Here is a 107,088-nt window from a genome sequence, read left to right as displayed (position 1 = left end):
GGCCTGCGCTTCGCCATCCGTGAAGGCGGCCGTACCGTGGGTTCGGGCGTCGTGGCCAAGATCCTCGACATCTAAGCTGGAAGCAAAGGAATCACCATGGCTACCAAGCAAAAGATCCGCATCCGCCTGAAGGCATTCGACTACAAGCTGATCGACCAGTCGGCCGCTGAAATCGTGGACACCGCCAAGCGCACCGGCGCGATCGTCAAGGGCCCCGTGCCCCTGCCGACCCGCATGAAGCGTTTCGACATCCTGCGTTCGCCGCACGTCAACAAGACGTCGCGCGACCAGCTGGAAATCCGCACGCACCAGCGCCTGATGGACATCGTTGATCCCACCGACAAGACCGTGGACGCGCTGATGAAGCTCGACCTGCCGGCCGGCGTCGACGTCGAGATCAAGCTGCAGTAATTCGACCTCGCGTCGCATTCCGAGCACAGCCCGCCCGCAGAAATGCAGGCGGGCTTTTTTGTGCTTCACGTTTGATTCTCAACTGTGGCATCCTCGCGCACCGGCCTGCAGGACGCAGTGCGCCGGGGCTGAAATGAGGGCAGCACACGTGATGAGCCAGAAGTTCTCTTTTGCATTCGGTGCGGCGTGCATCGCCGCGGCATTGCTGGCGGGTTGCGGTGGGGGCGGCGGTGGGGGCGGCGGTGGTGGCGGAGGCGGCGGTGGGTTTCCCATCGGCCTGCCGATCGTGCTGAACCCGGTCGCCCTGAGCGGGAAAGCCACCTACGACTCGGTGCCGAACAACAACGGCCCCCTCGTGTACGCGGACACCACGGCCAAGCCCGTGCGCGGCGCCACGGTGGAAGTGATCGATGCCAACACATCGGCGCAACTCGCGCTGACCACCACGGATGACGGTGGCAACTACGCGGTCTCGGTGCCGGCCAACACGAACATCGCTGTGCGCGTGCGAGCCCAGTTGACCCGGACCGGCTCGGGTGCCACCTGGGACGTCACGGTGCGCGACAACACCCGCAGCGACGCCATGTATTCCATGCAGTCGCCGAGCTTCTCGTCGGGGAGCGCGGCGTTGACGCGCGACCTGCGGGCGGACAGCGGCTGGGACGGCTCGCGATACAGCGGGACGCGGGTCGCGGCGCCGTTCGCCGTGCTCGACACGGTCTACACCTCCATGCAGAAGGTGCTGTCGGTGGCGCCGGCTTCGGCGTTCCCTCCGCTGAAGGTCTTCTGGAGCATCAACAACACGCCCTCGGCCGGTAGCCTGGCGGCGGGCCAGATCGGCACGACCTTCTTCTTCAACAACGGAAGCAGCGGCCGGCAGATCTATGTGCTCGGCAAGGAAGACGTCGACACCGACGAGTTCGATGCGCCGGTGATCGCGCACGAGTGGGGGCACTACTACCAGTCGGCCTTCAGCCGCGACGATTCGATGGGCGGCGAGCATGACGGGACCGATCGTCTCGACCGCCGGCTCGCGTTGTCCGAGGGCTGGGGCAATGCGTGGTCGGGCATCGCCCTCAATCGAAGCAACTATGTGGATTCGACTGCCGGCGGGCAGCAGGGCGGGGGCAAGCCGCTCGATCTGTCGGCCGGTCCTTCGAGCAATCCGGGCTGGTTCCGCGAACTGTCGGTCCAGTCCATCCTGTGGAACCTCAACCGGCAGGCTGGCTTCAAGCCCATCCACGACACCTTGACCGGCTTCCAGTTCCGAAGCGGCGCGGCGGTCACGTCGATCCACGCCTTCGCCGCGGCGTTCAATGCGACGTCGCCTGGCAACGCCTCGGCGCTGAACAGCCTGTTGAGCGCGCAGAACATCATCTCCAACGATGCCTTCGGCGCGGGCGAAACGAACGATGGCGGGTTGCCCACCGTGACCGGCGTGCTGCCGATGTACCGGGCCTTGACTGTTGGTGCGATGCTCAACAACGTCTGTGTTTCCAACGTGGCGGGCTCGGGCAACAAGCTCGGCAACATCGCCTACCTTCGCTTCACCGCGCTGGCGAACCGGGACTACCAGATCACGGTCGGGGGCGCCGCGCAGCCGGACTTCGACGTCTTCCGGGGCGGAGAGATCGCTCGATCGGGCAGCCGGGTCAGCCTGAGCGCGGGCGAGTACGTTCTGGCGGTGCGGGATGCCGCAATGACGAGCTCCTCTGCTTCGCCGGTGTGCCTCAGCGTGCTCGTTCAATAAGGAAGGGAAGGCTCGCGATGATCCTGAACACTCGCCTCTCTCTGGCTGCCGCACTGGCGGCGGGACTTGCACTGTCCGCGCTCTCGGCCTGCGCCCTGGCCGACGGGGTGCCGCCGACGCGCACCACCGCGAAGTTGTCACCTGCAGGCCCGAAGGGCTCCGCCACGCCCTGGGTGACCGCATCGAGAAAACCCAACGATTCCGGCGTCAAGCTGCAGTACCGGCTGGGCGGCGCGCCGCAGGCCGGCAAGCCGACCGTGGTCGTCCTCCAGTTCGACGGCGTCACCGATCCCGCGGGCGCCAGCGTGGCGTTGACGGTCGATGCGGGGCTGACGCTGTCCGGCAGCGCGTCGCTGAGCCTGCCGCCGGGGCAGCGCTCCGACGCTTCCGTCACGGTGGTCAGCCAGGGCGAGGGGCTGGCCTACCTGAACGTGTTCATCACGCAAGGCGGCCGGACCAGCGCCATTTCCATCCCGATCCAGACCGGCGCGGCGGCACCCGCCATGAAGGCCGGCGGCGAGATCAAGTCGCTGCCAGGCGGCGACAACATCATCTCGCTGCCCGCGAAATAGGCCCGAAAGCCAGCCGAAACGGGGTCGGAAGCCCCTGAATCCGGCCCGAACAGGGCTACTTGCGCCCCGGTTCGACTGCGGGCTATAATCTCTGGCTCTGCCCTTGTTGCGTCCGTTCGGGCGCCGTTTTGGCAGAGATTTATCAACCTTCTCTCGCAGGCCGGGAAACCAGCCAAACGCTGTCGCCAATTGAAGTGGCAGCGGCGAAGGAAGTCTTCCATTTTTGGAGAAAACAAATGAGTCTGAGCAACTCCCTCGGGTTGCTGGGCCGCAAGGTGGGGATGATGCGTCTCTTCACCGATGACGGGGACGCAGTTCCTGTCACGGTGGTGGATGTGTCCAACAACCGTGTGACCCAGATCAAGTCCCAAGAGACCGATGGCTACGTCGCCCTGCAGGTGACGTTCGGTTCGCGCAAAGCATCGCGCGTGACCAAGCCCCAAGCCGGCCACCTCGCCAAGGCGGGTGTCGAAGCTGGTGAAATCAGCCAGGAATTCCGCGTCACCGCCGATACCGCAGGTCAGCACAAGGCTGGCGGCGTGATCGCGGCAAGCAGCGTGTTCTCCGTGGGCCAGAAGGTGGACGTGCAAGGCACGACCATCGGCAAGGGCTACGCCGGCACGATCAAGCGTCACAACATGAGCTCGCAGCGCGCGTCGCACGGTAACAGCCGTTCGCACAACGTGCCCGGCTCGATCGGCATGGCACAAGACCCCGGTCGCGTGTTCCCCGGCAAGCGCATGACGGGCCACCTCGGCGACGTCACCCGCACGACGCAAAACCTCGACGTGTTCCGCATCGACGAAGCACGTCAGCTGCTGCTCATCAAGGGCGCGATCCCGGGTTCGAAGGGTGGCTTCGTCACCGTGCGTCCCGCCATCAAGGCCAAGCCGCAAGCGGCTGAAGGAGCGAAGTAATGCAACTCGAACTCCTGAACGAACAAGGCCAGGCCGCGTCGAAGTACGACGCCCCCGAGACCGTGTTCGGCCGTGACTACAACGAAGACCTGGTTCACCAGATCGTCGTTGCATTCCAGGCCAACGCCCGTCAAGGCACGCGCGCCCAGAAGGACCGCGAACAGGTCAAGCACTCGACCAAGAAGCCTTTCAAGCAAAAGGGAACGGGCCGCGCCCGTGCCGGTATGACGTCCTCGCCCCTGTGGCGCGGAGGCGGTCGTATTTTCCCGAACATGCCTGACGAAAACTTCTCGCAGAAGATCAACAAGAAGATGTACCGCGCCGGCATGGCCGCCATCTTCTCGCAGCTCGCTCGCGAAGGCCGTCTGGCCGTGGTCGATTCGCTGACCGTGGATTCGCCCAAGACGAAGCCGCTGGCAGCCCGTTTCAAGGCAATGAATCTCGAGTCCGTGCTCGTGATCGCCGAAGAAGTCGACGAAAACCTGTACCTTGCCTCGCGCAATCTGGTCAACATCCTCGTGGTCGAACCCCGTTACGCCGATCCGGTGTCGCTGGTTCACTACAAGAAGGTGCTGGTCACCAAGGGTGCCGTCGACAAGCTCAAGGAGATGTTCGCATGAGCCGCGTGAACCCCACCCCTGCACAACGTAAGTTCGACGAAGGCCGTCTCATGAACGTGCTGGTCGCACCGATCGTGTCCGAAAAGGCCACGATGGTCGGCGAGAAGTCGAACGCTGTCACTTTCAAGGTGCTGCAAGACGCCACCAAGCCCGAGATCAAGGCCGCTGTTGAACTGATGTTCAAGGTCGAAGTCCAGGGCGTGTCGGTGCTCAACACCAAGGGCAAGACCAAGCGCTTTGGCAAGTCCATCGGCCGCCGCGACAACGTGCGCAAGGCTTATGTGACGCTGAAGGCCGGTCAAGAGCTCAACCTCGTCGGGGAAGGCGCTTAATCATGGCCGTCATCAAGATGAAACCCACTTCGCCGGGCCAACGCGGCGCGGTGAAGATTTCGCGTGACCACCTGCACAAGGGTGCGCCTCACGCAGCCCTGCTGGAACCCCAGTTCCAGAAGGCCGGCCGTAACAACAACGGTCACATCACGATCCGCCATCGTGGCGGTGGTGCCAAGCACCACTACCGCATTGTCGACTTCGTGCGCAACAAGGACGGCATCCCGGCCAAGGTCGAACGCATCGAGTACGACCCGAACCGCACCGCCCACATCGCTCTGGTCTGCTACGCCGACGGCGAGCGCCGCTACATCATCGCCCCGCGCGGTCTGGAAGCTGGTGCAACCCTGATGTCGGGCGCAGAAGCCCCGATCCGCGCCGGCAACACCCTGCCGATCCGCAACATCCCCGTGGGTTCGACGATCCACTGCATCGAGCTGCAACCCGGCAAGGGTGCGCAGATCGCTCGTTCGGCCGGTACCTCGGCCACGCTGCTGGCCCGTGAAGGCGTCTACGCCCAGGTCCGCATGCGTTCGGGCGAAGTCCGCCGCATTCACATCGAATGCCGCGCGACCATCGGTGAAGTGGCGAACGAAGAACACAGCCTGCGCCAGCTCGGCAAGGCCGGTGTGAAGCGTCACATGGGTATCCGCCCGACCGTTCGCGGCGTGGTGATGAACCCGGTCGACCACCCGCACGGTGGTGGCGAAGGCAAGACTGGCGAAGGCCGCCATCCTGTCGACCCGTGGGGCAACCTGACCAAGGGCTATCGCACCCGTAACAACAAGCGCACGCAGGTCTTCATCGTGTCGCGTCGCAAGAAGTAAGGGGTAGCCAATGACTCGCTCTCTCAAAAAGGGTCCTTTCGTCGACCACCACCTGGTGGCCAAGGCCGACAAGGCCGTGACGAACAAGGACAAGAAGCCGATCAAGACCTGGTCGCGCCGCTCGATGGTTCTGCCCGAGTTCATCGGTCTGACCATCGCTGTGCACAACGGCAAGCAACACGTGCCCGTGTACATCACCGACCAGATGGTCGGCCACAAGCTCGGCGAATTTGCGCTCACGCGCACGTTCAAGGGGCACCCCGCGGACAAAAAAGTCCAGAAGAAGTAAGGAACGACCATGTCTGAAACACGTGCAGTCCTCCGCGGTGTCCGCCTGTCGGTCGACAAGGGCCGTCTGGTCGCGGACCTGATCCGCGGCAAGAAGGTCGATCAAGCGCTCAACGTTCTGCAATTCACGCAGAAGAAGGCCGCTGTGATCATCAAGAAGGTGCTCGAGTCGGCAATTGCCAACGCCGAGCACAACGACGGTGCCGACATCGACGAGCTGAAGGTCAAGACCATCTACGTCGAGCAAGGTGCAACGCTCAAGCGCTTCACGGCGCGCGCCAAGGGTCGCGGCAATCGCATCAGCAAGCCCACGTGCCATGTGTACGTGACGGTTGGCAACTAAGAAGGCCTGGAAGAAATATGGGACAGAAAATCCACCCAACCGGGTTCCGCCTTGCGGTCACCCGTAACTGGTCCAGCCGTTGGTACGCAAGCGACCGCGATTTCGCGGGCATGCTGGCCGAAGACATCAAGGTTCGCGAATACCTGAAGAAGAAGCTGAAGAACGCTTCGGTGTCGCGCGTCATGATCGAGCGTCCCGCCAAGAACGCACGCATCACGATCTACTCGGCTCGTCCGGGCGTCGTGATCGGCAAGAAGGGCGAAGACATCGAGAACCTCAAGCGCGAACTGGGCAAGCAGCTCGGCGTGCCGGTTGCAGTCAACATCGAAGAAGTGCGCAAGCCTGAAATCGATGCGCAGCTGATCGCCGACAGCATCACGCAGCAGCTCGAAAAGCGGATCATGTTCCGCCGTGCCATGAAGCGCGCCATGCAAAACGCCATGCGTCTGGGTGCCCTGGGCATCAAGATCATGTCGTCGGGCCGCCTGAACGGCATCGAAATCGCTCGTTGCGAGTGGTACCGCGAAGGTCGCGTGCCCCTCCACACGCTGCGCGCCGACATCGACTACGGCACCTCGGAAGCCAAGACCACGTACGGCGTCATCGGCGTCAAGGTCTGGGTCTACAAGGGCGACACGCTGGGTCGTAACGACCTGCCGGCCGTCGAAACGCCGCGTCCGGACGAAGAGCGCCGCCCGCGTGGTCCCCGCCGTGATGGTCGCCCTGGCGACCGTCCGGGTGGCGACCGTCGTGGTCCCGGCCCCCGTGCCGGTGCCCGTGGTCCGATCGGTGGCAACACCGCTCCGGCCGATGGCAGCGACAAGCCCGCAGAAGCAACCGGCGGTGCCGGTGCAGACTCGAAACCCGCCGTTAAGCGCGTCCGCAAAGCCGCGCCCGCTGCAGCAGCGGACGGTGCCAAGACCGAGTAATCGGTCGCTCCCGGGCACGCAAGTGCCTGGGGCCCTCACGGAGTAACAAAACATGCTGCAACCTGCACGCAGAAAGTTCCGCAAGGAACAAAAGGGCCGCAACACCGGCATCGCAACCACGGGTAACTCGGTTGCGTTCGGTGACTTCGGTCTCAAATGCACCGACCGCGGTCGCCTCACGGCGCGCCAGATCGAAGCCGCTCGTCGCGCGATTTCGCGTCACGTGAAGCGCGGTGGCCGTATCTGGATCCGCGTGTTCCCGGACAAGCCGATCTCTACCAAGCCCGCTGAAGTGCGGATGGGTAACGGTAAGGGCAACCCCGAGTACTACGTCGCTGAAATTCAGCCTGGCAAGATCGTGTTCGAGATCGTCGGCGTGCCCGAAGAACTCGCCCGCGAAGCGTTCCGCCTGGCCGCCGCCAAGCTTCCGCTGCGTACGACGTTCGTCGCTCGCCAGCTCGGCGCCTGAGAGGAGAACACCCATGGCAACACGTAAGAAGAAAGAAACCGCGGCTTCGGCCAAGGTGACGAAGGCCGCAACCCTGCGCACGAAGGACGTCGCAGGCCTGCAAGCCGAAATCAAGGATCTGCAGAAGGCCCACTTCGGCCTGCGCATGCAGAAAGCCACGCAACAGCTGTCGAACACCACGACGCTGCGCGTGACGCGTCGCGACATCGCTCGCGCCAAGACCATTCTTGCTCAGAAAGAGCAAGAGACCCAAGCCGCCAAGTAAGGAGTGAACATGACGGAAGCTAAAAAATCCCTCAAGCGCACCTTGATCGGCAAGGTGGTCAGCGACAAGCGTGCCAAGACCGTGACCGTGCTGGTCGAGCGCCGTGTGAAGCACGAGCTCTACGGCAAGATCGTGGCCAAGACGAGCAAGTACCACGCCCATGACGAAAAGGGCGAGTACAAGCTGGGCGACACCATCGAGATCACGGAAAGCCGTCCGATCTCGAAGACCAAGAACTGGGTTGTGACCCGTCTGGTCGAGAAGGCCGCCCTGGTCTGATCAAGCACCCGGTCGCCCTCGAGGCAACCCATCCGAAAACGGCCCACAATGTGGGCCGTTTTTCTTTTTCAGGAGCAAATTACATGATCAAAGTCGGCGACACCCTTCCTTCGGCCACCCTGCAGGAATATTCCGAAGTCGAGGGCGAGGGCTGCAGCATCGGCCCGAACGCGGTCGACGTGACCAAGGCCACGGCGGGCAAGACCATCGCGCTGTTCGCACTGCCGGGCGCCTTCACGCCCACCTGCTCGGCCAAGCACGTGCCAGGCTACGTGCAGCACTTCGACGACTTCAAGGCCGCCGGCGTGGACGAGATCTGGTGCGTGAGCGTGAACGACGCTTTCGTGATGGGCGCCTGGGCGCGCGACCAGAAGACCGGCGCCAAGGTGCGCATGCTGGCCGACGGCAGTGCCGACTTCGCCAAAGCCACCGGCCTCACGCTCGACCTGACCGGCCGCGGCATGGGCCTGCGCAGCAACCGTTACTCGATGCTCGTGAAAGACGGCAAGGTCACGACGCTGAACGTCGAAGGCCCGGGCAAGTTCGAAGTGAGCGACGCCGACACGCTGCTCGCACAAGCCCGCGGCTGAAACAGGCCTAGAGATCTACCTTGAGGTAGTGAGCCCCGGCGACGGGGTTGTGATAGTAGGGCGGCACCTCTGCGAAGCCCAGGTCTTCGTAGAGGGCGCGCGCCGACTCCATGTCGTCGAGGGTGTCGAGCAGCACGCAGGCATAGCCTGCGCTGCGTGCCGCATCGAGGATGGCTTCGGCCAGCTGCCGGCCCAGCCCAAGCCCCCGGAACCCGGGGCGCACATACAGCCGCTTCATTTCCGCTGCGTTCGCGTAGTCCGTGGTGTCGATCGGGCGCAGCGCGCAGCAGCCCGCCACGTGGGCGAGCGTGCCGTCGGCGCGCTTCAGCGTGGGCGCGGCGCGGCCGGCGTCTTCGTTCACATGGGCGGGATCGACCAGCGCCAGCAGCAAGGTGCCGCGCGGCTCGGCGTACTCGCCGGGCAGGTCGGCCAGCTCGCCATCGAAATCCTGGAACGCGAGGTCGATGGTCAGCGAGCCCGCGTAGTCGCGGAAGATGGCGCGCACGGCGTCGACTTCATGCGGTTCGTCGGGCACGAGGAGCACCACCGCCGGCGTGTCCGACAGCGGCAGCGGGCGGGAGACGGAAAAGCCGCTCATACGCGCAACGACGCCACCCAGAACGCCACGCCCGCGCACAGCGCGAACAGCACCAGCGCCAGCGTGCGCGACACTGCATCGTCGCGGCTCGGGGCCACGCCGTTGCCATTGCCGTTCCCGTTCCCGTTGGCGGCCGCACCCGCGACCACCAGCTTGTCGCCCGACAGCATCGGCCCGACCAGCCGGTGCCGCTTGACCAGCACATAGAACAGCACCGCCAGCACATGCAGGCTCACGAGGGCGATCACGATCCACTTGCCCTGCGCCTTGTGCCAGCCCGTCGCCAGGCTCACCATCGCGCCCGACACGAAGCGGGTCAGCGGCCCGGAGGCCGAAATCTCGTCGTCGGCCATCAACCCGGTGGCGACCTGCAGGATCAACAGCGCCAGCACCGCGAACACCGACAGCGCGCCCAGCGGCGTGTGGCCGATCAGGTGGTCGGGGTGCGACTTGCCGCGCAGGTAGGCGATGACCGAGCCCGGCGCATAGATGAAGGCCGCGAAACGCGACCAGCGCCCGCCCACGACCCCCCAGACCAGCCGGAACAGCAGCAGCGCCAGCACGGTGTAGCCGAGGCGGAAATGCCATTCCATGATGCCGTTCAGGCCCGTCACGATCAGGCCGATCACGGCGAAGGCGAGCGCCCAGTGAAAGAGGCGTGTCGGCAGGTCCCAGACGCGTGTGCGGGCCACCGAGAGGGTGTCGGTCATCGAAAAAGGCGCCGGGGCGCGAGGCTGCGGAAGGCGCAGATTAGCAAAGTCCGGCCCGGTCCTTCCACCGGGTTGTTGCTATGCGCCCGACACGGGCAGCCCCTACACTGCCTGCAGCACCGCGTTCGACGGTGCCGAAACCCCACACAAGGACCCACGATGACCCGTTTTGCTTCGTTCGCCCTTGCAGCCGCCTGCGCTGCGATGTCCCTGCCCGCCGCGGCACAGTTCGCCAAGCCCGAAGATGCCATCAAGTACCGCCAGAGCGCGCTGTTCGTGATGGCCCAGCACTTCGGCCGCCTCGGCGCCATGGCCAACGGCCGGGCGCCCTACGACGCTGCCGCCGCTGCCGCCAACGCCGAGATCGTCGCCGACATGGCCAAGCTGCCCTGGGCCGGCTTCGGTGCCGGCACCGAGGGCGGCAAGGCCAAGCCCGAAGTCTGGAAGGAAGCCGCGAAGTTCAAGGAGCACCAGGACAAGGTGATCGCCGAGACCGGCAAGCTCGTCATCGCCGCCAAGGCCGGCAACATCGACGCGCTCAAGGCCCAGTTCGGCCCGACCGGCGCGAGCTGCAAGGCCTGCCACGACAGCTTCCGCAACCAGTAAGCCGCGGGCTTCCGCAACGAAAAAGGCGCTCCTCGGAGCGCCTTTTGCTTTGGAGGGCCGGGAGATCAGGCCTCGGCAAGCAGTTTCTCGATCAGCTTGTGCAGCTCGGCAAAGTCGGGCTCGCCCACGTAGCGCTTCACGATCTCGCCTTTCTTGTTGACGATGAAGGTCGTTGGGGTGAGCTTCACGTCGCCCCAGGCCTGCGCCACGCTGCCGGTGTTGTCGATCGCCACCTTGAACGGCAGCTTGCGGGTTTCGGCGAAGTTGACGACGTAGCTCGGCGGGTCGTAGCTCATGGCCACCGCCAGCGTGTCGTAGCCCTGGGCCTTGTACTTGTCGTAGGTCGAGATCACCTTGGGCATCTCGGCCACGCAGGTCACGCAGCTGGTGGCCCAGAAGTTGACCAGCGTGACCTTGCCCTTCAGGTCGGCCGTGCTCTTGGTGGTGCCGTCGAGCAGCACGAAGGTCGAGGCCGGGGCGGTGGTGCTGCCCGAACCGAGGTACACGCCCACGCCGGCGGCCAGGGCGATCACGACGGCGGCGGCAGCGATGTATTTTTTCATGGGCACCTGAAAGAGAAAGGCGGAGCGATTTTAGTTCCGCGTGCAGGATCGCGTGGGCGCAGGCCCTTCATCCTCCCGAAGGCCGCTCGATAATCGTCCACCGATGCCTTCGCTTCCTTCCCCCTCCTGGCCCGTGCTGGCCCTGGCCGCCGCGCTGGGCGCCTGCAGCCCCACCTTCAACTGGCGCGAAGTGCCGATCGCCGACGCCGGCCTGGTCGCGCTGCTGCCCTGCAAGGCCGACCGCGCCCAGCGCGCGCTGCCGCTGGGCGCCGAGTCGGTGCAGGTCGACATGACCGGCTGCGAAGCCGGCGGTGCGACCTTCGCCGTGGCCCATGCCGCCGCCACCAGCCCGGCGCAGGCCGAGGCCTGGCTCACGGCCTGGCGCACGGCCACGCGGGGCCAGCTCGGCGTGGCGCAGGTGATCGAGGCACCGGCCACCTTGCCGCGTGCCACCGCCGTGCCCGCGCCGGTGCGGCTCGACGGGCAGTCGGCGCAGCAGGGCGTGGCGCCGGTCCAGGTGCTCTGGTTCGCCCAGTCGCAGAAAGACGGCACTGTGTCGCTCTACCAGGCCACCGTGCTCGGTCGTCCGTCGTCGCCCGAGGCGGCCAGGACTTTCTTCGAGGGCCTGCGCCTGCCCTGAGCCCGGGCCGTGAGGCGCAGCTATCGTTTTTGTAGCTGTTGCCGTGGCGCCAATGGCCGCCTTCCCCGGCTGGCGCGTTGTGTCCTCCATCCATGTCTCTACTTCCTCTGGGCGCCCCCGCATAATCGACGCGTCGTCCTCCGAGCCGCATGAACAGCATCCTCATCATTGCCCACTCTCCGTTCGCACAGGCGCTGCGGCAGTGCGCGCTGCATGTGTTCCCCGACTGCGAACAGGCGGTCGTGGCGCTCGACGTGCTGCCCAACGTGTCGCCCGAAGAAACGCTGGCCGCCGCGCGCATCACGCTTGCGCAGCAGCTGCATGCGCCGCGCTCGCAGGTGCTGGTGCTGGCCGACGTGTTCGGCGCCACGCCCTGCAATGTCGCGCAGAAGCTGGTGGACGGCGTGCGCTCGCGGCTCGTGGCCGGTGTCAACCTGCCGATGCTGCTGCGCGCCGTCACCTACCGCCACGAACCGCTCGACACGCTGGTACAGCGCGCCCTCGCGGGCGGCACCGCCGGCGTGATGCAGGTGGCGGTGGCGGCTCCCCAGAACCAGGCGAAAAGAAAGCACAGTGATCAAGAAATCCGTGACCATCAGCAATAAGCTGGGCCTGCACGCACGTGCGTCGGCCAAGCTGACCAAGCTCGCGGGCAGCTTCCCCTGCGAGGTGTGGCTGTCGCGCGGCGACCGCCGCATCAACGCCAAGAGCATCATGGGCGTCATGATGCTGGCCGCCGGCCTCGGCGTGACCGTCGAGCTCGAGACCAACGGCCCGCAGGAAGATGAAGCCATGAACGCCATCGTCCAGCTCATGGACGACAAGTTCGGCGAAGGCGAATGAAATGGCTCACCCCCAGGCTTTTTCACTGCGTGTAAACGCCAACCCCCTTGCAGGGGGCGATGCCAGTCGCCCGGCAAAGCCGGTTCGACGGCATCCCCCGCATTCGCGCGCGCTTCGCGCCCGCAGCGGACCCGAGGCCTGAAGGTATGACTTTCGCAGTCCACGGCCTCCCAGTCGCCCGTGGCATTGCCATCGGCCGCGCGGTGCTGGTGGTGTCCAGCCGCATCGACGTGGCGCACTACTTCATCAAGCCCGACGAGATCGAGAGCGAGATCGACCGCGTGCGCACTGCGCGCAACGCCGTGGCCGACGAGCTCACCAAGCTGCAGGCCAGCGTGGCGCAGATGGGCCCCAACGACGCGCCGCACGAACTCGCGGCGCTGCTCGAGGTGCACCAGATGCTGCTGCAGGACGACGTGCTCAGCGGCGGCGTGAAGCACTGGATCAGCGAGCGGCTGTACAACGCCGAATGGGCGCTGACCACGCAGCTCGAAATCATCGCGCGCCAGTTCGACGAGATGGAGGACCCGTACCTGCGCGAGCGCAAGGCCGACCTCGAACAGGTGGTCGAGCGCATGCTGCATCGCATGAAGGGCACGGCCGCCGTGCTCGCGCCGAGCCCGCCGCGGCGCAAGCGCGCCGCCGCGCATCACGACCACGACGACGAAGACGACGATCCCACCGCGGGCGACGGCTTCGACGTGCCGCTGGTGCTCATTGCGCACGACCTCTCGCCGGCCGACATGCTGCAGTTCAAGAAGAGCGTGTTCGCGGGTTTCGTGACCGACGTGGGCGGGCGCACCTCGCACACCGCCATCGTGGCGCGCAGCATGGACATCCCGGCCATCGTCGGCGCGCGCTCCGCGAGCCAGCTGGTGCGCCAGGACGACTGGGTCATCATCGACGGCGAGGCCGGCGTGATGATCGTCGACCCGTCGCCGATCATCCTGGCCGAGTACGGCTTCAAGCAGCGCCAGGGCGACCTCGAACGCGGCCGGCTCGCGCGGCTGCGCCACAAGCCCGCCGTCACGCTCGACGGCCAGCGCGTCGAGCTGCTGGCCAACATCGAGATGCCCGAAGACACCCAGGGCGCCGTCAAGGCCGGCGCCGTGGGCGTGGGCCTGTTCCGCAGCGAATTCCTCTTCATGGGCCGCGAGAACTCGGCGCGCCAGACGCGCCTGCCCGACGAAGAAGAGCAGTACCAGGCCTACAAGCGCGCGGTCGAGGGCATGCAGGGCATGCCCGTGACCATCCGCACCATCGACGTCGGCGCCGACAAGCCGCTGGACGGCAAGTCGGCCAGCAAGCAGGAGCACCTGAACCCCGCGCTCGGCCTGCGCGCCATCCGCTGGAGCCTGGCCGATCCGGCAATGTTCCTCACGCAGCTGCGCGCCATCCTGCGTGCGGCGGCGCACGGCGAGATCCACCTGCTCATTCCGATGCTCGCGCACGCCAGCGAGATCCGCCAGACGCTGTCGCTGATCGACTTCGCGCGCGCCGAACTCGACAACCGCGGCGCGGTGTACGGCCCGGTCAAGCTCGGCGCCATGATCGAGATCCCGGCCGCCGCGCTCACGCTCAAGACCTTCCTGAAGCACTTCGACTTCCTGTCGATCGGCACCAACGACCTGATCCAGTACACACTGGCCATCGACCGCGCCGACGAAGCCGTCGCCCACCTGTACGACCCCGCGCACCCCGCGGTGCTCAAGCTCGTGGCCGACACCATCACCGAGTGCCGTCGCCAGGGCAAGGGTGTGTCGGTGTGCGGCGAGATGGCGGGCGACGTCGCCTTCACGCGCCTGCTGCTGGGCCTGGGCCTGCGCAGCTTCTCGATGCACCCGTCGCGCATCCTCGCCGTGAAGCAGGAAGTGCTGCGTGCCGACACGGGCAAGCTCGAGCCCTGGGCGCGGGGCGTGCTCGACGCGGACGATCCCGCCGCCGCACTCGCGGGCTGAGCCCGCGCTTTCGCATACCTTTGTCTTCGTGGTGCACCGTGAAAACGGTGGGTTGCGGGGCGGACGAAACAAACCGAAATACGGCGATACGGCGGTGAAAGGACTCGCCGGGCATCGACGCGCACCATCAGGTCTCCTCTTCCAACCCCTGAAAGAAAGGCCTGCATCATGATCGTCAAGTCGTCCTTCTCCCTCGCCCAGCTCGTCGCTGTCGGTTCCTTCGCCATGCTCGCCGCCGCCGGCGCCAAGGCTGAAAGCTACGAGGGCGTCCACGCGCCCGTGTCGGCCATGAGCCGCGCCGATGTCAACGCCGAAGCCGTGCGTGCCGCCGCCGCCCCCGACCAGAACGTCGTGCGCGGTTCGCGCGGTCCCGAAACCGTGGCCGTGTCGACCGACCGCGCCCGCGTCATCGCCGAAGCCGTGCGCACCGCTGCCGCACCCGACCAGAACGTGACCTCCGGCTCGCGCGTGAACAGCAAGGTCATCTCGACCATGCAGAACCCCGTCGACGCGCGTGCCGCCGCCGCGCGCGACAGCGGCAACCGTCTCTGAGAAGGTGTGAACGAACCCGCCATGTCCGCTCATCCCGCCCAGACACGCCCCCTCGGCGTTGCAAATGCTCGCCATAGCCCGAGCTATGGCTGCGCTTTGCGCCTTGAGGGGACGCGCCTGGACAGGCTGCTCGGCCACGCCGGATTCATTCGCACCTTCTGAGCCACTGCGGCGCATGCGTCGCCGCCGTCGCCACGTTCATCACTGAAGCAGCCCCGCGCAGGGGCGCATGAAGGAGCACCCCCATGAAGCACTGGATCAAACGAACCCTGTTCGGATTCGCCGGCCTGGCCGTCGTGGCCGGCAGCATCGCCGGCTGTGCCGGCAACCGCCACGGCTGGGGCGGCGACAGCGCCGAGTTCCGCGCCAAGATGGTCGAGCGCGTCGGCAGCAAGCTCGAACTCGACGCCGCACAGAAGCAGAAGCTCACCGTGCTCGCCGAGAAGCTGCAGGCGCAGCGCCAGGCGATGCGCGGCGCAGGCGGCTCGGGCGATCCGCGCTCGCAGTTCAAGGCGCTGTTCGCGGGCAACACGCTCGACCAGGCCGGCGCCGCGCGCCTGATCGAAGAGAAGACCGCCGTGGTGCGCACCGGCAGCCCCGAGGTCATCGCCGCCGCGGCCGACTTCTTCGACCACCTGAATCCCGCCCAGCAACAGAAGGTGCGTGACTTCATGGAGCGCGGCGGCCGCCGCTGGTCGCGCCATGGCTGAAATCGGCTCGCCCCCGGGCTGGGCGCGCTTCGTGTCGCTGCATCGACCCGCGCTGCGGGCGTCGCAGCACCACGTTGCCTCCGTGGTGTCCCGCGAACCCGAAGCACCGGCCGTAGACGGCGTGCGCACCGTGCTGCGCTTCGAAGGCGCGGTGGTGCTCGCGGTGGCGCTGGTCGGCTATGCCCAGTTCGGCATGGGCTGGGGCGTGTTCGCGCTCTGGCTGTTCGCGCCCGACCTCTCGCTGCTCGGCTACCTCGCGGGGCCGCGCGTCGGCGCGGCGCTGTACAACGCGGCGCATGCGCTGATCGGGCCGGTGCTGCTGCTGGCGCTGGGCGTGTTCGCGGCGCAGCCGTGGGCGGTGGCCGGCGGCCTGATCTGGCTGGCTCGCGTCGGGCTCGACCATGCGCTGGGCTTCGGCCTGAAGTACGCGACCGGTTTTGCGTCCACCCACCTCGGTCGCATCGGCCGCGCCGATCCGTGGTGAGTGCCGTGGCCCGTTCGCGTCCCCTGATGCGCCCCGCGCTCGCGCGCACCGTGATGCTGGGCGAGGCGCTCACGCTCGCCGTCGCGTCGGCGGTGCACGGCGGCTGGCTCGTGGCCGGCCACGCGCATCCGCAGGCCCGCACCGCCGAGGCCGTGATCGCCACCGTGCTGGTGCTCGCGGCGCTCGAAACCTGGCGCCGCCCCGCGCATGCCCGCACGGCGGCGATCGCCGGACAGGGCTTTGCCCTGCTGGGCACGCTGGTCGGCCTTGGCACCATCGTCGCGGGCATCGGCCCGCGCACGGTGCCCGACGTGGTCTACCACGTGCTTTTGCTCGCCGGCCTCACCGCCGGCCTGGTCTGGACGGTGCGATGCCGGCCGGATTGATTGCAAGCCTTGCCATTCGCGCTCTCTTTGCCAGGAGGCACAATCCCGCCATGCCGCGCATCCTGCTGATCGACGACGACGAACACCTCGCCGCGCCGCTGACCACCTACTTCGCACGCTTCGGCTGCACGCTCGACAGCGCCAAGCGCCCGAGCGAAGGCATCGCCAAGCTGCGCGCGGGGCACTACGACGCGGCCATCCTCGACGTCATGCTGCCCGAGATGGACGGCTTCGAGCTGTGCCGCGAGATCCGCAAGGAAAGCGACATCCCCATCGTGATGCTCACCGCCCGCGGCGAGGTGATGGACCGCGTGGTCGGCCTCGAACTCGGCGCCGACGACTACGTGCCCAAGCCCTTCGAGCCGCGCGAACTGGTGGCGCGCGTGCAGACCATCCTGCGCCGCCAGCGCAGCGCGCCGGCGGCGGCCGCCGCCAATGCCCAGCTGCGCGTGTTCGACGGGCTCTCGATCGACCTCGACCGGCGCCAGGTCACGCGCCACGGCGAGCGCGTGGAACTCACCGGCACCGAGTTCGACCTGCTCGCGCTGCTGGCCGGCGAGCCTGGCAAGGTGTTCAGCCGCGACGACATCCTCAACCGGCTGCGCGGCCACGAGGCCGAGCTCTTCACGCGCGCGGTCGACATCGTGGTGAGCCGGCTGCGCAAGAAGCTCGAGCCGCTCGACTGCATCAAGACGCTGCGCAACGCCGGCTATGCGCTGGCCGTGGCGCCGGGCGAGCCGTCTTCATGAGATTTCCCCGCAGGCGCGCAGGCGCCGTGCCCGCCGACAACGAAGGCCTGTGCCCCGGCAAGGAGCGCCGCCGGCACTGGCATGCGCGCATGCACGCGCACATGCAGCAGCGCTGGCGCAGCTCGGTGCGCGTGCGGATCGTGATGATGTTCGTGGTGCTCGCGCTCGTGATGGCGGCGGTGTTCGTGGGCGGCATGAAGCGTTCGTTCTCCAGCACCTGGGCCGAGGCCGCGCAGCCGATGCTGATGGACTACGCCGACCGCCTCGTTGCCGAACTCGGCACGCCGCCCGACACGGTGCGCGCGCAGGCGCTGGTCGACCGGCTGCCGATCACCATCCGCATCACCGGGCCCAGCGTGAACTGGGAATCGAACCCCGGCAACGACATGCACGCGCGCGGCGGCTGGTTTTACGACCGCGACCGCGAGGAGTCGATGTTCTCCACCGAGCGCTGGTTCGTGCGCCCCACGGCCGACGGGCACAAGGTCATCTTCGGCTGGGCGCCCAGGCTGTGGCAGCTCGCGCCGCGCGCGGCGGGCTGGACCACGCTGTGCGTGTTGCTGCTGCTCGTGGTGGTGGCCTACGCACTGGTGAGCCGGCTGCTGCGCCCGCTCATCGACATCCGCGAGGGCGCGCAGCGCTTCGGCCGCGGCGAGTTCGCGCAGCCCATTCCGATCCGCCGCAACGACGACCTGGGCGACCTCGCGCAGCGCGTCAACACCATGGCCAGCGACATCCAGGCCATGCTCGACGCCAAGCGCGGCCTGCTGCTGGCGCTGAGCCACGAGCTGCGCTCGCCGCTCACGCGGGCCCGGCTCAACGCCGAGCTGCTGCCCGCCACGCCCGAAGGCCAGGCCGAGCGCGAGGCGCTGCTGCGCGACCTCAACGAGATGCGCGACCTGATCAGCGACCTGCTCGAAAGCGAACGCCTCGCGAGCCCGCATGCCGCGTTGCAGCGCGAGCCGGTCGACCTGGCCGCGCTGGTGCGCGAGATCGTGGCTGAGATGCCCGGCGCGCAGGCGGTGCAGCTCGACCTCGCGGACGGCCTGGCGCCGCAGCCCGTCGACCGCATGCGCGTGCGCCTGATGGTGCGCAACCTGCTGGACAACGCGCTGCGCTACAGCGCCGGCGCGCCGCAGCCGCCGACCGTGAGCTTGCGCGCGCCGGCCGACGGCGGTGCCGAGCTGGAGGTGCGCGACTTCGGTCCCGGCGTGGACGACGCGCAGCTCGAACGCCTGACCGAGCCCTTCTATCGCACCGACGGCGCGCGGGCGCGCGCCACCGGCGGCGTCGGCCTGGGCATGTACCTGTGCCGGCTCATCGCCGAAGCCCACGGCGGCCGGCTCACGGTGCGCAACGCGCACCCGGGCCTGCAGATCAGCGTGCGGTTCGGCTGAGGCGCGTGGTGGCTGCCGATTCGGCGGACCATCCGCCGCCGAGCGCGTGGTACAGCGCCATGCTGGCTTGCAAGCGCGCCTGCAGCAACTGGGCACGCGCGTCCTGCGCGGCGAACAGCGTGCGTTGCGCGTCGAGCAGCGTGAGCAGCGTCTCGGCACCCGCGCGGTAGCGCGACTCGGCAAGCGTGCGCGCGCGTTCGGCCTGCGCCAGTTCTTCGTCCTGTGCCACGCGCTGCGTGTCGAGTGCGGCCACGGCGTCGAGCGCGGTCAGCGCATCGGTGAAGGCGGCCACGGTGGCGGCGCGGTAGTTCGCGAGCAGTTCCTCGCGCCGCGCGGCCGACAGGTCACGCGCCGCGGCGCGCCGACCGCCGTCGAAGATCGGCGCCGCGAGCGCCGCCGCGAGGCTGTACACCGGGTGGTCGAACAGCGTGCCGAAGCGCGGCCCCGCGGCCGTGAGGCCGGCGCTCAGCGTGAGTGTCGGGAACATCGCCGCGCGCGCCGCCGCCACGTCGGCATCGGCCGCGGCCAGTGCGGCCTCGGCGCGTGCGATGTCGGGCCGGCGCGCGAGCAGGTCGGCCGGCAGGCTGGCTTCGACCGAGGGCAGCGCGAGCTGCTGCAGGCTGGCGACGGCGATCGGCACTTCGCTGCCGGCCTGGCCGAGCCAGCGCGCCAGGCGGACGTCCGCCGCGCGCGACTGCTGGTGCAGCGTGGCGGCCGTGCGTCGCTGCGACGCGACGATGCCGCGCTGCTGCGCAAGCTCGAGCGGCGAGGCCGTGCCCGCGCGCGCACGGGCCTCGACCAGCTGCAGCAGCCGCTCGGCATCGTCCAGGCTGCGCTGCGCGATGGCCGTGCGCTCGCGCCCGCCCAGCGCTTCGAGCCAAGCCGCGCCCGCGCCTGCGCGCAGTGCGAGCCGCACCGCGTCGCGGTCGAAGGCGCTGGCCTGCCGCGAGGCGCCGGCGCTGTCGCGCTGCGCGCGCAGGCGGCCCCACAGGTCGACCTCGTAGCGCGCGTCGAGCCCGAGCGCGCGCCGGTTGCCGCTCACGTTCGCATCGCCGCCGAGCCGGCCCCGGCGCTGCACATCGGCGGTCGCCGACAGCGCGGGCCAGGCCGAGGCGCCGGTGATGCGTTCCTGCGCCTCGGCCTGGCGCAGGCGCGCTTCGGCGGCATCGCCATCGGGGTTGCCGGCATCGACCGCGGCGACGAAGGCCGGCAGCTCGGTGGTGCCGAAGCCCGTCCACCACGGATCGGCGACGGTCGGTGTGCGCGCAGGCGCATCGGTGGCCGGCGTCGCGCATCCCGCGAGCAGCAGCGCCGCCAGGGCCAGCGCGGCGGGAGAGAAGAAAAGGCGCGTCATGGCAGTCGTCATTCGGAAGACAGGGCCGCGACCGGATCGAGCGCGGCGGCCTTGCGGGCCGGCATGAAGCCGAACACCAGGCCGGTGAGCGCGGCGCAGCCGAAGGCGCCCGCGATGGCCGTGAGGGAAAAGATCACCGGCACGCTCCACACGATGAGCGCGGCGCCCACGAGCAGCCCGCCCGCCACGCCCGCGACGCCGCCGGTCACCGTGACCAGCACCGCCTCGACGAGGAACTGCCGCAGGATGTCGCGCTGGCGCGCGCCGGTGGCCATGCGGATGCCGATCTCGCGCGTGCGCTCGCGCACGGTCATGAGCATCACGTTCATCACGCCGATGCCGCCGACCACCAGCGACACCGCCGCGATCAGCCCGAGCATCACGGTCATGGTGCGCTGGGTCTGCGCGCGCGCCTTGATCGACTCGGTCTGGTTGAACACCTGCACGTCGCGCACGTGGCGCTGCGCGGCCAGCACCTCGACGATCTCGGCCGCCGTCTCGGAGGCCTTGTCGACGTCGTGCACGGCCACCGCCACCCAGGTCGGATGGTTGCTGCCGTACAGCCGCGCGGCGGCGGTGGAGAAGGGCACGATCACGCGCTCGTCCTCGCTGGCCTGGCCGCCGCCCGCGCCCTTGGCGGCGAGCACGCCCAGCACGTCGAAGGGCACGTTGTCCAGCAGGATGCGCTGGCCCACCGGGTCGGTGCCGTCGGCGAACAGCGCGGCCTGCACGCGCTCGCCGATCACCGCGACCTTGGCCAGGCTCTGCTCGTCGCTCTCGTCGAAGAAGATGCCGCGCGCGGTCGGCCATTTCAGCGCCTGCTCGAAGTCGGTGGTGGCGCCGCCGCCCTCGGTGCGGTGGTCCACGTTGCCGCGCCGCGCCACCACGAAGCCCTCGATGTAGGGCATGGCCACGCGCACGTTGGGCAGGCGGCGGATGGTGTCGACGTCGGCCAGCGTGAGCTTGCCGCCGCGCCCGCGCGCGCTGTCGGGAATGGCGGCCACGTACATCTTGTCGGCGCCGAACAGCGAGATCTGCTTCATCACCGCCTCCTGCGAGCCGGTGCCGACCGCGAGCATCACGATGACCGAGGCCACGCCGATCACGATGCCCAGCAATGTCAGGCCAGTGCGAAAGCGGTGGATCCACATCACGCGCCAGGCCGCGCGCAGCGCCTCGTGCAGCTCGGAGAGCAGGGCGCGCGGCGTGTCGGCGGCGTCGGCCGTGTGCGTGGCCGAGAGCAGCGGAAGTGGCTCTGGCAGCGCTTCGACGGGCGCGCGCCCGCTGTCCGACACGATGCAGCCGTCGCGGATCTCGATCACGCGGCGCGCGCGCTGCGCCACCTCGCGGTCGTGCGTGATGAGGATCACGGTGTGGCCGGCGGCGGCCATCTCGTCGAGCAGCGCCATCACCTCTTCGCCGCTGCGCGAGTCGAGCGCGCCGGTGGGCTCGTCGGCCAGCACGATGCGCCCGCCGTTCATGAGCGCGCGCGCGATCGACACGCGCTGCTGCTGGCCGCCCGAGAGCTGGTGCGGCCGGTGGCCCAGCCGATCGCCCAGGCCCAGCCGCGTGAGCAGCCCGCGCGCGCGCGAGGCGCGCTCGGCGGGCGCCGCGCCGGCGTAGATGGCGGGCATCTCGACGTTCTCCTGCGCCGACTCGGTGGAGATCAGGTGGTAGCCCTGGAACACGAAGCCGAAGGCCTCGCGCCGCAGCCGCGCGAGCGCGTCGGCGTCCATGCCGGCCACGTCCTGGCCGGCGAACAGGTAGCGCCCGCCGGTCGGGCGGTCGAGGCAGCCGAGCAGGTGCATCAGCGTCGACTTGCCCGAGCCCGAACTGCCGACGATGGCGACGAACTCGCCCGCATGCAGCTCCAGCGTGATGCCGCGCAGCACCTCGACGGCCGGCGCGCCGTCGTGGCCGCCGTAGGACTTGCGCAGGTCGTGCAGCGCGATCAGCGGGGTCGTCTTCGTCTCGGTCGCACTCACAGCTGGAACTTCCGCGTGCCGCCGCCGGCCGCGCGCTCGCCGGTGATCAGGCGCTCGCCCTCGGCCAGGCCTTCGAGCACCTCGCCCGAGAGCCGGTCGCGCACGCCGATGCGCACCTCGCGCGGCGCGGGCTGGCCGTCGGGCCCGAGCACGCGCGCGGTGAAGCGCCCGGCCTGGCCCTTCACGGCCGTGAGCGCGGGCAGCGGCGCCACCACCACGTTGCGCGCCGAGGCGGCGACGAAGCTCACCTGCGCGGTCATCTGCGGCATGAGCTCGCCGTCGGCGTTGTCGACGTCGAACAGCACCGTGTAGAGCACGACCTTGCTGGCGGCCGGGGCCTGCGGCGCGTCGCCGCCGCTCTTGCCTGCGGCCACGGGCGGCGAGGGCAGCACCTGGCGCACGGTGCCTTCCCAGCGGCGGCGGTCGGCACCGAGCGTGGTGAAGTACACGGCCATGTCGCGCTTCACGCGGCGCACGTCGGCTTCCGAGACCTCGGTCCACACCGTCATGCGCGACAGGTCGGCCACGCGCAGGATGTCGGGCGTCTGGTAGGTGGCGTTGAGCGTCTGGCCCTCGCGCGCCTGCACCGAGACCACGCTGCCGGCCATCGGCGCGTAGATGCGCGTGTAGCCCAGGCGCGCTTCGTCGGCCTTCAGCGTGGCCTGGGTCTGGGCGATCTGGGCTTCGAGGTGCGCGATCTTCGCGGCGGCCGAGGCCAGCGTGGCTTCGGCGGTCTGCACGTCTTCGGCGCGCGTGGCGCCCTCGGCGGCCATCTGCTGCTGGCGTGCGAACTGCTGGCGCGCCAGGCGGTGCTGCGCGTGCTGGTCGGCCAGCTGCGCGCGCAGGCCCGCGAGCGAGGCGCGGCCGGCGTCCACCGTGGCCTGCTGCACGCTGGGGTCGATCTCCACCATCAGCTGGCCCTTCTTCACCGCGTCGCCGGGCTGCACGTGCAGCCGCAGGATCTGGCCCGACACCTGCGCGCCGACGTCCACATAACGGCGCGGCTGCAGTGTGCCGATGGCGGTCACGCTGCTTTCGATGTCGCCGCGGCGCAGCACGGCGGTGTCCCAGCCGGGGTCGCGCGGACTCGCCCCCACATAGGCCACGGCAGCGGCGGCCAGGGCCAGGGCCGCGAAGGCGGCGATGCGCAAGCGCCGGCCGGCGCGCGAACGTGAAGCGGGCGCCGTCACCGGGCGCCCTTGCGGAAGAAAGCGAGGGTCATGCTGCTAAGACGTGCGAGGCGCCGAAACGGGTAGAGCGCGCCACGCGCCCTGTGTGGAATGAGGCGTTTCGGGGGACAGGAAATCTTTACAAATCTATATAATTGAGAATAACTCTCAATTGCATCGTCTCCCGCGATGCCCCTTCACACCATGTCCCATCCGGAAGTCCGGCAGCTGTACGTCGACCACCAGGGCTGGCTGCGCAGTTGGTTGCTGGGCCGCCTGCGCTGCGGCTTCACCGCGGCCGATCTCACGCACGACACCTTTCTCAACCTCATCGAGCTGCCCCAGCAGCCGGTGCTGCGCCAGCCGCGCGCTTTCCTGCAGGTGGTGGCGAGCCGGTTGATGATCAACCGCTTTCGCCGCATGCAGGTCGAGGCCGAGGTGCTGCGCACCGTCGCGCTGATGGCCGAGGACGCCTGCGCGCCGAGCGCCGAGGACAAGGCCTGCGCGCGTGAGCTGCTGGGCCAGGTGCTCGCGCTGCTGGCGACCGAGCTCGACGTGAAGAGCCGCACCGCCTTCCTGATGGCGCGCGTCGAAGGCCGCTCGTACCGCGAGATCGCGGCCGAACTGGGCGTGTCCGAGACGCGCGTGAAGCAGTACCTCGCCAAGGTGCTGGCGCATTGCCACGGCCGCATGGCCGCGGCCGTGCCCGAGACGGAAAGCGCCGACGCCCCGGCCCATGCCTGACGCGGCCACCGAGCGCCTGCGCGAGGAGGCGGCGCTGTGGGCCGTGACCCTCGCCGACGACAGCGTGGACGACGCCACGCGCGCCGCCTGCGCGGCGTGGTGCGCGCTCGACGAGCGCCATGCGCGGCTGCTGGCCGAGATGCGCCGCATGTGGGAGTCGGTCACGCCCGACACCCCCGCGCCGCAGCCTGCGCGCCGTGGCCTGTCGCGCCAGGCGCTGGGCGCGCTCGTGCTGCTGCCCTGCCTGCTCGTGGCGGGCGCCGCGATGCCGTGGCAGGCCTGGCTGGCGGATGAACGCACCGGCGCCGGCGAGATCCGCCACCTCACGCTCGAGGACGGCAGCCGCGTCGCGCTGAACAGCGACTCGGCCATCGACATCGATTTCTCCGGCAGCGTGCGCCGCGTGCAGCTGCTGCGCGGCGAGGTCTTCGTCGAGGTCGCGCACGGCGACAAGCCTTTTGCCGTGGTCGACCGCGACGGCAGCGCGCAGGCGCTGGGCACGCGCTACGCCGTGCGGCGCGAGGCGAGCGACACGCTCGTCACCGTCACCGAATCGCGCGTGCGCGTGCAGCCGCTGGAGGGCGGCGACGACCGCTGGGTCGACGTGCAGGCGGGGCAGCAGGTGCGCTTCGACCGCCGCGGCGTCACCACCGACACCGTGCCCGCCGCGCCCGGCGGCCTGGCCTGGCCGCAGGGCCGGCTGGTGTTCGACGACGCGCCGGTGGCCGAGGTGCTGCGCCAGCTCGGGCGGCACCGGCCCGGCCTGCTGCTGGCCGACGACGAGGCCTTGGGCGCGTTGCGCTTCACCGGCGTGCTGCCGATCCAGCAGAGCGACGCCGCGCTCGCGCTGCTCGCCAGCGCGCTGCCGAGCTTGCGGGTCTCGACGCTGTCGCCGTGGCTGGTGCGGGTGAGCACCACGGCGCCGCCGTGACCGGGCGGTCGAACTTTTTCGCGCACACCGCTACCCGTTTCCCGTGCCCGCTTGTCATAGGTGGTGAAAAGAGATTCACCACACCATGACAGGACCCGCAGACCCGACCGAGACCGCGCAGCGCTGGCATCGCCTGCGCCGCGCCTTCGCGCTCGCGAGCCTGGTGCTGCTCGCCGTGCCGGCCGCCGCGCAAACACCGCCTGCCGATGCGGCCTTCGAGTGGCACCAGCCCGCGCAGCCGCTGAGCGGTGCGCTGACGGCGCTCGCCGTGCGCACGGGGTTGCTGCTCGGTGTCGATGCGGAGGTCGTGCGCGGCAAGCGCGCGCCTGCGCTGCAGGGCCGCTACACGGCGCGTGAGGCGCTGCTGCAGCTGCTCGAAGGCAGCGGCCTCGAAGCGGTGCGCGGCGCGTCGGGTGGCTACGCGCTGCGGGTCGCGGCGCAGCGCCCATCGGGCGCCAAGCCGCATTCCGAAGCACCCATGGCAGGCGGTGCGCTCACCGAGGTCACGGTCACCGGCGGTCGCGACACCGGCACCGTCACCGAGGGCACAGGCGCCTACACCACCGACGGCGCGATCGGCACCGCGACGCGGCTCGAACTCAGCCTGCGCGAGACACCGCAGTCGGTCAGCGTGCTCACGCGCGACCGCCTCGACGACCAGGGCCTGGGCCAGATCAGCGATGTGCTGCGCCAGGCGCCCGGCCTGAGCTTCGTGCAGAGCGGCAACGCCGGCACCGACGCCAACGCCGTCTATGCGCGCGGCTTCGAGGTCGAGAACTACCAGGTCGACGGCATCCCGCAGGTCGGCACCTGGCTGATGCAGACAGGCGACCTGGCCTTCTACGACCGCGTCGAGGTGGTGCGCGGCGCCACGGGTCTGCTCAACGGCGTGGGCACGCCGGCGGCCACCGTCAACCTCGTGCGCAAGCGTCCGGGCAACGCGCTGCAGGCCAGCGCCTCGTTCAGTGCAGGCACCTGGAATCGGCAGCGCGCCGAGCTCGACATCGGCGGGCCCGTCACCGCCGACGGCCGCGTGCGCGCGCGCGTGGTCGCGGCGGTGCAGGACGGTGACTCGTGGATCGAGCGCCATCACGAAAAGAAGCGCCTGTTCTACGGCATCGTCGAAGCCGACCTCGCGCGCAGCACGCGCCTGAGCGCCGGCTTCGAACTGCAGCGCCACGACAACGACGGCGTGGCGCGCGCCGGCCTGCCGCTGTTTTTCAGCGACGGCAGTGAGGCCACCTACGGCCGCTCGCGCAGTGCCGCAGCGCGCTGGGCGCATTCGTACCAGGACCAGCGCCAGTACTTCGCCGCGCTCGACCACCGCTTCGACAACGGCTGGGCCGTGCACGCCGCCTTCAACCGCTCGCGCCGCGCCTACGACGACGTCATCGGCTACGCCCTGCGCGGCTACATGAACCGCGCCACGGGTGCCGGGCTCGGCCTGTGGACGAACCGCTGGAACGCGGTGCCGGTGCAGAACGCATTCGACCTGTACGCGAGCGGCCCCTTCGAACTCTTCGGCCGGCGTCACGAGCTGGTGCTGGGCTACAACGCCTCGCGCACGCACAGCGACGCGCCGCTGTACGCGGGCTGGAACGTGGCGGGCTTCGATCCGTGGATCGCGAACTTCAACAGCTGGACCGGCGACCTGCCGGCCCAGCCGCAGCAGCCCGTGACCGGCCGCCAGGAAACGGCCACGCGCCAGTCGGGCGCCTATGCCACGGTGCGGCTGCGGCCCACCGATGCGCTCTCGGTCATCGTCGGCGCACGCGCGAGCGACTGGAAGGACGTGACGCGCACCGTCCCCCTGCAGCGCGCCGCCACCCTCACCACGCGCAGCGAGAAGGGCGTCGTCACGCCGTACGCGGGCGTGGTGTTCGACCTCGACAAGCACTGGTCGGCCTACGCCAGCTACACCAGCATCTTCAAGCCGCAGGCCGGCAAGGACCGCAGCGGCACCTACCTCGACCCGCTCGAGGGCCATGCCTACGAGGCGGGCGTGAAGGGCGCGTTCCACAACGACCGCCTCAACCTCAGCGCCGCCGTGTTCCAGGTGAAGCAGGACAACCTCGCCGTGCGCCTGGACAACGAGTTCGCACCCGACGGCTCGGCCGCCTACCGCGCCGCCAAGGGCACGACCACGCGCGGTTACGAATTCGAAGTGGCCGGCGAGCTGCTGCCCGGCTGGCAGGTCGGCGGCGGCTTTGCGCACAGCGTGGCACGCGACGCGGCCGGCCGGCGCCTGAACACGCAGGTGCCGAAGAACCTGCTGAAGCTCTTCACCAGCTACCGCATCGCCGGCATCGGCAACGGCCTCACGGTGGGCGGCGGCCTGAACTGGCAGAGCGACACCTACAGCACGGGCCTCGGTCCCTCGGGCCATGCGCGCTTCACGCAGCAGGCCTACACCACGCTCGACCTCATGGCGCGCTACCCGATCAACAAGCACCTCGCCGTGTCGGTGGCGCTGAACAACGTCTTCGACACGCGCTACCGCACCAGCACCAGCAGCAGCTTCTACGGCGCCCCGCGCCACCTGCTCGTGACCTTGCGCGGCACCTACTGACGCACCGCGTTTTTTCTCCGCAGCCAGGTCGCTGCCGGCCCCTTCGCGGCCGGGTGCGTCGCTAGCCATCTCCTGCCAACGGGCGTTGCCGACCTCTCGGGTCGGGCCGCCCCCTTTCTTCATGCCATGAACCAGCATTCGTTTTCACGCGCCCGCTTCCGGCGGTCTCCCGTGGCCCTTGTCGCCCTGCTTTGCTGCGGCGTCGTCAGCGCGCAGCAGCAACAACAGCCCGCCGCCAGCGGCGCGGCGCTGTCCGAGGTCACCGTCTCGGGCGACCGCAGCGGCCGCACCGAGGGCAGCCGCTCCTACACCGCCGAGCAGGCCTCCACCGCGACGCGCATGGACCTGTCGATCCGCGAGACGCCCCAGTCGGTGACCGTGATCACGCGCGAGCGCATGGACGACCTGGGCAGCGCCCGCATCGACGACGTGCTGGGCCAGACCACCGGCATCATGGTCGGGCAGGCCGACAGCGAGCGCGTGAACTACTCGGCGCGCGGCTTCTCGATCAACAACTTCCAGATCGACGGCATGCCGCGCGGCCCGAATTCGCCGCTGTCCGACACCGTGCTGTACGACCGCATCGAGGTCATCCGCGGCGCCACCGGCCTCATGGGCGGCACGGGCGACCCGTCGGCCACCATCAACTCGGTGCGCAAGCGCCCCACGCGCGAGTTCCAGGGCAGCGCCTCGCTCAGCTACGGGCGCTGGAACCACAAGCGCGCCGAGGTCGACCTGTCGGTGCCGCTCACCGCCGACGGCCGCATCCGCGCGCGCACCGCGCTGGCCTGGCAGGACCGCGATTCGTACATGGACCTGTACCACGAGCGCAAGACCGTGGGCATGGTGATCGTCGAGGCCGACCTCACGCGCTCCACGCTGCTCACCGCCGGCATCGACTTCCAGGACAACAAGCCCACGGGCGCGACCTGGGGCGCCGTTCCGTACTGGAACCACGACGGCACGCTCGCCAACCTGCCGCGCAACACCAGCCTGAGCGCGCCGTGGAGCACCTGGGCCAACAAGCAGCACACGGCCTTCGTCTCGCTGCAGCACCGCTTCGACAACGACTGGAAGGTGCACCTGGGCTATGCGCGCACCACCAGCACCAACAACACCACCGTGGCCAACGGCGGCGCGGGCTATCCCAACCGCTTCACCGGCCAGGGCATGAAGCTGTGGAGCGGCGTGTGGGGCGAGGGGGAGTACGTCAACGACAACTTCGACCTGTACGCCACCGGCCCCTTCAGCCTGTTCGGGCGGCGCCACACCTTCATCGCCGGATGGAACGGCGGCAACCAGACCTACACCTCGCAGGGCGGCACGCCGGTGATCCCGTACCCCGAGGCCATTCCCGACTACCGCACGTGGACCGGCAACATCCCGCGCCCCATCTTCCTGGCCGATGGCTCGAAGACCGTGGGCTTCACGCAGCTCAACGGCGGCTACGTGGCGGGTCGCTTCAGCCTCACCGACCCGCTGAGCGTGATCGTCGGCGCGCGCGTGAGCAACTACCGCAGCTACACGCACGCCTACAACACGGCGCTGCAGTACACGCGCACCACGGGCAAGTCGGAGTCGAAGGACGAGGTCACGCCGTATGTCGGCGCGGTCTACGACCTGGACAAGCGCCATTCGCTGTATGCCAGCTACACCACGCTGTTCCGTCCGCAGACCTCGAAGGACCGCAACGACCAGTACCTCACGCCCGAGACCGGCACCAGCGCCGAGCTGGGTGTGAAGGGCGAGTACTTCGGCGGTGCGCTCAATGCATCGGCCGCCGTGTTCCAGGTCAAGAAGAAGAACCTGGCCGAGCTCGACCGCAGCGTGCCCGCGGGCTTTCGCCTGCCCGACGGCGGCCAGGCCTACGTGGCCAGCGGCGACGGCGTGACCGCGCGCGGCCTCGAGTTCGACGTGTCGGGCCAGATCACGCCCGATTGGAACGTGGCCGCCGGCTACACGTATCTCGATGCCAAGACCGCCAAGGGCGCGCGTGCCGTGCCCAACCAGCCCAGGCACCTGCTGCGCCTGTCGACCGCCTACCGCTTCGGTGGCGCCTGGCGCGGCCTGAAGGTCGGCGGCGACATGACGGCGCAAAGCGGCATCTACGGCGAGTCGTGGTATGGGCAGCCGCCGCTGTTCAGCATGAAGGACCCGCTGCCGCGCATCTCGCAGAAGGCGTACGCGGTGTTCAGCCTCATGGCCAGCTACGAGATCAACAAGAACGTCACGGCGCAACTGAACATCCGCAACGTCTTCGACAAGAAGTACTACCGCAACGTGGGCTTCTACGACAGCGTGTTCTGGGGCGAGCCGCGCAACGTGAGCCTGACCCTGCGCGCCAAGTTCTGAACAAGCGACCTTCCCATCCGTCTCAATCCTCAACCAACCCTGGAGCTTCGACCATGAAGAAAAACCCCCTGTTCTCCCTTGCCACCCTCGCGGCGGCCGCGTTCGTTTTCTCGGGCGCCGCGCACGCCCATTTCGTCTGGCTCGAACCCGCCGCGGGCGGCGAGGCCAAGGCCTACTTCGGCGAATGGGCCGACGACCTGCGCGAGACCGAGTCCGGCCACCTGAAGCTGGTCAGCGCGCCGCGAGGCATCGCCGCCGACGGCAAGCAGACGCCCGCCACGCGCCATGCCGACCACTTCGTGGTCAAGGCCGACGCCAGCGGCGACGCGCGCCTCGTGGGCGCCTACGTCAGCGACAAGGGCGTGGCGAGCCTCTACCAGGCGCGCACCGGCCGCACCGAAACCGTCGCGCGCCACACGCTCGAGCTCGTGCCGCAGGCCGCCAACAGCAACAGCTTCACGCTGCTGCTGGCGGGCAAGCCGCTGCCCAAGGCCGAGGTGGTCGTGTTCGGCCCGCCCAAGTGGGAGAAGAAGTTCACCACCGACGACGCCGGCCAGGTCACGCTGCAGACGCCCTGGCCCGGCCAGTACGTGGTCGAGGTGAACCACACCGACAAGGACGGCAAGGGCAGCTGGGACGGCAAGCCCTACACGCAGACGCGCCACGTCGCCACGCTGAGCTTCGTCGTCCGGTGAGGGCGGGGCTTCCGGCGCGGGGGGGCTGCTCATGAGCACCTTCGCGCTGGTGTGCGCCCTGTTCGCGTCGGCGCTCGGCGGCTTCGTCACGCTGAGCCTGGCGATGGACCGGCATTACGAAGACGCCCACGGGCGCGGCCGCACGCCGGGCCCGTCGCGGCCCTGGCAGCAGCTGGGCGGCGCGGCGCTGCTTCTCCTCTCGCTGGTCGCAGCACTCCGGCTGCGCGGGCTGGCCATGGGCTGGGTGCTGTGGCTGGGCGCCCTCACGGCCGCCGCGCTCGTGGTGGTCGGCCTCGTGAGCTACCGGCCCGGCTGGGCGCGGCGCGTCGGCGCCGTGGCCTCGGTGCTGGGCGTCGCCACGGCGGCGGCGTACGGGCTGCTCCTGCTTCCATAGCAGGGTGCCCGGAGGGCGCGCGCGGGCTGTCGCCTGCGCTACGCGCGGGGTCTTGGCCCGCGACTACGATGCGGCTGCGTCGCCGATGCCCGGCACATTCACCCATCAAGGAGACACCATGAGCAGCGCCCTCACCAACCACCAGGTCCGTCTTGCCAAGCGCCCCGAGGGCACGGCCACGCGCGAGCACTGGCGCTTCAGCACCGAGCCCGTGGCCCAGCCCGACGAGGGCGGCGTGCTGGTCAAGACGCTGTCGCTGTCGCTCGACCCCGCCATGCGCGGCTGGCTCAACGACGCCAAGAGCTACATCCCGCCCGTGGCCATCGATGAGGTGATGCGCGCCGGCGGCATCGGCCGCGTGGTGGCCTCGAAGAACCCGCAGTTCGCCGTAGGCGACACCGTGTACGGCACGCTCGGCGTGCAGGAATACATGCTGATCCCGCAGGACCAGATCAAGCGCAACGGCCTCGTGAAGGTCGACCTGCGCGTGGGCACCATCACCCAGTGGCTCAACGTGCTGGGCATGCCCGGCATGACCGGCTACTTCGGCCTGATGGACGTGGGCATGCCCCAGGCAGGCGAAACGGTGGTCGTCTCGGGCGCGGCCGGCGCCGTGGGCCAGACCGTGGGCCAGCTGGCCAAGATCAAGGGCTGCCGCGTGGTCGGCATCGCCGGCGGTGCCGCCAAGTGCGACTGGGTGGTCAAGGAGCTGGGCTTCGACGCCTGCATCGACTACAAGGCCGGTGCGGGCGCGGTGCGCGAAGGCCTCAAGACCCACTGCCCCAAGGGCGTGGACATCTACTTCGACAACGTCGGCGGCGAGATCCTGGACGCCGTGCTGGCACGCCTGGCACGCAAGGCCCGCGTGATCATCTGCGGCGCCATCAGCCAGTACAACAACGCCAACAGCATGCCGGCCGCCGGCCCGAAGAACTACCTGAGCCTGCTCGTGAACCGCGCGCGCATGGAAGGCATCGTGGTGTTCGACTACGCCGACCGCTACCCGATCGCGATCGCCGAGATGGCCGGTTACCTGAAGGACGGCCGCATGAAGAGCAAGGAAGACGTCGTGAAGGGCCTCGACACCTTCCCCGAGTCGCTGAACAAGCTGTTCGCGGGGGAGAACTTCGGCAAGCTGGTGCTTCAAGTCGCCGAGGAGTAACAAGAGAAGGGGCGCCTCGGCGCCCCGGACCTCAATCGTCCAGGTTGGGCCGCATCGGAATGTCGCCCATCGCATCGTCCTCGCGCAGGCCGCGCGCGGCCTTCAGCAGTTCGATCGAGAGGCCGTCGCCGTGGCCCGCGAAGCCCTGGGCGATGCCCTCGAGCACGGTCGACAGGCCGGTGTCGCCGTCGGTGCGGGCGTCCATGCTGATGTTCAGGACCCGCGCCGCCATCTGCCGGTAGGTGACGGCGCCCGCGCCCTCCAGCGCGGCCACCAGGTCGAGGTACAGCGCCAGGTTCATGTCGAACACCAGCTTGGGCGTGATCTCGAAATCCTCGGTCTTGTTGTTCTTCTGATCCATGGGGGTGACTCCTTTTTCCTGAGCCTCCACTCTAGCCATAAAAAACGACAAGCTCTGTCGGGCATCGCCCTGATTTGTCTCATTTCGCACGCGTGCCCATCACGGCGGCCGAGATGATCAGCGCCGCGGCCAGCGCGATGCTGGTCGTGAGCGCCCGGCCGGTCACGGCCAGCAGCAGCGCGGTGGAGGCCAGCGGTGTGAGGTAGCTCAGGATGCCGATCTGCCGCGCGTCGCCGCGCTTGAGCGCCATGTCCCATACGAAGAAGGCCGCGCCCAAGGGGCCCAGGCCGCACAGCGCGACCAGCAGGCCGTCCTTGGCAGACAGCGCCACCGAGGGCTCCAGCAGCGCATGGCAGGCCAGCGAGAGCGCGCCCGACACCAGCCCGAACAGGCCGATGGCCGAGGTCGGGAAGGGCGTGACGCGCTGCGTCCACAGCGAGTAGCTGGCCCAGATGAAGGCCGAGCCGGCCGCGGGCAGGAAGCCCCAGTACGTGGCGGGCGCGCCGGGAAGTGCTGCGCTGCCGCCGCGCGCGCCGAGGATCGCGATGGCCGCGCCCGCGAAGCCCAGCAGCGCCGCCACCACATGCAGCGGGCGCAGCGACACGCCCGGCAGCAGCACCGGCGCCAGCACCACCATCAGCAGCGGCCAGAGGTAGTTCACGAGGTTGGCCTCGACCGGCGGCGCATGCCGCAGCGCGATGAACAGCAGAAAGTGGAAGCCGAAGAGCCCGTACACCCCGAGCGCCAGCGTGCGCGGCGGCACGCGCCAGGCGCGGCGGTCGCGCAGCACCAGCGGCCAGCTCGGCACGCTGCCGACGATCAACGCCAGCCCGGTCAGCAGGAAGGGCGGCAGGTGCGACAGCGCGGTGCCGAAGGTGGCGAGGGTGGCCCACAGCGCGATGGCGAGCAGGGCGTAGACGGTGGCGGGCATGGACGTCGAGGCTACGTGAGGCGGTCGTCGCGCGATGACTGCACATCGTCGCGCAACGACGGTCTGGTGTTGCTCCTTCCCCCGCTGGGGGAAGGCGGGGATGGGGGCAGGCCTTCGACGAGGCGCTGCGTTCTTGCGGAGGCCGTCGTGCCCCCACCCCGGCCCTCCCCCAGCGGGGGAGGGAGAAATGCGAGGTCAGCGGCGCAGTGCGGCCGTGAGCGCCGACGGCGAGCGGTAGCCCGTGCGGCGCGCCGTCTCGGCCACGCTCAGGCCCTCGAGCCGCAGTTCGCGCGCATGGGCCAGCCGCAGCGTGCGCAGCCAGAGCATCGCGCTCTGGCCTTGTTCCTCGCGGCAGCGCTGCGCGAACTGGCTGGGGCTCAGGCAGGCGACCTCGGCCAGGTCGGCCACGCCCAGCGGCCGGTGCCAGTTCGCCTGCGCCCAGGCCGCGAGGGCCGGCCAGTCGATGCGGCGGCGGCGCGTGTCCGCGACCGAAGGGGCGGCGCCCCAGGCCTCGAGCAGCAGCGCCGGGCCGTGCTGCAAGGCGAGGGCCGCGTGCTGCGGCTGCTGCAGGCAGTGCGCGAGGTAGCGGGCCAGCGCATGCAGCCGGGGTGCGTCGGCCGGCGGCTGTTCGACGCAGCGCCCCCACGGGGCATGCGGGGTGTCGAGCACGAGGCAGACGCTGCCGCCGCGCCGGGCCTCGAAGTCGTGACGGTCGCCGGGCGCGACGACCTGGGCCTGGCCCGTGCCGATGCCCGAACCGCGGCCTTCGACTTCGATCTCGAGCACGCCGTCGAGCCCGAGCAGCACCTGGAAGTGGTCGTGCGCGTGGCTGCCGCGAGACTGGGTGTAGTCGCGCAATGAGAGGACAGGGGCGGGCGTGTGCATGGCGGGAGCGATTGTCCGCGCCGCCCCGCCGCCTGTCATCACCCCAGCCGCAGCAGCAGCGCCGAGGCCGCGCACACCAGCAAGAACGGAATGCTGATGCGGTGGAACTCGCGCAGCCCGTGCGGCAGCTTGGCCAGCCGCAGCGCGATCAGGTTGGCCAGCGAGCCCAGCACGCAGCCGAATCCGCCCACGCTCACGCCGGCCGCCAGCGCGGGCAGGTCGTGCACGTAGCGGTCGAGCAGGATCGCCGCCGGCACGTTGCTGATGACCTGCGAGGCCGCAATGGCCGCGAGGTAGGCGCGCCAGCCCTCGCCGATGGGCCAGTGGCCCAGCAGCGCCGCGATGGCGGGCAGCTCGGCGGCCTGGCGCAGGTCGACGAACATCAGCGCGATGATCGCCAGCAAGGCCCAGTCGATGCCGCGCAGCACGCGCGGGTAGGTGAGCAGCAGCACGCCGAACACCACGCCCAGGCCGGGCAGCAGCCAGTGGCGGTCGAGCGCGACCACGAAGCCGACGAACAGCACGCCGGCCAGCGCCAGCAGGCGCGGCTGCACGGGCGCGGCCTCGGTCTCCTCGCGCAGCGCGATCGGCGTGCGCGGCACCAGCCACCACACGGCCACGAAGAGCCAGAACAGCATGACCGCCACGGTCGGGCCCATCATGGCCATGAAGCCGAAGAAGCTCTCGCCCGAGCGGTGCCACAGGTACAGGTTTTGCGGATTGCCGATGGGCGTGAGCGCCGAGCCCGCGTTCACGGCCAACGCCTGCAGCACCACCAGCCGCGCCAGCGGCAGGTGCGCCTGCACGGCCAGCACGCGCGTGAGCGGCACCAGCAGGAACAGGCTCACGTCGTTGGTCACCAGCGCCGACAGCAGCGCGGCCGTGGCCGTGAGCGCCATCGCCAGGCCGCGCTGGCTGTGCGTGTGGGCCAGCAGGCGCCGCGCGGCGGCCTGCAGCATGCCGCTCTTCTCCACGCCCTGCGTGATGGCGAGCAGGCCCGCGAGCGCGCCCACCGTTTGCCAGTCGACCAGCCGCAGCCAGTCCATCGGCGCGCGCGGGCGCACGAAGGCGAACACGACCGCCACGGCCACGAGCACCCACAGCAGGCCGTTGCCGCCGCCGTGTTCGGGCGGGGCGGTGTCGGTGCTTGCGGCGCTCACCCGATCAGGCACTCAGGTCGCGCAGCTCGCGCTTGAGCACCTTGCCGATCGCGCTGCGCGGCAGCTCGTCGATGAAGCGCAGGCGCGCCAGCCGCTGGGTCTTGCCGACCTGCGCGTTGGCCCACTGCAGCAGCGCCTCTTCGGTGGTGGTGTCGCCCTCGCGGCGCACCACGAAGGCCGCGGGCGTCTCGCCCCACTGCTCGGACGGAATGCCGACCACCGCCACGTCGGCCACCGCCGCATGGCCGCGCAGCACGCCTTCGAGGTCGCTCGGGTAGATGTTGAAGCCGCCGCTGATGATCATGTCCTTCTTGCGGTCGAACAGCGTGAGGAAGCCGTCGGCGTCGAAACGGCCCACGTCGCCGGTGCGGATGAAGCGCTTGCCGGTGGCGTCGAACCATTCGGCCTCGCGCGTCTTCGCGGGCTGGCGGTGGTAGCCGGTCATCATGCCGGCCGAATGGCCCACCACCTCGCCGGCCACCTCGGTGTCGCCGCGCGGCAGTTCGTTGCCCTCTTCGTCGATCAGGCGGATGTCGCTGCCCGGCGCGGGCTGGCCCACGGTGTGCAGCTTGGTCGGGTTCAGGTGCGCTTCGAGGATGCAGGTGCCGCCGCCTTCGGTCATGCCGTAGAACTCGACCAGCCCGCCCGGCCAGCGCTTGAGCACGTCGGCCTTGAGCGCCGCGTTGAAGGGCGCGCTGGTGCTGAACTTGTGGCGGAAGGTCGACAGGTCGTGCGCGTCGAAGCGCGGGTGCGCCATCAGGCGCTGGTACTGCACCGGCACGAGCATGGTGTGCGTCACGCGGTGCTGCACGGCCAGCTGCAGGTAGCCCAGCGCGTCGAACTTGGGCATCAGCACCACGCAGCCGCCGAAGGCGAGGGTGGGGAAGAACACCACCAGCGTGGTGTTGGAGTACAGCGGCGTCGACAGCAGCGTGACCGTCTCGGGCCCGTACTCGTACTTGGCGCCGCGCTGGATGTGCGACCAGCGCATGCCGTGGCCCTGCACGATGCCCTTGGGCTCGCCGGTGGTGCCCGACGAATAGATGATGTTGAAGGCCCAGCCGGGTTGCACCTCGACGGGTTCCGGCTTCGCGCCGGGCGCCGCGAGCCAGTCGTCGAGCGCGCGGCCGACGTCGGAGCCGTCGAGCGCGATGTGCGGCAGGCCCGTGGCCTGCGCGGCGCCCACCACCTCGGCGGCCGAGGCGTCGGTGAACAGCAGGCGCGCGTCGGCGTCGGTGATCATGCGCGCCAGGCTGGCGGGCGCCGAGCCGGGGGCCAGCGGGGCCACCGCCACGCCGGCGCGCAGCGCGCCCAGGAACACGGCGGCGTAGGGCACCGACGAAGCGGCGCAGACGGCGATGGCGTCGCCGGCGCGCAGGCCGTCGCGCTGCAGGGCGGCGGCGATGCGGTCCATGAGCGCGTCGAGCGCGCGGTAGTCCAGCGTCTGCTGGGCATCGGCCAGCGCGGGGCGCTCGGGGGTGTGCTGGGCGTGGAGGCGGACCAGGTCGGCAAGGGTGCCGAAGTCGCGCGCGGCGGCGTCCTGGAGGGCGGGGTGCAAGTTCAAGGTCGATCCTTCGTCTGAGGCCAGACGGCAGGATAGCGAAGAAGCCCGCCGCGGGGTGTGCCGCCCGCGACGAAACCCGATCAGTCGGCCGTGTCGTCGCCCTGCTGCGCCACCTCGAACAGCGCGCGGATCAGCGGCCGGTCCTTGCGCACCGCCAGGCAGCACAGCGAGTAGCTGATCGAGAGCTCGTCGTCGTCGATCTCCACCATCTTCAGGCCGGGCAGCGGAATGCACTCGATCTGCGTCACGAAGCCCACGCCCATGCCGCTGGCCACGGCGTGCAGGATGGCCTCGCGGCTGTTGATCTCCATCACGCAGTGCATCTGCACCCCCTGCTGTGCGCAGGCGCGCTCGACGCGGTGGCGCGTCTTGGAGCCGGGCTCGCGCAGGATCACCGGCTCGCCCGCGATGTCGCGCGTGGCGATGGTGCGCTTGCGGGCCCACGGGTGCTTCGCGGGCACCACGGCCACGATGCGCTCCACGCGGTAGGGCACCTGGTGCAGGCCTTCGATCTCGGGCGGCTCGACGAGGATGCCCACGTCGATGTCGAAGTCCTGCAGCCCGCTGAGCGTGGAGGCCTCGGAGCCGATCGACACCGTCAGGTCGAGCCCGGCGTGGCTGCGCTTGAAGCTGCGCGCCAGCTCCAGCGCAATGGGCGGCGACACCGCGCCCACGCGCACCAGCCCCGTGCGCAGCGTGTGGGCGCGCTGCAGGAACTGCATCGCCTCTTCCTCCTGCCCGAACAGGCCCTGCGTGATCGCGTACAGCTGCTCACCCGCGGCCGTGAGCCGCACGGCGCGCCCGCTGCGCAAAAAAAGCTCGACGTTGAAGCGCTCTTCCAGCGCCTTGACCTGGTCGGTCACGGTGGGCTGGCCGATGTGCAGGTAGCGTGCGGCCGTGGTGAAGCCGCCGGTCTTGGCGACGGCGTGGAAGCAGCGGATCCACTTGTAGTACTGGTGAAACATGAAGGCGGTCGTGAGGGGCGTGCGCCGAGCCTCCCTCAGATGCGGCGCTGGCGCCTATGCAGGCTTTCCCGAAGGCATCCATCGGTTTTGGACGGGTTGCACGCGCGAAATGCGATTGGACGCCTTTGCGCGCCGCTTCGACACTGCGGCCCAGACAGAAACCGGAGACAAAAAAACATGCCCCACGCCTACCGCAACCCCGTGTCCATTCATTCCGGGCGAGGCAGCCTCGCTCGGCTGCCCTCGCTCCTGACGGGCCGCCGCGTCGCGCTCGTCACCTTCCCCGAGGCCCGCGGCCTGGGCCTGGTCGATCGCCTGCAGGCGCTGCTGGGCGACGCGCTCGTCACCGTCATCGACGACGTGCGCCCCAACCCCGACGTCGCCCATCTGCGCGACCTGTACAACACCTTCTGGCAATCGGACGCGCCCTGCGACGCCATCGTGGCGGTCGGCGGCGGCAGCGCCATCGACACGGCCAAGGCCCTGATGGTGGGCACGGCCAACGGCCAGTTCGACGAGCTCGTCGCGCTGCTGGCCACCGGCAAGCCTTTCGTTCCCGCCAGCGTCAAGCCGCTGATCGCCGTGCCGACCACCGCCGGCACCGGCAGCGAGGTGACGCCGTGGGCCACCATCTGGGACGCCGGCAACCAGAAGAAATACTCGCTGCACCTGGACGCCACCTGGCCCGAGGCCGCCATCGTCGACCCCGAGCTCATGCTCTCGGTGCCGGCGGGCACCACGGTGTCGACGGGGCTCGATGCGCTGTCGCACGCGCTCGAAGCCATCTGGAACGTCAACGCCAACCCGGTCTCCGACACCTTCGCCGTCTCGGCCGTGCGCGACATCTTCGACTGCCTGCCGGCGCTGCTGAAAGACCTGGGCAACCTCGACCTGCGCGAGCGCATGGCGCTGGCCGCGCTGAAGGCCGGCATGGCGTTCTCCAACACCAAGACGGCGCTGGCGCATTCCATCTCCTACGAGATGACGCTGCGCCACGGCCTGGCCCACGGCATCGCCTGCTCGTTCACGCTGCCCCTCGTGCTGGAGAAAGCCTGGGCCCGCTCGCCCGACCGCGACCAGACGCTGCAGCTGCTGTTCGGCGCCGACCTGGCGACCGCCACGCAGCGACTGCGGGCATTCCTGCAGGGGCTTGGCGTGAAGACCGAGTTTGCCGACTATGGCGTGGCGGACAGCGAAGCGGCGGCCATGATCGCGCGGGCCATGGACGGGGCGCGCGGCAAGAACTTCATCGGCGCGGCGGCGTTGGCCTGACAGGCAGGGACTGCGCAGCGAGAAAAGACAGAGACAGCCAGACAAGACAGACAGCATGCCGGCCATCGAGCCGGGCCCACGGGCCCCACGCCCGTCAAGACAAGGAGACATAACCATGCAAGCGGCCAATCCCATCCTGCAGGCGGGCACCTACGCACGCCCCCTCGACAACTCGTTCCGCAAGGCGCAGTGGCGGATGCTGCTGGCGGCCATGTTCTGCTACTTCTTCTTCTACACGGGGCGCCAGACCTTCGGCTTCGCCATCCCCGGCATCCAGAAGGAGTTCGGCCTCTCGAAGGAAGTGCTCGGCTGGGCCTCGACCTCGCTGCTGTGGTGCTATGCCGTCGGGCAGGCCATCAACGGCAACCTGGGCGACAAGTTCGGCGGACGCCGCGTGATGACCGCCGGCGCCATCCTCTCGTGCGCCGCCAACTGGGTCGTGAGCTTCGCCGTCGGCTTCAAGAGCCTGGCGATTCCGTGGGGCATCAACGGCTACTTCCAGGCCCTGGGCTGGGCGCCGGGCAGCCGGCTGCTGTCGAACTGGTGGGGCGCGGGCGAGCGCGGCAAGGTCTACGGCTTCTACGTGTTCGCCGCCGGCTGCGCCTCGGTGCTGTCGTTCGTCACGTCGATCATCGTCGTCAACGTGCTGCACCTCGATTGGCGCTGGATCTTCCGGCTCCCCGTGCTGCTGATGCTGGTGGGCGGCATCGCCTTCTACCTGATCGCCCGTGAACGGCCGGAAGACATGGGCTTCAAGTCGCCCGACACCGGCGTGGCCAACAACAACCCGCAAGAGGCGCAGGCCGGCGTGGCCGACGGCGAACCGCAAGAGAGCTCGTGGTCGCGCTACAAGGCCGTGCTCAGCAACCCCAAGCTGATGATCGCCGCGCTGGCCATCGGCTTCCAGAACGCGGCGCGCTACGGCCTCATCGTCTGGGTGCCGGTGCACTTCCTGGGCAAGGACTGGGCCAAGGCCGCCGACGGCATGATCGACCCGGCCTGGATCTCGGTGGCGCTGCCCGTGGGCATGGCCTTCGGCGCGCTCACCAACGGCTGGATCTCCGACAAGGTGTTCGGCTCCAAGCGCTACAAGGCCATCGTGCTGTACATGCTGCTGGGCTGCGTCGCCTCGATGGGCATGTACCTGCTGCCCACCAGCATCCTCGGCCTGGGGCTGCTGTTCCTGGCGGGCTTCTTCGTCTACGGCCCGGCCTCGTCGTTCTGGGCCCTGTGCCCCGACCTGGTGGGCGCCAAGCGCGCCGGCACCGCCACCGGTGTCATGAACTTCTTCTCGTACCTGCTGGCCGGCCTCGGTGAACCGCTGATCGGCCGGATGCTGGACCACTCGGGCAACACCTCGATGGTGTTCCCCATCGTCGCGGCCAGCTGCCTCATCAGCGCCTGCATCGCGGTGTTCATCCGCCGCTGAGGCCCGCGCACCGACACACCCAACTTGCCAAGGAGCATCTCTTCATGAAATCCGATCGACTCGAAGTGAACGGCCGCAGCTACCGCTGGATGGTCCGCCCGGTGGTCGTCGTCTGCGTCGACGGCTGCGAGCCCGCGTACCTCGACGCGGCCATTGCCGCCGGCGTGGCCCCGTACCTCGAGGCCATGCGCAAGGGCGGCGCCGACCTGCTCGCCGACTGCGTCGTGCCCTCGTTCACCAACCCCAACAACCTGTCGATCGTGACCGGCGCGCCGCCGGCCGTGCACGGCATCTGCGGCAACTACTTCTTCGACCGCGAGCTGGGCCAGGAAGTGATGATGAACGACCCCAAGTACCTGCGTGCCGGCACCGTGCTGGCCGCCTTTGCCGACGCGGGCGCCAAGCTCGCGGTGGTCACGGCCAAGGACAAGCTGCGCAAGCTGCTGGGTCACAAGATGAAGGGCATCTGCTTCTCGTCCGAGAAGTCGGACCAGGTGACGATGGAAGAGAACGGCATCGACAACGTGCTCGACATGGTCGGCATGCCGGTGCCTTCGGTGTACAGCGCGGAGCTGTCGGAGTTCGTGTTCGCCGCCGGCGTGAAGCTGATGGAGTCGCAGCGCCCCGACCTCATGTACCTGTCGACCACCGACTACGTGCAGCACAAGGCCGCGCCGGGCAGCCCCGCCGCCAACGCGTTCTATCAAATGATGGACGGCTACCTCGCGCAGCTCGATGCGCTGGGCGCCACCATCGTGCTCACGGCCGACCACGGCATGAACGACAAGCATGGCGCCGACGGCTCGCCCAACGTGATCTACCTGCAGGACGTGCTCGACGGCTGGTACGGCCCGGACCGCGCGCGCGTGATCCTGCCGATCACCGATCCGTACGTGGTGCACCACGGCGCGCTCGGCTCGTTTGCCACCGTGTATGTGCCGAGCGAGGACGAGGTGCCCGGCTGGATCGATCGCATCCAGCGCATCCCCGGCATGCAGCTCGTGCTCTCGCGCAAGGAAGCCGCGCAGCGCTTCGAGCTGCCGCCCGACCGCATCGGCGACATCGTGGTGGTGAGCGAGCAAAGCACCGTCATCGGTACCTCGGCCACGCGCCACGACCTCACGGCGCTCGAAGTGCCGCTGCGCTCGCACGGCGGCGTGTCGGAGCAGAAGGTGCCCTTGATCTGCAACCGCCCCGTCGCGGGCGTGGCGAGCACGCGCCGGCTGCGCAACTTCGACGCGCTCGACCTCGCACTGAACCACGCCCAAGGCCCCGTGGCCGCCTGACCCCCATTTGACGGAGCATTCCATGAGCCCATCCGACCACGCCGGCCTGAAGCCCGGCACCGTGTACCGCGAAGCCCTGCGCATCGCCGGCGAGAAAGTCCACCGCGACCGCACCATCGAGGTCTCCTACCCGTACACCGGCGAGGTGATCGCCACCGTGCCCAAGGCCACGCTGGACGACGTGCGCAACGCCCTGCGCATCGCCCGCGACTACAAGCCCACGCTCACGCGCTACGAGCGCTACAAGATCCTCATGCGCGCCGGCGAGATCATCGCCTCGCGCCTGGATGAGATGTCGCGCACCATCACGCTCGAGTCGGGCCTGTCGCGCAAGGACTCGCTGTACGAAGTGGGCCGTGCCTCCGACGTGCTGCTGTTCGCCGCCAACCAGGCGCTGGTTGACGACGGCCAGGTGTTCTCCTGCGACCTCACGCACCACGGCAAGAGCCGCAAGGTCTACACGATGCGCGAGCCGCTGCTGGGCGCCATCACCGCCATCACGCCGTTCAACCACCCGCTGAACCAGGTGATCCACAAGGTGGCGCCGGCCATTGCGACCAACAACCGCATCGTCTTGAAGCCCAGCGAGAAGACGCCGCTCACGGCCTTCCTGCTGGCCGACATCCTGTACGAAGCGGGCCTGCCGCCGCAGATGCTGTCGGTGCTCACGGGCGACCCCAAGGAGATCGCCGACGAGTTGCTGACCAATGCCGACGTCGACCTCGTCACCTTCACGGGCGGCGTGCCCATCGGCAAGTACATCGCGGGCAAGGCCACCTACAAGCGCCAGATCCTGGAGCTGGGCGGCAACGACCCGATCATCGTGATGGAAGACGCGGACATCGAGGAGGCTGCGACGCTGGCTGCCAACGGGTCTTACAAGAACTCGGGGCAGCGCTGCACCGCAGTCAAACGCATGCTGGTGCACGAGTCGGTCGCTGATCGTTTCGTCGAGCTGCTGGTCGAGAAGACCCGCGCGCTGAAGTACGGCGACCCGATGGACCCCGACACCGACATGGGCACCGTGATCGACGAGGCGGCTGCCAAGCAGTTCGAAGCCGTGGTCAACGAAGCCATCGCCGCCGGCGCGAAGCTGCTGTACGGCAACGAACGCCGCGGTGCGCTGTATTCGCCCACCGTGCTCGACCATGTCGACCCCGAGATGACCGTCGCCAAGCACGAGACCTTCGGCCCCGTGTCGCCGGTGATCCGCTTCAAGAACATCGACGAGGCGATCCGCATCTCCAACGGCACCGCCTACGGTTTGTCGTCCTCGATCTGCACGAACCGCCTGGACTACATCACGCGTTTCATCCGCGAGCTGAACGTGGGCAGCGTCAATGTGCGCGAGGTGCCGGGCTACCGGCTGGAGCTCACGCCTTTCGGTGGCATCAAGGACTCGGGCCTGGGCTACAAGGAAGGCGTGCTCGAAGCGATGAAGAGCTTCACCAACACCAAGACCTACTCGCTGCCATGGTGAGCGGCGCGGCGCACGAGGCGCATGGCGCGTCGCGCGCCGTGCGTGAGACGCCACCGCCGATGGCGCTGGCCGTGGCGGCCAAGTGGCTGTCGCGCTACAGCCGCGCGCCCATGCCTTCGTCCAAGGTGACCGACTCGGACAGCGGGACTGCCGGCGATGGGGACCGCAACGCTGCACGCTGGATCGCCTGACCCGCCCGCACGCGCGCCTGCGCGTCGGCCGCGAGGATGTCGTCCAGGTCCTCGTGCGCGGACGCAGGCGCGTGCTGCAGGCAGTCTTCCACCACGTGCGCGATGTCGGTGTAGCGCAGGCGCCCGTTCAGGAACGCATCGACCGCCACTTCGTTCGCCGCATTGAGCGTCACGCTGGCCGCGCACCCCTCGCGCAGCACCTCCAGCGCCAGGCGCAGGCAGGGAAAGCGCTTCAGCTCGGGCGCGGCGAAGCTCAGGTGGGCGAGCTGCAGGAAGTCCAGCGGCGCCACGCCCGAGTCGATGCGCTCGGGCCAGGCCAGCGCGTGCGCGATCGGCGTGCGCATGTCGGGGCGGCCCAGCTGCGCCAGCACCGACTGGTCGGCATAGGCCACCATCGAATGGATCACGCTCTGCGGGTGGATCACCACCTCGATGCGCTCGGGCGGCATCGCGAACAGCCAGCGGGCCTCGATGGTCTCGAGGCCCTTGTTCATCATCGTCGCGGAGTCGACCGAGATCTTGCGGCCCATGCGCCAGGTCGGGTGCGCGCAGGCCTCGTCGGGCGTGACGCGGTCCAGCGCCTCCAGCGGGCGATGCAAGAACGGCCCGCCCGACGCGGTGAGCACCAGCCGCTGCACGCCCGCGCCGCCGGGCGGCGCGCCCGCCAGGCACTGGAAGATCGCGTTGTGCTCGCTGTCCAGCGGCAGCAGCGTGGCGCCGTGCGCGGCCACCGCGCGCATGAACAGCGCGCCGGACATCACGAGCGCCTCCTTGTTCGCCAGCAGGATCTTCTTGCCCGCGCGCGCCGCCGCCAGCGACGACAGCAACCCCGCCGCGCCGACGATGGCCGCAACCACCGTGTCGCAGCCCGCCGACTGCGCGACCTCGCACAGCGCCTGCGAGCCGTGCATGACCTCGGTGCGCAGGCCGGCCGCGCGCAGCCGCGCCTGCAGCTGCGCAGCGCCTGGCGCATCGCCGACCACCGCGACCTCGGGGCGGAAGGCGACGCAGTGCGTGAACAGCTTGTCGAGGTTGCGGTGCGCCGTCAGCGCATGCACCGTGAAGCGGTCGGGGTGGCGCGCCACGAGGTCGAGCGTGCTGTCGCCGATCGACCCGGTGGCACCGAGCAGGGTGAGGCGTTGCGTGGCCATGGCGGTGCCTTCAGACGGCAGCGATCGGTACGACGCGCTCGCGCGACGACGGCTTCATCCACGCACCGAGCCGCTCGCTCGCCTCGGCATCGGCGCCGTAGCGCGCGGCCACGTAGGTCTCGACCAGCCGCGTGAAGTCGTCGGCGATGTGCTCGCCCTTGAGCGTCAGCGCGCGTTCGCCGTCGATGTACACCGGCGCCACCGGCTGCTCGCCCGAGCCCGGCAGCGAGATGCCCAGGTGCGCGAGCCGGCTCTCGCCGGGGCCGTTGACCACGCAGCCCATCACGGCCACGTGCATGTCTTCCACGCCCGGAAAGCGCACGCGCCAGGCCGGCGCCTGCGCGTGCAGCCAGCCTTCGATCTGGCTGGCCAGCGACTGGAAGAAGGTGCTCGTGGTGCGCCCGCAGCCGGGGCAGGCCGTCACGCTGGGCGTGAAGGCGCGCAGGCCCATCGACTGCAGGATCTGCTGCGCCACCAGCACCTCGCGTGTGCGGTCGCCGTTCGGCTCGGGCGTGAGCGAAACGCGGATGGTGTCGCCGATGCCCTGCTGCAGCAGCACGCCCATCGCGGTGGCCGAGGCCACGATGCCCTTGGAGCCCATGCCCGCCTCGGTCAGGCCCAGGTGCAGCGGGTAGTCGCAGCGCGCGGCGAGTTCGCGGTACACGGCGATCAGGTCCTGCCCCTGGCTCACCTTGGCCGACAGCACGATGCGATCGGGCGGCAGGCCGACGTCTTCGGCACGCGCGGCGTTCTCCAGCGCCGAGACGATGAGCGCCTGGCGCATCACCTCGTCGGCCGGCTGCGGCTGCGCCGCCTGCGCATTGGCGTCCATCAGGCGCGCCAGCAGCGCGGGGTCGAGGCTGCCCCAGTTCACGCCGATGCGCACCGGCTTGCCGTGGCGGCAGGCGATCTCGATGAGCTGGCAGAACTGCGCGTCGCGCTTGTCGCCCCGGCCCACGTTGCCGGGGTTGATGCGGTACTTGGCCAGCGCCTGCGCGCAGTCGGGGTACTGCGCGAGCAGGCGGTGGCCGTTGAAGTGGAAGTCGCCCACCAGCGGCACGTGCACCTGCTGGCGCGCGAGCGCGTCGCGGATCGGCGCCACCTGCGCGGCGGCCTCTTCGTTGTTCACGGTGAGGCGCACCAGCTCGGCCCCCGCGCGCGCGAGCGCCGCCACCTGCGCCACGGTGGCGGCCGCGTCGGCGGTGTCGGTGTTGGTCATGGCCTGCACGGCCACGGGCGCGTCGCCGCCGATGCGCACGGTGCCCACGCGCACCTGCCGCGAGCCGCGGCGTGCGACGGGCGGTTTCATGGCGTGGCCTCTATGGCCGTGTCCGCCGCGAGTTCGGCCGGCAGCCGGAACACCACGTGCTCCTCGCGCCCGGGCAGCGTCAGCAGTTCCACCTCGGCCAGTCGGCGCAGCGCGGCGACCACGTCCTGCACCATGGTCTCGGGCGCCGAGGCGCCGGCGGTGACGCCCACCGCGCCGGCGTCGCGCACCCAGTCGGGCTTGAGCTCGCTGCCTTGCGCGATGAGGTAGCTGCGCACGCCGGCCTGCGCCGCGATCTCGCGCAGGCGCTGCGAGTTGGAGCTGTTCTGCGCGCCGACCACCAGCACCACGTCGACCTGCTGGCTCAGTTCGCGCACGGCCGTCTGCCGGTTCTGCGTGGCGTAGCAGATGTCGCGCGTGTCGGGTCCGACGATCTGCGGAAAGCGCCGCTGCAGCGCATCGATGATGCCGCGCGTGTCGTCCACTGACAGCGTGGTCTGCGTGATGTAGGCCAGCGGCGTGTCGGCATCGAGCACCAGCGCGTCCACGTCGGCCTCGGTCTGCACCAGCGTGACCGGCGCGGGAATCTGCCCCAGCGTGCCGGTCACCTCGGGGTGCCCGGCGTGGCCGATGAGGATCAGTGCATAGCCCTTGGCGGCATAGCGGCGCCCCTGCTCGTGCACCTTGGTGACCAGCGGGCAGGTGGCGTCGATCGCGCGCAGGCCGCGCGCGCGAGCCTCGACCTCCACCGCGTGGCTCACGCCGTGCGCGCTGAAGATCGCCACCGCGTCCGCGGGCACCTCGGCCAGCTCTTCGACGAACACGGCGCCCTGCGCCTTCAGGTCGTCGACGACGTGCTTGTTGTGCACGATCTCGTGGCGCACGTAGATGGGCGTGCCGTGGCGCCGCAGCGCGTGTTCGACCGTGTCGATGGCCCGCACGACGCCGGCGCAGAAGCCTCGGGGCTGGGCAAGGATGACGCGCATGGTGGGAACTCCTGGTGGGGGTGGCTCAGCGTCCCGCAGACATGCGCAGGACATGGTTGGCCTGCGCGTCGTCGCCGGAGGTGGGCGGATAGAACTGCGCCGACCAGCGCCGGAAGGCGGTGAAGGAGCGCTCCCCCGCCATGAGCTTGGGATGCGGCAGGCGGGTGCGGGCGTCCCAGATCGGGAAGTCGCCGCCCACCACCGAGATCAGCCAGCGGTGCGCCAGCGGATTGAGCACCTGGTAGGCGAGCTTGCGCAGCGGGGCCGGCCAACGGTCGAAGCGCGCGACGCTGGGGTTGTCGCTCCAGCGGAAGTTCCACTTCATGGGCGCGACGGGTGTCGCGAAGGCCAGGGTCACGACCTGCACGCCGAGGTCCGGCAACGCGTTTTCCCCGCGGGTGAAGCCGAGGCCGAAGTTGGTCAGGCGCGAGTGGAAACGCTGCCCCTTCCAGCGGGCGGTGATCGTGACGATGAGCTTGTGCCCATCCACCTCGTGCGACAGCGCGGTCTCGGTGAACCCGTGCACCCATCCGAAGTGGGTCAGGTCCATGCTGTTCTCGACCATCGAGTCGAAGTAGCCTTCGAGCGCGTGGCTGCCGTACCGGGGGTTGAGGCGGTCGCTGAGGTCCATTTCCGGAATGTCCCAGTCGGGCGGCCGGTCCTCGCTGTGTCGCCACACCATGATCGCGCCGTTCATCTCCTTCATGTAGCGCCCCGTCAGCGCCGCGTTCGGCGGGGTCTGGCCCGTGCAGGCGCGCACGCAGCCGCCATCGGGGCCGAAGCTCAGGCCGTGGAACGGGCAGACCAGGTTTTCGCCGTCGACCTTCCCGCCGTGGCCCAGGTGCGCCCCCAGGTGCGGGCAGTACGGATCGATGGCACGGGCCAGGCCCGACTGCGTGCGGTAGATCACCAGGTCCTGTCCCGCGAACGGCACGATGCGCACCGCGCCCGGCTTGACCTCGTGGCTGAAGCACACGGCGAACCAGCCGTTGGCATACGGGTGCGGGGGGCGTGTCTCTCCCGTGGTGCTGCGCATGGGCCGCGGCGGCGTGCGAACCTCCACGATGCGCGCGTGGCGTTCGTCGGCAGCGGGCGGGGCGCTGTTCACGCCCAGCGGTTCCCTCATGAAATGGGTCGTCGGTTCAGGCATGTCGGGGCTCCTGGGGCGGGGGCATTCGCAGGTGGGGCTCAGTGCGCGCGCTGGACCACGAGGTCGGCCAGCTGGCCGAGCCGCGCGGCGCGTTCACCGAAGGGCGCGAGCGCCGCATGGGCGCGTGCGTTCAGCGTGCGGGCCAGCGTGCGCGAGGCGTCGAGGCCGAGCATCGACACGCAGGTCGCCTTGTCGTCGTACGCGTCCTTGCCCGCGGTCTTGCCGAGCGTGGCCGTGTCAGCGGTCGCGTCGAGGATGTCGTCGACCACCTGGAAGGCCAGGCCGATGGCGCTGCTGTAGTCGTCGAGCGCGCGGTACAGCGCGGCGTTGGCCGGCACGTCGGCCGCACCGCACAGCGCCCCCATGCGCACGGCCGCGCGGATCAGCGCACCGGTCTTCATGCGATGCATCTGCTCGAGTGCGGGCTGGCTCAAGGACCGGCCTGCGCTTTGCAGGTCGATGGCCTGGCCGCCCACGAGCTGGCGCGAGCCGGCCGCCTGCGCCAGCTCGCGCACCAGCGCGATGCGGCGCTCGGCCGGCAGCGGCAGTTCGCTCAGCGTGAAGAAGGCCTGCGCCTGCAGCGCATCGCCGACGAGGATGGCGGTGGCCTCGTCATACGCCACGTGCACGGTCGGCTTGCCGCGGCGCAGGTCGTCGTCGTCCATCGCGGGCAGGTCGTCGTGCACCAATGAGTAGACGTGGACCATCTCGATCGCGGCGCCCGTGGCGTCGAGCGCGTCGGGTGGCGCTTCGGCAAGGGCGCCCGCCGCCTGGCACAGCAGCGGGCGGATGCGCTTGCCGCCGCCGAGCGCGGCGTAGCGCAGCGCTTCGTGCAGGTGCGTGGGCAGGGTCTCGGCCGGCGGCAGGCCGGCGGCGAGGGCGTGCTCGGTGCGGCGGACCGCGTCGTGCATCCAGGTGTCGAAGGGGGCGGCGGGTCCGCCCTGCGGCACCGGGGCCTCGCGGACGTCGCACGGCAGCAGGGCGTCAAGGGGCATGGTGGTCTCCCGCATGCAGTGCGCCGGGGTCGTCCACCAGGCCGCCCGGATAGAACCGGGACGCCCAGCGCCGGTGGACGATGAGGGTCTTGTCGCCCGCGGTCAGCCGAGGGTGCTTGATGAAACTCTTGGCATTCCATATCGGAAAGTCCGGCTCGATGAACCACCGCATCCATCGGCTGGCGATCGGCGTGAGCACGGCGTAGATCGCGTGCCTCAGCATGCGGGGCGCGCGGCCGAGCCGCACGATGCGCAGCCGGTCCGCGATCGCCAGCTTCCATTTCAGCGGTGCGATCTGCGTGAAGAAGACCTGCGTCTGCAGCCGCACGCCCAGGTCGGGCATCTCGAACGAGCCCATCACATAGCCGACGCCGTAGTTCATGAATTCGCCACGGATGTGCAGCCCCTTCCAGCGGGCCGATAGCGAAATCTCGAACCTGCAGTCCTCCGCCCGGTGGGACATGGTCATGTCCGAGAGCCCGTGGAGCCAGCCGAAATGAACCATGTCGGCGCCGTTCTCCACCGCATCGTGCGCGTAGCCGTCCAGCGTCTTGCGGATGTAGCAGGCGGAAGAAAAGTCGCCGAGGTCGTGATGCGACACGTCCCACTGGGGAGGGCGGCCCGCATGGTCGACCCACACCAGGACGGCACCGTCGATTTCCCGGACGTGGCGCGCGGTCAGCGCGGCGCGCGGCGGCCGCTCGCCATGCCCGGTGCGCACGCAGCCGCCGTCCGGCCCGTAGGCCAGCCCGTGCAGCGGACACACCAGGTTCTCGCCGTCGACCTTGCCGCCGTGGCCCAGGTGCGCGCCCAGGTGCGGGCAGTACGGCTCGACGACACGGGCGAGCCCGGCGTGCGTGCGGTACAGGACGAGTTCCTGCCCCATGAACGGAACCGTCAGCACCTGCCCGCGCGCGAGCTCGCTGGAGAAGCACCCGAGAAACCAGCCCTCGGCATAGGGCAGCGGGCGGCGCGTTTCGCCCACGGTGCTGCGAAATTGCTGCAGGCCGATGGTGTGCGCGGCCGGGCCGCAGCTTGCCGCGGCGGGCGGCGCAAGGTCGCCTGCTTCCTGGAAGGCCGCATCGATCACGCGCGGCATCGTGGGCGGATTCATGGGAGCGCTCCCGCACGGGCGCGTTCACCCTGGCCGGAGACGTGCTGGGCCGGCATGCCCCGGCGGGCTTCCTGCGCTGCAGGGTCGTGCGTCCACCACCAGGCGATGCACGGGATGGCGGAGGCGGTGGACGGCGGTGCCGCCTTCGACGGTGTGGCGCCCTCCGGCCCGGCTCCGTCGGGCACGCCGTCCTGCACGTAGCGCTCGGAGCCGTGGCACCAGTCGAACGTGGCCCTGACGATGCGGCCCAGGCTTTGCACATGGCGTTGCAGCGCGGGCGAGGTGCCGGCGGCGATGAGTTCGCCGCGCAGGCTCAGGAAGAGCTGCATGATCTCCATGTACATGGCGACGGCCCGTGCGCCTGCCGCCGCGGGCGAGCATTGGGACCCGTGCTGGATCACGCTGATCAGGTTGTGCCCGCCCTGCTCGCGCGCCACCTCCTTCTCGTACGACACGATGTCGGCGCTCCAGGTGGCCAGCGTGAGCGCCATTTCCGCGAGCGCCCTGACGCGGCGATCCTCCAGGAGGTCGGTGGGCACGGCATAGCCTTCGGCGATCGCGGCCAGCGTGGGAAAGGCCAGGCCGCCCCCGCTGTACAGGCGCAGCAGCCCGTACTGGTTCAGCGAGGGGACATGGCCCGAGGCCACGTTGCCCGCCTTCCAGACCTCGGCAAAGAACCATCCCCGCATGGCGGCCAGCCACTGGGCCATCTGGTCGGCGGTGGCGTGCGCGTCCAGGCGGCGGCGGATGTCGCACATGGCGGCGGCATAGCGGTCGTCGACCTGCGCGCTGTCTTCCGGCGTCTCGATCGCCCGGTGGATCATTGCCAGCACGCCGGCCAGCCGGCCGGGTTGCCGGCTCAGCGGACCTTCGTCGCAGTACTCGTCGTCGAACGAGACGTTCCAGATGAAGAAGTCCGACAGGATCTGCAGGGTCTGCGGCGTGGCATCGGGCACGATGCGGGCCGCGAGTTCGCCGCAGCCGGAGCGGGCCATGCGGTCGCGTTCGGTGTCGTTCAGGCACAGGGAGAAGCGCCGCATCCAGGCGACCGACTGCGCATCCGCGTGCGCCGCCCCGGGATGAATGGCGCTGGGAATGGGGCACTCGAAGTACGGCAGCTTCATGGCGCGGCCTCTACGACACGTAGACAGAGCCGACCGGTGCCTGTTGCGGGGCGCCCGCGCCCTCCATCTTGTCGGTGCCCGCCAGGCTCACGTCCACATGCCGCATGGGCAGCCCGTTCCAGATGTGCCCGTGCCCGCCGTAGCGCGGCGATTCGATGTGCCACTGCAGCGTGCCCACCACCATCAGGAGGTAGGTGTCCAGGTACAGGTGCAGGCGCGCGCCCAGCGGGTGATTGGCGTAGCGCTCGTGCAGCCGGGCGATCAGGCCGGCCAGCTCCGCGTACATCTCTTCCATCATTTCGCAGACGGCGCTGATGGCCTGCTGCGCATCGAGGCCGCGGGTGTTGCGCATGATGAGGACCGAGCTCAGCGTGTCCTCGGTGGAGTAGTACTCGACGGCATACGAGTACACGTCGTTCGTGAACGCGCAGTGCCAGCTGACGAGGTCCACCGCGCGCTTCATGTCGGGGTCTTCGATCAGGTCGGACACGTCGATGTCCAGCACGTATTCCATGGCGGCGATGTACGGCTGCATGCCGCTGGACATCAGGCGCACCTTGAGGAAGCTCTCCATGTCCTCGTTGGCCCAGTTGTCGCGAAATTCCTTCTCGACCTTGAGGTGGTGCATCCAGCGGGTCCACCGGCCGCGCAGGCGCTGGTACACCGCGTCGCTGGGCGCATGCTGGCGGATGGTCTGCCAGAGCCCTTCCATGACGCGCGCGTCGTGGGCGTCGGGGTCTTCGGCGATGATCTTCGCGCACTGCTCGGGGTCGCTGGTCGTCAGGTCGTCGCACTGGAAGATCAGCGTCAGGATGCTCGCGTGGTGCGCGACCCGCTCCGGAATGCCGTCCGGGAACACGCTGGCGTCGTAGAGCGAATCCATGCGCTCGATGGCGCCGTGCAGGCTGCCTGCTTCCGGCTTGCCGTAGTTCTCGTACAGCCATTGCGCATGCAGCCGCTTGATGTAGGGGTAGCTCGTGTTGATGCGCGGCCGGATGGCTTTCAACATCTCGGGGATCACGAATTTCGGGGGCGGCTCCAGCGCCGCGGGCGTGGTGCTTTCGAGAACGGCATTCATGCATCTGCTCCTGTGAAATGGATCGAAGTGCGTGGGGATGTCGGTGTGGCGCAGGGTCAGGCGGCGCGCGCGTCGGCCGCCACGATGTCGTCCAGCGTCGGAGCCGCCGCGATGGTCACTTCGCCGGAAACGAAGCGCTGGTCCGAGAGGTGGTAGCGCCGCGTGATGACGCACCACTCCGCGTTGCCCGAGCTGATGTATTCCAGCTCGCGCACATAGGCACGCACGTCGGGGCGCTGCCCAAGGGGGCCGGCGAGCACCGCGTCGCGCGACCGGATCAGCGCCTGCTCGTTGCGCGCGCACAGCGCGGCCAGGCGGTAGACCGCCTGCTGCAGGTCCAGGCCTTCCTCGCGCATCAGCACCCACATGGCGTTGAGCGAATCCCTCGCCGGCACCTCCTTGCGGAACGAGAAGAAGTCGTTCACCAGGATGACCGCGTCCATGGCCGCGGTGCGGACCGCGCGCAGCGATGCGTCTTCGGCCAGCGCATCGGTCATGTCCACGTCCAGGGCGTACTCGGTCAGCATGGTCAGGTACTCGCCGAACGCGTTGTCGCGGCGCAGGTCCATGTAGCCGTCCAGCGTCAGCGTGTCCATCTGGTAGGCCAGCGGATCGGCCATGCGCACCAGCTGGCTGCGGATGCCGGCCTTCATGCGTTCCCAGACGCGGGGCTTTGGCGCCAGCTGGGCCTGGATGGGCGGCAGCGTGTCGAACAGGAGCCGGGGCAGCGGCGCACTGGCAGGCGGCAGGATGCCTTCCAGGGCATCGAGGTAGTGGCGCAGGAGTTCGTCGCGCGGGCGCTGGTCGGCGCTCAGCTCCAGGGGCGTGAAGGCATCGTCCATCAGGGTCCCCGCATTCATCATGCGCATGACGGAATAGATGCGGTCCGCTTTCGCATGCGGGTAGCACAGGCCGCCGTACGCCGGCACGCGCTGCCCGAGGTAGGCGGCCGTGGCCTTCTCGCTGCGAAAGTGCGCCAGCACATAGGGCCGGTCGTCCACCGCCAGCCGCGCCTCGATGGCGTCGTTCTGCGGGTGCCAGATGGGCTTGAGCGTGAGGCCCGGGTCGGGGAGATGGACCTTGCTGCCCAGTTCGGGCATGCGGGCCAGGGTTTGGGCGAACGGGGTCGGTTCGGGCATGCTCAGGTCCGCCGCGCAATGAAGCTGAACGACGAGGCCTTGTCCTTGGCCAGCGCGTCCGAGAAGCTCACCGCGATGTCGCGCAGCTCGGTGAACGTGGCGGTCTTGCTGGTCGGGTGGTGCGCGTCCAGGTTGTCCTTGACCAGCCCGTACCAGCGGATCACCTCCGCGTTCGAGGGCAGCACGCGCTGGTCGAGCACCGCGAAGCCGTGGCGCTCGAGCACCTGCTTCACGCCGTCGGGCGTCTTGCGGTAGCCCGACGCGGCGCGGTCGACCTTGTCCGGGATGTGCGACTTGTAGGTCGCCAGGTCCACCTTGTAGAGGCTCTCCGAAATGATGACCGTGCCGCCCGTGCGCATGCGCGCCGACAGCGAGGCCATGGCCTGCTCCAGCACCTCGGGCGTGAAGTGGATCAGGCTGCCGCGCAGGATGGCCAGGTCGTAAGGCACCTGCGGCTCGGGCAGCTCGCCGATGTCCTTGGCGTTGCATTGGTACAGCCGCACGCGGTCGGCCAGGCCCTCGTGCGCGATGAGTTCGCGCGCGCATTCCAGCTGCGGGCGGCTCACGTTCACCCCGTCGATGCGCGCGCACTGCGGGTAGCGCTGCGCGATGAACTTCAGCACCGGGCCCCAGCCGCAGCCGATGTCGATCGCGCGGCGCACGGTGGCCGGCGAGAGGTCGGCGCCGGCCTGTTCGGCGAGTTCGAACTGGTGCTCCATGTGGCGCCGGCCGGAGGCGTCGAGCGGGAGGTCGTGCGGGTCCATCTTGTCGTCGAACACGCCGTACTGGTACCAGAGCTTGTTGCCGATCGCCTTGCGCCACTGGTCGGGCGTGTCGGCGTAGACCTGCTCGATCTTGTCCTGGTAGTGGTCGAGGCTGCGGCTGTGGATGACGTCGATGCCGACGGCTTGCGCGGATGCTTGCATGGTGTGGGCGCTCCTGGTGGGGGAAATTCAGACGCGTCGCGCGATGACGCTGTAGGTCGAGAACTTGTCCTTGATCAGCGCGACCGAGAGGCTGACCGCCATGACGCGCAGCTCTTCCAGCGGCGGCGGGATGGTGTCCGGCGTGAAGTTCTTCTCGATGTTTTCCTTCACGTCGGTGAACCAGCGCGCCACGTCGATGTTGCGCGGGAGCACGCGCATGTCTTCGACCACGAAGCCGCTCTCCTCGAGCACGCGGCGGAAGTAGGCCGGTGTCTTGCGGTGCTTGCAGGCGAGGCGGTCGACCTCGTCCTCGATGTCGGAGCGGTAGTTGTCCAGCGGGATGTTGTAGAGGTTGTCGGAGATGACGACCTTGGCCCCCGGGCGCATGCGCGCGGCCACCTGCTTCATCGAGCGCTCGTACAGGTCGTTGGGAAAGTGCGAGATGACGCCGCGGATCGTCACCAGGTCGTAGGGCGTGTCGGGGTTGGGCAGCAGGGCGACGTCCTGCGCATCGCACAGGTACAGGTTCACGCGGTCGCTCAGGTGCTGCTGGGCGTGGTAGCGGGCGCAGTGCGCGAGCTGCGTCTCGCTGATGTTGATGCCGTCGAGCTGGCGGCACTGCGGAAAGTGCTCCGCGAGGTAGCGCAGGCCGAAGCCCCAGCCGCAGCCCACGTCGAGGATGCGCCGGATGGGAAAGGGCGGGGGCTGGTCCAGGCCCGCGATTTCCATCTGCTGGTCGAAGTAGCGCAGGCCCGATTCGTTGAGCGAGATCGGCGGCACCGAGCGCGGGTCGTCGTAGACGCCGAACTGGAACATCAGGTCCTCGCCGATGGCCTTGCGCCAGTCCTCGGGGTCGTCCTGGTAGGTGTACTCGACCTTGGCGTGGTACGGGTTGGCCTCGGCACCCCGGATCACTTGAAGCGAAGGCGGGGCGGGCGCGTCGATGCGGCGTGCGGTGGCTGTGCTCATCGGGTTCTCCTGTGGCTGGCGGTCACGGTGGGTTTCAGGAAACGAGGCTCATGCGAGCCGTGCGGAACGCGGGGGCGTTGGCATCGAAGAACGCCTGGATCGACTGCACCAGCCCGTCGGCATCCAGGCCGTGGGCGGCGAGCAATCGGGCGCAGTCGCCGTGCTCGACGAACTGGTCGGGCAGGCCCAGGTGCAGCGACGGAATCAGCACGCCCTGCGCGGCGAGTGATTCGAGGCAGGCGGCGCCGGCGCCGCCCATCACGCAGCCTTCTTCGACGGTCACGAGCACGTCGTGCGTTTCGGCGAGCGAGAGCACCAGCTCGGCGTCGAGCGGCTTGACGAAGCGCATGTTGGCCACCGTGGCGTCGAGCCGCTCGGCGGCGGCCAGGCTGGGCGCGACCATGGTGCCGAAGGCCAGGATGGCGATGCGCGCGCCCATCGGCTGCGTCGACTCGCGTCGCACCTGGCCGCGGCCGATGCGCAGCGGCTGCAGCGCGCGCACGGGCAGCGCGCCGGGCCCGCCGCCGCGCGGGTAGCGCACGGCGGCCGGGCCGTCGTGGCGCAGGGCGGTGTGCAGCATCTGGCGGCACTCGTCCTCGTCGGACGCGGCCATCACGACCATGTTCGGAATGCAGCGCAGGTAGGCGACGTCGAAGGCGCCCATGTGCGTCGCGCCGTCGGCGCCGACGATGCCGGCGCGGTCGACCGCGAACACGACCGGCAGGTTCTGCAGCGCCACGTCGTGGATCAGCTGGTCGTAGGCGCGCTGCAGGAAGGTCGAGTAGATGGCGACCACGGGCCGCATCCCCGCCGCCGCGAGGCCCGCGGCGAAGGTCACGGCGTGCTGCTCGGCGATGCCGACGTCGAAGTAGCGCTCGGGAAAGCGGCGCTCGAAGTCCATCAGGGCCGAGCCCTCGCGCATGGCCGGCGTGATGGCGACCACGCGCGCATCGGCCTCGGCCTCGTCGCAGAGCCAGTCGCTGAAGACCTGGGCGTAGGTCGGCTTGGCGGGGGCGGCTGCCGGGGCGGTCTTGATGCCGGCGGCAGGGTCGAACTTGCCGGGGCCGTGGTACAGGACCGGGTCCTGCTCGGCCGGGCGGTAGCCGTGGCCCTTCTGCGTGACGATGTGCAGCAGCTGCGGGCCCGGCTGCGCCTGCAGCTTCTGCAGGGCCGGGATCAGCGCGCCCAGGTCGTGCCCGTCGATGGGGCCGGTGTAGTGGAAGCCGAACTGCTCGAACAGGGTGGCGGGCGACAGGCCGAGCTCCGAGGGCTCGCAAGGGGCCAGCGCCGGGCGCATGGCGCGCCATCTTTGCCGGCTGGCTTCATTGGCGCTGGCATAGGCGCGTTCTGAAATCAATCCGCCCAGATAAAGGCGCAGCATGCCGACGGGTGGCGAAATCGACATGTCGTTGTCGTTCAATATCACCAACAAGCGGCCGCAGGCCTGCGTATTGTTCATGGCCTCGAAGGCCATGCCGGCGCTCAAAGCGCCGTCGCCGATCACTGCAATGGCGTGGTCGGTCGAATTGGAAATTCGGGCGGCCTGTGCAAATCCCAGGGCGGCGGAAATGGAGGTGCTGGAATGCGCGGTGCCGAAATGATCGTGTTCGGATTCGGTGCGCCGGGGAAATCCGGAAATACCGCCGAATTGGCGCAAGGTGGGCATGGCCTGGCGCCGGCCGGTCAGGATCTTGTGGGCGTAGCTCTGGTGGCCCACATCCCAGACGATGCGGTCGCGCGGGGTGTCGAACACGTAGTGCAGGGCGACCGTCAGCTCGACCGTGCCCAGGTTGGAGGCGAAGTGGCCGCCCGTGCGGGACACGCTGTCGACGATGAAGGCGCGCAATTCATCCGCAAGGCCCGGCAATTGCGCAACGCCGAGCTGGCGCAGCGAATGGGGCGAATCGATGGCTTCGAGCAGGGCATGCATTCCGGTTTCTCCGTGAGATGGAAACGCGCGGGCCGTGGCGACTGAATTCCTTGTGCGATGCGGTTTTGATTGATTTTGGGCAAAACAATGCCTTGGAAATTGATAATTCAATTTCCTTGTCAAAGCCTCCTAGGGATCTTGAAATCGCGTCGGCTCTGGTTTTTAAATTCCAGGCCGGGCGAAATCAGGAGGTCAGCGTAGGGGATGAATTTGGCAGGCGCAAGCGAATGCCGCCGCAAATTTTTTGATACCCCGGGTTATTTCCCCCGAAGGTCTTAATCAGTTTTTTGGATGGCGCGGCAGGCGCGCGCGACCGTCGCCGCGGCCGTCGGGAAACGGCTGCGGGGCGAGGTCGAAGGGGTCGGGACAGAGGGGTGTGCGCCGACGCCCGCGTGCGGCGGGCGGTCGGGCAGGGGCGTCAGACGCCGGCGGCGTGCGCCTGCTGGTCGGCGTGGTAGCTGGAGCGCACCATCGCGCCCACGGCGGCGTGGCTGAAGCCCATCTTGTAGGCCTCTTCCTCGAACATCTTGAAGGTGTCGGGGTGCACGTAGCGGCGCACCGGCAGGTGCGAGCCCGACGGCGACAGGTACTGGCCGATGGTCAGCATGTCGATGTCGTGGGCGCGCATGTCGCGCATCACCTGCAGGATCTCTTCGTCGGTCTCGCCCAGGCCGACCATGATGCCGCTCTTGGTCGGCACGTTCGGGTGCAGCGCCTTGAACTTCTTCAGCAGGTTCAGGCTGAACTGGTAGTCGCTGCCCGGACGCGCTTCCTTGTACAGGCGCGGCGCGGTTTCCAGGTTGTGGTTCATCACGTCGGGCGGGGCGGCCTTGAGGATCTCGAGGGCGCGGTCGTCGCGGCCGCGGAAGTCGGGCACCAGGATCTCGATCTGCGTCATCGGCGAGAGCTCGCGGATGTTCGCGATGCAATCGACGAAGTGCTGGCTGCCGCCGTCGCGCAGGTCGTCGCGGTCGACGCTGGTGATCACCACGTACTTCAGGCGCAGCTTGGCGATGGTCTTGGCCAGGTTGAGCGGCTCGTCCTTGTCCAGCGGGTCGGGGCGGCCGTGGCCCACGTCGCAGAACGGGCAGCGGCGCGTGCACTTGTCGCCCATGATCATGAAGGTGGCCGTGCCGTTGCCGAAGCATTCGCCGATGTTCGGGCACGAGGCTTCTTCGCAGACCGTGTGCAGGTTGCTTTCGCGCAGGATCTGCTTGATCTCGTAGAAGCGCGTGGTCGGGCTGCCGGCCTTGACGCGGATCCACTCGGGCTTCTTGAGCACTTCGCCGGTCTGCACCACCTTGACGGGGATGCGCGACAGCTTGGCCGCGGCCTTCTGCTTGGCCAGGGGGTTGTAGTTTTCGGCGCTCTGGGCGTCGCGGACGACTTCGGTGGTGCTCATTGGATTGCTACGGTGCCAGGAAGGTGATGAGCTTCTGGCCCAGCACGCCGGCAGCTTCTTCCCATGTGGTTTGGACGCCGATTGTAGAAAGGTCGACCGTTTTCAGCCCCGCGTAGCCGCAAGGGTTGATGCGGGAGAAGGGTTCGAGGTCCATGGCGACATTGAGCGACACACCGTGGTAAGTGGCGTGGCGGCTCACCTTGATGCCCAGCGCGGCGATCTTGCCCAGGCCCCGGAACGGGTCGGCGCCGGGCATCGGGCCGGTGAGTGCGGCATGGGAAAACGGGTCGTCCAGGCGCACGTAGATGCCCGGGGCGCCGGCCACGCGGTGGCCGGTCACGCCGAAGTGGGCGAGCGTGCGCAGCACCGATTCCTCGATGCGGTAGACGTATTCCTTCACGTAGTAGCCGGCGCGCCGCAGGTCGATGAGCGGGTAGGCCACCACCTGGCCGGGGCCGTGGAAGGTGACTTGGCCGCCCCGGTCGGTCTGCACGACGGGGATCGGGCCGGGGGCCAGGATGTGGTCGGTCTTGCCCGCCAGCCCTTGGGTGAACACGGGGTCGTGCTCGCAAATCCATAGCGCATCGGGGCTCTCGGGCGTGCGCTCCTGGGTGAAGCGCTGCATCGCCGCATAGGTGGCGAGGTAGTCAGCCCGGCCGAGCGACTGCGCTTCGATGGTCAAAGAACGACCTTGACCGACGGGTGCGACGACAGCGCGCGGTACAGGTCGTCGAGCTGCTCGCGGCTGGTGGCGGTGACGGTGATGGTCACGCCCAGGTAGTTGCCGGCCTTGCTGTCGCGCAGCTCGACGGTGGTGGCGTCGAAGGCCGGGTCGAAGCGCTCGGCGATCTGCGTGATGGCGTGCACCAGGCCGTCGGTCTTGGCGCCCATCACCTTGATCGGGAACTGCGAGGGATACTCGATCAGCGACTCCTTGCGCGGGTCGGGGATCGGGGCCGTGGTGTCGTCGGTCGGGGGCGTGGTGTTGTCGGTCATGCAAGGGCTCCTGGCTTCTCAGCGTTGCGTTGCTTGGCCTGTTGGTAGGCGGCATACAAGCTCTGGTAGATGGGGCCGGGACGGCCATTGCCAATGGTCTGGCCATCGAGTGTGACGACGGGCAACACTTCCTTGGTGGCCGAGGACAGCAACAGCTCGTCGGCGCCGAACACCTCGTCACGCGACACGCGGCGCAGCGCAAAGGGAATGCCGCTGTCCCGGCACAGGCGCTCGAGCAGGCCGTAGCGGATGCCGGTCAGCACGAGGTTGTCCTTGGGCGGGCCGATGAGCGTGCCGTCCTTCACGATCCACACGTTGCTCGACGAGGCCTCGCTGAGCCAGTCGCCGCGGAACATCACGGTCTCGGTCGCACCGGCCTCGACGCTGATCTGCCGCGCGAGCACCGCGCCCAGCAGGCTGGTGCTCTTGATGTGGGCCTTCTGCCAGCGGAAGTCGTCGGCGGTGACGCAGGTCACGCCCTTGGCGCGCACCGCATCGGCCACCGGCGGCAGGGGGTTCACCATCGCGAACACGGTGGGGCGCAGGCCGCGCACCATGGCGTGGTCACGTGGTGCGACGCCGCGCGAAACCTGGAAGTACACGGCCTGCGGTGCTTGGCCCAGCGGCGCGGCAAGCTGCGTTGCAATGGCGCGCCATTCGTCGCGGGTGTAGGGGTTGTCGATCTGCAGCTCGGCCAGCGAACGCTCGAGGCGCGCGATGTGTTCGTCGAAGCAGAAGGGCACGCCGAAGTACACAGGGATGACTTCGTAGATGCCATCGCCGAAGATGAAGCCGCGGTCGAGGACGCTGATCTTCGCGTCGCGCAGGGGGGTGAATTCGCCGTTGAGAAAACACGGCGTGTCGGGCAGTGCCGAGGTGATGTCTTGCATCCGCAAATTATGGGCGGACGCCACACTCGGTGCAGAACTGTCGACGAAGTGTCACGTTATGTCGGGACCCCGCTAGGTTTTACTTATAATCAATGGCTTTGTAAAATTCTCCGGGGACAAACACGGGGTGCATTCGAATGACAACCAACGCCCCTGTCCCTGAGGTTGACGCCGAAGAATCAGATTTCAAGCCACTCACGGCCGAAGAGGCCCAGAAGTTGCGCGAGCAAAACCCCGAGCTGTCACCCTGGTGGGTGATCGCAGCCCAAGTGGCTGCAGGTGTGGTGGTAGCTTGCCTGGCGTGGATCTGGACGGCGCGATCCGAGGCTGCAATCTCGGCGTTTTACGGAGCCATGACAGTAGCGATCCCCGCGGCCTTGTTTGTCCGCGGTGTCCGGCGCAAACCGGGCATGCCGTCGCAGGCTGTCATGTTGAGGTTTTTTGTGTGGGAGATGATCAAGATCGCGCTGACCGTTGCCTTGCTGGCTGCGGCGCCGTGGCTGATCGGGGGGCTCGTCTGGCTGGCCATGGTGGCTGGCGTGGTGGTCGCCATGAAGATGTACTGGGTGGCACTGTTGGTGCGGCCCAAATTTTTGAACCGGATTTGACTGTTTTGGAAGAGAGACGCTGAAAGATGGCCGCCGAAGGACACGCCCCGACCGCGAGTGAATACATCGTTCACCACCTCCAGCACTGGCAAGTCGACTGGAGCCTCAAGCCCGTCGTTCAATCCGCCATTGTTGACTTCAACGTCATCAACCTTGACTCGGTGCTCTACGCGCTGATCATTGGCGCATTGGGCTGCTTCGTGCTGTGGCTGGCTGCCCGCAAGGCAACGCCCGGCGTGCCCGGCCGTTTCCAGGCGGCGGTTGAAATCCTGGTCGAGATGGTCGACAACCAGGCCAAGGCCAACATTCACAACGCCGCGAGCCGCAAGTTCATTGCGCCGCTGGCGCTCACCGTGTTCGTCTGGATCTTCCTGCTGAACGCGATGGACATGCTGCCGGTCGACCTGCTGCCGGCCATCTGGACCCAGGTCTACTCGGCCCTGGGCCACGACCCGCACCACGCCTACATGCGTGCCGTGCCGACCGCCGACCTCTCGACCACGCTCGGTCTTTCGACTTCCGTGCTGCTCCTGTGCCTCTTCTACAGCGTCAAGGTCAAGGGCCTGGGCGGCTGGGGCCACGAGCTGATCACCGCGCCCTTCGGTGCCCACCCTCTGCTGTGGCCCATCAACCTGCTGATGCAGGTCATCGAGTACCTGGCCAAGACGGTCTCGCACGGCATGCGGTTGTTCGGCAACATGTATGCAGGCGAGCTCGTCTTCATGCTCATCGCCCTCATGGGCGGTGCCATGGCGGCCTCGTTCTCCGGTGTGTTGCTGCCCATCGGGCACATCATTGCCGGCACTGTCTGGGCGATCTTCCACATCCTGGTGATCACGCTGCAGGCTTTCATCTTCATGATGCTGACCCTGATCTATCTGGGCCAGGCGCATGAGGCGCATTGAGTTTCCCTTTTTCTTTTCGTTTGCTTTAAATCTGTTCTAAGGAGTCATCATGGAAAACATTCTCGGTCTCGTCGCTCTCGCTTGTGGTCTGATCGTCGGTCTCGGCGCCATCGGTGCTTCCATCGGCATCGCGCTGATGGGTGGCAAGTTCCTGGAATCGTCGGCCCGTCAACCTGAGCTCATGAACGACCTGCAGACCAAGATGTTCATCTTGGCTGGTCTGATCGACGCGGCTTTCCTGATCGGCGTGGCCATCGCCCTGCTGTTCGCCTTCGCCAACCCGTTCGCCGCGACCCTGCTGGCCAACCTGCCCAAGTAAGCCGGTTCAACGCCACTCCAGAAAGGTGTTGCCGTGAGTATCAACGCGACCCTGTTCGTTCAGGCCATCGTCTTCTTGCTGCTGGTGCTGTTCACGATGAAATTCGTGTGGCCGCCCATCGCGAAGGCTTTGGATGAACGCGCACAAAAGATCGCTGCGGGCCTGGCGGCCGCCGAGAAGGCCAAGGCTGAACTCGCTTCCGCCAACCAGCGCGTCGAGCAGGAACTGGTTCAGTCTCGCAACGAGACCACCAGCCGCCTGGCCGATGCCGAGCGCCGCGCCCAGCAGATCATCGAAGAGGCCAAGGGCCGTGCAACGGTGGAGGCCAACAAGATCGTGGCCGACGCGCACGCCGAAGCCGAACAGCAGTCCGTGCGTGCCCGTGAAGCCCTGCGTGAGCAGGTCGCTGCACTGGCCGTCAAGGGTGCCGAGCAGATTCTCCGCAAGGAAGTCAATGCCGGTGTCCACGCCGACCTGCTCCAGCGCCTGAAGACCGAGCTCTGAGGACGATATGGCCGAACTTGCGACCATTGCCCGCCCCTACGCGGACGCGCTCTTCGAGGCTACTTCGAGCGACCTCGAAGGCACGGCCGGCTGGATCGGCCAGCTGGCCGCTCTCGCTGCCGATCCCCAGCTCCTGCAGTTCGCTGCCGACCCGAAGGTGTCGCCGGAACAGGTCTTCGACCTGATCTCCGGTCTGCTGCCGCAAGCCTTGCCGGACGCCGGCAAGAACTTCCTGCGCACGGTGATCGACAACGGCCGGCTCGCTGCGTTGCCCGAAGTCGCGGCCCAGTACCGCGAGCTCAAGAACGCCAAGGGCGGCACGTCCGACGCGGTGATCTACAGCGCCTTCCCGATCGACGCGGCGAGTCTCGCCGAGGTCGCCGTCGCGCTGCAACGCCGTTTCGGTCGCACGCTGAACACGCGTGTGGAATCCGATCCTTCGCTGATCGGCGGCATCCGTGTGGTGGTGGGGGACGAAGTCCTCGACACCTCCGTCAAGGCGCGTCTCGAACAAATGAAAGCAGCGCTCACCGCCTGAGGCGGCGAGCCGCGGTTGGCCCTATTTATTGAAAGAAGGAAAGAGTCATGCAACTCAATCCCGCAGAAATTTCCGAACTGATCAAGAGCCGTATCGAAGGCCTTGGCGTCAGCGCCGACATCCGCAACCAGGGCACCGTGGTCTCGGTGACCGACGGCATCGTGCGCGTGCACGGCCTGTCGGACGCGATGCAAGGCGAAATGCTCGAGTTCCCGCCCACGGCTGACGGCACCCCGTCGTTCGGCCTGGCGCTGAACCTCGAGCGCGACTCGGTCGGCGCCGTGATTCTGGGCGAGTACGAGCACATCTCCGAAGGCGACACCGTGAAGTGCACGGGCCGCATCCTGGAAGTGCCCGTGGGCCCCGAGCTCATCGGCCGCGTGGTGAATGCACTGGGCCAGCCGATCGACGGCAAGGGTCCGATCAACGCCAAGATGACCGACGTGATCGAAAAGGTCGCGCCAGGCGTGATCGCACGGAAGTCCGTCGACCAGCCGATGCAGACCGGCCTGAAGTCGATCGACTCGATGGTGCCCGTCGGCCGTGGCCAGCGCGAGCTGATCATCGGCGACCGCCAGACCGGCAAGACCGCCGTGGCGATCGACGCGATCATCAACCAGAAGGGTCAGAACATGACCTGCGTCTACGTTGCGATCGGCCAGAAGGCTTCGTCGATCAAGAACGTGGTGCGCTCGCTGGAACAAGCCGGCGCGATGGACTACACCATCGTCGTGGCTGCTTCGGCCTCCGAATCGGCTGCCATGCAGTACGTGTCTGCCTACTCGGGCTGCACGATGGGCGAGTACTTCCGCGACCGCGGCCAGGACGCCCTGATCGTCTATGACGACCTGTCCAAGCAAGCCGTGGCCTACCGTCAGGTGTCGCTGCTGCTGCGCCGCCCGCCAGGCCGCGAAGCCTACCCCGGCGACGTGTTCTATCTCCACAGCCGTCTGCTCGAGCGCGCAGCCCGCGTGAACGCCGACTATGTCGAAGCCTTCACCAAGGGTGAAGTCAAGGGCAAGACCGGTTCGCTGACGGCCCTCCCGATCATCGAAACGCAAGCCGGCGACGTGTCCGCCTTCGTTCCGACCAACGTGATCTCGATCACCGACGGCCAGATCTTCCTGGAAACCAGCCTGTTCAACGCCGGCATCCGTCCCGCCATCAACGCCGGTATCTCGGTGTCGCGCGTGGGTTCGTCGGCGCAGACCAACCTGATCAAGAACCAGTCGGGCGGTATCCGTACCGACCTGGCCCAGTACCGTGAACTGGCCGCGTTCGCGCAGTTCGCTTCCGACCTCGACGAAGCGACCCGCAAGCAACTCGACCGCGGTGCGCGCGTGACGGAACTGCTCAAGCAGACCCAGTACAGCCCGCTGCCGATCTCGCTGATGAATGCCACGCTGTTCGCAGTGAACAAGGGCTTCATGGACGACATCGAAGTCAAGAAGGTGCTCCCGTTCGAACACGGCTTCCACCAGCTCCTGAAGACCAGCCACGCTGCGCTGCTCGAGACCATGGAAAAGAACGGTGCCAAGTGGGATGCCAAGCCCGCCAAGCCGGACGACAGCGCAGAAAAGCAGGCCTTCAAGAAGGTGTGCCAGGACGCCGAAGCCGAACTGCTGGCCGCAGCCACCTCGTTCAAGAAGTCGTTCGCCTGAGCGACCTTTTGACCGACGCAAGAAGGAGCTCATATGGCAGCTGGTAAGGAAATCCGCGGCAAGATCAAATCGGTGGAGAACACCAAGAAGATCACCAAGGCCATGGAAATGGTCTCGGTTTCCAAGATGCGCAAGGCGCAAGAGCGCATGCGTGCCGCCCGCCCCTACAGCGAGAAGATCCGCAACATCGCGGCGAACCTTGGCAAGGCGAATCCCGAGTACACGCACGCCTTCATGAAGAAGAACGACGCCAAGGCGATCGGCTTCATCATCGTGACGAGCGACAAGGGCCTGTGCGGTGGCTTGAACACCAACCTGCTGCGCGCCGTGACGACCAAGCTGCGCGAAGCGCAGGCCGCTGGCGTGGCCATCGAGTCGGTCGCCATCGGCAGCAAGGGCCTCGGCTTCCTGAACCGCATCGGCGCCCGCGTGGTGGCACACGTCACCCACCTGGGTGACACGCCGCATCTGGACAAGCTCATCGGTCCGGTCAAGACGCTGCTCGACGCTTACGCGGAAGGCAAGCTCTCGGCCGTGTACCTGTGCTACACGAAGTTCATCAACACGATCAAGCAGGAGCCGCTCGTCGAGCAGCTGCTGCCGCTGGCCGCTGACTCGCTGCAAGTCGAGGAAGGCCAGCATTCGTGGGATTACATCTACGAGCCCGATGCGCAAAGCGTGATCGACGAGCTGCTGGTTCGCTATGTGGAGTCGCTGGTCTACCAGGGCGTGGCAGAAAACATGGCGTCCGAGCATTCGGCGCGGATGGTGGCCATGAAGGCTGCCACCGACAACGCAGGCAACGTGATCAGCGAGCTGAAGCTGGTCTACAACAAGACCCGCCAGGCCGGCATCACCAAGGAGCTCTCGGAAATCGTTTCGGGCGCTGCGGCGGCCGCCGGTGTCTGAGCCCTTCGGACCTCAACAGATTTAAATTTTTATCGGAGCAGACATGGCTCAAGCAGAAGCAGTTCAAGGCAAGATCGTTCAGTGTATTGGCGCTGTGGTCGACGTGGAATTCCCGCGCGACAAGATGCCCAAGATCTACGACGCCCTCAAGTTCGAAGGCAGCGCACTGACGCTCGAAGTCCAGCAGCAGCTCGGCGACGGCGTGGTCCGCACGATTGCGCTGGGTTCTTCCGACGGCCTGCGCCGCGGCCTGATCGTGACCAACACGCAAGCCCCCATCACCGTGCCTGTGGGCAAGGCGACGCTGGGCCGCATCATGGACGTGCTGGGCGCGCCCATCGACGAGCGTGGTCCGGTCGACCAGACGCTGACCGCCTCCATCCACCGCAAGGCTCCCGCATACGACGAACTGTCGCCGTCGCAAGACCTGCTGGAAACCGGCATCAAGGTGATCGACCTGGTGTGCCCGTTCGCCAAGGGCGGCAAGGTGGGCCTGTTCGGTGGCGCCGGCGTGGGCAAGACCGTGAACATGATGGAACTCATCAACAACATCGCCAAGGCCCACTCGGGTCTGTCGGTGTTCGCTGGTGTGGGCGAACGTACCCGTGAAGGCAACGACTTCTATCACGAGATGGCCGACTCCGGCGTCGTGAACCTCGAGAAGCTCGAAGACTCCAAGGTCGCCATGGTCTACGGCCAGATGAACGAGCCCCCGGGCAACCGTCTGCGCGTGGCCCTGACCGGCCTGACCATCGCCGAGTCGTTCCGCGACGAAGGCCGCGACGTGCTGTTCTTCGTGGACAACATCTACCGCTACACGCTGGCCGGTACCGAAGTGTCGGCACTGCTGGGCCGCATGCCTTCTGCCGTGGGCTACCAGCCGACGCTGGCCGAGGAAATGGGCCGTCTGCAAGAGCGGATCACGTCGACCAAGGTCGGCTCGATCACCTCGATCCAGGCCGTGTACGTCCCTGCCGACGACTTGACCGACCCGTCGCCCGCCACGACCTTCGCCCACTTGGACTCGACCGTGGTGCTGTCGCGTGACATCGCTTCGCTCGGTATCTACCCCGCCGTGGACCCGCTGGACTCGACCTCGCGCCAGCTCGACCCGAACGTGGTCGGCGAAGAGCACTACAACGTGGCCCGCGCGGTGCAAGGCACGCTGCAGCGCTACAAGGAACTGCGCGACATCATCGCGATTCTGGGCATGGACGAACTGGCGCCCGACGACAAGCTCGCCGTGGCCCGCGCCCGCAAGATCCAGCGTTTCCTGTCGCAGCCGTTCCACGTGGCCGAAGTGTTCACGGGTTCGCCGGGCAAGTACGTGCCGCTGTCGGAAACCATCCGCGGCTTCAAGATGATCGTGAACGGCGAAGCCGACCACCTGCCGGAACAAGCGTTCTACATGGTTGGCACCATCGACGAAGCGTTCGAAAAAGCCAAGAAGGTCGCCTAAGGCGGCATAGGAACTCAGATGGCCAACACCATTCACGTCGACGTGGTCAGCGCGGAAGAGTCGATCTTCTCGGGCGAAGCCACGTTCGTCGCGCTGCCCGGTGAAGCCGGTGAGCTCGGCATCTATCCGCGTCACACGCCACTGATCACGCGCATCCGCCCGGGTGCCGTGCGCATCGAAACGGCCGACGGCGGCGAAGAGTTCGTCTTCGTGGCCGGCGGCATTCTCGAAGTGCAGCCCGACGCCGTCACCGTGCTGTCCGACACCGCGATCCGCGGCAAGGACCTCGACGACGAGAAGGCCAACCATGCCAAGGCCGCCGCCGAGGAAGCGCTGAAGAACGCGAAGAGCGACATCGACATCGCGATGGCGCAGTCGGAACTGGCCGTGATGGCTGCGCAGATCGCTGCGCTGCGCAAGTACCGCCAGAAGAAGTAAATCAACGCCTCTGCCTTCGGGCAGACGCAACGAGAAAGCCGCCTCCGGGCGGCTTTTTTTCGTCCGTCCAGTCCAGGTTGCGGGCAAGTTTGATTTGAAATAGGTCGAAGTTAAGCCTTGCCCGGCTGAAGGTGCCCTCCTAGTATTCGCCTTCGCCCGGCGGCCGATCACCCGATCGTTCGACCGGCGCCTTTCCAAAAAGAGCGGAGACAAACGCGTGGCACCCTGGAGCGGCATCACGACCGACGAAATGCGGTTGCTGGAATCGACCTTCTGGTCGGCCGGCGGCTCGCGCCATGCCATGGCCGAACAGCTCGGCTTCTCCAAGAGCAAGGCCAACGGCCTGATCGCCGGCCTCGTCGACCAGGGCCTGCTCGCCGAGGCCGGCCTGCAGCGCTCCTCGGGCGGGCGGCGCGCCGAAAACCTCCAGCTCAATGCCGAACTCGGCGTGCTCGTCGGCATCGACATCGGCGCCACCAGCCTCGACGTCGCGGTGCTGCGCCCCGACCTCACGGTGCTGGCCCAGCACGAAGAAGCCGCCGACGTGCGCGAAGGCCCGGCCGTGGTGCTGGCCCGTGTGCGCGTGCTCATGCGCGAACTGCTCGCGCGTTGCGGGCAGGGCGCACGCAACGTCCTGGGCATCGGCATCGGCGTGCCCGGTCCGGTCAACTTCGAGATCGGCCAGCTCGTGAACCCGCCGCTCATGCCCGCCTGGGACAGCTTCTCGATCCGCGACTACCTGCGCGAGGACTATGCGGCGCCGGTGTTCGTCGACAACGACGTCAACCTGATGGCGCTCGGCGAGCTGTGGCGGCTGCGGCGCTCGCTCTCGAACTTCCTCGTAATCAAGATCGGCACCGGCATCGGCTGCGGCATCGTCTGCCACGGCGAGGTGTACCGCGGCGCCGCCGGCTCGGCCGGCGACGTGGGCCACATCTGCGTCGACCAGGAAGGCCCGCGCTGCCACTGCGGCAACCTGGGTTGCGTCGAGGCGATGGCGGCCGGCCCTGCGATCACGCGCATGGCGATGCAGGCGGCCGAAGCCGGCGAAAGCGAAACGCTGGCCGAGTGCCTGCGCACGCGCGGGCGCATCGATGCCTTCGACGTGGGCCAGGCCAGCCGCGGCGGCGACCCGGCGGCCAACGCCATCATCCAGCGCGCGGGCAGCCTGATCGGCCAGATGCTCGCGTCGGTCGTCAACTTCTTCAATCCGTCGCACGTGTTCATCGGCGGCGGCATCACGCGCATCGGGCCGTTGTTTCTCGCGGCCGTGCGCCAGAGCGTGTACCAGCGCTCGCTCGCGCTGTCGACGCGGCACCTCGAGATCCAGTACACGCCGCTGGGCACGCAGGGCGGCCTCGTCGGCGCGGGCGTGCTGGCGATGCAGGAAACGCTCAAGGCTCGCGGGGTGGCGCCATGACGAACGCCGTGGCAACCAAGGGCAGCGTGGCCGTCGAGTTCGACGGCGTGGTGAAGGCCTTCGGCCCCGTGCAGGTGCTGCACGGTGTGAGCTTTGCGCTCGCGCCGGGGCGCGTGTACGGCCTGCTCGGCGAGAACGGCGCGGGCAAGTCCACGCTGATGAAGATCCTGTCGGGCTACGAGTCGCTGACCAGCGGCACACTGCGCATCAACGGCCAGCCGCAAAGCTTCACGAGCTCACGCGATGCCGAGGCGCTGGGCATCGTGCTGATCCACCAGGAGTTCAACCTCGCCGAAGACCTCAGCGTGGCGCAGAACATCTTCCTGGGTCACGAGAAGAAAAAAGGCTGGCTGCTCGACGACGCCGCGATGGAACGCGACGCCGCCGCCGCGCTCGCCGCCGTGGGCCTGGCCATCGACCCGTGCACCAAGGTACGTCGGCTCATCGTCGCCGAGAAGCAGCTCGTCGAGATCGCGAAGGCCATCGCCCGCCGTGCGCGCCTGCTCGTCATGGACGAGCCCACCGCCACGCTCACGCCCGGCGAAACCGAGCGCCTGTTCAAGCTCATCGCGCAACTGCGTGCCGACGGCGTGACCATCGTCTACATCTCGCACAAGCTCGACGAGGTGGAGCAGGTCACCGACGAGGTGATCGTGATGCGCGACGGCCGCTTCGTGGCGCGCGCACCGACGCCCGAGGTCTCGCGCCAGCAGATGGCCAACCTCATGGTGGGTCGCGAACTCGCCGACCTGTACCCGCCGCGCGACCTCGTCGTGGCCGCCGATGCGCCCGCGCTGCGCGTGCGCCATTTCAGCGTGCCCGGCTGGGCGCAGGACGCGAGCTTCGAGGTGCGCCCCGGCGAGATCCTCGGCTTCGCGGGCCTCGTCGGCGCGGGCCGCACCGAGCTGTTCGAAGGCCTGCTCGGGCTGCGCCCCGCCAGCGGCTCGGTCGAAATGCGCGGCGAGCCCGTGCCGCATGGCAAGGGCTGGCGCAACCCGCGCGATGCCGCGAAGCACGGCCTCACCTACCTCAGCGAAGACCGCAAGGGCAAGGGCCTGCACGTGCACTTCGGCCTGCGCCAGAACCTCACGCTGATGGCGCTCGAGCGCTATGCGCAGCCCTGGCTCAAGCCCGACGCGGAACGCGCGGCGCTCGGCGAAGCGGTGAAGGACTACGGCATCCGCACCGGCTCGCTCGACGTGCGGGCCTCGTCGCTGTCGGGCGGCAACCAGCAGAAGCTCGCGCTCGCCAAGGTGCTGCAGCCGCAGCCGAAGGTGGTGGTGCTCGACGAACCCACGCGCGGTGTCGACGTGGGCGCCAAGCGCGACATCTATTTCCTGATCCAGCGACTCGCCCGCGAAGGCCTCGCGGTGATCGTCGTCTCGTCCGAGCTGATGGAACTGATCGGCCTGTGCCACCGCGTCGCGGTGATGCGCGCGGGCCGGCTCGTTGCCACGCTGGACGCGACCCACCTGACTGAAGAGGAGCTCATCGCTCATGCCACCGGAACCGCAGACACCTCCACCGCAGCCTGAAGCGGCCGCAGCAGCGCACCGCAGCGAGGCCAAGCCGCGCTGGACCGAGCGCCTGCACGGCCTGGGCCCGGTCATCGGCCTTGTGCTGCTGTGCATCGCGGGCACGCTGCTCAACAGCGACTTCGCCACCGTCGACAACGCGATGAACGTGCTCACGCGCACCGCCTTCATCGGCATCATCGCGGTGGGCATGTGCTTCGTGATCATCTCGGGCGGCATCGACCTGTCGGTGGGCTCGATGGCCGCGCTCATCGCGGGCAGCGTGATCATGTTCATCAACTGGGCCGGCCCCGCCTCGGGCTCGCCGCTGATGGCGGTGATGATGGGCGCGGTGCTCGCCGTGGTGCTCGGCGCGCTGTTCGGCCTGGCGCATGGCCTGCTCATCACCAAGGGGCGCATCGAGCCCTTCATCGTGACGCTGGGCACGCTGGGCATCTTCCGCGCGTACCTCACGTACTTTGCCGACGGCGGCGCGCTCACGCTCGACAACGAGCTGTCGGACCTCTATGCGCCGGTGTACTACGCGAGCCTTGGAGGCATCCCGGTGCCGGTATGGGTGTTCGTGATCGTCGCGATCATCGGCGGCGTCATCCTGAACCGCACGGCCTACGGGCGCTACGTGCAGGCCATCGGTTCCAACGAGCAGGTGGCGCGCTACGCAGCCGTGGACGTCGACCGCGTGAAGATCCTCACCTACGTGCTGCTCGGCGTGTGCGTGGGCATTGCGACGCTGCTGTACGTGCCGCGCCTGGGCTCGGCCTCGCCGACCACGGGCCTGCTGTGGGAGCTCGAAGCGATCGCTGCGGTGATCGTCGGCGGCACCGCGTTGAAGGGCGGCGCGGGCAGCATCACCGGCACGGTGGTGGGCGCGATCTTGCTCTCGGTCATCAGCAACATCCTGAACCTCACCAGCATCATCAGCGTGTACCTCAACGCAGCCGTCCAGGGCTTCGTGATCATCGTCGTCGCGTTCCTGCAGCGCGGACGCCGCTAGTTTTCGTTGTTCGTTCCGTTCCCGTTCCACCCACCCAAGAGGAGACATCCAGCATGACGACTTTCACCCGACGCCTCGCGCTCACGGCGGTTGCCACCGCAGCGTTCGCCGCCAGCCTGCCCGCGCTTGCCGCGGACAAGGTCAACCTCGGCGTGTCGATTCCCGCGGCCACGCACAGCTTCATGGGCGGCATCAACTACTGGGCCAACCAGGCGAAGAAGGACCTCGAGAAAGAGCACAAGGACCTGAAGATCACGATCAAGACCGCCGCCAACGCGCCCGAGCAGGCCAACCAGCTGCAGGACCTGTCGACGGTCACCAAGATCAACGCGCTCGTCGTGTTCCCCTTCGAATCGGCCGCACTGACCAAGCCGGTCGCGCAGGTCAAGGCCAAGGGCGCGTACGTCACCGTGGTCGACCGCGGCCTCACCGACACCAGCGCACAAGATGCGTACGTGGCGGGCGACAACACGGCCTTCGGCAAGATCCCGGCCGAGTACATCGTCAAGCAGCTCGGCGGCAAGGGCAATGTGGTGGCGCTGCGCGGCATCGCGACCACGCTCGACAACGAGCGCATGGACGCCTTCAACGCGGTGCTCAAGGGCAGCCCAGACATCAAGCTGCTCGACGCCAAGTACGCCAACTGGAACCGCGACGACGCCTTCAAGGTCACGCAGGACTACCTGACGCGCTTCAAGCAGATCGACGCCATCTGGGCGGCCGACGACGACATGGCCGTGGGCGTGCTCAAGGCCATCGCGCAGGCCAAGCGTGACGACATCAAGATCGTGTTCGGCGGCGCAGGCGCCAAGGACATGGTCAAGACCATCATGGACGGCAAGGACAAACGCATCACGGCCGACGTGAGCTACTCGCCCAAGTTCATCTACGACGCGATCAAGCTCACGGCCGAGGCGCGCCTGAAGGGCGAGAAGCTGCCGGCGACCACGATCATTCCGTCGGTGCTGATCACCAAGGAAAACGCCAAGGACTTCTACCACCCGAACTCGCCGTTCTGAGGCGGTTCGCCTTGCTCCCTCTCCCCTCGGGGAGAGGGTTGGGGTGAGGGCAGCAGCACCGGCACAGGTTGTGCGCGTGCAAAGGCCGATGCCCTCACCCTAGCCCTCTCCCAGAGGGAGAGGGGACAGTGACCAAGTCAGGAATACCGAGGAGATTGATGAGCGATACCCCTCTTCGCACGCTGCGCTGCGCCATGGTCGGCGGCGGTCGCGACGCCTTCATCGGCGCCGTGCACCGCAAGGCCATGGCGCTCGACGGCCAGATCGCGCTGGTCGCCGGCGCGCTGTCGTCGAGCCCGGACAAGGCGCGCGCCTCGGGCCGCGACCTCGGCCTGGCCGACGACCGCAACCACGGCGACTGGCAGGCGCTGCTGGCCGACGAGCTGAAGCGCCCGGCCGACGAGCGCATCGACTTCGTCTCGATCGTCACGCCCAACCACGTGCACTACCCAGTGGCGCAGGCCTTCGCCGAGGCGGGCTTCCATGTGGTGTGCGACAAGCCGCTGGTGCACACGCGCGACCAGGCCGATGCGCTGGTCGCCACCGTGGCCAAGCAGGGCACGGTGTTCGGCGTGACCTACAACTACACCGGCTACCCGATGGTGCGGCAGGCGCGCGAGATGGTGCGCACAGGCCAGATCGGCGAGGTCCGCAAGGTCGTCGTCGAATACAACCAGGGCTGGCTCGCCAGCCACGTGGAAGCCGCGGGCGGCAACAAGCAGGCTGACTGGCGCACCGACCCCGCGCGCAGCGGCGCGGCGGGCGCCATCGGCGACATCGGCTCGCATGCCGAGAACCTCGTGGCCACCGTCACCGGCCTCGACATCGAGAGCCTGTGCGCCGACCTCGGCGCGCTGGTGCCGGGCCGCCTGCTCGACGACGACGGCAGCCTGCTGCTGCGCTTCCAGGGCGGCGCGCGCGGCGTGCTGGTGGCCTCGCAGATCAACACCGGGCTGGAGAACGACCTGCGCCTGCGCGTCTCCGGCACGCTGGGCACGCTCGAATGGCGCCAGGAGCAGCCGAGCCAGCTCGTGCACCTGCCGCACGACGGGCCTCGGCGCCTGCTCACGCGCGGCGCGCCCTGGCTGTGCGAGTCGGCGCGGCGCGCGAGCCGCCTGCCGGCCGGCCATCCCGAAGGCTTCATCGAGGCGTTCGCGAACGTCTATGCGGGCGTGGCGGCGGACATCCGCGCACGGCTCGCGGGGCAGGTGGCCGATCCGCTGGCGGCCGACTATCCGCGCGTGGAAGACGGGGCGCGCGGCGTGCGCTTCATCGAGCGCACGGTGGCGTCGGCTGGAAGCGAGCTGAAGTGGACGTCGTGGTGACGGCACGGCATCGAAAGTTTCGCAACTAGTTCACAAAATGTCACAATTTGAGCCGCGCCTTCTTAAAGGCGTGGCGGCGCTTCCGCGGGCGCAGGTTTAATCCCGTCAGTTCTGCCGTCCATAACAAACGAGGAGAAGAAGATGAGATGGAATCTGATGGCCGCCACCGCGGTGCTTGGCATTTTTCTGAGCGGGTGCGCGATCAAGCCGCAACAGCCGGTGCCTCTGGAATCGGAGGCGCTGAGTTCGAAAGGTGCCCGGGTCGGCGTCGCGATGTCGGCGCTGCCCAAGGTCGACACCTACTTCCCCGGCGCAGGCTGCCTGCTTTGCTACGCGTTTGCCAGCGCATCCAACGCCTCGCTGACCAAGCACTCCGAGACCCTGGCGCACGACGACCTGGGGGCACTCAAAGAGGATGCGGCGACTGCGCTGCGCAAGAAGAACGTCGAGGTCGTCGTCATCAAGGAACCCATCGATCTCAAGTCGCTGCCCGACATCCGCACCGAGGTGCCCACAGCGTCGCGCAAGGACTTCGCCTCGCTGCGCACCAAGCATGCCATCGACAAGCTGTTGGTCATCGACATGCCTCTGGTCGGCTACGTGCGGACGTATTCGTCCTATGTGCCCACCAGCGACCCCAAGGCCGTCGTCACCGGCGCCGCCTACCTGGTCGACCTGAAGTCCAACACCTACCTCTGGTACCTGCCGATCGACATCAGCCGCAGTGCAGGTGAGAAATGGGACGAGCCGCCCAAGTTCCCGGGCCTGACCAATGCCTACTTCCAGGTCGTGGAGGCCAGCCGCGACAGCGTGCTCAAGCCGCTCGGCAGCGCCGCGCTTCGTGCCGCGGGCGCGTCTGCCGCCACCGCACCCGACGGGCAGTAGGCCTGTGCGCGTGTCACCGAACGCCCGGGCGCCGATCGCCGTGTGGCGGGCTGCCATCGCAAGCGCCGTCCTGGGGGTTTCCAGCGTCTGTGCGCAGGAAGAGCCGGCAGCACCGCCGGCGCCTCTTGCGCCGCCATCGGCCGTGGCCACGTCGCCGCGATGGGCGATCCAGTTGCCCACCAGCGATCCCGTGGCCTTCAGGGGGCTGGAGAATTTCGACAGTGCCGGCGTGGGCAGCGCGCCCATGGTGTACCCCGCGCCGAATGCCGCGGGCCTGCTGGCCGCGATCATCGTGCACGGCCTGATGAACGAATCCGCCAAGAACGCGCAGAAGACCAAGCTCCAGGAAGAGGCCGATCGCGTCCTGCTGCCTTACCGCCCGATGCTCTCGGCTTACACGCACGCCGAGCTGGCATCGAGCGTGCAGGCGCCCGCCGATTCGACGGGCGAGACGTGGTCTGTGCAGAGCGCGCCCGTGTTCGCGCTCACGCAGGATCAGGCCGCACTCGTGCTCGACAACGCCGTGAGCGTGCGGCGTGCGGGTACTCAGGGCGCGCCCGCGTACGAGAGCGTGATCCGCGTCGTGTCGTCGCCGCTCGACGAGCCCGACATCCTCGGGTACTGGCGTCGCGACAACGGTGCACCGCTGCGCCAGATGGCGGGGGCGCTGATGCGAGAGTCCGTGGAGCTTGCCGTGTCCATGGCCGCGAAGACGATGCCAGGTGGCGCGACTCCTCAGAGAACCTTCCGCTACTTCGAAGGCAAGACGGAGAAGGTGGAGCGTGCGGCGCTGGTGTCGGAGCAGTGCTCGCGCCGGGTGTTGCTCACCCTGAGAGAGACCCTGATGTCTGTGCCGAGCGGTGCTGCTTCGGGCGCATGCCCGGCCACGGTGGTCACGTCGGAGGTGCGCTGAAGCGAATACAGTGGATGCACACGGGCGCACGCCTCTGCCATCCATGACCCTCGCCTCCTCCGAACCCGTCGCTGCGGGCCCCCACCGTTGGCCCGCAGCTCTGTGGCGGCGCTGCACCACGCTGTGGCTGCTCAAGCTGGCCGGCAACACCGTCGCCACGCTGGGCTTCTTCCCGCTGTACTTCTGGGTCATGCGCCACGCCGGGCCGGCGTGGGTGCTGCCGCTCACGGCCATCGACCGGCTGATCGCGTTCTGGCCGGCGATGTTGCCGGTGTACCTCACGCTGTGGGCCTACATCGCGCTGCCGGTGCTGCTGGCCAAGGACCGGCGTGAGCTGAACACCATCGCCATCGGCTGCGCCGTGATGACGGCGATCGCGCTGGCCGTGTTCTGGTGGATGCCGACGGCGATCCCGAACTTCGCGATCGATGCGGCGCCGGGCTCGTCGCTGCACTTCCTCAAGACCTTCGATGCGGCGGGCAACGCCTTTCCTTCATTGCATGTGTCGTTCTCGGTCTTCGCCTGCATCGTGCTGGCGCGGCAGTTGCGCGAAGCCGGCGCGCCGGGCTGGCTGCGGCTGCTCAACCTCGTCTGGGCCGTGGCCATCGTGTACTCGACGATGGCCGTGCGCCAGCACGTGCTGATCGACGTGCTGGGTGGCCTCGGGCTGGGTCTGGCGATGGGCTTCGCGTTGCGCGAGCGCCCATCGGCGGCGCTGGCGCCGGTCGCGGCGTAGACCGATCGCGGTATTCCGCCGCGCGGGCACCGACGGTACAAAGCGGCATCGCTGTTCACCGAGCCCGCCATGACCTTTCGCCTGCTCTCCATCGCCGCTGCTGCTTGCCTCCTGGCCGGCCCCGCCTTCGCCATCGACTACCCGGCACGCAAGGCGGGCCTGTGGGAAATCCAGACCGGCGAGGGCGGCGCGGCCCCGGCCACGACGCCGGGCCAGACGATCCAGCAATGCATCGACGCGGCCACCGACAAGGCAATGCGCGAGATGGGGCAGGGCATGGGCAAGGACATGTGTTCCAAGCAGGACCTGCGCCTCGAAGGCGTGAAGCTGGTCATCGACTCGGTCTGCAAGATCGGCCCCACCACCGCGACCTCGCGCGCCGTGATGACCGGCGACTTCAGCAGCGCCTACCGCGTCGAAAGCAAGTCGACCTACAGCCCGCCGCTGATGGGCCGCACCGAAGGCACGAGCGTGATCGACGCCAAGTGGGTCGGCCCCTGCAAGCCGGGCCAGAAGCCGGGCGACATGGTCATGGGCAACGGCATGAAGATGAACATGCTCGACGCGATGGCGAAGATGCCGCCGCGCAAGTGAGCGCGGCCGGTTGCGGGTCAGCCCGCGCCGTTCGCCTTGACCCAGCGCACGATGTCGGCCGCGCCCATCGCGCCGGCCTGCCGCGCGACCTCTCGCCCGCCCTTGAACAGGGCCAGCGTCGGAATGCTGCGGATGTTGAAGCGCGCGCCCAGCGCCTGCACCGCCTCGGTGTCGACCTTGGCCAGCCGCACCTGCGGTTCGAGCTGGGCCGCCGCCTGTTCGTAGGCCGGTGCCATCTGGCGGCACGGGCCGCACCAGGGCGCCCAGAAATCGACCAGCACCGGGATCTCGTTGCGCGCGATGTGGCGGTCGAAGGTGGCCACGTCGGGCAGTGCGGTGGAGTGGCCGGTGAACAGCGGGCGGTGGCAGCTGCCGCAGTCGGGCGCGCTGCCCAGTTGCGCCGTGCGCACGCGGTTGGTCGTGTGGCAGTGCGGGCAGACGATGTGCAGCGATTCGGATTCGGTCATCTCCGAAAAATAGGGGCCGGGTGCGCGGATTGCAAGGCGCAGGCGCCGAGGGCGCCGGGCCTCAGAGCACCACGGGCGCGTCGGGCAGCTCGTTGGTGTCGGGCTGGTTCTCGGCCAGCGGGAAGTGGGTCATCAGCAGCGCCGACACCTCTTCCAGCGCCAGCGTGATGCCGTCCTCGAAGCGGCCTTCGCGGAAGGCCGTGCCCATGCGCTGCGTCATCGCGGCCCATTCGGCGCTGTCCACATGCGCGTCGATGCCGCGGTCGGCCACGATCTCGATGGCGTGCTCGGCCAGCAGCAGGTAGATCAGCACGCCGTTGTTGTGCGCGGTGTCCCACACGCGCAGCTTGCCGAACAGCATGACGGCGCGTTCGCGAGGCGACGCGTGGCGCCACAGGTAGGACATCGGCAGGCCGGCTTCCACGCAGATGCGGACCTCGCCGCTGTGGCGCCGCTCGCTCGCGGCCACGCGGCCGGCCAGGCGCTCCAGTGCATCGGCCGGCAGCACGCGGCGCACCGCGGCTTCGTCGGTCCAGCGATGCCGCCAGATGCGGCCCAGCTTCGAGAGGAGCGTGGGGTCTGCAGTTGCCATGTCGTTCACCAGTCTCCCGAGGCGCCGCCGCCGCCGAAATTGCCACCGCCGCCGGAGCTGAAACCGCCGCCGCCCCCCCCGCCGCCTCCGCCCCAGCCACCGCCTCCCCCACCGCTGCTCCAGCCGCCACCGCCGCCGCCTCCTCGGCCGCCGCGGCCGGGACCGAAGCCGGCGAGACCCGAGAACAGCGAGACCATGAGCGCGATCATTCCGGCGATCACCGCGATCACGGTGCTGGTCGTGAGGAAGAACGCGACCACGCCGATGCCGCCGCCCATGGCGACCGAGCCCAGCGTCTTGCCCAGGATGGCGCGCGCGATCGGCGCGCCGACGAAGACACCGACGAACAGGAAGATCGCGAGGTTCTCCCAGTCGAAGCCGTCGTTGCTGCTGCCGCTCTGGTTGTTGCGCGAAGGCTCCGGCAGCGGCTCGCCGTCGACCAGGCCGATGAGCCGGTCCACCGCCGCGTTCAGGCCGCCCGCGAAGTCGTTGTTGCGAAAGCGCGGCTTCATCTCCTCGTCGATGATGCGCACCGCCGCGAGGTCGGGCACCGCGCCTTCGAGCGTCTTGGCCGTGGCGATGCGCATCTTGCGATCGTCCTTGGCAACGATGACCAGGAGGCCGTCGCCCACGCCCTTGCGGCCGATCTTCCAGGCGTCACCCACGCGCTGCGCGTAGCTCGCGATGTCTTCGGGCGCCGTGGTCGGCACCATCAGCACCACGATCTGCGAGCCCTTGCGCTGCTCGAAGGCCGCGAGCTTGGTTTCGAGGCCCGAGCGCTGCGCGGCGTCGAGCGTGCCGGTCTGGTCGATCACGCGCGCGGTGAGCGCGGGGATCGGCAGCAGGCCTTGCGCCAGCGCGGGCAGGCCGGTCCAGGCGAGGGCTGCGATGAAGATCGCAGCCAGTGCGCGGCGGATCAGGGCAGCGGCCATCGGCGCCGCTTCTTACTTCTTCGGGGCGCTGAAATCGACCGTCGGCGGCGTCGAGATCTGGGCTTCGTTCTGCACCGAGAAATTCGCCTTCGGCTTGTAGCTGAAGACCATGGCCGTGAGGTTGGTCGGGAAGCTGCGCGCGAGCACGTTGTACTCCTGCACGCTCTCGATGTAGCGGTTGCGCGCCACGGTGATGCGGTTCTCGGTGCCCTCGAGCGTCACGCGCAGGTCGCGGAAGGCCTGGTTGGCCTTGAGCTCGGGGTAGCGCTCCGACACCACCATCAGCCGCGACAGCGCCGACGACAGCTCGCCCTGCGCCTGCTGGAATTTGTTGAAGGCTTCGGGGTTGTTGAGCGTCTCGGGCGTCACCTGGATCGAGGTGGCCTTGGCGCGTGCCTCGATCACCTTGGTGAGCGTGTCCTGCTCGAAGCTGGCCTCGCCCTTCACGGTGGCGACGATGTTCGGCACGAGGTCGGCACGCCGCTGGTACTGGTTGAGGACCTCGCTCCAGGCCGACTTGCTGGCCTCGTCGAGGGACTGGAACTGGTTGTAGCCGCATCCGCTGAGGGACAGGACGGCCGCGAGAATCAGGAACCAGCGCTTCATCATCATTTGCATTACCTCCGCAGAAGGAGGCCGAAGTTAGCATAGATGGGGTCATGGCCCTCGATCCCCTCCACGCCCTGCAAGCCGCGAACCGCGCGGTGCCCATCGCTGCCGCGCCGCCCACCGGCACCCTGCTGATCGCGGGTGCGACCGGCGCGTTGGGCCAGGAGTTGCTGCACCGGCTCGCGGGCCGCCACCGCTTCCAGCGCACGCGCGTGCTGGCGCGCGAGCCCATGCACGACGGGCTGCCCGGCGTCGAAAGTGTTCTGTGCCCGGCGCCACCGATCGCGCAGTGGCCGCCGGTCGCGGCCGATGTCGCGGTGGTCGCCTTCGACCCGCCGCGCCTGTACCACGGCCGCGAACGCGCGCTGTGGCACCCCGAGCCCGCCGACCTGCCCGAGCTGGCGCGCTGGCTGCGCGCCAGCGGCGTGCGCACGCTGGCCATCGTGCAGCCGCACGACCGCGGCCGGCTGCCCGAGGCACTCAAGCGCGGGCTGGCCAGCCTGGACGAGCAGGCCGTGGTCGCCTGCGGCTTCGAGCGCGTGATCCTGCTGCGCTCGGCGCGCAAGCCCACCGCCGTGCGCCTGGCCAACATGGGCGAGCGGCTGGCGGCCTGGATGCTGTCGATCATGCGGTTCATGGTGCCGGCCAACGAGCAGCCGGTGCGCGCGCCCAAGATGGCCGAGCTGGTCGACCTCGCGCTGCGCGTGGCGCCGCCGGGCGTGCACGTGGCCGCGCCCGAGATGGTGTGGCAGGCCGCGCAGGGCGCCACCGAGGCGGCGGCGCGCGCGTGGCTGATTCCCGCGTCCGTTACCGAAGCCCCCGCGGCCCAGTCATCTGCTGCCACATGGCCGTGACGCGGGCAGGGCAAAATCTGCCGTACCCCCTTCGCTCTCGCCCTTCACCGCCATGCCCAAGACCCCTTTCCGCGCCGCCGCGGCCATCGGCGGCACCGCCGACGATGTCGAGGCCGCCTTCTACGAAGCGCTGCAACGCGGCGATGTCGATGCGCTGATGGCCTGCTGGGCCGACGAGGACGAGGTGTTCTGCGTCCACCCGGGCGGCCCGCGGCTGGTGGGCGCGGTGGCGATCCGCGCGGCCTTCGAGCAGATGTTCGGCAACGGTGCGATCCATGCGACGCCGGCGCGCGTGCGCAAGATCGAGTCGCTCGCGAGCGCCGTGCACAACGTGCTGGAGCGCATCGAGGTGCTCACGGCCGAGGGGCCGCGCCATGCCTTCGTGTTGGCGACCAACGTCTATCACAAGACCGCGCAGGGCTGGCGCCTGGTGGCGCACCACGCGAGCCCGGGCAGCGCGCGCGAGCCGGACGATGCGAACGATACGCCGCAGGTCCTTCACTGAGTCCTGCCCCCGAGCGATGGCCTCTCCCTTTCCTTCTTCCTCTTTCTCACCGGATTCCGCGTCGCCTGTTGCATACGGCGCGATGGGCTACGACGCCCCGCGCTGGCTGCCCGGCGGCAACCTGCAGACCATCTGGGCCGCGCTGTGGGCGCGCCGCTTCGACGGGGCGGCGCCGGTGTACCGCCGCGAACGTTGGACCGCGCCGGACGGCGACTTCATCGATGTCGACTTCGCCGATGCGCCGCAGCCCGGCCCGCGCCCGCTGCTGGTGCTGTTCCACGGGCTCGAGGGCTCGTCGCGCAGCCACTACGCCGAGGCCTTCGCGGCCTTTGCCGCCGCGCGCGGCATGGCCTTCGCGGTGCCCCACTTTCGCGGCTGCAGCGGCGAGCTGAACCTCGCGCCGCGCGCCTACCACTCGGGCGACCACGAGGAGATCGACTGGATCCTGCGGCGCATGCACGCGCAGCACGTGGTGCAGGGCGGCGGCGGGCCGGTGTTGGCGGCTGGCGTTTCGCTGGGCGGCAATGCGCTGCTGCGCTGGGCCTGCGAGGCGGGCGACACTGCGCGCGCCTCGGTCGATGCGGTGGCATCGGTGTGCGCGCCGCTCGACCTCGCAGCGGGCGGCGAGGCGATCGGGCACGGCTTCAACCGGCTGGTCTACACGCGCATGTTCCTCGCGACCATGAAGCCCAAGGCGCTGGCCAAGCTGGCGCAGTTCCCGGGCCTGTTCGATCGCGACCGGCTGATGGCGGCGCGCGATCTGTACGACTTCGACGACGTGTTCACGGCACCGCTGCACGGCTTTCGCAACACCGACGACTACTGGGCGCGCGGCTCGTCCAAGCCGCTGCTGGGCGCGATCCGCGTGCCCGCGCTGGTGGTGAACGCCCGCAACGACCCCTTCATTCCGGCCCGCAGCCTGCCCGGGCCCAGCGAGGTCGGGTCGCACGTCACGCTGTGGCAGCCCGCGGGTGGTGGCCACGTGGGCTTTCCGCTCGGCCTGCCGCCGGGGCATGTGGGCGGAATGCCCGAGCGCGTGGGAGGGTGGCTGGCCCACCATCTCTCGTCGACGCAGGCGCAAAATACGGCCCATGGATGACATCGTCAAACAGGCATTGGCCAAGTGGCCGAACGTGCCGCACTGCTACGGCTGGCTCGGCCTGGACGCGCGCGGCAACTGGTACATGCGCGACGACCGCACGCAGGCGCAGGGCCCGTTTCGCAGCGCCAAGGGTTCGATGCTCCGGCACGACAAGCTGATCGACTTCATTCACCGCAACTACGAGCACGACGCCGACGGCCAGTGGTTCTTCCAGAACGGGCCGCAGCGTGTGTACGTCGAGCTGGAGGCGGCGCCGCTGGTGTGGCGCGTGGCGCAGCAGGGCGCGAACGCGTTCACGGTCACGGCCCACACGGGCGCGCCGGCCGAGGTGACCGGCTGCCTGCTCGATGAGCAGGGCCGGCTTTATCTGGTTGCGCCGGCAGGGCTCGGGCTGGTGCACACGCAGGACGTGGGCATCGCCGCCGAAGCGATCGAGCAAGGCATCTGGACGCCGGAGCCGGTGCACGCGGCCGACCTGCCGGGGCGCTTCGGCCATGTGCTGAGTCCGGCAGAACGCCATGTCACTGCGGCTGCATAGCTATTGAAAAGATAGCAATCCGGGCCATCCGGGCATAAAAAAACCGGCCTCGAAGCCGGTTTTTGTGGGCGCGCGAGGCGCCGTCGATCAATAAATTGCTTACTTGGCGGGCGCGCTGGCTGCTTCAGCAGCAGGTGCACTGGCGGCAGCCGAAGCACCTTCGGCCGGCGCGGCAGCCGCTGCCGGACGGTCCGGCACCGGGAACTTGGCGCCGCCGGCGTTGGCCAGGTACACCACGGCACGGCCGATTTCGATGTCTTCGAAGTCGCCGCCGCCCTGGGCGGGCATGGCGCCCTTGCCCTTGAGCGCGTGCTCGAGCAGCGTCGCGTAGCCCTGGCCGATGCGTGGGCCCCAGGCTGCGGCGTCGTTCAGGTGCGGGGCGCCGGGGATGCCGGGGGCGCCGTGGCAGGCCACGCACTGCGCCTTGAACACGGCTTCGCCGAGGGCCAGCGGCCGGTTGGCGTCACGGATCTCGATGGAGCCGACCTTCTTGAGGCGCTCGGCCACTTCACGGTCGCGCGATTCCTTGGTCACGCCGTAGAGCGCCATGTTGTCGCCCTCCGCGGTACCGGCGGGCTTGGTGCCCGAGACCACATAGGACACGAGGCCCACGATGATCAGGATCGGAATGATGAAAGAGAAAAATACCGCGAGCAGCAGTTGCTTCGGGTTCTTGATCGGGCCGGTATGGGCTTCTTCTGTGGCCTGGTTGTGCGGGTCTGCGCTCATGGCGTCCTCAATAACGGGGGGCTCGTCGGGGGCTTTTTCTAACCAACCGGCGATTATAGAGAGGCCCTTTGCCCGCGCGGGCAATTGACCTCTCCATATTGGACGCGCAGGTGTCTCAACCGTTGTTGCGTGTGGTCCAGCCGCCACCCAGCGTCTTGTACAGCGTGACCTGGTTCTGCAATTGCAGCAGGCGCGTGGCCACGGCCGATTGCTGCGCCGTGAACAGCGAACGCTGTGCGTCGAGCAGGTCGAGCGCACTGGCGATGCCGTTGCGATAGCGCAGGTCGGAGAGCTTGTAGCGCACCGCCTCGGCGTCGGCCTGCGCGGTCTGCGCGCGCGCCTGCTCGCCCAGGGTGGCGCGGCCCGCGAGCGCGTCGGCCACTTCGCGGAAGGCGGTCTGCACCGACTTCTCGTACTGCGCCACCGCGATCTCGCGCCCGGCCTTGGCCGAGTTGAGCCCCGCGATGTTGCGGCCCGCGTCGAAGATCGGCAGCGTGACCGTGGGCGCGAAGCTCCAGGCCTTGGTGCCGCGGTCGAACAGGCCCGAGAACTCGCTGCTCGCGGTGCCGATCGAGCTCGTGAGCGACACGCGCGGGAAGAAGTTCGCGCGCGCAGCGCCGATGTTGGCGTTGGCTGCGATCAGCTGCTGCTCGGCCGCACGGATGTCGGGCCGCTCGGACAACAGGTCGGAGGGCAGGCCGGCCGGCACGTCGGGCATCGGTCGGATGCCCGCGAGTCCCTTGGCGCCACCGGCGGTGGCTTCGGCCGGCACCGGCGCGCCGAGCAGCAGGGCGAGTGCGTTCTCGTCCTGCAGGCGGGCGCGCTGCTGCTGCGCATAGGCGGCGCGTGCGGTCTCGGCCTGCGAGTTCGCGGCCTGGAAGTCGATCTCGGACGACACGCCGTTGTCGAAGCGCAGCTTGGTCAGGCGCACCGACTCGTCGCGCGTGACCATCGTCTGGCGCGTGATCTCGAGCAGCTCGTCGTCGGCCAGCAGCGTGAGCCAGCCGCTGGCCACGGCCGCGATCAGGCTGATCTGCGCGGCCTTGCGCGACTCTTCGGTGGCCAGGTACTGCGACAGCGCCTGGTCCTTCAGCGCGCGGATGCGGCCGAAGAAGTCGAGCTCCCACGCGGTGAAACCGAAGTTGACCGCGTACTGCGAGGCCACGCTGCCCTGCGTCGGATCGATCGCCTGGTAGGCGTTGGGGCTCGAGCGCGAACCCGTGCCCGTGAGGCCGAGCGCCGGGAACAGCGCCGAGCGTTCGATCTGGAACTGCGCACGCGCCTGCTCGATGTTGAGCACCGACACGCGCAGGTCGCGGTTGTTCGCCAGCGCCGTCTGGATCAGGCCCGCCAGCCGCGGGTCGGTGAAGAAGTCCTGCCATGGCAGGGCGGCTGCGGCGGGGCCCGACGGCTGCGCCGGGTCACCCGGGAAGGTGGTCGGCACCGGCGCCGCGGGGCGCTCGTAGGTCGGGATCAGCGAGCAGCCCGCCAGCAGCATCGCGGCTGCCAGCACGGTAGGAATCAGAGGTTTCTTAGTCATGTGTTTGGTCTCCCGTGATGCCGGCCGCGGCTGCATGCCGCTTGTCGGCCTCGTGCTGGCGCGCGCTGCCCTTGAACAGCGTGCGCACCACCACGAAGAACACTGGAACGAAGATCACGGCCAGGATCGTGCCGGTCACCATGCCGCCGAGCACGCCGGTGCCGATGGCACGCTGGCTCGCCGAGCCAGCGCCCGAGGCCAGGACCAGCGGCAGCACGCCCAGGCCGAAGGCCAGCGAGGTCATGATGATGGGACGGAACCGCAGGTGCGCGGCCTCGAGCGCGGCCTCGACCACGCCGCGGCCCTGCGCCTGCAGGTCTTTCGCGAACTCGATGATCAGAATCGCGTTCTTCGCGGACAAGCCGATGATCGTGATCAGGCCCACCTGGAAGTACACGTCGTTGGAGTAGGCGCGCAGCATCGTCGCCACCAGCACACCCAGCACGCCCAGCGGCACCACCAGGATCACCGACAGCGGGATCGACCAGCTCTCGTACAGCGCGGCCAGGCAGAGGAACACCGCCAGGATCGCGAAGCCGTACAGGATCATGGCCTGCGAGCCGGCGAGCTTTTCTTCCCGCGACTGTCCGGTCCACTCGAAGCCGAAGCCTTGCGGCAGCTGGCCGGCGAGCTTTTCCATCTCGGCCATGGCCGCGCCCGTGCTCTGGCCCGGCGCCGCGTCACCGCTGATGCGGATGGCGGGGTAGCCGTTGTAGCGCACGGTCTGCGTGGCGCCCGAGACCCACTTGGTGGTCGCGAAAGCCGACAGCGGCACCGGCTGGCCCTTGGTGTTCACGGCGTTCAGGCGCAGCAGGTCGTCCGGCTGCATCCGTGCCGGCGCATCGGCCTGCACCACCACGCGCTGCAGGCGGCCGCGGTTCGGGAAGTCGTTGATGTAGCTCGAACCCAGCGAGGTCGACAGCGCACTGTTGATCGCATCGAAGCTCACGCCCAGGGCGTTGGCCTTGTCGCGGTCGATGTCGATCTCCAGCTGCGGCGCGTCTTCCAGGCCGTCAGGGCGCACCTGCGCGAGGATCTTGCTCTGCGAGGCCATGCCCAGCAGCTGGTTGCGCGCGTTGATCAGCGCCTCGTGACCTGCGCCCGAACGGTCTTGCAAGCGGAAGCTGAAGCCGCTGGCGTTGCCCAGCTCGGGAATCGGCGGTGGGCTCAGCGGGTAGATGAAGGCGTCGCGGATGCCCGACAGTGCACCGAAGGCACGGCCGGCCAGCGCGCTGGCCGAGTGGGCCGGGTCCTTGCGTTCTTCCCAGTCCTTCAGCGTCACGAAGGCGAGGCCTGCGTTCTGCCCTTGGCCGGAGAAGCTGAAGCCCATCACGCTCACGATGCTCTGCACTTCAGGCTGCTTCAGGATGAAGCCTTCGACCTGCTGCATCACCGACAGCGAACGCTCTTGCGTCGCGCCCGGGGGCAGTTGCACGTTCACGATGATGTTGCCCTGGTCTTCCTCGGGCAGGAACGAGCTCGGCAGGTGCGAGTAGAAGTACGCGACGGCGCCGATGATCGCAGCGTAGATCACGAGGTAGCGTGCGGCGCGGCGCAGGATGCGCGCGACCACGCCTTCGTAGCCCTTGGCCGTGCGCGAGAAGCCGCGGTTGAACCAGCCGAAGAAGCCGCGCTTCTCATGGTGGTGACCGGCTTCCACCGGCTTGAGCAGCGTGGCGCACAGCGCCGGCGTGAGCGACAGCGCCATGAAGGCCGAGAAGCCGATCGAGGCCACCATCACCGCCGAGAACTGGCGGTAGATGTTGCCGGTCGAGCCCGCGAAGAAGGCCAGCGGCACGAACACCGAGATCAGCACCACGGTCACGCCGATGATGGCGCCCGAGATCTGCTGCATCGCCTTGCGCGTGGCGTCGAGCGGCGACAGCCCCTCTTCGCTCATGATGCGCTCGACGTTCTCCACCACCACGATGGCGTCGTCCACCACGATACCGATCACCAGCACCATGCCGAACATGGTGAGCACGTTGATCGAGAAGCCCAATGCGAGCAGCGTGGCGAAGGTGCCCAGCAGCGCGATCGGCACCACGATCGTCGGGATGATCGTGTAGCGCCAGTTCTGCAGGAACAGGAACATCACCAGGAACACCAGCGCGATGGCCTCGAACAGCGTCTTCACCACTTCGGAGATCGAGATCTGCACGAAGCGCGAGCTGTCGTACGGAATGTCCCACTTCACGCCCTTGGGGAAGTAGCGCTCCAGCTCGGCCATCTTGGCGCGCACGGCCTTGGCCGACTTCAGCGCGTTGCCGGTGGGCGTGGGCTGCACGCCGATACCGACCGCCGGCACGCCGTTCAGGCGCGCGGAGGTGGCGTAGTTCTGGCCGCCGAGTTCGACGCGCGCCACGTCTTTGAGGCGCACGGTCGAGCCGTCGGTGTTGGCGCGCAGCACGATGTTCTGGAACTGCTCGACGCTGTTGAGCTGGCCGTTCACCGTCACGGTGGCGGAGATCGCCTGGCCCGGGATGTTCGGCAGGTCGCCGAGCGTGCCCGAAGCCACCTGCGCGTTCTGCGCGCGGATCGCGGTATTCACGTCGTTGGACGACAGGTTGAAGCCTTGCAGCTTCGCCGGGTCGATCCAGATGCGCATCGCGTTCTCGGAGCCGAACAGCTGGGCCTGGCCCACGCCATCGATCCGCTGCAGTTCCGGCACGATGTTGCGCGCGGCATAGTCACCGAGCGCCACCGGGTCGAAGTCGGGGTTGTCCGAGGACAGCATCGCGAACAGCAGGAAGTTGTTGCGCGACTTGTCGACGCGCACGCCCTGCTGCGTCACGGCCGAAGGCAGCCGCGGCGTGGCGCGCGAGAGCCGGTTCTGCACGTCCACCTGCGCGAGGTCTTCGTTGGTGCCGGCCTCGAAGCTGATGGTGATGGCGCCGGTGCCGTCGGCCTGGGCCACCGATTCCATGTAGATCAGGCCGGGCGAGCCGTTCATCTCGCGCTCGATCACGGACAGCACGCTGTCCTCGAGCGTTTGCGCGGAGGCACCGGGGTAGGCGACGTTGATCACGATGGCCGGTGGGGCCACCGGCGGGTACTGCGAGATCGGCAACTGCGTGATGGCGACGCCGCCCACCACGATGATGAACAGTGCGATCACCCACGCGAAGATCGGTCGGTCGATAAAGAATTTGGCCATGCGAGGCGCTCCTGATTACTTCTTGTCAGCCGGGGCCGAAGCCGGGCTGGCGGCGGGTGCCGCTGCGGCAGCAGACGCTGCCGGTGCCGCGGGTGCAGCAGCCGCGGGTGCAGCCGCGCCGTTCGGCGCCGGCTTCTGCCACGGCACTGCCTTCACGGGCGTGCCGGGCGGCATCATCTGCAGGCGCTGGAAGCCGTCGACCATCACCTGTTCGCCGGCCTTCAGGCCGTCGAGCACCACCCACTGGTTGTCCTTGGCGGCGCTGATCTTCACGGTGCGCTGGCTCAGCTTGCCGTCGGCGCTGACCACCGTGAGGTGATCACCCTGCTGGGTGCGCGTGACGGCCTGTTGCGGCACCGTGATCGCGTTCGTCACCTGGGCCTGCTCGAGCTTCACGCGCACGTACAGGCCGGGCAGCAATTCGCCCTTGGGGTTCGGGATCTCGGCGCGCAGCGTGACCTGGCCCGTGGTCGGGTCGACCGTGAGGTCGGAGAACAGCAGCTTGCCGTCCTGTCCGTAGTCGGTACCGTCTTCGAGTACCACGCGGATGCTCGCGGCTTCTTCGCCGCTGGCACGCTTGTACTGGCCGGCGGCCACGGCGCGGCGCAACTTGAGCACGTCGGAGGCCGACTGCGTGAAGTTCACGTACAGCGGGTTGATCTGCTGCACCACGGCCAGTTCGGTGGCGTCGCCCTGGCCGACCAGTGCGCCTTCGGTGACCAGCGCGCGGCCGATGCGGCCCGCGATGGGCGAGGTGACGTCGGCGTAGCCCTGGTTGATCTTGGCGGTCTGCAGCAGCGCGCGGTTGGCGGCCACGTCGGCTTCGGCCGTCTTGGCGGAGGCCACGGCCGTTGCATATTCCTGCTTGCTCACGGCGTTGGCTTCGACCAGCGGCTTGTAGCGGTCGGCCAGTGCCTTGGCCTGCACGGCGTTGGCTTCGGCGCGGGCCAGGGCGGCCTGGGCGTTCTGCGTGGCGGCCACCAGCGGTGCCGGGTCGATGCGGAACAGCAGCTGGCCGGCCTTCACGTCGCTGCCTTCGCGGAACTCGCGCTTGAGCAGGATGCCGGGGGTGCGGGCGCGCACCTGGGCGATGCGCGAGGCTTCGAGGCGGCCGGGCAACTCGGTCACGAGGCCCACGTCGGTGGGCTTGACCGTCACCACGCCGACTTCAGGCGCCGGACGGGCGCCACCGCCACCACCGCCCGGTCCGGCCGGGGCCTCGCCCTTGCCGCAGGCGGCCAGGAACAGGAGGGAGACGAGGGCCACGGTCGCGAGACGCGGCGAAAACGACAAGGACGGTTGACGCGAGACATGCAGAAGAGGCATGTGATTCCTTTGATGCGAAGACGGGAGATGGCGCGTTTGCGGGAGAGATCCGTAAACCAGCACGGGCAGGTGGGCCATCCGAGAAGCGCGCTAGTTTACATACATTCATGGATGTATAGTGACAGCCATGCAATGGCCCCACGATACGCAAAGGGCGTTCGCTTTACAAATCAGGAGACTTGGTGGCACGTCGTACGAAGGAAGAAGCACTGGCGACGCGGAATCGATTGCTCGATGCCGCGGAGCTGTTGTTTCAGGCGCAAGGTGTTTCGCAGACCACGCTGCAGCAGATCGCGCAGCAGGCCGGCGCGACCCGCGGCGCCATCTACTGGCACTTCAAGGACAAGGCCGACCTGTTCAACGCCATGATGGAGCGCGTGATCCTGCCGCTGGAGACGCCGCCCAAGAGCGATGCTCCCGGGGGCAGCGACGATCCGCTGGTCGAGATCGAGGAGGGCCTGATCCACGCGCTGACGCTCATGGTCGCCGACCCGCAGGTGCGGCGCGTGTTCGACATCGCGACCCACAAGGTCGAGTACACGCATGACATGGCCTCGGTGCAGCAGCGCCACCTGGACGCGCGCAACGCCTGCGTGATCGATTTCGAAAAGGCCCTGCGGCTGGCCGCGCGGCGCGCCCGCATCCGGCTGCCGTTGCCGGGCGCGGTCGCTGCGCAGGGCATGCACGCCCTGATGGGCGGGCTGATCCAGAACTGGCTGCTCGACCCCACGGCCTTCGACCTCGTGTCGACCGGCCGGCGTACGTTCCGTGTCTACCTGGCCGGGCTCGGATTCCCGCGCACGCCGGCCGGCGGTGTCCCGGCGGGGCAGGACGCGGAAACCGCCGCGGCCTGATAGGCCATAATGTGTGGCTCCGGTGCATTCTGGAGCACCCCTCTCGCTGTATTTCAACGGATAGAATTCGGCCCTCCGAAGGCTGAGATCCAGGTTCGATTCCTGGCGGCGGGACCACCTTCAAGACCGGAAATTCCGCAAGGGCTTCCGGTTTTTTCACTTCTTCCCCGACCCGGCGCGGCCTTGCGCGACAAGGCCGATCCGGAGATCCGCGCGACCGGGCCGTGACACGCCGTTGCACCCTGTCACCCGGACGCACGCATGTAAAAATTCCCCGCATGATGGAGCTCTCCGAACTGGACGAAACCAGCCTCGCAGCACACGCCGCCGAATGGCGTCGGCGCGCGCTGCGCGGCGAGAAACAGGCCCGTGGCATCGCACATGCCCTGGAGGCCGAGATGCGCCGCCGCTTCGGCGATTCGATGCCGCCGAGCCAGAGCGCCGACCTGGACACCCGTCCCCTGGCCCTGCGCCAGCCACCGCGTCCGTGGTGGAAGTTCTGGTGAACCGGCCGCGCGCCTTCGCTGCCTGATCTGAGACATCCCCTGTAGCCGGCACCGGTTGCAGCGCCCCGCCGGCCCTGACACCATGGCCGCATGGCATACCAACTTCATTACTGGCCCACGATCCAGGGCCGTGGCGAATTCGTGCGGCTCGCACTCGAGGCCGCGGGCGCCGACTACGTCGATGTCGCGCGGTTGCCCGCCTCGCAAGGCGGTGGTGAGTCCGCGTTGGGCCGACGGCTCGGCGATCCCGACAACCCGCGCGCCGCGTTCGCACCGCCGTTCCTCGTCGACGGCGACATCGTGGTCGGCCAGACCGCCGCGATCCTGCTGTACCTCGGTCCCAAGCTCGGACTGGCCGGCATCGGCGAATCCGACGGCCTGTGGACGCACCAGCTGCAACTCACCATTGCCGACGCGGTGGCCGAGGCGCACGACACCCACCACCCGATCTCGACCGGCGACTACTACGAAGACCAGCGCGACGCGGCCCTGCAGCGTGCGCGTGCCTTCCGCGAAGCGCGCATCCCGAAGTTTCTGAACTGGTTCGAGCAGGTGCTGCAGCGCAACCCCTCGGGCGACCTGCACCTGGTCGGCGACGTGTTGACCTATGCCGACCTGTCGCTGTTCCAGCTGGTGGATGGGTTGCAGTACGCCTTTCCGAAAGCCGCTGCGCGGGCGCTGGCCAATACGCCCGCGGTCGTGAAGCTGCACGCGAACATCCGGCGACGCCAGCGCGTGCACGATTACCTGCAGAGCCCACGTCGCATTGCGTTCAACGAGGACGGGATCTTTCGGCGCTACGCCGAGCTGGACGGCTGAAGCCCCCCCGTTTCACGCGATCAGCGCGGCTGCGTCCCGCCATGCGGGCAGCCGCACCAGGCCCGCGACCGTCACCGGCTTGCGCTGCGGGCCGAACAGATACCGGTGCGGCACGATGCCTTCCAGGTGGCGCAGTACATCGCTGCGGTCATCGATGAAATGCGTGATGTGCAGTTCGCGGCAGTGATCGGCCTTCTGCGGTCGCTGGAGGCAGAAGCGCAGGTTGGCCGGCGCAATGCCCGTGCGTTCGAAGAAACGGTGGTGCCGCAGCCAGGCACGGCTCTTGGCCTGCACGCTCGGGCCGCATTTCGAAACCAGCCAGACGCGGCCTTCGAACTTTTCTACCAGCGGCCCGACCGCATCGAACATGCCTTCGTAGGGCGGCGTGCGCAGCGCATCGTCGAGCGAACCGCCGATGAAGGCGGTGTCCGCGCCATCGGCGTCCTCGGGGGCGATCAGCACGCGGCCGATGTCGATGCCGAGCCGGGGAAGTGGGTGTGTGTTTTTCATTTCTTGTTCCTTGTGTCTTGATGAAGCAAGCGGATCGTAGAAATGAAGGCGATCACCAGGAACTACTGATATTGGATGAGCTATCCATAAAATGGATAGATGGACATCCCCCGCACCAACCTCGACGCGCTGCAGTCCTTCGCCGTGTTTGCCGACACGTTGAACTTCAGCGAATCGGCGCGACTGCTGCACATCAGCCAGCCCGCTTTGCACGCGAAGGTGCGCAAGCTGTCCGAGCAGCTCGATGCAACGCTGTACGTGCGGGTGGGCAGCGCGCTGCAGCTCACGCAGGCCGGCGAGCAGGTCGCGCGGCATGCGCGGGAGCTGCTGACGCTCAACCGGCGTTTCGTCAAGGGGCTGGCCATGGGGCAGGACACGCCGGTGGTCACGCTGGCGGCTGGCGAGGGCGCGTACCTCTATCTGCTGGGCAAGGCGCTGTCGCAGTTCTCGGGGCCGGGCGCATCGCCGCACCTGCAACTGCTCACGCGCAACCGCGACGAAGCGGTCCAGGCGGTGCGGGCCGGGCAGGCGCAGCTGGGCATCGCGCCGCTCGGCACGGTGCCCGCGGACCTGCAGGCGCGGCGCCTGACGTCCGTGGGGCAGGTGCTGGTCGTGCCCCGCACGCACGCGCTGGCCGGGCGCAAGTCGGTGCGCCTGCGGGACCTGAAGGGCGCGCACCTGATCGTGCCGCCCGCCGGCAGGCCGCACCGCGAACTGCTCGGCCGGCTGCTGCAGGCCGAGTCGGTGCCCTGGCAGCCCTCGCTCGAAGCCAACGGCTGGGAGTTGATGCTGCGTTTCGCCCAACTGGGTTTCGGCCTTGCGGTGGTGAACGCCTGCTGCCGCATTCCTCGGGAACTGGTCGCCATTCCATTGCAGGGCTATCCGCCGCTCGAGTACCACGTGTTCCATGCGGCCGACCGGCCGCCCACGCCGCACGAGCAGCGCCTCAAGGACGCATTGCTGGCCCATGCCGACCATTGGCAGGCGGCCCTTCAATCCTCCGGCCGGAAGGCGCCATGACACCCGAAGACGCGAGCAAGTTCATCGCCTACGTGCTGCGGCATGCGCCGGAATCCGTCGGCCTGCGCCTCGATGCAGAGGGGTGGGCCGGCATCGACGATCTCGTCGCGGGCGCTGTGGCGTCTGGCCGCGACCTGACCCGGCCGGACGTCGTGCGCGCCGTCGATTCGGGGATGAAGAAGCGCTACGAGCTGTCCGGCGACGGGCTGCGCATCCGCGCGCTGCAAGGGCACTCCACGGCGCAGGTCAGCCGCAGCTTCGAGGCGGTGACGCCGCCGGCATTGCTGTTCCACGGCACCGCGACGCGCTTTCTGGCGGCCATCCGCGTGCAGGGTCTGTTGCCGGGTGCGCGGCAGCATGTGCACCTGTCCGCCGACGAGGCCACGGCGGTGCAGGTGGGGCGGCGCCACGGCAAGGCGCTCGTGCTGCGGGTGGACACCGGCCGCATGCATGCGCTCGGCCACGCGTTTCATCTCGCCGAGAACGGGGTCTGGCTGACCGCGTGCGTGCCGCCGGAATTCCTGTCGGAACCTGGGCCCGGCGCGTAGCCGCGGCCGGCCTACTCGCCTTCCGCGCCGTTGCGGATGCGCAGCGCCAGCTCGTACAACGTGTTGCGCGGCGCACCGCTGATCTCGGCGGCCAGCTTCACGGCCGTCTTCACCGGCAGTTCCGCCAGCAGCAGGCGCAGCACGCGTTCGCCTTCCGCGCCGCCGTCGCCGCTCACCGCCACGGGGTGCAGCACCAATGCGAACTCGCCGCGCGTGCGGTCGCGGTCGGCGCCGAACCAGTCGGGCAGCGCGCTGGCGGCCACGGTGGCGATCTCTTCGAACTGCTTGGTGAGTTCGCGGCCCACGGTGATGCGGCGCTCGCCCAGCACGGCCAGGGCGCGGGCCAGGCTTTCGATGCGGTGCGGCGCTTCGAGCAACACCACGGCGCGCGGCTCCTGCGCGAGGGCCTGCACGGCGGAGTCGCGCTCGCCGGCCTTGCTCGGCAGGAAACCCGCGAACACGAAGGCGCTGCTGTTGTGTGCGTTGTTCTCGCCGCCGTCGGCCACCAGCCCCGCCGCGCTCACGAGCGTGACGACGCTGCTGGCACCCGGCAGCGGCAGCACGCGCTGGCCGGCCGCGCGCACGGCGGCGGCCAGGCGCGCGCCGGGGTCGCTCACGCCGGGCGTGCCGGCGTCGCTCACGTAGGCGATGCGCTCGCCCTGCGCGAGCCGCGCGACCACGGCCTGTGCGGCCTCGGCCTCGTTGTGCTGGTGCACCGCCAGCAGCCGTGCGCCGGGGCGGTCGATGCCGTAGGCGCGCAGCAGCGTCTGTGTGTGGCGCGTGTCCTCGCAGGCGATCACGTCCACCAGTTGCAGCACATGCAGCGCGCGCAGCGTGATGTCGGCCAGGTTGCCGATCGGCGTGGCGACGACGTAGAGCGTGCCCTGCGGATAATGCTGCGCGCCCGCGGCGTCGTGCGCGGCCGGCAGGGCCGCGCCGAAGGAAGCAGGGGCGAGTGAAGCCAAGGGGTTTCTCCGTAGGGCAGCGAAAACAAAAAACAGGGCAGGGAGCCATGACGACAAGCACCACGACGACGAAGCATCGCGGCGATGCGGCGGAAGACGCCGCGCTCGACCACCTGCGCCGGGCCGGCCTCGTGCCGGTCGCGCGCAATTATCGAACGCCGGGGCGCGGCGGCGGCGAGGTCGACCTGATCATGCGCGATCCGCGCGACGGCACGCTGGTGTTCGTCGAAGTGCGGCAGCGCAGCGCGGCCTCGCACGGCGGTGCGGGCGGCAGCATCACGGCGGGCAAGCAGCGACGCATCGTGCTGGCCGCGCGGCACTACCTAGGCCGGTTGCGCGCATTGCCGCCGTGCCGTTTCGATGTGGTGCTGATCGAGGAGAAAATCACCTGGCTGAAAGCCGCCTTCGACGCCGGCTGACGCACCCGCCAGGGAACTGAAGCCTTGCTGAAGGCTCCACCACTCAAACGTCTTGTTTCACGACCCCCAGTTATCATCGCGCCCCATGCTCGAGCAACGGATTCAGCAGCACTTCATTGACAGTGCCGACCTCAAATACCAGACCGGCCCGGTCCTCAGCAAACCCATCTCTCAAGCGATGCAGGCCCTGCTGGCCTGCGTGACCAGCGGCGGCAAGGTGCTGGCCTGCGGCGCCGGCGTGTCGGGCTTGCTGGCCGCGCAGTTCGCCTCGAATTTCGTGGGCCGCTTCGAACGCGAGCGGCCCGAGCTGGGCGCCATCGCGCTGCCCGGCGACACCACCGACCCGGCGGCCGACAGCCCGCAGGCCGCCGATGCCGACCGCTTCGCGCGCCAGGTGCGCGCGCTGGGCCAGGCCGGCGACGTGCTGCTGGTGCTCAGCGCCAGCGGGCATTCGTCTGCGGTGCTCGCTGCCGTGCTCGCCGCGCATGAGCGCGACATGACGGTGGTGGCGCTGCTCGGCAACGCGGCCACGGGGCTGGCAACGGCAGCGCCGGGCGTCGGCGGCACGGGCGGCACAGGTGGCACCATCGGCCGCGCGCTGCGCGAAACCGACGTCCAGATCAGCGTGCCGCACGAGCGTGCGGCACGCATTCACGAAATCCACCTGCTCGCGCTGCATTGCCTGTGCGACGGCGTGGATGCCCAGTTACTCGGAGAACAGGAAGTTTCCTCATGACCATGACGACCCTGACCAAGGCCTCGACCCAACGTTTCGCTCTGGCGCTCACCCTCGGCGCCGCTCTGGTGGGCGGCCTGTCCGCCTGCGTGCCGCTCGTCGTGGGCGGCGCCGCGGTGGTGGGCGTGGGCATGGTGGCGACCGACCGCCGCAGCTCGGGCGCCCAGTTGGACGACCAGGGCATCGAGCTGCGTGCTGCGGCCCGCGTGCGCGACATCGCCAACGACAACATGTACGTGAGCGTCACCAGCTTCAACCGCCAGGTGCTGCTGACCGGTGCCGTCGGCAACGACGCCGACCGCCGCCGCGTCGAGGACGAGGTGAGCCGCGTCGTCAACGTGCGCTCGGTGGTGAACGAGCTCACCATCGGCGCCCCGAGCACCTTCCAGGACCGTTCGAACGACCTGTACGTCACCGGCAAGGTGAAGGCCTCGCTGCTCGACGCCAAGGACATCTTCGCCAACTCCTTCAAGGTCGTGACCGAGCGCGGCACGGTCTACCTGATGGGCATCGCCACGCGGCGCGAGACCGACCGCGCCACCGAGATCACACGCGGCGTGACGGGCGTGGCGAAGGTGGTGCGCGTGGTCGAGGTGGTGAGCGAGGCCGACCTCGCCGCGAGCCAGGCGGCCAACCAGGCCGCGGCACAGCGTGGCGGCACGGGCCCGGCACCGGTGAGCAACGCGACGCCGTCGACGCCGGGTGCTGCCTCGGGTTCGCGTGTGCCGCTGCCGCCGATGGAGCCGCTGCCGGCGCCGTCCGGTGGTGCGACCACCGCGCCGGTCCGCTGAAACAGAAAAGCCCGCTTCCGCGGGCTTTTTTCATTTGAGCCTGGTGATCAGGCTCGATGTGTCCCATCGCCTGCCGCCGGCCTGCTGCACGTCGGCATAGAACTGGTCGACCAGCGCCGTCACCGGCACGCGCGCGCCGTTGCGCTTGGCTTCGTCGAGCACCAGGCCCAGGTCCTTGCGCATCCAGTCGACGGCAAAGCCGTAGTCGAACTTGCCGGCGATCATGGTCTTGCCGCGGTTGTCCATCTGCCAGCTCTGGGCCGCGCCCTTGCCGATGACGCCCAGCACGGCTTCCATGTCGAGGCCGGCGCGCTGGCCGAAGGCGATGGCCTCCGACAGGCCCTGCACCAGCCCTGCGATGGCGATCTGGTTGACCATCTTCGCGAGCTGGCCTGCGCCGCTCTCGCCCAGCAGCGTGACCGCGCGCGAGAAGGCCATCGCGACCGGCTTGATGCGCTCGAACACGGTCGCGTCGCCGCCGCACATGACGGTGAGTGCGCCGTTCTGCGCGCCCGCCTGGCCGCCCGACACGGGCGCGTCGATGAAGTGCAGGCCGCGCGCCAGCGCCGCCTTCGACAGCTCGCGCGCCACGTCGGCCGAGGCCGTGGTGTGGTCGACGAGTACGGCGCCGGGCTTCATGCCGGCCAGGGCGCCGTCGTCGCCCAGCACCACCGAGCGCAGGTCGTCGTCGTTGCCGACGCAGCAGAACACGATGTCCGCGCCAGCCGCGGCTTCGCGCGGCGTGGGGGCGTGGCGGCCGGGCGCGCCGAACTCGGCGACCCAGGCCTGCGACTTGGCGGGCGTGCGGTTGTAGACCGTGACCGTGTGGCCGGCCTTGGCCAGGTGCCCGGCCATGGGCCCGCCCATGACGCCGAGGCCGAGGAAGGCCACCGTCTGGGCGGGAACGGATTCGTAGGTGCGGGGGTTGATGCTGCTCATGGCCGACAGCTTAAAGCCAAAGAAAGAAACAAGGCCGGCGCGCCCCGCGGTGCGCCGGCGGGGCGGCCTCAGACGATCGCGAAGTGCTCGGTGCCGGCCGCCAGGTCGGTGCTGCGCGCGCGCTGGCTGTTGAGCTTGATCTGCAGGCGCAGGTCGTTGGCCGAGTCGGCGTTGCGGATTGCTTCTTCGAAGTTGATCGCGTTGCCCTCGAACAGGTCGAACAGCGCCTGGTCGAAGGTCTGCATGCCCAGGTTGCGGCTCTTCTTCATGATCTCCTTGATCTCACCCACCTCGCCCTTGAAGATCAGGTCGGAGATCAGCGGCGTGTTCAGCAGGATCTCGACCGCCGCCACGCGGCCCTGGCCGTCCTCGGTAGGCACCAGCCGCTGCGACACCAGCGAGCGCAGGTTCAGCGACAGGTCCATGAGCAGCTGCGCGCGGCGCTCTTCGGGGAAGAAGTTGATGATGCGGTCCAGCGCCTGGTTGGCGCTGTTGGCGTGCAGCGTGGCCATGCACAGGTGGCCGGTCTCGGCAAAGGCCACGGCGTGCTCCATGGTCTCGCGGTCGCGGATTTCGCCCATCAGGATCACGTCGGGCGCCTGGCGCAGCGTGTTCTTCAGCGCCGCTTCCCAGCTGTCGGTGTCGATGCCCACTTCGCGCTGCGTCACCACGCAGTTCTTGTGCGGGTGCACGAACTCGACCGGGTCTTCCACCGTGACGATGTGGCCGTAGGAGTTCTCGTTGCGCCAGTCGATCATCGCGGCCAGCGTGGTCGACTTGCCCGAGCCCGTGGCGCCCACGAGGATGGTGAGGCCGCGCTTGGTCATCGCCACGTCCTTGAGCACCTGCGGCATGCCCAGCCCGTCGATGGTCGGCAGCTTGGCGGGAATGGTCCGCAGCACCATGCCGACCTTGCCCTGCTGCACGAACGCGTTCACGCGAAAGCGCCCGATGCCGGTCGGCGAGATCGCGAAGTTGCACTCCTTGGTGCGCTCGAACTCGGCCGTCTGGCGGTCGTTCATGATCGAGCGAGTGAGCGCCAGCGTGTGCTGTGCGCCCAGCGCCTGTTGCGACACCTTGGTGACCTTGCCGTCGACCTTGATGGCCGGCGGGAAGTCGGCGGTGATGAACAGGTCGCTGCCGTTGCGGCTCACCATGAGCTTGAGCAGGTCGTTGATGAACTGGCTGGCTTGATCGCGTTCCATGATGTCTGTGCTCCGGGTGGCTGTTCGAATCAGCCGGGGAAGTTTTCTGGGATCTTGGCCTTGCCGCGCGCTTCGGCAGCAGAGATCGTATTGCGGCGCACCAGCTCTGTCAGGTTCTGGTCGAGCGTCTGCATGCCCGAGCCCTGGCCGGTCTGGATGGTGGAGTACATCTGCGCGACCTTGGCCTCGCGGATCAGGTTGCGGATGGCCGGCGTGCCCAGCATGATCTCGTGCGCCGCCACGCGGCCCTGGCCGTCCTTGGTCTTGCACAGCGTCTGCGAGATCACGGCCTGCAAAGACTCCGACAGCATCGCGCGGATCATTTCTTTCTCTTCGCCCGGGAACACGTCGATGATCCGGTCGATGGTCTTGGCGGCCGACGAGGTGTGCAGCGTGCCGAACACCAGGTGGCCGGTTTCGGCCGCGGTCATCGCCAGGCGAATGGTTTCAAGGTCGCGCAACTCGCCCACCAGGATCGCGTCCGGGTCTTCGCGCAGCGCGGAGCGCAGTGCGTTCGAGAACGACAGCGTCATCGGCCCCACTTCGCGCTGGTTGATCAGGCACTTCTTCGATTCGTGCACGAACTCGATCGGGTCTTCCACCGTGAGGATGTGGCCGTACTCGTTCTCGTTGAGGTAGTTCACCATCGCCGCCAGCGTGGTCGACTTGCCCGAGCCCGTGGGGCCCGTCACCAGCACCAGCCCGCGCGGCTTGAGCGCGAGTTCGCCGAAAATCTTCGGGGCGTTGAGCTGCTCGAGCGTGAGGATCTTCGAGGGAATGGTCCGAAACACCGCCGCCGCGCCGCGTGCCTGGTTGAAGGCGTTCACGCGAAAGCGCGCGAGGCCGTCGATCTCGAACGAGAAGTCGACCTCCAGGAACTCTTCGTAGTGCTTGCGGTGCGTGTCGCTCATGATGTCGTACACCATGGCATGCACCGCCTTGTGGTCCAGTGCATCGACGTTGATGCGGCGCACGTCGCCGTTCACGCGGATCATCGGCGGCAGGCCGGCCGACAGGTGCAGGTCGGAGGCTTTGTTCTTGACGCTGAACGCCAGCAGTTGGGTGATGTCCACGGGGCTCCTCAGGCAGGCTTTAGTGACGTTTTGATACGAATTCGGAAGATTATGACGATGATTGGCGACGACCTCCAGCAAGTAAGGGCCCGGATCGACAAGGCCTGTGCAGACGCCGGGCGCGACCCGTCGGCGGTGCGCCTGCTGGCGGTGTCCAAGACCTTCGGGCCGGAGGCGGTGCGCGAGGCGCACGCGGCCGGCCAGGCGGCGTTCGGCGAGAACTACGTGCAGGAGGGCCTGGACAAGATCGCTGCGCTGGCCGACCTGCGCGCGGGGCTCGAATGGCACTGCATCGGCCCTCTGCAGAGCAACAAGACGCGGCCCGTGGCCGAGCAGTTCGACTGGGTCCACAGCATCGACCGCCTGAAGATCGCCGAGCGCCTGTCGGCCCAACGGCCGGCCCATCTGCCGCCGCTGCAGGTGTGCCTGCAGGTCAACGTGGACGGCGGCGCGAACAAGTCCGGCGTGCCGCCGGAAGAAGCCCTGGCGCTGGCACGCGCTGTGGCGGCCTTGCCACAACTGACGCTGCGCGGGCTCATGGCGATCCCCGAACCGGCGGCGGATTTCGCGGCGCAGCGCGAACTGTGCCTGCGCGCCCATGCGGTGTTCGAATCGATCCGCGCGGCGGGCATCGCGCTGGACACGCTCTCGCTGGGCATGAGCGCCGACCTCGAAGCGGCGGTCAGTGCCGGCAGCACGATGGTGCGGGTCGGTACGGCGATCTTCGGCGGGCGGGTGAAGACGCCCGTGTAGGTGGTCAGGGGGCGGCGGCTGTCTTCTGGGCGCGCTTCAGATCCTGGACCACCAGGTCGGCGATGTCCGATGCGCTCTTCTCGAGGCCGCCAGCGCTGACCTTGGTGTCTGCCATCAGTGCTGCGAAGTCGGGAAAGGTTGTCTTCGCTTCTGTATTGCGCCACCCTTCGGCGAGAGGCTTCCAGCCGGCCGAGTGGTAGCCGCGGTAGATTGGCTTCGTCTTGTCCTTGCCCAGCAGGACCGCGACCGAGGTGATCGTCGGCAGGTAGACGCTCACCCGAGGCGGCGAGACGAAGCCGACGATCGTCGGGGACACGACGAGGATCGCGTCCGCGGGGCTTTCGAGCTTGTCGAACGCGAGCGTGTAGCCGCCATTGGCTTCCACCCACGGTGCGTCCTGTTCGGTGACGGCATATCCCTGTGTCTCGAGGCGTGCGACAAGCTGCTTCACCAGCAGGGTGTTGATCGCCGTGCCCTGTGCCTTGTAGGCCGCCGACAGCGTGTCCTGCTTGCTGGATTGGTCCGCCGCGGCGACCAGCCCGCCGATCAGGCCGAAGGCCATGCCGGGATGGCCCATGTTGAACACCGTGTAGGTCTTGGGCTCAGGCACCTTGACCACGGCGATCGATTTGATTTCCACCAAGCGTTCGAGCGGCGCGTCGATCTTCGGTACCGGTCCCACGCAGGCGCCCAGCAACAAGGTTGCAACCAGGACGACCGCCGATCCAATGCGTTTGAACATTCCCTCGCTCCGTTGTGTTGATATGGCGGAGCATTCTGGGTAAACAATGGAAATGTTTCAATAGGTGTCGACGATGCAGCCCTCGGGCTGCAACAGTCAGACCCCCAGCGGCAGGCGCGCGCTGCTCTTGACCTCTTCCATCACCGCATAGGTCCGCGTCTCGCGCATGCCGGGCAGCTGCCACAGCACGGTGCCGGCGAACTCGCGGTAGGCGGGCATGTGGGTCTAGAGGAGGTAGTCGAAGCCGCCGGCAACCCGCGGGCCGTGGCCCGGATACCGAGTGGCCCGCCAGCCTATTCCGGCTTCAAGGCGAGCCCGCGCGCGACGGCGCCCCAGCGTCGAACTTCGCCCTGCATGAACTCGGCCAGCTCGGGCCGGGACGATGAAAAGCGCAGCACGATGCCCAGCGACGAAAGCTTGTCCTTCACACCGGGGTTGGCCATGACCGCTGAGACCTGCAAGCGCAGCTTCTCCAGCATGTCCGCGCTGGCCTGCGCCGGCGCCACCAGGGCCCACCACTGGTCGATCTCCATTTCGCGCACACCGAGTTCCTTCAGCGTGGGCACGTTCGCCAGCAGGGGGATGCGGCTCGCGGACGTGACGGCGAGGGCGCGCAGCTTGCCCGATTGGTAGAGCGACGCACCGGCTGCCAGCGACGAGAAGTGCCCGGCGACGATGCCGCCGGCGACATCGACCAGCGCCGGCGCGGAGCCCTTGTAGGGCACGAGGGTGAACTTCAATCCGCTGCGCGCGGCGAGCAACTCGGACGACAGGTGGCTGATGGTCCCGGCCCCGCTGTGGGCCAGCGCGAGCGGCGGCTCGCTCCTGGCGCGTGCCACGAAACTCGCGAAGTCGGTGGGCGCCCCGGAATCGGCACTGGTGAAGAGAACGAGGGGCGTCGTGCCCAGCAGCGTGACGGGTGCGAAGTCGCGCAGGAGGTCATAGGGAAGCTTCGCCGTCACCGCGGGTGCGATGGCGTGCGGCAACTCCACGATCAACAGGCTGTTCCCGTCGGGGGGCGCTTTGGCGACCGAATCGGTGCCGATCTGCCCGGCCGCGCCCGGCCTGTTGTCGACGAGCACGGTGCGGCCCATGGTTTCCGACAGCCGCTGCGCCAGCACCCGTGCGATGGCGTCGGTGCTGCCGCCCGGCGCCCAGGGCACCACGATCTTGATCGGCGCGGCCTGGGCGCTCGCCGGGCCTGCGAGGCCGGCGGCAAGCAGCGCAAGGACGGCCTGGCGTCGGGAAGGATGCAGCGTCATGCGGGGACTCCGTGGGAGGGTTCGAACAAGGAAGGGGTGGTGGCCGGGTCCGGCCACGCCGGGTCGCGCGTGGCATTGGCGGTCAGCACAAGGCACACGTGCGAGGACGGGGCGATGCGCTGCGTGGCGACGAGTTGCTGCGCGGCGGCCAGGGTCGCGGCCGCGCAAAGCTCGGGCTGGCTGCCCACGGCCTGCCAGCTGACCCTGGCCCGCCGGGCCGTCGCGTCGTCGATCGCCACCGCGCCGCCACCCGTTGTGGTGACGGCCTGATGCTGCAGCCACGTGGTCGTGGCGCCGGCGGTCGAGAACTGGACGGTCTGGCCCGGGTGGGAGGCGTGCAGCGAGGCCCCGTTCAAGACCAGGGAGAGGCGGGGAAACGGCTCCACGGCCCACAGCTGCGGCATGGCCCGGATGCGCCCCGCGGCGTGCAGTTCCGACAGGCCGCGATAGATCCCCCAGAGCAGATCGCCGCGTGCCGTCGGCACCACGATGTGGTCCGGCAACGCGCTCCAGGCAGCCATTTCGGCCGCGATCGTCTTGTAGCCCTCGATGGCAAGCGGTGCGCCGCCCAAGGCGGGCAGGTGATAGTTGGTCAACGGCAGGACGCCCGTGTCACCGGCGCGGCGGGCCACGTGGTCCCAGCGTCCCTGGTTGTCCGGGAAGACGAAGCGCACGGCCCCCTGGGTTTGCAGCGCGTCGACATAGGACGGCGGCATGTCGGCGTATGTCGCGACTTCGCAGCGCAGGCCGGCGGCGCGCGCGTAGACCGCTGCGGAGAGGGCCGCGTTGCCGCTCGAGGCCAGCGCCAGCGTGTCGGCGCCGGCCAGCAGCGCGTGCGCCACGCCGAAGGCCGACATGCGGTCCTTGTGCGAGCCCGAGGGATTGCCGCTTTCGTCGTGCACCGTGAGCTGCGCGACACCCAGGGCCTGGGCGAACGCCGGCAGCGAGCGCGAGGTCCCGGCCAGTGTCTGCTGCGCGAAACCGAGAAAGGGCAGCGAGATGCCCTGGCCAGGAGCGCCCGCATACGAAGCGGCCAGGCTCACATGGCGGCCGTCGGCGGCGCACTTCGCGCAGCCATCGTGGCGCAGCGAGACGGGATAGAGCGTTCCGCACGAGAGGCAGCGCAGCCCCTCGAGAGCGGGGTTCCAGCGCAAGCCGCTGCGATGCGCGGGCTGCAAGTCTTGGGGGGCGGGAAAAGGCATGCGGGCAGTCTAGGCAGCGCACCGCAGCGCGGCCAGCCAGCGGGCCTTAGGGTATATAAGTTGGCCTTATGACCCGTCAGACCCCTTCCGCCCCGGCCCCCGACTGGACACCGACGTTGCGCCAGCTCGAAGTGCTGCGGGCCGTGGTGCAACTGGGCTCGCTGAGCCGGGCGGCGCAGGCGCTGCACGTCAGCCAGCCATCGGTGACGCAGACGCTGTCGCAGCTGCAGCGCGACTGCGGTGTCGAGCTGCTCACCCGGCGTCATGGCCGCGTTGCCGCGACGGCGGCCGCGCAGGCTCTGGTGGACGACATCGACGAGGTGTTCGGCGCCATGGAGCGCGTCGGCGCGCGCCTGGACGCATTGCGCTCGCCGGCGAAGGGCGAACTGACGGTGGCATGCCTGCATGCGCTGGCCACCGCGGTGCTGCCGGAAGCGGTGGGACAGTTCAGGCAGAGCTTTCCCACCATCCGCCTCACCTTGATGGTGGAGAGCTCGCGCAGCATTCGCGACGCGCTGTTGGCGGGGAAGGCGGACTTCGCGGTGCTCAGCGACGAGGTCGACCTGGCCGGGCTGACGGCCTCGAGCTTCTACGAGGTGCCCGCCGTCTGCGTCATGCCGGTCAGCCATCGCCTGGCGCGGCGGGCGGTTCTGGTCCCGGCCGATCTGGCGGGCGAAGCCGTCATCGCGCTTTCTCCGCCGGCCCCCGCATGCGCCGAGATGAGGCGCAGCTTCGTCGACGCCGGCGTGCCTTGGCAGCCCGCGATCAGCACGCCCTACAGCCTCACGCAATGCGAACTGGCACTGGCCGGCGCGGGCATCGCGATCACGAATCCCATCGTGGCGCACAAGTTCCATAACCAGGGCCTGGCCAGCGTGCCTTTCGAACCGGCGCTCATGTTCCGTGCCTGCCTGGCTTTCGGGACGACCTACCGTGCCAGCCGCGCGAGCCAGGCCTTCATCGGGCTGCTGCGGTCGAACACCTTCAAGCGCATCGGTGTGTGAACGCGTGGGCGCATCGCCACCCGACACGCCAGCGTCCATCGGGCCTTCACGAGGAGCGAAGAAAGAACAGCAGGCTCATCGTCAGCCCCGTGGCGACGATGCCCGCGCGCAGCCAGGCCGGCGGCAGGCGTCGCGCGCCGCGTGCGCCCAGGTAGCCGCCGAGCAGTGCGGCGCCCGCCATGATCGCGGCCTCGCGCCAGGCGATGAGGCCGCCCCAGGCATAGAGGGCGACCGCGATCAGCGTGAGCAGCGCCGACACCTGGTTCTTGAGGCCGTTGGCGGCCAGCAGGCGGGTCTGTCCGAGCAGGCCGAACAGCGCCAGCAGCAGGATGCCCAGCCCGCCGTTGAAGTAGCCGCCATAGACCGTGACGGCGAGCACCGAGACCCTCGCGACCGCCGGACTGCGCGCGCCCGCCTGCCGCGAGGCCGTGAGGCGCGGCGCCAGCACGAACAGCAGCGTGGCCAGCAACAGCAGCCACGGCACGACGCGGCGGAAGGTGTGATCGGGCGTGATCAGCAGCAGCGCGGCGCCCGTGCTGCCGCCCAGCAGCGAGAGCAGCACCAGCGCCCGCATGGACAGCCCGGGCGGCGGTTGGGTGTCGCCGCGAAAGCCCCAGGCCGCCGACAGGTAGCCGGGCAGCAGCGCGAGCGTGCCCGTGGCGTTGGCGCTCACGGCCGGCACGCCCGCGAACACCAGGGCCGGCAGCGTCAGGAAGCTGCCGCCGCCGGCCACCGCGTTCAGGGTGCCCGCCACGAAGGCGGCGGCGATCAACGTCGCATCGACAAGCATCGTGCGACCCTCAGGCGAAGCGGCAGGCTTCTTCGAACGCGAGCCTCGGGTGGCGCTCGAACAGCTTGACGGGGTCGCCGTGGCCGAGGTTGCACAGGAAGTTGGTGCGCACCGAGGTGCCGTGCCAGAAGACGGCGTCCATGCCGTCCGCGTCGAAGCCCGACATCGGCCCGCAGTCCAGCCCGATGGCGCGGGCCGCGAGCATGAAGTAGGCCGCCTGCAGGCTCGCGTTGCGAAAGGCAGTGCGCATCGCGTGCGCCTCCTTGTCGGGCCCCGTGAAGTCGTCCTGCATCGACGGCCGGTGCGGAAAGAGCCGTGGCAGCTCGCGGTAGAAGGCCGTGTCGAAACCGAGGATCGCGGTGACGGGCGCCGTCATCGTCTTGTCGACGTTGCCGGGCGAGAGCAGCGGCCGCAGGCGTTCGCGGCCTTCGTCGGTGCGCACGAAGACCACACGCATCGGCGAGCAGTTGGCCGAGGTCGGCCCCCACTTCACGAGCTCGTAAATCTGGCGCAGCTGCGCCTCGCTGACCGGGCGGGGCAGCCAGCCGTTGTGGGAGCGGGCCTGGCGGAAAAGGGTGTCGAGGGCGCTGTCTGGAATCATGGGGAAGGTGTGTCGTCGAAGGACCGCATCAGGCGAAGCGCCGCGATGGCGATGGCGCCGTCGGCCCGCGTCAACGCATCGAGGATCGAGAAGTGATCGTGGCCGGGGCAGTCGATGTGGCCGGCGTGCACGTCGTGCCACTGGCGCTGGATGATCCCGCATTGTTCGTGAAAGCCGGCGTTCTCCTCGCTGCCCAGCGCGGTGAGCAGGGGCGCGGCAGAGACCGGTCGCAACAGGGCCGGGCTCAGGGCCGCCGCGCTGTGCGGCGTGAAGCGCGTGGCCTCCATCACCGACGGCACGTCGAGCAGTGGGCGCAGGTCGTACAACGCGCTGATGCAGACGGCGGCTTTCACTTCGGGTTCGGTGGCCAGCAGCATCGCTGCCAGGTGCCCGCCGGCCGAATGGCCGCAGACGAACAGGCGTCCGCGCGGTGCGTCCCACTGCGCGTGGTG

The 107,088-nt window shown here is 68.7% G+C and carries 117 protein-coding genes, 1 tRNA gene and 1 pseudogene (1 of these 119 running past the window's edge); 71 read left to right on the top strand and 48 right to left on the bottom strand.

Annotation, left to right across the window (positions count from 1 at the left end):
* The 15 genes from AC3WQM_RS27215 to AC3WQM_RS27145 all read left to right on the top strand — a co-directional run.
* Nucleotides 1-75: EF-Tu C-terminal domain-related protein (locus tag AC3WQM_RS27215; protein ID WP_492679784.1), on the top strand; the 75-nt coding region annotated here is incomplete at its 5' end.
* A gap of 21 nt (nucleotides 76-96) precedes the next feature.
* On the top strand, nucleotides 97-411 hold the full coding sequence (gene rpsJ / locus AC3WQM_RS27210; protein WP_007838118.1) for a 30S ribosomal protein S10: 315 nt from the start codon (nucleotides 97-99) through the stop codon (nucleotides 409-411).
* Between the two features lie 151 nt (nucleotides 412-562).
* Nucleotides 563-2,161: a hypothetical protein gene (locus AC3WQM_RS27205; RefSeq protein WP_492683108.1), complete on the top strand. Its 1,599-nt coding sequence runs from the start codon at nucleotides 563-565 to the stop codon at nucleotides 2,159-2,161.
* Between the two features lie 17 nt (nucleotides 2,162-2,178).
* Nucleotides 2,179-2,733 carry a hypothetical protein gene (locus tag AC3WQM_RS27200; protein WP_492683106.1) on the top strand — a complete coding sequence of 185 codons (555 nt, stop codon included), beginning with the start codon at nucleotides 2,179-2,181 and terminating at the stop codon, nucleotides 2,731-2,733.
* A 236-nt stretch (nucleotides 2,734-2,969) separates the two neighbouring features.
* The gene (gene rplC / locus AC3WQM_RS27195) at nucleotides 2,970-3,650 is read left to right on the top strand and encodes a 50S ribosomal protein L3 (RefSeq protein WP_489061989.1); all 681 of its coding nucleotides are present in this window, start codon (nucleotides 2,970-2,972) and stop codon (nucleotides 3,648-3,650) included.
* A complete protein-coding gene (gene rplD, locus AC3WQM_RS27190) occupies nucleotides 3,650-4,270 on the top strand; it encodes a 50S ribosomal protein L4 (protein WP_013543942.1) in 621 nt (206 codons plus the stop codon). Before rplC ends, rplD begins: the two co-directional genes overlap by 1 nt.
* Nucleotides 4,267-4,602, top strand: a complete 336-nt coding sequence (gene rplW, locus AC3WQM_RS27185; RefSeq protein WP_056576559.1) for a 50S ribosomal protein L23 — start codon at nucleotides 4,267-4,269, stop codon at nucleotides 4,600-4,602. The genes rplD and rplW overlap by 4 nt, the downstream gene beginning before the upstream one ends.
* A gap of 2 nt (nucleotides 4,603-4,604) precedes the next feature.
* Nucleotides 4,605-5,429, top strand: coding sequence for a 50S ribosomal protein L2 (gene rplB, locus AC3WQM_RS27180; RefSeq protein ID WP_056576555.1), 825 nt, complete (start codon nucleotides 4,605-4,607; stop codon nucleotides 5,427-5,429).
* A 10-nt stretch (nucleotides 5,430-5,439) separates the two neighbouring features.
* The gene (rpsS, locus tag AC3WQM_RS27175; RefSeq protein ID WP_062478874.1) at nucleotides 5,440-5,718 is read left to right on the top strand and encodes a 30S ribosomal protein S19; all 279 of its coding nucleotides are present in this window, start codon (nucleotides 5,440-5,442) and stop codon (nucleotides 5,716-5,718) included.
* Nucleotides 5,719-5,727: 9 nt separating this feature from the next.
* Nucleotides 5,728-6,060, top strand: coding sequence for a 50S ribosomal protein L22 (rplV, locus tag AC3WQM_RS27170; RefSeq protein WP_007838134.1), 333 nt, complete (start codon nucleotides 5,728-5,730; stop codon nucleotides 6,058-6,060).
* Nucleotides 6,061-6,077: 17 nt separating this feature from the next.
* The gene (gene rpsC, locus AC3WQM_RS27165; RefSeq protein ID WP_056576551.1) at nucleotides 6,078-6,989 is read left to right on the top strand and encodes a 30S ribosomal protein S3; all 912 of its coding nucleotides are present in this window, start codon (nucleotides 6,078-6,080) and stop codon (nucleotides 6,987-6,989) included.
* A gap of 52 nt (nucleotides 6,990-7,041) precedes the next feature.
* Nucleotides 7,042-7,458: a 50S ribosomal protein L16 gene (rplP, locus tag AC3WQM_RS27160; RefSeq protein ID WP_007838137.1), complete on the top strand. Its 417-nt coding sequence runs from the start codon at nucleotides 7,042-7,044 to the stop codon at nucleotides 7,456-7,458.
* A 55-nt stretch (nucleotides 7,459-7,513) separates the two neighbouring features.
* Nucleotides 7,514-7,723 carry a 50S ribosomal protein L29 gene (gene rpmC, locus AC3WQM_RS27155; protein WP_056577224.1) on the top strand — a complete coding sequence of 70 codons (210 nt, stop codon included), beginning with the start codon at nucleotides 7,514-7,516 and terminating at the stop codon, nucleotides 7,721-7,723.
* Nucleotides 7,724-7,732: 9 nt separating this feature from the next.
* A complete protein-coding gene (gene rpsQ / locus AC3WQM_RS27150; protein ID WP_056576548.1) occupies nucleotides 7,733-8,002 on the top strand; it encodes a 30S ribosomal protein S17 in 270 nt (89 codons plus the stop codon).
* A gap of 83 nt (nucleotides 8,003-8,085) precedes the next feature.
* Nucleotides 8,086-8,592, top strand: coding sequence for a peroxiredoxin (locus tag AC3WQM_RS27145; protein ID WP_492683104.1), 507 nt, complete (start codon nucleotides 8,086-8,088; stop codon nucleotides 8,590-8,592).
* Nucleotides 8,593-8,599: 7 nt separating this feature from the next.
* Here AC3WQM_RS27145 and AC3WQM_RS27140 read toward each other — a convergent pair whose 3' ends face one another.
* Entirely contained in the window at nucleotides 8,600-9,190 is a 591-nt protein-coding gene (locus AC3WQM_RS27140) for a GNAT family N-acetyltransferase (protein ID WP_492683102.1), read from the bottom strand.
* Nucleotides 9,187-9,900 carry a cytochrome b/b6 domain-containing protein gene (locus AC3WQM_RS27135; RefSeq protein WP_307696670.1) on the bottom strand — a complete coding sequence of 238 codons (714 nt, stop codon included), beginning with the start codon at nucleotides 9,898-9,900 and terminating at the stop codon, nucleotides 9,187-9,189. Before AC3WQM_RS27135 ends, AC3WQM_RS27140 begins: the two co-directional genes overlap by 4 nt.
* A gap of 159 nt (nucleotides 9,901-10,059) precedes the next feature.
* Here AC3WQM_RS27135 and AC3WQM_RS27130 point away from each other — a divergent pair, with 159 nt between their 5' ends.
* The gene (locus AC3WQM_RS27130) at nucleotides 10,060-10,506 is read left to right on the top strand and encodes a c-type cytochrome (protein WP_489061996.1); all 447 of its coding nucleotides are present in this window, start codon (nucleotides 10,060-10,062) and stop codon (nucleotides 10,504-10,506) included.
* A 65-nt stretch (nucleotides 10,507-10,571) separates the two neighbouring features.
* On the opposite strand, the gene AC3WQM_RS27125 is transcribed toward AC3WQM_RS27130, so the two are convergent.
* Nucleotides 10,572-11,069 carry a TlpA disulfide reductase family protein gene (locus tag AC3WQM_RS27125; protein WP_369645454.1) on the bottom strand — a complete coding sequence of 166 codons (498 nt, stop codon included), beginning with the start codon at nucleotides 11,067-11,069 and terminating at the stop codon, nucleotides 10,572-10,574.
* Nucleotides 11,070-11,172: 103 nt separating this feature from the next.
* Between AC3WQM_RS27125 and AC3WQM_RS27120 the strand changes: the two genes are divergently transcribed.
* From AC3WQM_RS27120 to AC3WQM_RS27075, 10 genes are all read left to right on the top strand, one after another.
* The gene (locus tag AC3WQM_RS27120; RefSeq protein WP_492683100.1) at nucleotides 11,173-11,709 is read left to right on the top strand and encodes a hypothetical protein; all 537 of its coding nucleotides are present in this window, start codon (nucleotides 11,173-11,175) and stop codon (nucleotides 11,707-11,709) included.
* Nucleotides 11,710-11,858: 149 nt separating this feature from the next.
* Entirely contained in the window at nucleotides 11,859-12,314 is a 456-nt protein-coding gene (locus AC3WQM_RS27115; RefSeq protein WP_062478898.1) for a PTS sugar transporter subunit IIA, read from the top strand.
* Entirely contained in the window at nucleotides 12,283-12,552 is a 270-nt protein-coding gene (locus AC3WQM_RS27110; RefSeq protein WP_062478901.1) for an HPr family phosphocarrier protein, read from the top strand. Before AC3WQM_RS27115 ends, AC3WQM_RS27110 begins: the two co-directional genes overlap by 32 nt.
* A 146-nt stretch (nucleotides 12,553-12,698) precedes the next feature.
* Nucleotides 12,699-14,510: a phosphoenolpyruvate--protein phosphotransferase gene (ptsP, locus tag AC3WQM_RS27105; protein ID WP_492683098.1), complete on the top strand. Its 1,812-nt coding sequence runs from the start codon at nucleotides 12,699-12,701 to the stop codon at nucleotides 14,508-14,510.
* 168 nt (nucleotides 14,511-14,678) lie between these two features.
* Complete coding sequence (locus AC3WQM_RS27100) at nucleotides 14,679-15,062, top strand: hypothetical protein (RefSeq protein ID WP_062478905.1); 384 nt, start codon at nucleotides 14,679-14,681, stop codon at nucleotides 15,060-15,062.
* Between the two features lie 245 nt (nucleotides 15,063-15,307).
* Entirely contained in the window at nucleotides 15,308-15,772 is a 465-nt protein-coding gene (locus AC3WQM_RS27095) for a Spy/CpxP family protein refolding chaperone (RefSeq protein WP_492683096.1), read from the top strand.
* On the top strand, nucleotides 15,765-16,256 hold the full coding sequence (locus AC3WQM_RS27090; RefSeq protein WP_492683094.1) for a DUF4260 domain-containing protein: 492 nt from the start codon (nucleotides 15,765-15,767) through the stop codon (nucleotides 16,254-16,256). Before AC3WQM_RS27095 ends, AC3WQM_RS27090 begins: the two co-directional genes overlap by 8 nt.
* A gap of 5 nt (nucleotides 16,257-16,261) precedes the next feature.
* On the top strand, nucleotides 16,262-16,642 hold the full coding sequence (locus AC3WQM_RS27085) for a hypothetical protein (RefSeq protein ID WP_492683092.1): 381 nt from the start codon (nucleotides 16,262-16,264) through the stop codon (nucleotides 16,640-16,642).
* 50 nt (nucleotides 16,643-16,692) lie between these two features.
* The gene (locus AC3WQM_RS27080; RefSeq protein WP_492683090.1) at nucleotides 16,693-17,391 is read left to right on the top strand and encodes a response regulator transcription factor; all 699 of its coding nucleotides are present in this window, start codon (nucleotides 16,693-16,695) and stop codon (nucleotides 17,389-17,391) included.
* On the top strand, nucleotides 17,388-18,788 hold the full coding sequence (locus tag AC3WQM_RS27075) for a sensor histidine kinase (RefSeq protein ID WP_492683088.1): 1,401 nt from the start codon (nucleotides 17,388-17,390) through the stop codon (nucleotides 18,786-18,788). Before AC3WQM_RS27080 ends, AC3WQM_RS27075 begins: the two co-directional genes overlap by 4 nt.
* Here the strand turns inward: AC3WQM_RS27075 and AC3WQM_RS27070 are convergent.
* Genes AC3WQM_RS27070 through AC3WQM_RS27060 form a run of 3 tightly spaced genes read right to left on the bottom strand, consistent with a single transcriptional unit; the run spans nucleotide 18,769 to nucleotide 23,317 of the window.
* On the bottom strand, nucleotides 18,769-20,142 hold the full coding sequence (locus AC3WQM_RS27070; protein ID WP_492683086.1) for an efflux transporter outer membrane subunit: 1,374 nt from the start codon (nucleotides 20,140-20,142) through the stop codon (nucleotides 18,769-18,771). The genes AC3WQM_RS27075 and AC3WQM_RS27070 overlap by 20 nt on opposite strands.
* 8 nt (nucleotides 20,143-20,150) lie before the next feature.
* Nucleotides 20,151-22,127 carry a MacB family efflux pump subunit gene (locus tag AC3WQM_RS27065; RefSeq protein WP_492683084.1) on the bottom strand — a complete coding sequence of 659 codons (1,977 nt, stop codon included), beginning with the start codon at nucleotides 22,125-22,127 and terminating at the stop codon, nucleotides 20,151-20,153.
* On the bottom strand, nucleotides 22,124-23,317 hold the full coding sequence (locus AC3WQM_RS27060; protein ID WP_492683082.1) for an efflux RND transporter periplasmic adaptor subunit: 1,194 nt from the start codon (nucleotides 23,315-23,317) through the stop codon (nucleotides 22,124-22,126). The genes AC3WQM_RS27065 and AC3WQM_RS27060 overlap by 4 nt, the downstream gene beginning before the upstream one ends.
* Before the next feature lie 183 nt (nucleotides 23,318-23,500).
* Here AC3WQM_RS27060 and AC3WQM_RS27055 point away from each other — a divergent pair, with 183 nt between their 5' ends.
* From AC3WQM_RS27055 to AC3WQM_RS27025, 7 genes are all read left to right on the top strand, one after another.
* Entirely contained in the window at nucleotides 23,501-24,040 is a 540-nt protein-coding gene (locus AC3WQM_RS27055; RefSeq protein ID WP_174543711.1) for a sigma-70 family RNA polymerase sigma factor, read from the top strand.
* Nucleotides 24,033-24,971 carry a FecR family protein gene (locus tag AC3WQM_RS27050; protein WP_492683081.1) on the top strand — a complete coding sequence of 313 codons (939 nt, stop codon included), beginning with the start codon at nucleotides 24,033-24,035 and terminating at the stop codon, nucleotides 24,969-24,971. The genes AC3WQM_RS27055 and AC3WQM_RS27050 overlap by 8 nt, the downstream gene beginning before the upstream one ends.
* Nucleotides 24,972-25,056: 85 nt before the next feature.
* Nucleotides 25,057-27,540 carry a TonB-dependent siderophore receptor gene (locus tag AC3WQM_RS27045; RefSeq protein WP_492683079.1) on the top strand — a complete coding sequence of 828 codons (2,484 nt, stop codon included), beginning with the start codon at nucleotides 25,057-25,059 and terminating at the stop codon, nucleotides 27,538-27,540.
* A gap of 171 nt (nucleotides 27,541-27,711) precedes the next feature.
* Nucleotides 27,712-29,892, top strand: a complete 2,181-nt coding sequence (locus tag AC3WQM_RS27040; protein WP_492683077.1) for a TonB-dependent siderophore receptor — start codon at nucleotides 27,712-27,714, stop codon at nucleotides 29,890-29,892.
* A 53-nt stretch (nucleotides 29,893-29,945) separates the two neighbouring features.
* A complete protein-coding gene (locus tag AC3WQM_RS27035) occupies nucleotides 29,946-30,587 on the top strand; it encodes a DUF4198 domain-containing protein (protein WP_492683075.1) in 642 nt (213 codons plus the stop codon).
* 31 nt (nucleotides 30,588-30,618) lie between these two features.
* A complete protein-coding gene (locus AC3WQM_RS27030) occupies nucleotides 30,619-30,981 on the top strand; it encodes a DUF3325 domain-containing protein (RefSeq protein WP_492683073.1) in 363 nt (120 codons plus the stop codon).
* 118 nt (nucleotides 30,982-31,099) lie between these two features.
* Nucleotides 31,100-32,143, top strand: a complete 1,044-nt coding sequence (locus AC3WQM_RS27025; RefSeq protein ID WP_307696685.1) for an NADP-dependent oxidoreductase — start codon at nucleotides 31,100-31,102, stop codon at nucleotides 32,141-32,143.
* 31 nt (nucleotides 32,144-32,174) lie between these two features.
* Here AC3WQM_RS27025 and AC3WQM_RS27020 read toward each other — a convergent pair whose 3' ends face one another.
* The 6 genes from AC3WQM_RS27020 to AC3WQM_RS26995 all read right to left on the bottom strand — a co-directional run bounded on the left by AC3WQM_RS27020 (nucleotide 32,175) and on the right by AC3WQM_RS26995 (nucleotide 38,009).
* Nucleotides 32,175-32,504 carry a hypothetical protein gene (locus AC3WQM_RS27020; protein ID WP_492683071.1) on the bottom strand — a complete coding sequence of 110 codons (330 nt, stop codon included), beginning with the start codon at nucleotides 32,502-32,504 and terminating at the stop codon, nucleotides 32,175-32,177.
* A gap of 79 nt (nucleotides 32,505-32,583) precedes the next feature.
* Complete coding sequence (locus tag AC3WQM_RS27015; protein ID WP_492683069.1) at nucleotides 32,584-33,435, bottom strand: DMT family transporter; 852 nt, start codon at nucleotides 33,433-33,435, stop codon at nucleotides 32,584-32,586.
* 195 nt (nucleotides 33,436-33,630) lie between these two features.
* Nucleotides 33,631-34,320 (bottom strand): helix-turn-helix domain-containing protein, encoded by a 690-nt coding sequence (locus tag AC3WQM_RS27010; RefSeq protein ID WP_492683067.1) that lies wholly within the window; start codon nucleotides 34,318-34,320, stop codon nucleotides 33,631-33,633.
* A 38-nt stretch (nucleotides 34,321-34,358) separates the two neighbouring features.
* The gene (locus AC3WQM_RS27005) at nucleotides 34,359-35,480 is read right to left on the bottom strand and encodes an SLC13 family permease (RefSeq protein ID WP_492683065.1); all 1,122 of its coding nucleotides are present in this window, start codon (nucleotides 35,478-35,480) and stop codon (nucleotides 34,359-34,361) included.
* Between the two features lie 4 nt (nucleotides 35,481-35,484).
* Nucleotides 35,485-37,038: a class I adenylate-forming enzyme family protein gene (locus AC3WQM_RS27000; protein ID WP_492683118.1), complete on the bottom strand. Its 1,554-nt coding sequence runs from the start codon at nucleotides 37,036-37,038 to the stop codon at nucleotides 35,485-35,487.
* Between the two features lie 86 nt (nucleotides 37,039-37,124).
* Complete coding sequence (locus tag AC3WQM_RS26995) at nucleotides 37,125-38,009, bottom strand: LysR substrate-binding domain-containing protein (protein ID WP_492683063.1); 885 nt, start codon at nucleotides 38,007-38,009, stop codon at nucleotides 37,125-37,127.
* 177 nt (nucleotides 38,010-38,186) lie between these two features.
* Between AC3WQM_RS26995 and psrA the strand changes: the two genes are divergently transcribed.
* The 4 genes from psrA (at nucleotide 38,187) to phnY (ending at nucleotide 43,476) form a co-directional block, all read left to right on the top strand.
* Complete coding sequence (psrA, locus tag AC3WQM_RS26990; protein ID WP_492683061.1) at nucleotides 38,187-39,281, top strand: iron-containing alcohol dehydrogenase PsrA; 1,095 nt, start codon at nucleotides 38,187-38,189, stop codon at nucleotides 39,279-39,281.
* A 115-nt stretch (nucleotides 39,282-39,396) separates the two neighbouring features.
* On the top strand, nucleotides 39,397-40,710 hold the full coding sequence (locus AC3WQM_RS26985) for an MFS transporter (protein ID WP_492683059.1): 1,314 nt from the start codon (nucleotides 39,397-39,399) through the stop codon (nucleotides 40,708-40,710).
* 44 nt (nucleotides 40,711-40,754) lie between these two features.
* Nucleotides 40,755-41,996, top strand: coding sequence for a phosphonoacetate hydrolase (gene phnA, locus AC3WQM_RS26980; RefSeq protein ID WP_492683057.1), 1,242 nt, complete (start codon nucleotides 40,755-40,757; stop codon nucleotides 41,994-41,996).
* A 22-nt stretch (nucleotides 41,997-42,018) separates the two neighbouring features.
* Nucleotides 42,019-43,476, top strand: coding sequence for a phosphonoacetaldehyde dehydrogenase (phnY, locus tag AC3WQM_RS26975; protein ID WP_492683055.1), 1,458 nt, complete (start codon nucleotides 42,019-42,021; stop codon nucleotides 43,474-43,476).
* Nucleotides 43,477-43,570: 94 nt separating this feature from the next.
* On the opposite strand, the gene ispC is transcribed toward phnY, so the two are convergent.
* The 12 genes from ispC to dxs form a co-directional block, all read right to left on the bottom strand.
* Nucleotides 43,571-44,818: a 1-deoxy-D-xylulose-5-phosphate reductoisomerase gene (gene ispC / locus AC3WQM_RS26970; protein WP_492683053.1), complete on the bottom strand. Its 1,248-nt coding sequence runs from the start codon at nucleotides 44,816-44,818 to the stop codon at nucleotides 43,571-43,573.
* 10 nt (nucleotides 44,819-44,828) lie between these two features.
* A complete protein-coding gene (ispG, locus tag AC3WQM_RS26965; RefSeq protein WP_492683051.1) occupies nucleotides 44,829-46,127 on the bottom strand; it encodes a flavodoxin-dependent (E)-4-hydroxy-3-methylbut-2-enyl-diphosphate synthase in 1,299 nt (432 codons plus the stop codon).
* Nucleotides 46,124-47,071: a 4-hydroxy-3-methylbut-2-enyl diphosphate reductase gene (gene ispH, locus AC3WQM_RS26960; RefSeq protein ID WP_139705542.1), complete on the bottom strand. Its 948-nt coding sequence runs from the start codon at nucleotides 47,069-47,071 to the stop codon at nucleotides 46,124-46,126. The genes ispG and ispH overlap by 4 nt, the downstream gene beginning before the upstream one ends.
* A gap of 25 nt (nucleotides 47,072-47,096) precedes the next feature.
* Nucleotides 47,097-48,221 (bottom strand): Rieske 2Fe-2S domain-containing protein, encoded by a 1,125-nt coding sequence (locus tag AC3WQM_RS26955; RefSeq protein WP_492683049.1) that lies wholly within the window; start codon nucleotides 48,219-48,221, stop codon nucleotides 47,097-47,099.
* A 38-nt stretch (nucleotides 48,222-48,259) separates the two neighbouring features.
* Nucleotides 48,260-49,132, bottom strand: a complete 873-nt coding sequence (locus AC3WQM_RS26950; RefSeq protein ID WP_492683116.1) for a polyprenyl synthetase family protein — start codon at nucleotides 49,130-49,132, stop codon at nucleotides 48,260-48,262.
* A gap of 73 nt (nucleotides 49,133-49,205) precedes the next feature.
* Nucleotides 49,206-50,330, bottom strand: coding sequence for a Rieske 2Fe-2S domain-containing protein (locus tag AC3WQM_RS26945; protein WP_492683047.1), 1,125 nt, complete (start codon nucleotides 50,328-50,330; stop codon nucleotides 49,206-49,208).
* Entirely contained in the window at nucleotides 50,327-51,454 is a 1,128-nt protein-coding gene (locus AC3WQM_RS26940) for a terpene synthase family protein (RefSeq protein WP_492683045.1), read from the bottom strand. The genes AC3WQM_RS26945 and AC3WQM_RS26940 overlap by 4 nt, the downstream gene beginning before the upstream one ends.
* Before the next feature lie 10 nt (nucleotides 51,455-51,464).
* A complete protein-coding gene (locus tag AC3WQM_RS26935; protein ID WP_492683043.1) occupies nucleotides 51,465-52,532 on the bottom strand; it encodes a terpene synthase family protein in 1,068 nt (355 codons plus the stop codon).
* 56 nt (nucleotides 52,533-52,588) lie between these two features.
* The gene (locus AC3WQM_RS26930; protein WP_492683041.1) at nucleotides 52,589-53,671 is read right to left on the bottom strand and encodes a terpene synthase family protein; all 1,083 of its coding nucleotides are present in this window, start codon (nucleotides 53,669-53,671) and stop codon (nucleotides 52,589-52,591) included.
* 2 nt (nucleotides 53,672-53,673) lie between these two features.
* A complete protein-coding gene (locus AC3WQM_RS26925; protein WP_492683039.1) occupies nucleotides 53,674-54,597 on the bottom strand; it encodes an SAM-dependent methyltransferase in 924 nt (307 codons plus the stop codon).
* A gap of 27 nt (nucleotides 54,598-54,624) precedes the next feature.
* Entirely contained in the window at nucleotides 54,625-55,566 is a 942-nt protein-coding gene (locus tag AC3WQM_RS26920) for an SAM-dependent methyltransferase (protein WP_487847394.1), read from the bottom strand.
* A gap of 34 nt (nucleotides 55,567-55,600) precedes the next feature.
* Nucleotides 55,601-57,496, bottom strand: coding sequence for a 1-deoxy-D-xylulose-5-phosphate synthase (dxs, locus tag AC3WQM_RS26915; RefSeq protein WP_492683037.1), 1,896 nt, complete (start codon nucleotides 57,494-57,496; stop codon nucleotides 55,601-55,603).
* Between the two features lie 17 nt (nucleotides 57,497-57,513).
* Between dxs and AC3WQM_RS26910 the strand changes: the two genes are divergently transcribed.
* Nucleotides 57,514-57,744, top strand: a complete 231-nt coding sequence (locus AC3WQM_RS26910) for a hypothetical protein (RefSeq protein ID WP_492683035.1) — start codon at nucleotides 57,514-57,516, stop codon at nucleotides 57,742-57,744.
* A 170-nt stretch (nucleotides 57,745-57,914) separates the two neighbouring features.
* Here the strand turns inward: AC3WQM_RS26910 and lipA are convergent, their stop codons facing one another.
* From lipA to AC3WQM_RS26890, 4 genes are read right to left on the bottom strand one after another with little or no spacing between them, the layout of a single operon-like run.
* Nucleotides 57,915-58,898, bottom strand: a complete 984-nt coding sequence (gene lipA / locus AC3WQM_RS26905; protein WP_095747013.1) for a lipoyl synthase — start codon at nucleotides 58,896-58,898, stop codon at nucleotides 57,915-57,917.
* 7 nt (nucleotides 58,899-58,905) lie between these two features.
* Nucleotides 58,906-59,580 carry a lipoyl(octanoyl) transferase LipB gene (gene lipB, locus AC3WQM_RS26900; protein ID WP_153281810.1) on the bottom strand — a complete coding sequence of 225 codons (675 nt, stop codon included), beginning with the start codon at nucleotides 59,578-59,580 and terminating at the stop codon, nucleotides 58,906-58,908.
* Nucleotides 59,577-59,894, bottom strand: coding sequence for a YbeD family protein (locus AC3WQM_RS26895; RefSeq protein ID WP_489062048.1), 318 nt, complete (start codon nucleotides 59,892-59,894; stop codon nucleotides 59,577-59,579). Before AC3WQM_RS26895 ends, lipB begins: the two co-directional genes overlap by 4 nt.
* Complete coding sequence (locus AC3WQM_RS26890) at nucleotides 59,891-60,784, bottom strand: D-amino acid aminotransferase (protein ID WP_492683033.1); 894 nt, start codon at nucleotides 60,782-60,784, stop codon at nucleotides 59,891-59,893. The genes AC3WQM_RS26895 and AC3WQM_RS26890 overlap by 4 nt, the downstream gene beginning before the upstream one ends.
* A gap of 137 nt (nucleotides 60,785-60,921) precedes the next feature.
* On the opposite strand from AC3WQM_RS26890, the gene AC3WQM_RS26885 reads away from it, so the two are divergent.
* The 18 genes from AC3WQM_RS26885 (at nucleotide 60,922) to AC3WQM_RS26800 (ending at nucleotide 77,546) form a co-directional block, all read left to right on the top strand.
* The gene (locus tag AC3WQM_RS26885) at nucleotides 60,922-61,392 is read left to right on the top strand and encodes an ATP synthase subunit I (protein WP_056576477.1); all 471 of its coding nucleotides are present in this window, start codon (nucleotides 60,922-60,924) and stop codon (nucleotides 61,390-61,392) included.
* Between the two features lie 26 nt (nucleotides 61,393-61,418).
* Nucleotides 61,419-62,297 carry a F0F1 ATP synthase subunit A gene (gene atpB / locus AC3WQM_RS26880; RefSeq protein WP_489062052.1) on the top strand — a complete coding sequence of 293 codons (879 nt, stop codon included), beginning with the start codon at nucleotides 61,419-61,421 and terminating at the stop codon, nucleotides 62,295-62,297.
* A 49-nt stretch (nucleotides 62,298-62,346) separates the two neighbouring features.
* Nucleotides 62,347-62,616, top strand: a complete 270-nt coding sequence (gene atpE, locus AC3WQM_RS26875) for a F0F1 ATP synthase subunit C (RefSeq protein ID WP_056576471.1) — start codon at nucleotides 62,347-62,349, stop codon at nucleotides 62,614-62,616.
* Between the two features lie 33 nt (nucleotides 62,617-62,649).
* Nucleotides 62,650-63,120, top strand: coding sequence for a F0F1 ATP synthase subunit B (locus AC3WQM_RS26870; protein ID WP_062480176.1), 471 nt, complete (start codon nucleotides 62,650-62,652; stop codon nucleotides 63,118-63,120).
* A gap of 7 nt (nucleotides 63,121-63,127) precedes the next feature.
* A complete protein-coding gene (locus AC3WQM_RS26865; protein ID WP_095950109.1) occupies nucleotides 63,128-63,658 on the top strand; it encodes a F0F1 ATP synthase subunit delta in 531 nt (176 codons plus the stop codon).
* A gap of 47 nt (nucleotides 63,659-63,705) precedes the next feature.
* On the top strand, nucleotides 63,706-65,319 hold the full coding sequence (gene atpA, locus AC3WQM_RS26860) for a F0F1 ATP synthase subunit alpha (RefSeq protein WP_095747008.1): 1,614 nt from the start codon (nucleotides 63,706-63,708) through the stop codon (nucleotides 65,317-65,319).
* Nucleotides 65,320-65,352: 33 nt separating this feature from the next.
* Nucleotides 65,353-66,228: a F0F1 ATP synthase subunit gamma gene (atpG, locus tag AC3WQM_RS26855; protein WP_489062055.1), complete on the top strand. Its 876-nt coding sequence runs from the start codon at nucleotides 65,353-65,355 to the stop codon at nucleotides 66,226-66,228.
* A gap of 43 nt (nucleotides 66,229-66,271) precedes the next feature.
* A complete protein-coding gene (atpD, locus tag AC3WQM_RS26850) occupies nucleotides 66,272-67,687 on the top strand; it encodes a F0F1 ATP synthase subunit beta (protein WP_062480184.1) in 1,416 nt (471 codons plus the stop codon).
* Nucleotides 67,688-67,705: 18 nt separating this feature from the next.
* Entirely contained in the window at nucleotides 67,706-68,125 is a 420-nt protein-coding gene (locus AC3WQM_RS26845) for a F0F1 ATP synthase subunit epsilon (RefSeq protein WP_489062057.1), read from the top strand.
* 250 nt (nucleotides 68,126-68,375) lie between these two features.
* Nucleotides 68,376-69,545, top strand: coding sequence for an ROK family protein (locus AC3WQM_RS26840; protein ID WP_492683114.1), 1,170 nt, complete (start codon nucleotides 68,376-68,378; stop codon nucleotides 69,543-69,545).
* The gene (locus AC3WQM_RS26835) at nucleotides 69,542-71,080 is read left to right on the top strand and encodes a sugar ABC transporter ATP-binding protein (protein ID WP_492683031.1); all 1,539 of its coding nucleotides are present in this window, start codon (nucleotides 69,542-69,544) and stop codon (nucleotides 71,078-71,080) included. Before AC3WQM_RS26840 ends, AC3WQM_RS26835 begins: the two co-directional genes overlap by 4 nt.
* Nucleotides 71,043-72,074 (top strand): ABC transporter permease, encoded by a 1,032-nt coding sequence (locus tag AC3WQM_RS26830; RefSeq protein WP_492683029.1) that lies wholly within the window; start codon nucleotides 71,043-71,045, stop codon nucleotides 72,072-72,074. Before AC3WQM_RS26835 ends, AC3WQM_RS26830 begins: the two co-directional genes overlap by 38 nt.
* Before the next feature lie 53 nt (nucleotides 72,075-72,127).
* Nucleotides 72,128-73,093, top strand: coding sequence for a substrate-binding domain-containing protein (locus tag AC3WQM_RS26825; RefSeq protein ID WP_492683027.1), 966 nt, complete (start codon nucleotides 72,128-72,130; stop codon nucleotides 73,091-73,093).
* Between the two features lie 158 nt (nucleotides 73,094-73,251).
* Nucleotides 73,252-74,418 carry a Gfo/Idh/MocA family protein gene (locus tag AC3WQM_RS26820; RefSeq protein ID WP_492683025.1) on the top strand — a complete coding sequence of 389 codons (1,167 nt, stop codon included), beginning with the start codon at nucleotides 73,252-73,254 and terminating at the stop codon, nucleotides 74,416-74,418.
* A gap of 141 nt (nucleotides 74,419-74,559) precedes the next feature.
* Nucleotides 74,560-75,303: a hypothetical protein gene (locus AC3WQM_RS26815; protein WP_492683023.1), complete on the top strand. Its 744-nt coding sequence runs from the start codon at nucleotides 74,560-74,562 to the stop codon at nucleotides 75,301-75,303.
* A gap of 10 nt (nucleotides 75,304-75,313) precedes the next feature.
* Nucleotides 75,314-76,216: a hypothetical protein gene (locus AC3WQM_RS26810; RefSeq protein WP_492683021.1), complete on the top strand. Its 903-nt coding sequence runs from the start codon at nucleotides 75,314-75,316 to the stop codon at nucleotides 76,214-76,216.
* A 43-nt stretch (nucleotides 76,217-76,259) separates the two neighbouring features.
* Nucleotides 76,260-76,952 carry a phosphatase PAP2 family protein gene (locus tag AC3WQM_RS26805; RefSeq protein ID WP_492683019.1) on the top strand — a complete coding sequence of 231 codons (693 nt, stop codon included), beginning with the start codon at nucleotides 76,260-76,262 and terminating at the stop codon, nucleotides 76,950-76,952.
* A 69-nt stretch (nucleotides 76,953-77,021) separates the two neighbouring features.
* Nucleotides 77,022-77,546 (top strand): DUF3617 domain-containing protein, encoded by a 525-nt coding sequence (locus AC3WQM_RS26800; protein WP_492683017.1) that lies wholly within the window; start codon nucleotides 77,022-77,024, stop codon nucleotides 77,544-77,546.
* 17 nt (nucleotides 77,547-77,563) lie between these two features.
* Here AC3WQM_RS26800 and trxC read toward each other — a convergent pair whose 3' ends face one another.
* The 4 genes from trxC to AC3WQM_RS26780 form a co-directional block, all read right to left on the bottom strand.
* Nucleotides 77,564-78,013, bottom strand: coding sequence for a thioredoxin TrxC (gene trxC / locus AC3WQM_RS26795; protein WP_070063801.1), 450 nt, complete (start codon nucleotides 78,011-78,013; stop codon nucleotides 77,564-77,566).
* Nucleotides 78,014-78,074: 61 nt separating this feature from the next.
* Nucleotides 78,075-78,605, bottom strand: coding sequence for a TPM domain-containing protein (locus AC3WQM_RS26790; protein WP_492683015.1), 531 nt, complete (start codon nucleotides 78,603-78,605; stop codon nucleotides 78,075-78,077).
* A 5-nt stretch (nucleotides 78,606-78,610) separates the two neighbouring features.
* The gene (locus AC3WQM_RS26785; RefSeq protein WP_492683013.1) at nucleotides 78,611-79,537 is read right to left on the bottom strand and encodes a TPM domain-containing protein; all 927 of its coding nucleotides are present in this window, start codon (nucleotides 79,535-79,537) and stop codon (nucleotides 78,611-78,613) included.
* Between the two features lie 12 nt (nucleotides 79,538-79,549).
* Complete coding sequence (locus tag AC3WQM_RS26780) at nucleotides 79,550-80,149, bottom strand: LemA family protein (protein ID WP_180288586.1); 600 nt, start codon at nucleotides 80,147-80,149, stop codon at nucleotides 79,550-79,552.
* Between the two features lie 47 nt (nucleotides 80,150-80,196).
* On the opposite strand from AC3WQM_RS26780, the gene AC3WQM_RS26775 reads away from it, so the two are divergent.
* The 4 genes from AC3WQM_RS26775 to AC3WQM_RS26760 all read left to right on the top strand — a co-directional run bounded on the left by AC3WQM_RS26775 (nucleotide 80,197) and on the right by AC3WQM_RS26760 (nucleotide 83,145).
* Nucleotides 80,197-81,000, top strand: a complete 804-nt coding sequence (locus tag AC3WQM_RS26775; RefSeq protein ID WP_492683011.1) for a hypothetical protein — start codon at nucleotides 80,197-80,199, stop codon at nucleotides 80,998-81,000.
* Between the two features lie 52 nt (nucleotides 81,001-81,052).
* Nucleotides 81,053-81,505, top strand: a complete 453-nt coding sequence (locus tag AC3WQM_RS26770) for a YybH family protein (protein WP_099793396.1) — start codon at nucleotides 81,053-81,055, stop codon at nucleotides 81,503-81,505.
* A gap of 82 nt (nucleotides 81,506-81,587) precedes the next feature.
* On the top strand, nucleotides 81,588-82,604 hold the full coding sequence (locus AC3WQM_RS26765) for a YheT family hydrolase (RefSeq protein WP_492683009.1): 1,017 nt from the start codon (nucleotides 81,588-81,590) through the stop codon (nucleotides 82,602-82,604).
* Nucleotides 82,597-83,145: a DUF2946 family protein gene (locus tag AC3WQM_RS26760; protein ID WP_492683007.1), complete on the top strand. Its 549-nt coding sequence runs from the start codon at nucleotides 82,597-82,599 to the stop codon at nucleotides 83,143-83,145. Before AC3WQM_RS26765 ends, AC3WQM_RS26760 begins: the two co-directional genes overlap by 8 nt.
* A 99-nt stretch (nucleotides 83,146-83,244) precedes the next feature.
* Here AC3WQM_RS26760 and AC3WQM_RS26755 read toward each other — a convergent pair whose 3' ends face one another.
* The 4 genes from AC3WQM_RS26755 to AC3WQM_RS26740 all read right to left on the bottom strand — a co-directional run bounded on the left by AC3WQM_RS26755 (nucleotide 83,245) and on the right by AC3WQM_RS26740 (nucleotide 89,897).
* Complete coding sequence (locus AC3WQM_RS26755; protein ID WP_492683005.1) at nucleotides 83,245-83,874, bottom strand: c-type cytochrome; 630 nt, start codon at nucleotides 83,872-83,874, stop codon at nucleotides 83,245-83,247.
* A gap of 115 nt (nucleotides 83,875-83,989) precedes the next feature.
* The gene (locus AC3WQM_RS26750) at nucleotides 83,990-85,414 is read right to left on the bottom strand and encodes an efflux transporter outer membrane subunit (RefSeq protein WP_492683003.1); all 1,425 of its coding nucleotides are present in this window, start codon (nucleotides 85,412-85,414) and stop codon (nucleotides 83,990-83,992) included.
* The gene (locus AC3WQM_RS26745) at nucleotides 85,407-88,571 is read right to left on the bottom strand and encodes an efflux RND transporter permease subunit (RefSeq protein ID WP_489062073.1); all 3,165 of its coding nucleotides are present in this window, start codon (nucleotides 88,569-88,571) and stop codon (nucleotides 85,407-85,409) included. The genes AC3WQM_RS26750 and AC3WQM_RS26745 overlap by 8 nt, the downstream gene beginning before the upstream one ends.
* A gap of 15 nt (nucleotides 88,572-88,586) precedes the next feature.
* Nucleotides 88,587-89,897 carry an efflux RND transporter periplasmic adaptor subunit gene (locus AC3WQM_RS26740; protein WP_492683001.1) on the bottom strand — a complete coding sequence of 437 codons (1,311 nt, stop codon included), beginning with the start codon at nucleotides 89,895-89,897 and terminating at the stop codon, nucleotides 88,587-88,589.
* A 179-nt stretch (nucleotides 89,898-90,076) separates the two neighbouring features.
* Between AC3WQM_RS26740 and AC3WQM_RS26735 the strand changes: the two genes are divergently transcribed.
* From AC3WQM_RS26735 to AC3WQM_RS26720, 4 genes are all read left to right on the top strand, one after another.
* A complete protein-coding gene (locus AC3WQM_RS26735; RefSeq protein WP_492682999.1) occupies nucleotides 90,077-90,751 on the top strand; it encodes a TetR family transcriptional regulator in 675 nt (224 codons plus the stop codon).
* Nucleotides 90,752-90,793: 42 nt separating this feature from the next.
* Nucleotides 90,794-90,868, top strand: a tRNA-Arg gene (locus AC3WQM_RS26730).
* 161 nt (nucleotides 90,869-91,029) lie between these two features.
* Nucleotides 91,030-91,257, top strand: coding sequence for a hypothetical protein (locus AC3WQM_RS26725; protein WP_307588173.1), 228 nt, complete (start codon nucleotides 91,030-91,032; stop codon nucleotides 91,255-91,257).
* Between the two features lie 90 nt (nucleotides 91,258-91,347).
* A complete protein-coding gene (locus AC3WQM_RS26720) occupies nucleotides 91,348-92,076 on the top strand; it encodes a glutathione S-transferase (RefSeq protein ID WP_492682997.1) in 729 nt (242 codons plus the stop codon).
* Nucleotides 92,077-92,088: 12 nt separating this feature from the next.
* On the opposite strand, the gene AC3WQM_RS26715 is transcribed toward AC3WQM_RS26720, so the two are convergent.
* Nucleotides 92,089-92,586: a hypothetical protein gene (locus AC3WQM_RS26715; RefSeq protein ID WP_492682995.1), complete on the bottom strand. Its 498-nt coding sequence runs from the start codon at nucleotides 92,584-92,586 to the stop codon at nucleotides 92,089-92,091.
* A 99-nt stretch (nucleotides 92,587-92,685) separates the two neighbouring features.
* On the opposite strand from AC3WQM_RS26715, the gene AC3WQM_RS26710 reads away from it, so the two are divergent.
* Both AC3WQM_RS26710 and AC3WQM_RS26705 read left to right on the top strand, forming a co-directional pair.
* A complete protein-coding gene (locus tag AC3WQM_RS26710) occupies nucleotides 92,686-93,606 on the top strand; it encodes a LysR family transcriptional regulator (RefSeq protein ID WP_492682993.1) in 921 nt (306 codons plus the stop codon).
* A complete protein-coding gene (locus tag AC3WQM_RS26705) occupies nucleotides 93,603-94,154 on the top strand; it encodes an RNA 2'-phosphotransferase (protein WP_492682991.1) in 552 nt (183 codons plus the stop codon). Before AC3WQM_RS26710 ends, AC3WQM_RS26705 begins: the two co-directional genes overlap by 4 nt.
* 11 nt (nucleotides 94,155-94,165) lie before the next feature.
* On the opposite strand, the gene rsmI is transcribed toward AC3WQM_RS26705, so the two are convergent.
* A complete protein-coding gene (gene rsmI / locus AC3WQM_RS26700; RefSeq protein WP_492682989.1) occupies nucleotides 94,166-95,119 on the bottom strand; it encodes a 16S rRNA (cytidine(1402)-2'-O)-methyltransferase in 954 nt (317 codons plus the stop codon).
* A 47-nt stretch (nucleotides 95,120-95,166) separates the two neighbouring features.
* Here rsmI and AC3WQM_RS26695 point away from each other — a divergent pair, with 47 nt between their 5' ends.
* The 3 genes from AC3WQM_RS26695 (at nucleotide 95,167) to AC3WQM_RS26685 (ending at nucleotide 97,065) form a co-directional block, all read left to right on the top strand.
* The gene (locus AC3WQM_RS26695) at nucleotides 95,167-95,538 is read left to right on the top strand and encodes a YraN family protein (protein ID WP_319357700.1); all 372 of its coding nucleotides are present in this window, start codon (nucleotides 95,167-95,169) and stop codon (nucleotides 95,536-95,538) included.
* An 85-nt stretch (nucleotides 95,539-95,623) separates the two neighbouring features.
* Nucleotides 95,624-96,274 (top strand): SIS domain-containing protein, encoded by a 651-nt coding sequence (locus tag AC3WQM_RS26690; RefSeq protein ID WP_489062089.1) that lies wholly within the window; start codon nucleotides 95,624-95,626, stop codon nucleotides 96,272-96,274.
* Entirely contained in the window at nucleotides 96,271-97,065 is a 795-nt protein-coding gene (locus tag AC3WQM_RS26685) for a BON domain-containing protein (RefSeq protein ID WP_492682987.1), read from the top strand. Before AC3WQM_RS26690 ends, AC3WQM_RS26685 begins: the two co-directional genes overlap by 4 nt.
* Nucleotides 97,066-97,095: 30 nt before the next feature.
* On the opposite strand, the gene AC3WQM_RS26680 is transcribed toward AC3WQM_RS26685, so the two are convergent.
* From AC3WQM_RS26680 to AC3WQM_RS26670, 3 genes are all read right to left on the bottom strand, one after another.
* On the bottom strand, nucleotides 97,096-98,004 hold the full coding sequence (locus tag AC3WQM_RS26680; protein WP_492682985.1) for an NAD(P)-dependent oxidoreductase: 909 nt from the start codon (nucleotides 98,002-98,004) through the stop codon (nucleotides 97,096-97,098).
* Between the two features lie 68 nt (nucleotides 98,005-98,072).
* A complete protein-coding gene (locus AC3WQM_RS26675) occupies nucleotides 98,073-99,209 on the bottom strand; it encodes a PilT/PilU family type 4a pilus ATPase (RefSeq protein WP_062482331.1) in 1,137 nt (378 codons plus the stop codon).
* Between the two features lie 29 nt (nucleotides 99,210-99,238).
* A complete protein-coding gene (locus AC3WQM_RS26670; protein ID WP_056576373.1) occupies nucleotides 99,239-100,282 on the bottom strand; it encodes a type IV pilus twitching motility protein PilT in 1,044 nt (347 codons plus the stop codon).
* 51 nt (nucleotides 100,283-100,333) lie between these two features.
* On the opposite strand from AC3WQM_RS26670, the gene AC3WQM_RS26665 reads away from it, so the two are divergent.
* Complete coding sequence (locus AC3WQM_RS26665; RefSeq protein ID WP_492682983.1) at nucleotides 100,334-101,035, top strand: YggS family pyridoxal phosphate-dependent enzyme; 702 nt, start codon at nucleotides 100,334-100,336, stop codon at nucleotides 101,033-101,035.
* Between the two features lie 4 nt (nucleotides 101,036-101,039).
* On the opposite strand, the gene AC3WQM_RS26660 is transcribed toward AC3WQM_RS26665, so the two are convergent.
* From AC3WQM_RS26660 to AC3WQM_RS26645, 4 genes and pseudogenes are all read right to left on the bottom strand, one after another.
* Nucleotides 101,040-101,777: a hypothetical protein gene (locus AC3WQM_RS26660; protein WP_492682981.1), complete on the bottom strand. Its 738-nt coding sequence runs from the start codon at nucleotides 101,775-101,777 to the stop codon at nucleotides 101,040-101,042.
* Nucleotides 101,778-101,873: 96 nt separating this feature from the next.
* Nucleotides 101,874-102,032 (bottom strand): annotated as a pseudogene (locus AC3WQM_RS26655) (Lrp/AsnC ligand binding domain-containing protein); the annotation flags it as partial.
* Between the two features lie 38 nt (nucleotides 102,033-102,070).
* Nucleotides 102,071-103,039 (bottom strand): tripartite tricarboxylate transporter substrate-binding protein, encoded by a 969-nt coding sequence (locus tag AC3WQM_RS26650; protein ID WP_492682979.1) that lies wholly within the window; start codon nucleotides 103,037-103,039, stop codon nucleotides 102,071-102,073.
* A complete protein-coding gene (locus AC3WQM_RS26645; protein WP_492682977.1) occupies nucleotides 103,036-104,241 on the bottom strand; it encodes a pyridoxal-phosphate dependent enzyme in 1,206 nt (401 codons plus the stop codon). The genes AC3WQM_RS26650 and AC3WQM_RS26645 overlap by 4 nt, the downstream gene beginning before the upstream one ends.
* Before the next feature lie 116 nt (nucleotides 104,242-104,357).
* On the opposite strand from AC3WQM_RS26645, the gene AC3WQM_RS26640 reads away from it, so the two are divergent.
* A complete protein-coding gene (locus tag AC3WQM_RS26640; protein ID WP_492682975.1) occupies nucleotides 104,358-105,245 on the top strand; it encodes a LysR substrate-binding domain-containing protein in 888 nt (295 codons plus the stop codon).
* 46 nt (nucleotides 105,246-105,291) lie between these two features.
* Here AC3WQM_RS26640 and AC3WQM_RS26635 read toward each other — a convergent pair whose 3' ends face one another.
* The 3 genes in view from AC3WQM_RS26635 to AC3WQM_RS26625 are tightly spaced (at most 10 nt apart) and all read right to left on the bottom strand, a layout consistent with a single transcriptional unit that may run on beyond the window.
* Nucleotides 105,292-106,035 carry a sulfite exporter TauE/SafE family protein gene (locus tag AC3WQM_RS26635; RefSeq protein ID WP_489062100.1) on the bottom strand — a complete coding sequence of 248 codons (744 nt, stop codon included), beginning with the start codon at nucleotides 106,033-106,035 and terminating at the stop codon, nucleotides 105,292-105,294.
* Between the two features lie 10 nt (nucleotides 106,036-106,045).
* Complete coding sequence (locus tag AC3WQM_RS26630) at nucleotides 106,046-106,636, bottom strand: malonic semialdehyde reductase (RefSeq protein WP_492682973.1); 591 nt, start codon at nucleotides 106,634-106,636, stop codon at nucleotides 106,046-106,048.
* Nucleotides 106,633-107,088: the 3' portion of an alpha/beta hydrolase gene (locus tag AC3WQM_RS26625; protein WP_492682971.1), read on the bottom strand. 387 nt of this gene lie beyond the right edge of the window; 456 of the gene's 843 nt are visible here — the last part of the coding sequence; its start codon lies beyond the right edge, outside the window; it ends in the stop codon at nucleotides 106,633-106,635. Before AC3WQM_RS26625 ends, AC3WQM_RS26630 begins: the two co-directional genes overlap by 4 nt.

Source organism: Variovorax sp. FW301-JW7 (assembly GCF_058788795.1).
This window is presented reverse-complemented; position numbering and strand designations above follow the sequence as displayed.

Bases quoted from the DNA above. Each gene is read 5' to 3' on its own strand.
- rpsJ (WP_007838118.1), top strand. From the start codon at position 97: ATGGCTACCAAGCAAAAGATCCGCATCCGCCTGAAGGCATTCGACTAC.
- AC3WQM_RS27205 (WP_492683108.1), top strand. From the start codon at position 563: ATGAGCCAGAAGTTCTCTTTTGCATTCGGTGCGGCGTGCATCGCCGCG.
- AC3WQM_RS27200 (WP_492683106.1), top strand. From the start codon at position 2,179: ATGATCCTGAACACTCGCCTCTCTCTGGCTGCCGCACTGGCGGCGGGA.
- rplC (WP_489061989.1), top strand. From the start codon at position 2,970: ATGAGTCTGAGCAACTCCCTCGGGTTGCTGGGCCGCAAGGTGGGGATG.
- rplD (WP_013543942.1), top strand. From the start codon at position 3,650: ATGCAACTCGAACTCCTGAACGAACAAGGCCAGGCCGCGTCGAAGTAC.
- rplW (WP_056576559.1), top strand. From the start codon at position 4,267: ATGAGCCGCGTGAACCCCACCCCTGCACAACGTAAGTTCGACGAAGGC.
- rplB (WP_056576555.1), top strand. From the start codon at position 4,605: ATGGCCGTCATCAAGATGAAACCCACTTCGCCGGGCCAACGCGGCGCG.
- rpsS (WP_062478874.1), top strand. From the start codon at position 5,440: ATGACTCGCTCTCTCAAAAAGGGTCCTTTCGTCGACCACCACCTGGTG.
- rplV (WP_007838134.1), top strand. From the start codon at position 5,728: ATGTCTGAAACACGTGCAGTCCTCCGCGGTGTCCGCCTGTCGGTCGAC.
- rpsC (WP_056576551.1), top strand. From the start codon at position 6,078: ATGGGACAGAAAATCCACCCAACCGGGTTCCGCCTTGCGGTCACCCGT.
- rplP (WP_007838137.1), top strand. From the start codon at position 7,042: ATGCTGCAACCTGCACGCAGAAAGTTCCGCAAGGAACAAAAGGGCCGC.
- rpsQ (WP_056576548.1), top strand. From the start codon at position 7,733: ATGACGGAAGCTAAAAAATCCCTCAAGCGCACCTTGATCGGCAAGGTG.
- AC3WQM_RS27145 (WP_492683104.1), top strand. From the start codon at position 8,086: ATGATCAAAGTCGGCGACACCCTTCCTTCGGCCACCCTGCAGGAATAT.
- AC3WQM_RS27140 (WP_492683102.1), bottom strand. From the start codon at position 9,190: ATGAGCGGCTTTTCCGTCTCCCGCCCGCTGCCGCTGTCGGACACGCCG.
- AC3WQM_RS27135 (WP_307696670.1), bottom strand. From the start codon at position 9,900: ATGACCGACACCCTCTCGGTGGCCCGCACACGCGTCTGGGACCTGCCG.
- AC3WQM_RS27130 (WP_489061996.1), top strand. From the start codon at position 10,060: ATGACCCGTTTTGCTTCGTTCGCCCTTGCAGCCGCCTGCGCTGCGATG.
- AC3WQM_RS27125 (WP_369645454.1), bottom strand. From the start codon at position 11,069: ATGAAAAAATACATCGCTGCCGCCGCCGTCGTGATCGCCCTGGCCGCC.
- AC3WQM_RS27120 (WP_492683100.1), top strand. From the start codon at position 11,173: ATGCCTTCGCTTCCTTCCCCCTCCTGGCCCGTGCTGGCCCTGGCCGCC.
- AC3WQM_RS27115 (WP_062478898.1), top strand. From the start codon at position 11,859: ATGAACAGCATCCTCATCATTGCCCACTCTCCGTTCGCACAGGCGCTG.
- ptsP (WP_492683098.1), top strand. From the start codon at position 12,699: ATGACTTTCGCAGTCCACGGCCTCCCAGTCGCCCGTGGCATTGCCATC.
- AC3WQM_RS27100 (WP_062478905.1), top strand. From the start codon at position 14,679: ATGATCGTCAAGTCGTCCTTCTCCCTCGCCCAGCTCGTCGCTGTCGGT.
- AC3WQM_RS27095 (WP_492683096.1), top strand. From the start codon at position 15,308: ATGAAGCACTGGATCAAACGAACCCTGTTCGGATTCGCCGGCCTGGCC.
- AC3WQM_RS27090 (WP_492683094.1), top strand. From the start codon at position 15,765: ATGGCTGAAATCGGCTCGCCCCCGGGCTGGGCGCGCTTCGTGTCGCTG.
- AC3WQM_RS27080 (WP_492683090.1), top strand. From the start codon at position 16,693: ATGCCGCGCATCCTGCTGATCGACGACGACGAACACCTCGCCGCGCCG.
- AC3WQM_RS27075 (WP_492683088.1), top strand. From the start codon at position 17,388: ATGAGATTTCCCCGCAGGCGCGCAGGCGCCGTGCCCGCCGACAACGAA.
- AC3WQM_RS27070 (WP_492683086.1), bottom strand. From the start codon at position 20,142: ATGACGCGCCTTTTCTTCTCTCCCGCCGCGCTGGCCCTGGCGGCGCTG.
- AC3WQM_RS27055 (WP_174543711.1), top strand. From the start codon at position 23,501: ATGTCCCATCCGGAAGTCCGGCAGCTGTACGTCGACCACCAGGGCTGG.
- AC3WQM_RS27050 (WP_492683081.1), top strand. From the start codon at position 24,033: ATGCCTGACGCGGCCACCGAGCGCCTGCGCGAGGAGGCGGCGCTGTGG.
- AC3WQM_RS27045 (WP_492683079.1), top strand. From the start codon at position 25,057: ATGACAGGACCCGCAGACCCGACCGAGACCGCGCAGCGCTGGCATCGC.
- AC3WQM_RS27035 (WP_492683075.1), top strand. From the start codon at position 29,946: ATGAAGAAAAACCCCCTGTTCTCCCTTGCCACCCTCGCGGCGGCCGCG.
- AC3WQM_RS27030 (WP_492683073.1), top strand. From the start codon at position 30,619: ATGAGCACCTTCGCGCTGGTGTGCGCCCTGTTCGCGTCGGCGCTCGGC.
- AC3WQM_RS27025 (WP_307696685.1), top strand. From the start codon at position 31,100: ATGAGCAGCGCCCTCACCAACCACCAGGTCCGTCTTGCCAAGCGCCCC.
- AC3WQM_RS27020 (WP_492683071.1), bottom strand. From the start codon at position 32,504: ATGGATCAGAAGAACAACAAGACCGAGGATTTCGAGATCACGCCCAAG.
- AC3WQM_RS27015 (WP_492683069.1), bottom strand. From the start codon at position 33,435: ATGCCCGCCACCGTCTACGCCCTGCTCGCCATCGCGCTGTGGGCCACC.
- AC3WQM_RS27010 (WP_492683067.1), bottom strand. From the start codon at position 34,320: ATGCACACGCCCGCCCCTGTCCTCTCATTGCGCGACTACACCCAGTCT.
- AC3WQM_RS26995 (WP_492683063.1), bottom strand. From the start codon at position 38,009: ATGTTTCACCAGTACTACAAGTGGATCCGCTGCTTCCACGCCGTCGCC.
- psrA (WP_492683061.1), top strand. From the start codon at position 38,187: ATGCCCCACGCCTACCGCAACCCCGTGTCCATTCATTCCGGGCGAGGC.
- AC3WQM_RS26985 (WP_492683059.1), top strand. From the start codon at position 39,397: ATGCAAGCGGCCAATCCCATCCTGCAGGCGGGCACCTACGCACGCCCC.
- phnA (WP_492683057.1), top strand. From the start codon at position 40,755: ATGAAATCCGATCGACTCGAAGTGAACGGCCGCAGCTACCGCTGGATG.
- phnY (WP_492683055.1), top strand. From the start codon at position 42,019: ATGAGCCCATCCGACCACGCCGGCCTGAAGCCCGGCACCGTGTACCGC.
- ispC (WP_492683053.1), bottom strand. From the start codon at position 44,818: ATGGCCACGCAACGCCTCACCCTGCTCGGTGCCACCGGGTCGATCGGC.
- ispG (WP_492683051.1), bottom strand. From the start codon at position 46,127: ATGAAACCGCCCGTCGCACGCCGCGGCTCGCGGCAGGTGCGCGTGGGC.
- ispH (WP_139705542.1), bottom strand. From the start codon at position 47,071: ATGCGCGTCATCCTTGCCCAGCCCCGAGGCTTCTGCGCCGGCGTCGTG.
- AC3WQM_RS26955 (WP_492683049.1), bottom strand. From the start codon at position 48,221: ATGCCTGAACCGACGACCCATTTCATGAGGGAACCGCTGGGCGTGAAC.
- AC3WQM_RS26950 (WP_492683116.1), bottom strand. From the start codon at position 49,132: ATGCACGACGCGGTCCGCCGCACCGAGCACGCCCTCGCCGCCGGCCTG.
- AC3WQM_RS26945 (WP_492683047.1), bottom strand. From the start codon at position 50,330: ATGAATCCGCCCACGATGCCGCGCGTGATCGATGCGGCCTTCCAGGAA.
- AC3WQM_RS26940 (WP_492683045.1), bottom strand. From the start codon at position 51,454: ATGAAGCTGCCGTACTTCGAGTGCCCCATTCCCAGCGCCATTCATCCC.
- AC3WQM_RS26935 (WP_492683043.1), bottom strand. From the start codon at position 52,532: ATGAATGCCGTTCTCGAAAGCACCACGCCCGCGGCGCTGGAGCCGCCC.
- AC3WQM_RS26930 (WP_492683041.1), bottom strand. From the start codon at position 53,671: ATGCCCGAACCGACCCCGTTCGCCCAAACCCTGGCCCGCATGCCCGAA.
- AC3WQM_RS26925 (WP_492683039.1), bottom strand. From the start codon at position 54,597: ATGCAAGCATCCGCGCAAGCCGTCGGCATCGACGTCATCCACAGCCGC.
- AC3WQM_RS26920 (WP_487847394.1), bottom strand. From the start codon at position 55,566: ATGAGCACAGCCACCGCACGCCGCATCGACGCGCCCGCCCCGCCTTCG.
- dxs (WP_492683037.1), bottom strand. From the start codon at position 57,496: ATGCATGCCCTGCTCGAAGCCATCGATTCGCCCCATTCGCTGCGCCAG.
- AC3WQM_RS26910 (WP_492683035.1), top strand. From the start codon at position 57,514: ATGGAAACGCGCGGGCCGTGGCGACTGAATTCCTTGTGCGATGCGGTT.
- lipA (WP_095747013.1), bottom strand. From the start codon at position 58,898: ATGAGCACCACCGAAGTCGTCCGCGACGCCCAGAGCGCCGAAAACTAC.
- AC3WQM_RS26895 (WP_489062048.1), bottom strand. From the start codon at position 59,894: ATGACCGACAACACCACGCCCCCGACCGACGACACCACGGCCCCGATC.
- AC3WQM_RS26890 (WP_492683033.1), bottom strand. From the start codon at position 60,784: ATGCAAGACATCACCTCGGCACTGCCCGACACGCCGTGTTTTCTCAAC.
- AC3WQM_RS26885 (WP_056576477.1), top strand. From the start codon at position 60,922: ATGACAACCAACGCCCCTGTCCCTGAGGTTGACGCCGAAGAATCAGAT.
- atpB (WP_489062052.1), top strand. From the start codon at position 61,419: ATGGCCGCCGAAGGACACGCCCCGACCGCGAGTGAATACATCGTTCAC.
- atpE (WP_056576471.1), top strand. From the start codon at position 62,347: ATGGAAAACATTCTCGGTCTCGTCGCTCTCGCTTGTGGTCTGATCGTC.
- AC3WQM_RS26865 (WP_095950109.1), top strand. From the start codon at position 63,128: ATGGCCGAACTTGCGACCATTGCCCGCCCCTACGCGGACGCGCTCTTC.
- atpA (WP_095747008.1), top strand. From the start codon at position 63,706: ATGCAACTCAATCCCGCAGAAATTTCCGAACTGATCAAGAGCCGTATC.
- atpG (WP_489062055.1), top strand. From the start codon at position 65,353: ATGGCAGCTGGTAAGGAAATCCGCGGCAAGATCAAATCGGTGGAGAAC.
- atpD (WP_062480184.1), top strand. From the start codon at position 66,272: ATGGCTCAAGCAGAAGCAGTTCAAGGCAAGATCGTTCAGTGTATTGGC.
- AC3WQM_RS26845 (WP_489062057.1), top strand. From the start codon at position 67,706: ATGGCCAACACCATTCACGTCGACGTGGTCAGCGCGGAAGAGTCGATC.
- AC3WQM_RS26840 (WP_492683114.1), top strand. From the start codon at position 68,376: ATGCGGTTGCTGGAATCGACCTTCTGGTCGGCCGGCGGCTCGCGCCAT.
- AC3WQM_RS26835 (WP_492683031.1), top strand. From the start codon at position 69,542: ATGACGAACGCCGTGGCAACCAAGGGCAGCGTGGCCGTCGAGTTCGAC.
- AC3WQM_RS26830 (WP_492683029.1), top strand. From the start codon at position 71,043: ATGCCACCGGAACCGCAGACACCTCCACCGCAGCCTGAAGCGGCCGCA.
- AC3WQM_RS26825 (WP_492683027.1), top strand. From the start codon at position 72,128: ATGACGACTTTCACCCGACGCCTCGCGCTCACGGCGGTTGCCACCGCA.
- AC3WQM_RS26820 (WP_492683025.1), top strand. From the start codon at position 73,252: ATGAGCGATACCCCTCTTCGCACGCTGCGCTGCGCCATGGTCGGCGGC.
- AC3WQM_RS26815 (WP_492683023.1), top strand. From the start codon at position 74,560: ATGAGATGGAATCTGATGGCCGCCACCGCGGTGCTTGGCATTTTTCTG.
- AC3WQM_RS26805 (WP_492683019.1), top strand. From the start codon at position 76,260: ATGACCCTCGCCTCCTCCGAACCCGTCGCTGCGGGCCCCCACCGTTGG.
- AC3WQM_RS26800 (WP_492683017.1), top strand. From the start codon at position 77,022: ATGACCTTTCGCCTGCTCTCCATCGCCGCTGCTGCTTGCCTCCTGGCC.
- trxC (WP_070063801.1), bottom strand. From the start codon at position 78,013: ATGACCGAATCCGAATCGCTGCACATCGTCTGCCCGCACTGCCACACG.
- AC3WQM_RS26790 (WP_492683015.1), bottom strand. From the start codon at position 78,605: ATGGCAACTGCAGACCCCACGCTCCTCTCGAAGCTGGGCCGCATCTGG.
- AC3WQM_RS26785 (WP_492683013.1), bottom strand. From the start codon at position 79,537: ATGGCCGCTGCCCTGATCCGCCGCGCACTGGCTGCGATCTTCATCGCA.
- AC3WQM_RS26780 (WP_180288586.1), bottom strand. From the start codon at position 80,149: ATGATGATGAAGCGCTGGTTCCTGATTCTCGCGGCCGTCCTGTCCCTC.
- AC3WQM_RS26775 (WP_492683011.1), top strand. From the start codon at position 80,197: ATGGCCCTCGATCCCCTCCACGCCCTGCAAGCCGCGAACCGCGCGGTG.
- AC3WQM_RS26770 (WP_099793396.1), top strand. From the start codon at position 81,053: ATGCCCAAGACCCCTTTCCGCGCCGCCGCGGCCATCGGCGGCACCGCC.
- AC3WQM_RS26765 (WP_492683009.1), top strand. From the start codon at position 81,588: ATGGGCTACGACGCCCCGCGCTGGCTGCCCGGCGGCAACCTGCAGACC.
- AC3WQM_RS26760 (WP_492683007.1), top strand. From the start codon at position 82,597: ATGGATGACATCGTCAAACAGGCATTGGCCAAGTGGCCGAACGTGCCG.
- AC3WQM_RS26755 (WP_492683005.1), bottom strand. From the start codon at position 83,874: ATGAGCGCAGACCCGCACAACCAGGCCACAGAAGAAGCCCATACCGGC.
- AC3WQM_RS26750 (WP_492683003.1), bottom strand. From the start codon at position 85,414: ATGACTAAGAAACCTCTGATTCCTACCGTGCTGGCAGCCGCGATGCTG.
- AC3WQM_RS26745 (WP_489062073.1), bottom strand. From the start codon at position 88,571: ATGGCCAAATTCTTTATCGACCGACCGATCTTCGCGTGGGTGATCGCA.
- AC3WQM_RS26740 (WP_492683001.1), bottom strand. From the start codon at position 89,897: ATGCCTCTTCTGCATGTCTCGCGTCAACCGTCCTTGTCGTTTTCGCCG.
- AC3WQM_RS26725 (WP_307588173.1), top strand. From the start codon at position 91,030: ATGATGGAGCTCTCCGAACTGGACGAAACCAGCCTCGCAGCACACGCC.
- AC3WQM_RS26720 (WP_492682997.1), top strand. From the start codon at position 91,348: ATGGCATACCAACTTCATTACTGGCCCACGATCCAGGGCCGTGGCGAA.
- AC3WQM_RS26715 (WP_492682995.1), bottom strand. From the start codon at position 92,586: ATGAAAAACACACACCCACTTCCCCGGCTCGGCATCGACATCGGCCGC.
- AC3WQM_RS26710 (WP_492682993.1), top strand. From the start codon at position 92,686: ATGGACATCCCCCGCACCAACCTCGACGCGCTGCAGTCCTTCGCCGTG.
- AC3WQM_RS26705 (WP_492682991.1), top strand. From the start codon at position 93,603: ATGACACCCGAAGACGCGAGCAAGTTCATCGCCTACGTGCTGCGGCAT.
- AC3WQM_RS26695 (WP_319357700.1), top strand. From the start codon at position 95,167: ATGACGACAAGCACCACGACGACGAAGCATCGCGGCGATGCGGCGGAA.
- AC3WQM_RS26690 (WP_489062089.1), top strand. From the start codon at position 95,624: ATGCTCGAGCAACGGATTCAGCAGCACTTCATTGACAGTGCCGACCTC.
- AC3WQM_RS26685 (WP_492682987.1), top strand. From the start codon at position 96,271: ATGACCATGACGACCCTGACCAAGGCCTCGACCCAACGTTTCGCTCTG.
- AC3WQM_RS26680 (WP_492682985.1), bottom strand. From the start codon at position 98,004: ATGAGCAGCATCAACCCCCGCACCTACGAATCCGTTCCCGCCCAGACG.
- AC3WQM_RS26675 (WP_062482331.1), bottom strand. From the start codon at position 99,209: ATGGAACGCGATCAAGCCAGCCAGTTCATCAACGACCTGCTCAAGCTC.
- AC3WQM_RS26665 (WP_492682983.1), top strand. From the start codon at position 100,334: ATGACGATGATTGGCGACGACCTCCAGCAAGTAAGGGCCCGGATCGAC.
- AC3WQM_RS26660 (WP_492682981.1), bottom strand. From the start codon at position 101,777: ATGTTCAAACGCATTGGATCGGCGGTCGTCCTGGTTGCAACCTTGTTG.
- AC3WQM_RS26650 (WP_492682979.1), bottom strand. From the start codon at position 103,039: ATGACGCTGCATCCTTCCCGACGCCAGGCCGTCCTTGCGCTGCTTGCC.
- AC3WQM_RS26645 (WP_492682977.1), bottom strand. From the start codon at position 104,241: ATGCCTTTTCCCGCCCCCCAAGACTTGCAGCCCGCGCATCGCAGCGGC.
- AC3WQM_RS26635 (WP_489062100.1), bottom strand. From the start codon at position 106,035: ATGCTTGTCGATGCGACGTTGATCGCCGCCGCCTTCGTGGCGGGCACC.
- AC3WQM_RS26630 (WP_492682973.1), bottom strand. From the start codon at position 106,636: ATGATTCCAGACAGCGCCCTCGACACCCTTTTCCGCCAGGCCCGCTCC.